Annotated in this window: 90 protein-coding genes and 2 riboswitches (1 of these 92 running past the window's edge); of the genes, 51 read left to right on the top strand and 39 right to left on the bottom strand. The window is 49.4% G+C overall.

Going from position 1 to position 115,343, the window contains the following annotated elements; genetic code table 11:
* From nusB to B5G10_RS09120, 5 genes are all read left to right on the top strand, one after another.
* Positions 1-875, top strand: the 3' portion of a protein-coding gene (gene nusB / locus B5G10_RS09140) for a transcription antitermination factor NusB (RefSeq protein WP_087424431.1). 52 nt of this gene lie to the left of the window's left edge; 875 of the gene's 927 nt are visible here — the last part of the coding sequence; the start codon falls outside the window, past its left edge; it ends in the stop codon at positions 873-875.
* 69 nt (positions 876-944) lie between these two features.
* On the top strand, positions 945-1,283 hold the full coding sequence (gene yajC, locus B5G10_RS09135; RefSeq protein WP_087424430.1) for a preprotein translocase subunit YajC: 339 nt from the start codon (positions 945-947) through the stop codon (positions 1,281-1,283).
* A gap of 122 nt (positions 1,284-1,405) precedes the next feature.
* On the top strand, positions 1,406-2,470 hold the full coding sequence (locus tag B5G10_RS09130; protein ID WP_143241107.1) for a hypothetical protein: 1,065 nt from the start codon (positions 1,406-1,408) through the stop codon (positions 2,468-2,470).
* Positions 2,467-3,042, top strand: coding sequence for a dephospho-CoA kinase (gene coaE, locus B5G10_RS09125; RefSeq protein ID WP_087424428.1), 576 nt, complete (start codon positions 2,467-2,469; stop codon positions 3,040-3,042). The genes B5G10_RS09130 and coaE overlap by 4 nt, the downstream gene beginning before the upstream one ends.
* Positions 3,043-3,139: 97 nt before the next feature.
* Entirely contained in the window at positions 3,140-3,595 is a 456-nt protein-coding gene (locus B5G10_RS09120; protein WP_087424427.1) for a DUF5606 domain-containing protein, read from the top strand.
* A 143-nt stretch (positions 3,596-3,738) separates the two neighbouring features.
* Here the strand turns inward: B5G10_RS09120 and B5G10_RS09115 are convergent, their stop codons facing one another.
* The 4 genes from B5G10_RS09115 to B5G10_RS09100 are packed head-to-tail and all read right to left on the bottom strand — an operon-like array spanning position 3,739 to position 8,573.
* Positions 3,739-5,832 carry a ComEC/Rec2 family competence protein gene (locus B5G10_RS09115; protein WP_087424426.1) on the bottom strand — a complete coding sequence of 698 codons (2,094 nt, stop codon included), beginning with the start codon at positions 5,830-5,832 and terminating at the stop codon, positions 3,739-3,741.
* A gap of 52 nt (positions 5,833-5,884) precedes the next feature.
* On the bottom strand, positions 5,885-6,772 hold the full coding sequence (locus tag B5G10_RS09110; protein ID WP_087424425.1) for a LysR family transcriptional regulator: 888 nt from the start codon (positions 6,770-6,772) through the stop codon (positions 5,885-5,887).
* Positions 6,769-7,539 (bottom strand): shikimate dehydrogenase, encoded by a 771-nt coding sequence (locus B5G10_RS09105; RefSeq protein WP_087424424.1) that lies wholly within the window; start codon positions 7,537-7,539, stop codon positions 6,769-6,771. The genes B5G10_RS09110 and B5G10_RS09105 overlap by 4 nt, the downstream gene beginning before the upstream one ends.
* Before the next feature lie 17 nt (positions 7,540-7,556).
* Positions 7,557-8,573 carry a hypothetical protein gene (locus tag B5G10_RS09100; RefSeq protein WP_087424423.1) on the bottom strand — a complete coding sequence of 339 codons (1,017 nt, stop codon included), beginning with the start codon at positions 8,571-8,573 and terminating at the stop codon, positions 7,557-7,559.
* A gap of 287 nt (positions 8,574-8,860) precedes the next feature.
* Between B5G10_RS09100 and B5G10_RS09095 the strand changes: the two genes are divergently transcribed.
* The 3 genes from B5G10_RS09095 (at position 8,861) to dnaA (ending at position 12,696) form a co-directional block, all read left to right on the top strand.
* Positions 8,861-10,030 carry an N-acetylmuramoyl-L-alanine amidase gene (locus tag B5G10_RS09095; RefSeq protein ID WP_087424437.1) on the top strand — a complete coding sequence of 390 codons (1,170 nt, stop codon included), beginning with the start codon at positions 8,861-8,863 and terminating at the stop codon, positions 10,028-10,030.
* Positions 10,031-10,064: 34 nt separating this feature from the next.
* Positions 10,065-10,949: an MlaD family protein gene (locus tag B5G10_RS09090; protein ID WP_087424422.1), complete on the top strand. Its 885-nt coding sequence runs from the start codon at positions 10,065-10,067 to the stop codon at positions 10,947-10,949.
* A 346-nt stretch (positions 10,950-11,295) separates the two neighbouring features.
* Positions 11,296-12,696 (top strand): chromosomal replication initiator protein DnaA, encoded by a 1,401-nt coding sequence (gene dnaA, locus B5G10_RS09085; protein WP_087424421.1) that lies wholly within the window; start codon positions 11,296-11,298, stop codon positions 12,694-12,696.
* 88 nt (positions 12,697-12,784) lie between these two features.
* Here the strand turns inward: dnaA and B5G10_RS09080 are convergent, their stop codons facing one another.
* Positions 12,785-13,534 (bottom strand): nitroreductase family protein, encoded by a 750-nt coding sequence (locus tag B5G10_RS09080; protein ID WP_087424420.1) that lies wholly within the window; start codon positions 13,532-13,534, stop codon positions 12,785-12,787.
* 118 nt (positions 13,535-13,652) lie between these two features.
* Between B5G10_RS09080 and B5G10_RS12595 the strand changes: the two genes are divergently transcribed.
* From B5G10_RS12595 to B5G10_RS09050, 6 genes are all read left to right on the top strand, one after another.
* A complete protein-coding gene (locus B5G10_RS12595) occupies positions 13,653-14,033 on the top strand; it encodes a hypothetical protein (RefSeq protein ID WP_143241106.1) in 381 nt (126 codons plus the stop codon).
* A gap of 232 nt (positions 14,034-14,265) precedes the next feature.
* On the top strand, positions 14,266-16,797 hold the full coding sequence (locus B5G10_RS09070) for an adenosylcobalamin-dependent ribonucleoside-diphosphate reductase (RefSeq protein WP_087424418.1): 2,532 nt from the start codon (positions 14,266-14,268) through the stop codon (positions 16,795-16,797).
* 246 nt (positions 16,798-17,043) lie between these two features.
* Positions 17,044-17,607, top strand: coding sequence for a flavin reductase family protein (locus B5G10_RS09065; RefSeq protein WP_087424417.1), 564 nt, complete (start codon positions 17,044-17,046; stop codon positions 17,605-17,607).
* Between the two features lie 2 nt (positions 17,608-17,609).
* Positions 17,610-19,010 (top strand): amidohydrolase family protein, encoded by a 1,401-nt coding sequence (locus B5G10_RS09060; protein WP_087424416.1) that lies wholly within the window; start codon positions 17,610-17,612, stop codon positions 19,008-19,010.
* A gap of 23 nt (positions 19,011-19,033) precedes the next feature.
* Positions 19,034-19,897, top strand: a complete 864-nt coding sequence (locus B5G10_RS09055) for an AraC family transcriptional regulator (RefSeq protein WP_087424415.1) — start codon at positions 19,034-19,036, stop codon at positions 19,895-19,897.
* A gap of 167 nt (positions 19,898-20,064) precedes the next feature.
* Positions 20,065-22,749: a 4-alpha-glucanotransferase gene (locus B5G10_RS09050; protein ID WP_087424414.1), complete on the top strand. Its 2,685-nt coding sequence runs from the start codon at positions 20,065-20,067 to the stop codon at positions 22,747-22,749.
* Positions 22,750-22,882: 133 nt separating this feature from the next.
* On the opposite strand, the gene cysK is transcribed toward B5G10_RS09050, so the two are convergent.
* The 5 genes from cysK to B5G10_RS09025 form a co-directional block, all read right to left on the bottom strand.
* The gene (cysK, locus tag B5G10_RS09045) at positions 22,883-23,830 is read right to left on the bottom strand and encodes a cysteine synthase A (protein ID WP_087424413.1); all 948 of its coding nucleotides are present in this window, start codon (positions 23,828-23,830) and stop codon (positions 22,883-22,885) included.
* Positions 23,831-23,872: 42 nt separating this feature from the next.
* On the bottom strand, positions 23,873-24,721 hold the full coding sequence (gene nfo, locus B5G10_RS09040; protein WP_087424412.1) for a deoxyribonuclease IV: 849 nt from the start codon (positions 24,719-24,721) through the stop codon (positions 23,873-23,875).
* 83 nt (positions 24,722-24,804) lie between these two features.
* Positions 24,805-26,679 (bottom strand): S41 family peptidase, encoded by a 1,875-nt coding sequence (locus B5G10_RS09035; protein ID WP_158098807.1) that lies wholly within the window; start codon positions 26,677-26,679, stop codon positions 24,805-24,807.
* 372 nt (positions 26,680-27,051) lie between these two features.
* Positions 27,052-29,328: an outer membrane beta-barrel family protein gene (locus tag B5G10_RS09030; RefSeq protein WP_087424410.1), complete on the bottom strand. Its 2,277-nt coding sequence runs from the start codon at positions 29,326-29,328 to the stop codon at positions 27,052-27,054.
* 46 nt (positions 29,329-29,374) lie between these two features.
* Positions 29,375-30,934, bottom strand: coding sequence for a sulfatase (locus tag B5G10_RS09025; RefSeq protein ID WP_087424409.1), 1,560 nt, complete (start codon positions 30,932-30,934; stop codon positions 29,375-29,377).
* A gap of 386 nt (positions 30,935-31,320) precedes the next feature.
* Between B5G10_RS09025 and B5G10_RS09020 the strand changes: the two genes are divergently transcribed.
* The 3 genes from B5G10_RS09020 (at position 31,321) to B5G10_RS12720 (ending at position 34,632) form a co-directional block, all read left to right on the top strand.
* Entirely contained in the window at positions 31,321-32,898 is a 1,578-nt protein-coding gene (locus B5G10_RS09020) for a glycoside hydrolase family 5 protein (RefSeq protein ID WP_241147747.1), read from the top strand.
* Positions 32,899-33,087: 189 nt separating this feature from the next.
* The gene (locus B5G10_RS09015; RefSeq protein ID WP_143241105.1) at positions 33,088-34,368 is read left to right on the top strand and encodes a DUF6383 domain-containing protein; all 1,281 of its coding nucleotides are present in this window, start codon (positions 33,088-33,090) and stop codon (positions 34,366-34,368) included.
* A gap of 105 nt (positions 34,369-34,473) precedes the next feature.
* Complete coding sequence (locus tag B5G10_RS12720; RefSeq protein WP_158098806.1) at positions 34,474-34,632, top strand: hypothetical protein; 159 nt, start codon at positions 34,474-34,476, stop codon at positions 34,630-34,632.
* 207 nt (positions 34,633-34,839) lie between these two features.
* On the opposite strand, the gene B5G10_RS09010 is transcribed toward B5G10_RS12720, so the two are convergent.
* From B5G10_RS09010 to B5G10_RS08970, 9 genes are all read right to left on the bottom strand, one after another.
* Entirely contained in the window at positions 34,840-38,088 is a 3,249-nt protein-coding gene (locus tag B5G10_RS09010) for a leucine-rich repeat protein (RefSeq protein WP_158098805.1), read from the bottom strand.
* Between the two features lie 128 nt (positions 38,089-38,216).
* Entirely contained in the window at positions 38,217-38,732 is a 516-nt protein-coding gene (locus tag B5G10_RS09005) for a threonine/serine exporter family protein (RefSeq protein WP_087424406.1), read from the bottom strand.
* On the bottom strand, positions 38,729-39,505 hold the full coding sequence (locus tag B5G10_RS09000) for a threonine/serine exporter family protein (protein ID WP_087424405.1): 777 nt from the start codon (positions 39,503-39,505) through the stop codon (positions 38,729-38,731). The genes B5G10_RS09005 and B5G10_RS09000 overlap by 4 nt, the downstream gene beginning before the upstream one ends.
* Positions 39,506-39,803: 298 nt before the next feature.
* Positions 39,804-40,895, bottom strand: a complete 1,092-nt coding sequence (locus B5G10_RS12715; RefSeq protein WP_087424404.1) for a hypothetical protein — start codon at positions 40,893-40,895, stop codon at positions 39,804-39,806.
* Positions 40,896-41,033: 138 nt separating this feature from the next.
* Positions 41,034-41,237, bottom strand: a riboswitch (cobalamin riboswitch).
* A gap of 91 nt (positions 41,238-41,328) precedes the next feature.
* On the bottom strand, positions 41,329-42,702 hold the full coding sequence (locus tag B5G10_RS08990) for an alkaline phosphatase (protein ID WP_087424403.1): 1,374 nt from the start codon (positions 42,700-42,702) through the stop codon (positions 41,329-41,331).
* Positions 42,703-43,040: 338 nt separating this feature from the next.
* The gene (ppdK, locus tag B5G10_RS08985) at positions 43,041-45,755 is read right to left on the bottom strand and encodes a pyruvate, phosphate dikinase (RefSeq protein WP_087424402.1); all 2,715 of its coding nucleotides are present in this window, start codon (positions 45,753-45,755) and stop codon (positions 43,041-43,043) included.
* A 339-nt stretch (positions 45,756-46,094) separates the two neighbouring features.
* The gene (locus tag B5G10_RS08980) at positions 46,095-47,018 is read right to left on the bottom strand and encodes an AraC family transcriptional regulator (RefSeq protein ID WP_087424401.1); all 924 of its coding nucleotides are present in this window, start codon (positions 47,016-47,018) and stop codon (positions 46,095-46,097) included.
* 372 nt (positions 47,019-47,390) lie between these two features.
* Entirely contained in the window at positions 47,391-48,572 is a 1,182-nt protein-coding gene (locus B5G10_RS08975; RefSeq protein ID WP_087424400.1) for an iron-containing alcohol dehydrogenase, read from the bottom strand.
* Positions 48,573-48,602: 30 nt separating this feature from the next.
* Complete coding sequence (locus tag B5G10_RS08970; protein WP_087424399.1) at positions 48,603-49,427, bottom strand: carboxymuconolactone decarboxylase family protein; 825 nt, start codon at positions 49,425-49,427, stop codon at positions 48,603-48,605.
* Positions 49,428-49,711: 284 nt separating this feature from the next.
* Here B5G10_RS08970 and B5G10_RS08965 point away from each other — a divergent pair, with 284 nt between their 5' ends.
* The 3 genes from B5G10_RS08965 (at position 49,712) to B5G10_RS08955 (ending at position 54,335) form a co-directional block, all read left to right on the top strand.
* Positions 49,712-50,608, top strand: a complete 897-nt coding sequence (locus tag B5G10_RS08965) for an AraC family transcriptional regulator (RefSeq protein WP_087424398.1) — start codon at positions 49,712-49,714, stop codon at positions 50,606-50,608.
* Positions 50,609-50,797: 189 nt separating this feature from the next.
* The gene (gene rlmD, locus B5G10_RS08960) at positions 50,798-52,210 is read left to right on the top strand and encodes a 23S rRNA (uracil(1939)-C(5))-methyltransferase RlmD (RefSeq protein ID WP_087424397.1); all 1,413 of its coding nucleotides are present in this window, start codon (positions 50,798-50,800) and stop codon (positions 52,208-52,210) included.
* Positions 52,211-52,367: 157 nt separating this feature from the next.
* Positions 52,368-54,335, top strand: a complete 1,968-nt coding sequence (locus tag B5G10_RS08955) for a DUF2961 domain-containing protein (RefSeq protein WP_087424396.1) — start codon at positions 52,368-52,370, stop codon at positions 54,333-54,335.
* A 78-nt stretch (positions 54,336-54,413) separates the two neighbouring features.
* Here the strand turns inward: B5G10_RS08955 and B5G10_RS08950 are convergent, their stop codons facing one another.
* Positions 54,414-55,652 (bottom strand): anaerobic sulfatase-maturation protein, encoded by a 1,239-nt coding sequence (locus tag B5G10_RS08950; protein ID WP_087424395.1) that lies wholly within the window; start codon positions 55,650-55,652, stop codon positions 54,414-54,416.
* 175 nt (positions 55,653-55,827) lie between these two features.
* Between B5G10_RS08950 and B5G10_RS08945 the strand changes: the two genes are divergently transcribed.
* Both B5G10_RS08945 and B5G10_RS08940 read left to right on the top strand, forming a co-directional pair.
* Positions 55,828-57,342 carry an arylsulfatase gene (locus B5G10_RS08945; RefSeq protein WP_087424394.1) on the top strand — a complete coding sequence of 505 codons (1,515 nt, stop codon included), beginning with the start codon at positions 55,828-55,830 and terminating at the stop codon, positions 57,340-57,342.
* Between the two features lie 309 nt (positions 57,343-57,651).
* Positions 57,652-61,164, top strand: a complete 3,513-nt coding sequence (locus tag B5G10_RS08940) for a choice-of-anchor J domain-containing protein (protein ID WP_087424393.1) — start codon at positions 57,652-57,654, stop codon at positions 61,162-61,164.
* A gap of 295 nt (positions 61,165-61,459) precedes the next feature.
* Here B5G10_RS08940 and B5G10_RS08935 read toward each other — a convergent pair whose 3' ends face one another.
* The 10 genes from B5G10_RS08935 to B5G10_RS08890 all read right to left on the bottom strand — a co-directional run bounded on the left by B5G10_RS08935 (position 61,460) and on the right by B5G10_RS08890 (position 69,578).
* The gene (locus B5G10_RS08935) at positions 61,460-63,376 is read right to left on the bottom strand and encodes a M56 family metallopeptidase (RefSeq protein WP_087424392.1); all 1,917 of its coding nucleotides are present in this window, start codon (positions 63,374-63,376) and stop codon (positions 61,460-61,462) included.
* A gap of 14 nt (positions 63,377-63,390) precedes the next feature.
* Complete coding sequence (locus tag B5G10_RS08930; RefSeq protein WP_087424391.1) at positions 63,391-63,756, bottom strand: BlaI/MecI/CopY family transcriptional regulator; 366 nt, start codon at positions 63,754-63,756, stop codon at positions 63,391-63,393.
* 200 nt (positions 63,757-63,956) lie between these two features.
* A complete protein-coding gene (locus B5G10_RS08925) occupies positions 63,957-65,393 on the bottom strand; it encodes an MFS transporter (protein WP_087424390.1) in 1,437 nt (478 codons plus the stop codon).
* Positions 65,394-65,428: 35 nt separating this feature from the next.
* Positions 65,429-65,953, bottom strand: a complete 525-nt coding sequence (locus B5G10_RS08920) for a hypothetical protein (RefSeq protein WP_087424389.1) — start codon at positions 65,951-65,953, stop codon at positions 65,429-65,431.
* Between the two features lie 25 nt (positions 65,954-65,978).
* A complete protein-coding gene (locus B5G10_RS08915; protein ID WP_143241103.1) occupies positions 65,979-66,221 on the bottom strand; it encodes a hypothetical protein in 243 nt (80 codons plus the stop codon).
* Positions 66,222-66,244: 23 nt separating this feature from the next.
* Positions 66,245-66,868, bottom strand: a complete 624-nt coding sequence (locus B5G10_RS08910; RefSeq protein WP_087424387.1) for a 3'-5' exonuclease — start codon at positions 66,866-66,868, stop codon at positions 66,245-66,247.
* Positions 66,869-66,874: 6 nt separating this feature from the next.
* Positions 66,875-67,534, bottom strand: coding sequence for a DUF5063 domain-containing protein (locus B5G10_RS08905; protein ID WP_087424386.1), 660 nt, complete (start codon positions 67,532-67,534; stop codon positions 66,875-66,877).
* On the bottom strand, positions 67,534-68,124 hold the full coding sequence (gene nadD, locus B5G10_RS08900) for a nicotinate (nicotinamide) nucleotide adenylyltransferase (RefSeq protein ID WP_087424385.1): 591 nt from the start codon (positions 68,122-68,124) through the stop codon (positions 67,534-67,536). Before nadD ends, B5G10_RS08905 begins: the two co-directional genes overlap by 1 nt.
* 6 nt (positions 68,125-68,130) lie before the next feature.
* On the bottom strand, positions 68,131-68,706 hold the full coding sequence (gene gmk / locus B5G10_RS08895) for a guanylate kinase (RefSeq protein WP_087424384.1): 576 nt from the start codon (positions 68,704-68,706) through the stop codon (positions 68,131-68,133).
* Positions 68,706-69,578, bottom strand: coding sequence for a YicC/YloC family endoribonuclease (locus B5G10_RS08890; protein WP_206396560.1), 873 nt, complete (start codon positions 69,576-69,578; stop codon positions 68,706-68,708). Before B5G10_RS08890 ends, gmk begins: the two co-directional genes overlap by 1 nt.
* 164 nt (positions 69,579-69,742) lie before the next feature.
* Here B5G10_RS08890 and tsaB point away from each other — a divergent pair, with 164 nt between their 5' ends.
* Genes tsaB through B5G10_RS08865 form a run of 5 tightly spaced genes read left to right on the top strand, consistent with a single transcriptional unit; the run spans position 69,743 to position 73,610 of the window.
* Positions 69,743-70,435 carry a tRNA (adenosine(37)-N6)-threonylcarbamoyltransferase complex dimerization subunit type 1 TsaB gene (gene tsaB, locus B5G10_RS08885; protein WP_087424383.1) on the top strand — a complete coding sequence of 231 codons (693 nt, stop codon included), beginning with the start codon at positions 69,743-69,745 and terminating at the stop codon, positions 70,433-70,435.
* A gap of 20 nt (positions 70,436-70,455) precedes the next feature.
* Positions 70,456-71,064 carry a DUF4290 domain-containing protein gene (locus tag B5G10_RS08880; protein WP_087424382.1) on the top strand — a complete coding sequence of 203 codons (609 nt, stop codon included), beginning with the start codon at positions 70,456-70,458 and terminating at the stop codon, positions 71,062-71,064.
* 49 nt (positions 71,065-71,113) lie between these two features.
* Positions 71,114-72,418, top strand: coding sequence for a UDP-N-acetylglucosamine 1-carboxyvinyltransferase (murA, locus tag B5G10_RS08875; RefSeq protein WP_087424381.1), 1,305 nt, complete (start codon positions 71,114-71,116; stop codon positions 72,416-72,418).
* A 15-nt stretch (positions 72,419-72,433) separates the two neighbouring features.
* Entirely contained in the window at positions 72,434-72,952 is a 519-nt protein-coding gene (rimM, locus tag B5G10_RS08870; RefSeq protein ID WP_087424380.1) for a ribosome maturation factor RimM, read from the top strand.
* A gap of 16 nt (positions 72,953-72,968) precedes the next feature.
* Entirely contained in the window at positions 72,969-73,610 is a 642-nt protein-coding gene (locus B5G10_RS08865) for a nitroreductase family protein (protein ID WP_087424379.1), read from the top strand.
* 92 nt (positions 73,611-73,702) lie between these two features.
* On the opposite strand, the gene B5G10_RS08860 is transcribed toward B5G10_RS08865, so the two are convergent.
* From B5G10_RS08860 to thiD, 8 genes are all read right to left on the bottom strand, one after another.
* Complete coding sequence (locus B5G10_RS08860; RefSeq protein WP_087424378.1) at positions 73,703-74,392, bottom strand: HesA/MoeB/ThiF family protein; 690 nt, start codon at positions 74,390-74,392, stop codon at positions 73,703-73,705.
* The gene (thiH, locus tag B5G10_RS08855) at positions 74,392-75,501 is read right to left on the bottom strand and encodes a 2-iminoacetate synthase ThiH (RefSeq protein WP_087424377.1); all 1,110 of its coding nucleotides are present in this window, start codon (positions 75,499-75,501) and stop codon (positions 74,392-74,394) included. Before thiH ends, B5G10_RS08860 begins: the two co-directional genes overlap by 1 nt.
* 85 nt (positions 75,502-75,586) lie before the next feature.
* On the bottom strand, positions 75,587-77,290 hold the full coding sequence (gene thiC, locus B5G10_RS08850) for a phosphomethylpyrimidine synthase ThiC (RefSeq protein WP_087424376.1): 1,704 nt from the start codon (positions 77,288-77,290) through the stop codon (positions 75,587-75,589).
* 23 nt (positions 77,291-77,313) lie between these two features.
* Positions 77,314-78,084 carry a thiazole synthase gene (locus B5G10_RS08845; protein WP_087424375.1) on the bottom strand — a complete coding sequence of 257 codons (771 nt, stop codon included), beginning with the start codon at positions 78,082-78,084 and terminating at the stop codon, positions 77,314-77,316.
* Positions 78,081-78,710 carry a thiamine phosphate synthase gene (locus B5G10_RS08840; protein ID WP_087424374.1) on the bottom strand — a complete coding sequence of 210 codons (630 nt, stop codon included), beginning with the start codon at positions 78,708-78,710 and terminating at the stop codon, positions 78,081-78,083. Before B5G10_RS08840 ends, B5G10_RS08845 begins: the two co-directional genes overlap by 4 nt.
* A 12-nt stretch (positions 78,711-78,722) precedes the next feature.
* Complete coding sequence (locus tag B5G10_RS08835; protein ID WP_087424373.1) at positions 78,723-79,313, bottom strand: thiamine phosphate synthase; 591 nt, start codon at positions 79,311-79,313, stop codon at positions 78,723-78,725.
* A gap of 24 nt (positions 79,314-79,337) precedes the next feature.
* On the bottom strand, positions 79,338-79,538 hold the full coding sequence (gene thiS, locus B5G10_RS08830) for a sulfur carrier protein ThiS (RefSeq protein WP_087424372.1): 201 nt from the start codon (positions 79,536-79,538) through the stop codon (positions 79,338-79,340).
* Positions 79,539-79,545: 7 nt separating this feature from the next.
* The gene (gene thiD, locus B5G10_RS08825; protein WP_087424371.1) at positions 79,546-80,403 is read right to left on the bottom strand and encodes a bifunctional hydroxymethylpyrimidine kinase/phosphomethylpyrimidine kinase; all 858 of its coding nucleotides are present in this window, start codon (positions 80,401-80,403) and stop codon (positions 79,546-79,548) included.
* Positions 80,404-80,450: 47 nt separating this feature from the next.
* Positions 80,451-80,543, bottom strand: a riboswitch (TPP riboswitch).
* Between the two features lie 279 nt (positions 80,544-80,822).
* Here thiD and gltB point away from each other — a divergent pair.
* The 5 genes from gltB to B5G10_RS08800 all read left to right on the top strand — a co-directional run bounded on the left by gltB (position 80,823) and on the right by B5G10_RS08800 (position 91,939).
* A complete protein-coding gene (gltB, locus tag B5G10_RS08820) occupies positions 80,823-85,307 on the top strand; it encodes a glutamate synthase large subunit (protein WP_241147746.1) in 4,485 nt (1,494 codons plus the stop codon).
* Positions 85,308-85,354: 47 nt separating this feature from the next.
* Positions 85,355-86,704: a glutamate synthase subunit beta gene (locus tag B5G10_RS08815; protein ID WP_087424369.1), complete on the top strand. Its 1,350-nt coding sequence runs from the start codon at positions 85,355-85,357 to the stop codon at positions 86,702-86,704.
* A 39-nt stretch (positions 86,705-86,743) separates the two neighbouring features.
* Positions 86,744-88,423, top strand: coding sequence for an asparagine synthase B (gene asnB, locus B5G10_RS08810; RefSeq protein ID WP_087424368.1), 1,680 nt, complete (start codon positions 86,744-86,746; stop codon positions 88,421-88,423).
* 64 nt (positions 88,424-88,487) lie between these two features.
* On the top strand, positions 88,488-90,677 hold the full coding sequence (locus tag B5G10_RS08805) for a glutamine synthetase III (protein WP_087424367.1): 2,190 nt from the start codon (positions 88,488-88,490) through the stop codon (positions 90,675-90,677).
* A gap of 314 nt (positions 90,678-90,991) precedes the next feature.
* Positions 90,992-91,939: a calcium/sodium antiporter gene (locus B5G10_RS08800; protein ID WP_087424434.1), complete on the top strand. Its 948-nt coding sequence runs from the start codon at positions 90,992-90,994 to the stop codon at positions 91,937-91,939.
* A gap of 86 nt (positions 91,940-92,025) precedes the next feature.
* On the opposite strand, the gene B5G10_RS08795 is transcribed toward B5G10_RS08800, so the two are convergent.
* The gene (locus B5G10_RS08795; RefSeq protein WP_087424366.1) at positions 92,026-92,511 is read right to left on the bottom strand and encodes a PaaI family thioesterase; all 486 of its coding nucleotides are present in this window, start codon (positions 92,509-92,511) and stop codon (positions 92,026-92,028) included.
* Positions 92,512-93,354: 843 nt separating this feature from the next.
* Between B5G10_RS08795 and B5G10_RS08790 the strand changes: the two genes are divergently transcribed.
* From B5G10_RS08790 to B5G10_RS08700, 19 genes are all read left to right on the top strand, one after another.
* Positions 93,355-94,476, top strand: coding sequence for an MraY family glycosyltransferase (locus B5G10_RS08790; protein WP_087424365.1), 1,122 nt, complete (start codon positions 93,355-93,357; stop codon positions 94,474-94,476).
* A 97-nt stretch (positions 94,477-94,573) separates the two neighbouring features.
* On the top strand, positions 94,574-95,302 hold the full coding sequence (locus B5G10_RS08785; RefSeq protein WP_241147745.1) for a polysaccharide biosynthesis/export family protein: 729 nt from the start codon (positions 94,574-94,576) through the stop codon (positions 95,300-95,302).
* A gap of 11 nt (positions 95,303-95,313) precedes the next feature.
* The gene (locus tag B5G10_RS08780) at positions 95,314-97,737 is read left to right on the top strand and encodes a tyrosine-protein kinase (protein WP_087424363.1); all 2,424 of its coding nucleotides are present in this window, start codon (positions 95,314-95,316) and stop codon (positions 97,735-97,737) included.
* A gap of 1 nt (position 97,738) precedes the next feature.
* Positions 97,739-98,359 (top strand): acyltransferase, encoded by a 621-nt coding sequence (locus B5G10_RS08775; protein ID WP_087424362.1) that lies wholly within the window; start codon positions 97,739-97,741, stop codon positions 98,357-98,359.
* Positions 98,360-98,389: 30 nt separating this feature from the next.
* Positions 98,390-99,922, top strand: a complete 1,533-nt coding sequence (locus tag B5G10_RS08770; RefSeq protein WP_087424361.1) for a sugar transporter — start codon at positions 98,390-98,392, stop codon at positions 99,920-99,922.
* A 7-nt stretch (positions 99,923-99,929) separates the two neighbouring features.
* Positions 99,930-100,661, top strand: coding sequence for a glycosyltransferase (locus B5G10_RS08765; protein WP_087424360.1), 732 nt, complete (start codon positions 99,930-99,932; stop codon positions 100,659-100,661).
* Between the two features lie 340 nt (positions 100,662-101,001).
* Entirely contained in the window at positions 101,002-101,826 is an 825-nt protein-coding gene (locus B5G10_RS08760) for a glycosyltransferase (RefSeq protein WP_087424359.1), read from the top strand.
* 649 nt (positions 101,827-102,475) lie between these two features.
* Positions 102,476-103,267 carry a capsular polysaccharide synthesis protein gene (locus tag B5G10_RS08755; RefSeq protein WP_343285890.1) on the top strand — a complete coding sequence of 264 codons (792 nt, stop codon included), beginning with the start codon at positions 102,476-102,478 and terminating at the stop codon, positions 103,265-103,267.
* Between the two features lie 40 nt (positions 103,268-103,307).
* Positions 103,308-104,456 (top strand): glycosyltransferase, encoded by a 1,149-nt coding sequence (locus B5G10_RS08750; RefSeq protein WP_158098804.1) that lies wholly within the window; start codon positions 103,308-103,310, stop codon positions 104,454-104,456.
* Between the two features lie 30 nt (positions 104,457-104,486).
* Positions 104,487-105,635 carry a UDP-N-acetylglucosamine 2-epimerase (non-hydrolyzing) gene (gene wecB, locus B5G10_RS08745; RefSeq protein WP_087424356.1) on the top strand — a complete coding sequence of 383 codons (1,149 nt, stop codon included), beginning with the start codon at positions 104,487-104,489 and terminating at the stop codon, positions 105,633-105,635.
* 2 nt (positions 105,636-105,637) lie between these two features.
* Entirely contained in the window at positions 105,638-106,573 is a 936-nt protein-coding gene (locus B5G10_RS08740; RefSeq protein ID WP_158098803.1) for a glycosyltransferase family 2 protein, read from the top strand.
* Between the two features lie 197 nt (positions 106,574-106,770).
* A complete protein-coding gene (locus B5G10_RS08735; protein ID WP_087424354.1) occupies positions 106,771-108,015 on the top strand; it encodes a glycosyltransferase in 1,245 nt (414 codons plus the stop codon).
* A complete protein-coding gene (locus B5G10_RS08730; RefSeq protein WP_087424353.1) occupies positions 108,012-109,139 on the top strand; it encodes a glycosyltransferase family 4 protein in 1,128 nt (375 codons plus the stop codon). The genes B5G10_RS08735 and B5G10_RS08730 overlap by 4 nt, the downstream gene beginning before the upstream one ends.
* A 2-nt stretch (positions 109,140-109,141) precedes the next feature.
* A complete protein-coding gene (locus tag B5G10_RS08725; RefSeq protein ID WP_087424352.1) occupies positions 109,142-110,422 on the top strand; it encodes an O-antigen ligase family protein in 1,281 nt (426 codons plus the stop codon).
* 4 nt (positions 110,423-110,426) lie between these two features.
* On the top strand, positions 110,427-111,434 hold the full coding sequence (locus B5G10_RS08720; protein ID WP_087424351.1) for a glycosyltransferase: 1,008 nt from the start codon (positions 110,427-110,429) through the stop codon (positions 111,432-111,434).
* On the top strand, positions 111,427-112,524 hold the full coding sequence (locus B5G10_RS08715) for a glycosyltransferase family 4 protein (protein WP_087424350.1): 1,098 nt from the start codon (positions 111,427-111,429) through the stop codon (positions 112,522-112,524). Before B5G10_RS08720 ends, B5G10_RS08715 begins: the two co-directional genes overlap by 8 nt.
* 5 nt (positions 112,525-112,529) lie before the next feature.
* Positions 112,530-113,687 (top strand): glycosyltransferase family 4 protein, encoded by a 1,158-nt coding sequence (locus B5G10_RS08710; protein WP_087424433.1) that lies wholly within the window; start codon positions 112,530-112,532, stop codon positions 113,685-113,687.
* A 14-nt stretch (positions 113,688-113,701) separates the two neighbouring features.
* Positions 113,702-114,028, top strand: coding sequence for an acyltransferase family protein (locus B5G10_RS12855; protein ID WP_241147744.1), 327 nt, complete (start codon positions 113,702-113,704; stop codon positions 114,026-114,028).
* 632 nt (positions 114,029-114,660) lie between these two features.
* Positions 114,661-115,002 carry an acyltransferase family protein gene (locus tag B5G10_RS08700; RefSeq protein WP_087424349.1) on the top strand — a complete coding sequence of 114 codons (342 nt, stop codon included), beginning with the start codon at positions 114,661-114,663 and terminating at the stop codon, positions 115,000-115,002.
* Positions 115,003-115,343 lie beyond the last annotated feature (341 nt).

Genomic DNA, 115,343 nt, shown 5'->3' with positions numbered 1-115,343 from the left:
ATTTTTTGACCAAAGACAAGACGGTGATGGATGCCGAGAAGGAGCTCTTTTTCAGTTTCGAGAAATCCTATGAGTTGTATCATCTGTTGCTCACGCTGATGGTCGAGCTCACCGACACGCAGGCTGCCCGGGTCGAAGCTGCCCGCATGAAGTTCCTGGCGACTCCCGAGGAGAAGAATCCCAACATGCGTTTCGTCAAAAACCGTTTCATCGAGCAGTTGCGAAATTGCAACGACTACAAGGATTATCACGAGAAGAAGCCCATCACCTGGACCAACGATCCCGAGTTCTTGAGAGATTTTTCGGAGCGGATTGTCAAGAGCGACATCTACAAAGAGTATATGGAGGCTCCCGAAGACTCGTATGAAAACGATTGCGAGTTCTGGAAAAAGGTGGTAAAGAACATGTTCTGCACCGACGAGGAGTTGCTCGACCTGCTCGAACAGAAATCGCTCTACTGGAACGACGACCTGGAAATTATCGCCACCTTTGTATTGAAAACCATCAAACAGTTCAGCGAGCAAAACGGTGAGTCGCAGTCGCTTCTGCCCATGTTCAAGGACGACGATGATGCCGAGTTTGCCAAAGAGCTCTTCCGCAACACCTTGTTGCATGGCGACGAGTATCGCAGCTATATCGAGAATTTCATTCGCAACTGGGAGATCGAGCGGGTCGCATTCATGGATATCGTCATCATGATGGTAGCCTTGAGCGAATTCTACAAATTCCCGTCGATACCTACCCGTGTAACCCTCAATGAATACATCGAGCTGGCCAAATCGTACAGCACCTCCAAGAGCGGGCAGTTTGTCAACGGTGTGCTCAATGCCATTGCCGACAATCTTAAAAAAGAGGGCGTTCTGACAAAAGAGTAAAAAAATTGTTATATATTTGTGGACCCTCATTTTCGAGGGGGACACCTATAAATTATTAAAAACTAAATTATGACAACATTATCTATTCTTTTACAATCGGGAACCGGGACCGGAATGTCGGGCGGCATGTCGAGCATCATCATGATGGTAGCCTTGATTGCAATCTTCTATTTCTTCATGATCCGTCCGCAGACCAAGCGTCAGAAAGAGATCCGCAAATTCCGCGAGTCACTCACGGCAGGCGATAAAGTCGTTACGGCCGGTGGCCTGTTTGGTAAAATCAAAGAGGTGAAAAATGATTCCTTCATTGTCGAGATTGCCGAGAATACTCGTGTGCGCATTGCCAAGGATTCGGTCTATCCGTCGGTAGCCGATGCCAAAGACAATACTGCCCAACAAGGCAAGTAAGCCTCCTTTGCGATAGCGTATTTTACGCCGAGAAGATAAAAAGATAAAGTTTTTTATCGGTAGAGACCATCGGTCACGATAAAAAACTTTATCTTTGTTGTATATAGCCATTGCGAGATTGTATGAAAAAGAACATTTCGGCCCGCATAGTCACCCGATTCAAGGCAATTGTCCGTAAGATAGGCGCTACATTCCGTCAGGAACGCACGCGGGAGTTGTTTACATTCCTGGGTTTCGTGCTTCTGTCGCTGGTATTCTGGTTCATGCAGGGATTGAACGAAGAGGTAGAAACCTCGTTTGAAATCCCGGTCGAGTTACAAGACCTCCCCGAGAGGACGACCCTTATCAACGATTTGCCCACCCATATGGAGGTGCGCATACGCGACAAAGGTCCCGTGATGCTGGGCTATGCCATTGAAGGTCTGTCGCCCATGCGCATCAACTTTCAGGAGTATGACCGGGGTGGAAGTTCGTTCATATTAACTCTCCCGCAACTCGAAACCCTTCTGCGCAAGTCGTTGCGGCCCACAACCACCATCCTGTCGATTATGCCCGATACGTTGAAAGTGCAATATACCCACAGTGCCGGCAAGCAGGTGAAACTGGTGGTGAATGGGCATGTCTCGACCACCCCGCAGTGTGTTGTGAGCGGCCCCATGACGGCCGATGTCGATTCGGTAATGGTCTATGGCGAACCTGCTTTCCTGAACCGGATAAAGGAGGTCTCGACCGTCGAGTTTTCTACCTCCCGGCTCAGCGATACGTTGCGCACGACTGTGCAGGTAGCACGGATTCCCAATGTGCGCGTTGTTCCCAGCGAAGTGACGGTGACCATTCCTGTCGAAGAGATGACCTCCAAACTGCTCAACATACCCATAGAACCTCAAGGCGTGCCGTCAAACTGGTCGCTCATCACCTTCCCCTCGTCGGTACAACTCTCGTGCATGATGCCCTTCAGCCGCTTTGCAGCAGTCAGCGAAGAAAACTTCCTGGTGGGTGTCGATTATGCCGATTTGACGAAACGCCCGGCTCCCGGAAAACTGTGCATCAGGGTATTGAAGTATCCCGAGTTTGTGCGTAACATCATACTCTCACAAGATAGTGTCGATTATATTCTGGAACAAAAGAGACCGGTCTTTGACTATGTAAACGACTCGGTCGTAGTCTCGATTCCCGATACCATATGAAACGAATAGGAATTACTGGGGGCATAGGCAGCGGCAAGTCGGTCGTGTCGAACCTGTTGCGGGTGATGGGTTACCCCGTCTATGATACCGACTCCGAGGCCCGGCGCCTCATGAATACCTCGACTGAGTTGAAACGTCAAATTGTCGAGGCCTTCGGTCCCGATGTATATGCCGGTGGGGTGCTCGACCGTCCTCGATTGGCCTCGCTGGTCTTTGGCAATCCCGAGCAGATAGCCCGGCTCAATGCCATCGTACATCCCGCCGTGCGGCACGACTTTGATCGTTGGAGTCGCAGTTGCCGGGCCGATATCTGTTTTGTCGAGTCGGCCATCCTGTATGAGTCGCATCTCGACCGCCTGGTCGATGAAGTGTGGCTGGTCACCGCCCCCGAGGCCTTGCGCATCGAGCGGGTGCAGCAGCGCAGCGGGCTCACGCCCGACGAGGTGCGTCGCCGCATCGCCTCGCAAATGAGCGACGAGGAGCGGGGCCGACGGGCAACCCGTCTCATCTGTAACGACGGTCGGGAGTCGCTCATTGCTACCGTGCTGTCGCTGTTGGGAGCCGTGCGGTAAGAAAAAATTTTCTCCCGATAAATCGATTAAACCCGACAAGTATATTATTTTTGCAATTCAAATTGATTAAGTCATTAAATATAAAACACCAATTTTTATGTTGAAAACGATCTTATCTATCTCTGGGAAACCCGGTTTGTACAAGTTGGTATCTCAAGCTAAGAATATGTTGATTGTCGAGTCGTTGCAGACCGGTAAGCGTCAACCTGCCTATGCACATGAAAAAATCATTTCGCTGGGCGATATTGCCATCTTTACCGATGAGGACGATGTGCCTCTGGGCGAAGTGTTGGAATCGATTAAGAAGAAGGAAAACGGTGCCAAGGCATCGATCGATATCAAGAAGGCCGACTCCGAGGCTTTGCGAGCCTATCTGGCCGAGGTGCTTCCCAACTTCGACCGCGAGAGAGTATATGTGACCGATATCAAGAAACTCATCAGCTGGTACAACCTGCTGGTCGAGACCGGAAATACCGACTTCGTTGAGGAGAAGAAGGCCGATGCCGAACCCGAAGAGGTGGAGCCGGCTGCCGAGAATACCGAGAGCAAATAAAGTCTGTCAAAACCGTGGGGGCAGGAAGCCTCCGTTGCGTAACAATAGTACAAAGGGCTGTGAATCGCATGAGCGATCACGGCCCTTTTCTGTAATCTCTTTTCTCATGAATCGCCGGTTTTTCCCTTGGGGTCTGCCACGCTTCAGGGAGTATATACCCAGGCCCCTTGCGAGCGCACGTCGTGGCAGGGTATTCCCCGTTTGTAGCAATCGTTCATCCACGAGCGGGCGCGGGCGGGATGCACGTTGGCACCGATGATGACGTGGCCTACCTCGAAGAGTCGTATAGCGTCGGCAAGCCGTCCGTCGAACCGTCGGTCGATGATGGCATAGTCCACCCGTAACGGTTTGTGGACCGAGTGTTGCTGCCACAGGCAAGAGTCGAGCAAGAGCAGCCGTTTGCCATAAAACTCGACAAAGGGGTAAGCGATGAAGATCTCCTCGTTCTGGAATACTCCCGATTTGGGCCCGAAGAGTTTGTGGGTCTTATGCCCGTTTTGTTGGCGATAAGCCTCGCCCGCCAACTCTTCCGACCGGGGTAGTGAGTCGGGCAAAAGCAGGTAGCACCCGGTTGGATCGCTCAATTGGACTACGGTCGATGGCTCACTCTCGTAAACCACCATCTCGGGGCGGGGTGGGTGATAGGTCGCCAGGTCGGCCGTCAGGAAAACGATTCCCGCTCCCAGCGTGGCCCAGAGAAGACGTTTCGAGCGACGCTTCACGGTCAGATAGGCCAGCACCCCGCCTGCCAGGTAGAGCCACAGATAGCGCGGGGCCAGCCACACCCCTTCGATGTGGCTCCCCGGCAACTGCTCGATATGGTTGCTCAACCACTCGATCGACTGTAACAGCCAGTCGGTAGCTGTCGCAATCCATACATAGGGGAAGTGCAGTGACGTGAGTAAAAGCATGAGCAGAGCCAAGCCGAAGATGAGAGGCAGCAGGGGTAATACCACGAGGTTGCCTATCAAGAAGAGCAGGGGGATGGTATGGAAATAATAGATGGCGATGGGAAGGGCTCCGATTTGGGCCGCCAGCGAAACGGCTATGCAGGAGCTGGCCCAGCGTACGACAACGTGCGGCGACTTGCCCCCTATATTTAGCCGTCGATAGAAAAGCAGGATGGCGGCTACGGCAGTAAAACTCATCTGGAATCCCACGTCGAAGAGTAGATGGGTATCGTAGAGCAGCATGAAGAAAGCGGCAGCAAACAGTGCGTTGAGCGAACTGTTGCGCCGTTCGAGCAGTTCGGCCGTCAAGAGGAAGGAGGCCATGATGCAGGCACGCACAGCCGAGGGCGACAACCCCGTTATGCAGGCATACAGCCATAGTGCGAAAAGCGTGAGCAGAGGGCGCAGCCGGCGCCCCCATTCGCTCCAGGCGAGAGGGAAGAGCAGCAGATAGACCAGCGAAGCCACCACGCCCATGTGGAGTCCGCTCACGGCCAGGATATGCGACAGCCCCGCCGCCGAAAAGGCTTGCCGCAGCTCTTGTGGAAACCCTTGCCGGTCGCCCAGCATAAGGGCCTTTAGCAGCAGGGCACTGTGCGGTGACAGGCGGCAGGTGTCGATTTGGTGTGCGAGTTGGCTTTGCCTGGTGGTGACCCACTTCCAGAATCCCGACCGGGGCTGGTGGCCGATACATCGCCATTTCGAGTCGGTGATATATTGGCTTTGGACGATTCCTTGGTGTCGCATGAATGAGGCAAAGTCGAAATCGCCGGGGTTACCCCCGACGTCGATGGGTTGCAGATCGAATTCAAAAGCCACCTGGTCGCCGTAGTCGAGGCGTCGGGCTTGGAGACTTTTCTCGAAATAAAGAGCTACTTTCTCGCGATAGGGTATGGCCTGTCCCGTCGTATCGATTAGAGCCGTGAGGGTAGCCGGGCAGTAGTAGGCGTTGTTTTTCTCGGCGGCTCGTTGGTCGATGTGAGCCACGGCTACGGGATAGAACTCCTCGGGTAGCGGGTCTCGTTGGTGCTGCGTGGCATGCAGGATGGCCCCCAGGGAAAAGACGATGAGGAAGAGGCCCCAGCCAAAGAATCGGCGCCGGCGATATTGCTCCTCGATGCGGCTGCGACCGGAGGCCGCAATCCACAACGTCATACCGGCCAGGGCAGGCAGGGTACAACTCCACACGGGGAGGTGGAGCAGATGCTCCCCCACAATGCCCGCCAGCAGCGGGACAAGCAGTCGTATGAAAGGGGTGCGCGCGGCCGACAGAGGACTCCGGGTCATGACTATGTTTCTCGAGTATTAGACAAAAGGTGAAGCAAGGGGCGATCGGCGGTCAGAATCTGCGGGTCATGTAGCGCATGAAGTCCGAGGCCAAGCCTCCGGTTTGCCCGGCATTCTGCACAAAGCAGAACTCTCGTTCGCAAGCGAAGTCGGTCACCTCGATAACTTTCAGTCGGCCGTCGGCAATCTCGGTCGATACGGCTTGTATCGACATCATGCCCACGCTGTCGGTGTTGTAGAGGAACCGTTTGATGCCCTCGGTCGTACCCAGCTGCATGACGACATTGAATTGCGACAGCTTCAGCTGCTTTTGAGCCAGTGCTTTTTCGAAAACCTCGAGGCTGCCCGAGCCGCTTTCGCGAATGACCAGAGGCAGTTGCCGCAACTCGTCGAGCGAAATCTCTTCGAGCCGGGCCAGTTTACTGCGGGTGCTGGCGATACACACCAGTTCGTCGCGCATGAAAGGGGTGTAGTGCAGGTGATTCTGCCGGCTCACCCCCTCGATGAGTCCCAGGTCGATGCGGCTCTCTTCGACAGCTCGCTCGATGTCGCGGGTGTTCCCGTTGATAAGCGATAGCTTTATCTGTCTGAATTTCTGACTGAACGTGGCCAGGTAGGGCGGCAATACATATTGGGCAATGGTGGTGCTGGCTCCCAGCCGCAACTCCCCGATGTGCCGCTGGGTGAGCAGATTCATCTCAAAGTCGAGCTGCTTGTAGTGCGAGAGGATCTTTTCGGCATGAGTCAGAAGCAGTTCGCCCTCGGGCGTGAGGGTAATGTGGGTGCCCATGCGCTCAAAGAGTCGGGTGCTGTATTCGGCCTCGAGTTCCTGTATGTGTTTGCTGATGGCAGGCTGGCTCACATACAGCTCTTTCGATGCTTTGGTAAAGCTGAGGTTGTGGGCTACGCTGCAAAATACTTTTAATCTGAAATCTATCATAATGCGGGGAGACTTGTGGGTGATTCGTTCCAAATGTCCCAGGCCGCCAATGCCTGGAGATGCAGCATCTCGGTGCCGTTTTTGGTGGTGCATCCCTGTCGGGCCGACAGGTCGAGAAAGCGGGTTACCTCGGGGTTGTAGATGAGGTCGTAGCAGAGGTGCCCGGGGGTGAGTGCCTCGTAGGGAATACGGGGGCACTCGTCGGTATGGGGATACATGCCCAGCGGAGTGGTGTTGACGACGATGCGGTGGCTGGCCATCAGGTGGGGGGTGAGGTCGTCGTAGGCGATGATGTCGCCGCGCCGTTTGCGCGAGACAAAGGTAGCATCGATATGCAGCGACTTCAGCCCGGCATAGACCGCTTTTGAGGCACCGCCGGTGCCCAGGATAAGGGCTTGTCGCATGTCGTCGTCGATGAGCGGGGCGATTGACCGGGTGAACCCGATGATGTCGCTGTTGTACCCTTTGAGCCACACTTGACCGCCGGGGCGTCGTGTAATCTGAATCACATTCACGGCACCAATCTCGCGGGCTTGGTCGTCCAGTTCGTCGAGCAGGGCGATAACCTCGGTCTTGTAGGGTATCGTCACATTCAATCCGCACAACTCCTCACGCTCGGCGATGAGTTGGCGCAGGCCGTCGAGGGAGGCCATTTCGAAATTTTCGTATGAGGCGTCTATCCCTTCACGCTCAAACTTCTCCTGGAAAAATGCGCGGGAAAAGGAGTGCCCCAGGGGATATCCCACCAATCCGTATAGTCTTTTCATAAGTTCTCAAAAAGAGGTTATCCGTTGTACTTCGATTCGGTCAATATCTCACCGGCGTTGTCGGGGGTAGCCAGCAGTTCGGCCGCGCTCATCTTCTTGGCCCGGGCATATCGCTCGACAATCTGGTAGCCTATCCATCGGCCCAGCCGTCCGGGAGAGTCCTGGTTCAAGTCGGCAACAAACGGGGCCGGTTCTATGTATTTGTGGATGAGCATCGACTCGGTGTTGAACAGGTGTTTGCGGGCTATGATTTGCCGCCATATCTCGGCCTCGTTGGTCTGGCACCATTGAGCCTGCTCGTCGGTATAGCCCAGGAGCCGATACACGTCGGCCTGTGAAAATATCGAGGTGAGGGCATAAAGAATTTTTCCCTCATATACCATGCGGTCGAGCAGTGCATTCCGTTTCGACTGGTAGGGATAGCAGGTGCGCAGCCACACTTCCAGGGCGTCGTAGGCGATGCGATTGCTCTCGTGCAGGGGCCTCTCATATATATAATAGCGTTGCTCATAGAGGGGATAGCCGGCACCCAGGTAGCAGTCGAGCGAGATGGAGAGCAGTGAGTCGATGGTGATGATCGACTGGTTCAGTCCCGATACATGCGTGAGCAGGCGGGGCAGGGTACCTTGAGGAAATTGCTGGCTGTAGCGGGCGAAGGCCTGTTGCAGGTCGGTAGTCCAGGTCGTGTCGTTGGCAAATTGCGATTCGGTGTCGGCATAGAGTTTGGCAATGGCCTCGTGTGTGAGGAACATATGCAGCCCCTCCTTGAACGCCGGAGCATCGCCCAGTCCTAGTATTTGCCGGCAGTAGATGGGGAAAAACGGGTCGTATTTCTCTCGAAAAACGGCGGCCGCTGCCGTGTCGGACTCCTGTGCATAGGCAGGTAATTCGCGGTCGAATCGCTCGATAGTCACGGTGCAGCTGTCGATGACCGATGTCTGGGCCGTCGAAGCCCTTCCGTTGCAGGCGACAACGAGCGCGCAGAGCAGGCATATCGCCATCGCATAGCTGTTCAGTTTGTGGAAACGCATCATGATAAAAGTTTTTTTATCGTCTCATTTTTGCAAAAATACTTTTTTCTTTCGAGAAACCCAGCAGGAAGAAACCAGTTTTACAATTTGAGTATAAGGGAATAAATCTCTTTGAATTTGACACTTTTTTCACTCATTATTTATACCTTTGCATTTGGTAAAATGCGAGAATAGGCGAAACCTTGGCCGGGTTTCGTGCCTGCAACTTCCAGGACCCCGGTCGGCCCAATCTTCGCAAGGGACGAAGAGCCCGACTTGTCGGGATTCTTTTAATGACAGTTTATAAATTTATGAAACATTCATATGGCTTGAGGAGGATGCTCTCCCTCTTTTTTGCTCTTTTGCTCGGACTCTCGGTAGCCTCGGCGAAGGACTTTGTGCTGGTAATCGATGCCGGTCACGGGGGGCGTGATGCCGGAGCTCTTGGCAACAAGGCCAAGGAGAAGGATATCAACCTGGGCGTCGCTTTGAAACTGGGGCGCATGGTCTCCAACAATGTGCCGGGTGTGAAGGTGGTTTATACCCGCGATAAAGATGTTTACCTCACTTTGCAGGAGCGGGCCAACAAGGCCAACCGTGTGGAAGGCGACCTGTTTATCTCGATTCATACCAACTCGATCGACAAGAAATCGCCCAATCGCAAGACGGTAGCCGGCGCCTCTACCTGGACCCTGGGTCTGCACCGCAGCAAAGAGAACCTCGAGGTGGCCAAGCGTGAGAACTCGGTAATCTATCTCGAGAGCGACTTTTCGACCCGTTACGAAGGTTTCGATCCCAACTCGACCGAGTCGTATATCATCTTTGAGTTCATGCAATACAAGCACATGGAGCAGAGTATCAACTTTGCCTCAGACATACAGCATGAGTTTGTGTCGGTAGCCAATCGGGTCGATCGCGGTGTGCGGCAGGCCGGGTTCTGGGTATTGGCCAAGACCAGCATGCCGGCCGTACTGGTCGAGCTCGATTTTATCTGTAACCCCACGCAAGAGCGTTTCCTTACCTCAGATAGCGGGCAGACCAAAATGGCCCAGGCCATCTATAATGCCTTTGTCAAATACAAGTCGGACTATGATCGCAAGCAAAACTCACGCAAGAGTTCTGCCCCGGCCACATCGACACCGACTCCGGCGCCTGCACCGACTCCAGCACCTGCTGTCGATGAGCCCGAAACGAAACCCGAGCCTCGGGAAACCAAGCCCTCGCCAGCCGAACAAGACGACGCTTCGGGTGTTACCTATTATAAGGTACAGTTTATGGCATTGCCCCGCAAGTTGCCAGCCAATTCCAAAGAGTTCAAAGGACTCTCGCCGGTCGAGTCATACAAAGATGGAGGTATGTACAAATATACCTACGGGAAATCGACCAGTCGAGATGATATACAAAAACAATATAAAAAGGTGAAGTCGTTGTTTCGCGATGCCTTTATCATACAGTTCCGTGACGGAAAGCGTGTAAAGTGAGAGACAAGAAGATTTCCCAATTAAAAAGACAATTATGAAAAAGTGGTTTGGAAAAGAAGCTAAGATCGCATTGTCGGTTCTTATCAGTATCTTGATTCTGTATGTAGGCATCAACTATTTGAAGGGCATCAATGTGATGAAACCCTCCAATTACTATTATGTACAGTTCCCCAGTGTGGCCGGTTTGGCTCAGTCGGCACCGGTAACGATCGATGGTTACAAGGTGGGGCTCGTGCAGGAAATCGTGTATGATTATGACACGAATCAAACAATAAAGGTATTGTTGAATCTCGATAAGAAATTGAAGATACCGGTCGATAGCCGGGTCTATCTCGAGACCGATATGTTGGGAACTTCGTCGGTAGTCATCGACTTGAATCCCCATGTGAGCGAATATTACGAGCATGGCGCTCTGTTGCAGGGCGAAGTGAAGTCGGGGCTGATGCAGAGTCTCCAGGCCGATCTGTTGCCTCAGGTAGCCGTGCTGTTACCCAAGCTCGACAGTATCATCACCGGGTTGCAAATTCTGGTCAACGACCCGGCATTGGCCTCGTCGGTGAAACGTATCGACCACATTACGGCCAATCTGGAGCGCTCGTCGGCCCAGCTCTCGGGTATGATGCAAAACGATGTGCCTGTGATTCTCGACAACGTGCAAGGCATTACGGCACAAATCAATCAGTTCTCCGACACACTCAACACCCTGCCGTTGCAATCGACCATGGCTTCGGTGCAAAAGACCAGTTACAATTTGCAACAAATCACCTCGCGACTCACCTCGCCCGACAACAGTTTGGGCCTGCTGTTGAACGACCGTGCACTCTACGATCGAGCCAATGGGGTATTGGGAAGCGTCGATTCGCTTATGATTGATTTGCGGCTCAATCCTAAGCGGTATGTTCATTTCTCATTGTTTTAATATGTGAATGAATTTTCTTATTTATAACTATTCTAAATAAGAGAGTAGCCGTAATTTTTTTTGTAATTTTCCCAAAGTTACCCTTATAGGGGTTTATAGCCCCTTTCTGAAGGCGTGGAAAAATATGAGCCGGAAAGTATAATGCAGGTGTAAGTGCTTGAAAAATAAAGTAATGATAATTTTTGGGGATTGAAAAAATTTGTTGAAAGGAGTCTCTTTATAAGAACTTTGAAATCAACCGCTTGTAATCGAAATGTAAAATGCAAATATTTTTCGATTTGTTTTTGAGGAAAAATAATTTGAATTTTGTAAACGCAAAAGTTTTTTGATAGAAGATTTACATAAAATGGGTTCAGAACAACACGTGCAGTTGTGGGACCAATGTCTAACAATTATCAAAGACAACATAAACCAGGAGGCGTTTGACAGTTTGTTCAAACCTATCACCTCTTTGGGCGTTGACGACGATAATGTGTTGACTTTGCTTGTCCCTTCACATTTCGTGATAGAGCAGATTGAGGAGCACTACCTCAACCTGCTGAAGAAGGTTTTGCCTCGAGTTTACGGGGCAAACGTAAAGTTGGTATATCGTGTGCAGATAGTCCGTCAGCCCGAGGCTACGGTCGATCTTTCGGCCACGACCAAATCGACTGCTGTCAAGCAAATGCAGCAGACGATGCCCGACCTTTTGGACCCTTTCAAGCAACGCGTATATGATGAGCTCGACCCCCGCCTGAACCCGATTTACACTTTTGAAAGCTACTATCAGGGGGCAAGCAACATGTTGGCGCGTACTGCAGCCGAGTCGATTGCCGCCAATCCCGGTCGCAACACCTTCAACCCCCTCTTCCTCTTTGGTGAGTCGGGGGTGGGGAAGACCCACTTGATTCAGGCTATTGGCTTGCGCATCAAGGAGAATAATCCCGCTGCACGGGTACTCTATCTGTCGGCACACGATTTCCTGGTACAATATACCGATGCCGTCCGCAACAACCGGGTAAACGACTTTATCAGTTTCTACCAAAGCATCGATGTGCTGTTGATGGACGATATCCAGGAGTTTGCCGGGAAGACCCAAACGCAGAATACCTTTTTCCATATATTCAACCACCTGCATCAGAGCAACAAGCAACTGGTACTTACCTGCGATCGTCCGCCGGTCGAGTTGGTGGGGATGGTATCGCGCCTCTTGACCCGTTTCAAATGGGGCTTGACGGCCGAGGTTGAGCGTCCCGACTACAAGTTGCGCTACGATATCCTCATGAGCAAGGTACATCGCGACGGTCTGACCATCGACGAAGAGGTTATCGACTACATCGCTCGCAACGTGACCGATAATGTGCGTGACCTCGAGGGTGTAATCGTGTCGCTTATGGTTCGCTCGAGTGTCTTGAAAAAGGAGATTTCGATCGAGATGGCCGACCAGGTGCTGGCTGCCAGTGTGAAGATGGTGCAGAAGCAAATCACAATCGACATGATCAAAGAGGCGGTTTGCGGATACTATGGCTTGGATGCTTCGCGTTTGCTGGCTCGCACGCGCAAGAGAGAGGTGGTCGTTGCTCGACAGATATCGATGTATCTGGCCAAGAAATACACCACTCTTTCGCTTGCCGGGATAGGTGATGTGTTGGGTAAGAAAGACCATGCTACCGTACTCCATGCCTGCAAGACCATTGCCGATCAGATAGCGGTCGATAAGAAACTGAAAACCGATCTCGAGGAGATTGAGCAGCGCATACAAGGATAGTTTAAGAACATAGAATAAAAAGGAAAGCCTCGCGATAACATATCGCGAGGCTTTCCTTTTGTCGTTTTACAGTCCTGTGTAATTGGGATTACTCGGGCAGTTTGAAACCCTGCTTTACAATAAAGTCGAGATAGATTTTGGAGAACAGCTCGTTGTTCTCGCGAGTGTAACGTATATCGGTGAAGACCTGGGCCAGGCTCTCCTTGTGATTTTCGGCCACAAACTGACGGTTCTCGGGCAGACTCTCTTTTTCGGCATAGAGTCGTCGTATATCTTCAGGGGTATAGTCGCGATACGTCTCGTGGTGAACAATCGCCTCGAGGGGCAATCGATCGACCTGAGCCGGCATGTCGGCCGGGTAGCCCACGGTGAGAGTTGTGATGGGAATCACGAGGCGGGGCAGTTGCAAAGCCTCGGCAATTTGAGGGGCATTGTAGGTTGTAGTCCCCAAGTAGCAGCAACCCAACCCAGCCAGTTCGGCTGCCGTGCAGAATTGCTGGGCCACCAGCAGAGCGTCGATGGCTGCAGTTACAAACGACTGGAAGTTGTCATAGCCCGGTTGGGCCTGATTGAGTTCGCACCATTTCACAAAGCGATTAAAGTCGGCGCAAAAAGTAAGTACTACCGGAGCATGAGTCACCGTGGGTTGGTTGAAGTGAGCCGGAGCCAGACGTTCTTTATTTTCCCGGCTACGGGTAACCACTACACTATACACCTGCATATTGCCCGTAGTGGGGGCGCGGAATGCCGTCTCGAGCAGGTCGTTGAGCAGACTGTCGTCGATATCTCTATCGAGGTATTGTCTTATTGTTCGTCTCTCTTTCAAATTGGTTATCATAGATCAATTGGGCTAAGGATAAATTTTTTCTTGCATACAAAGATAGTGAAAGTCGAAAGTAGAAAAACAAGCTTGCTTGATTTTTATACTGAGACGCATCCTATTTTATCTAAAGATAGTGAAAGTCGAAAGCAGAAAAACAAGCTTGCTTGATTTTTATACTGAGACGCATCCTATTTTATCTAAAGATAGTGAAAGTCGAAAGCAGAGACAAACGGAAAAACTTGTTTTTCAAGTTTGGCTATACCGAGCCGCCTCCTTTCTTCTGGAAAGATATGAAAGGGAGAGCGCAGAGGCAAACCGAGGAACAGAAAGTTTTCAAGGTTGGGATATGCAAGTAGTTTGGCTTTGTGATAAAAAATCTAAAAAGAGGTTATTGAAATCGCATGTCGATGCTGCTGTGCCGGTTTCACTCCGTTACTTTATAATATTGAATAGAAAGATAAATTTAGGTAAGCTTTCTATTTGCCTGGTACAGGCTTTATTATACGATGTATAGGGCTTGATTTTAAAAATGGAAAACTTTTCTCATTTCTTGATTTTTTAAACATTTGATAATCAGTAATTTTGTATTTCAAATTGGGAAACTTTGAAAAATGTTGATAATTAAAAATGATATTATTTGTGTATATAGAATGTTTTGTGTAAACTTGCACTGTAAATCTTTTCTTCAAAAAATCTTTGCTTAGGGAATTAACTTATTAATATAAACAGAAAAACATTTTACTCTTGTGGAACCAACGATTTATACTTATGACGAAGCCTACAAAGCATCGTTGGAGTATTTTAAAGGTGATGAGCTGGCTGCCCGTGTATGGGTCAACAAATACGCTCTGAAAGATTCGTATGGGAATATCTATGAAAAGACTCCCGACGACATGCATTGGCGCATCGCCAATGAGATTGCTCGCATAGAGCAGAAGTATCCCAATCCGTTTTCGTCGCAAGAGCTGTTCGATTTGATGAAATCGTTCCGCTACATTGTGCCGCAAGGGAGTCCCATGAGCGGTATCGGTAACAACTACCAGATCGGTTCGCTCTCCAACTGTTTTGTGATTGGTCTCGACGGTGCTCCCGATTCATACGGAGGTATCATTAAAATTGACGAGGAACAAGTACAGCTGATGAAACGTCGCGGTGGAGTAGGGCATGACCTGTCGCACATCCGCCCCAAGGGTTCACCCGTGAAGAACTCGGCCCTCACCTCTACGGGGTTGGTTCCGTTTATGGAGCGTTACTCCAACTCGACCCGTGAGGTGGCACAAGATGGTCGCCGCGGAGCCTTGATGTTGTCGGTATCGATCAAGCATCCCGACTCCGAGTCGTTTATCGATGCCAAAATGGTCGAAGGCCGGGTAACGGGCGCCAATGTTTCGGTAAAAATTCACGACGATTTCATGGAAGCTGCCATCGACGGCAAGCCCTATGTACAACAATATCCCATCGACTCGCCCGATCCCAAGGTGACCAAGACGGTCGATGCACGAGCTATATGGAAAAAAATCGTGCACAACGCCTGGAAATCGGCCGAACCCGGAGTTCTCTTTTGGGATACTATCATCAGAGAGTCGGTTCCCGACTGCTACGCCGACCTGGGTTTCAAGACCGTATCGACCAACCCCTGTGGCGAGATACCTCTTTGTCCCTACGACAGTTGCCGTCTGTTGGCCATCAACCTCTACTCCTATGTAGTAAATCCGTTTACCCCCGAGGCCTATTTCGACTTTGACCTCTTCCGCAAACATGTGATGCTGGCACAACGCATCATGGACGACATTATCGACCTCGAGATGGAGAAGATCGACAAGATTATCGAGAAAATCAAGTCCGACCCCGAGACCGACGAGGTGAAGAGCACCGAACTCAACTTGTGGTACAAGATACAGAAACGCACCCTGCAAGGTCGTCGTACCGGCGTGGGAACGACCGCCGAGGGCGATATGATAGCCGCTATGGGATTCCGTTACGGGACCGAAGAGGCCACCGACTTCTCCGAGAAGGTACATCGGGCTTTGGCTTTGGCCGCATATCGTTCGTCGGTTATGATGGCCAAGGAGCGTGGCGCATTCTCGATTTACGACGCCGACCGAGAGGTCAACAATCCTTTCATCAAACGATTGAAGGGCGAAGACGAAGAGCTCTACAACGACATGTGCAAGTATGGTCGTCGCAACATTGCCTGCTTGACGATTGCTCCCACGGGCACCACGAGTTTGATGACACAGACGACCTCGGGTATCGAGCCGGTGTTCATGCCGGTCTATCGTCGTCGTCGCAAAGTGAACCCCAACGATCCTGCCGTGCATATCGACTATGTCGATGAGACGGGCGACGCTTTTGAAGAGTATGTCGTTTATCATCATAAATTCATCACCTGGATGCAGGTCAACGGCATTGAGGTGAAAGAGAACTATACCCAGGAGGAGGTCGATGCCCTCGTAGCCCGGTCGCCCTATTACAAGGCTACGGCCAACGATATCGACTGGCTGCAGAAGGTGCGCATGCAGGGCCGAATCCAGAAGTGGGTCGATCACTCGATAAGCGTGACCATCAACCTCCCCTCCGATGTAAGCGAAGAGATGGTAGGTGAACTCTATGTCGAAGCTTGGCGTTCGGGTTGCAAGGGATGCACGGTCTATCGCGACGGTTCCCGCTCGGGTGTGCTCATCTCGGCCAAGAAAGAAGAGAAGAAACCCGTTGTTCCTGCACAAGCCGAAACATTGGTACGCCCCATCGAGTTGGAGGCCGATGTGGTTCGCTTCCAGAACAACAAGGAGAAATGGATTGCCTTTGTGGGCTTGAAAGATGGTAAACCCTACGAGATATTTACCGGTCTTGCCGACGACGACGACGGTATCTTCTGTCCCAAGAATGTGGTGAAAGGTAAGATCGTGAAGGCCGTGAACCCCGATGGGACGAAACGCTACGACTTCCAGTTCTCCAACAAACGTGGATACAAGACGACAATCGAAGGCCTCTCCGACAAGTTCAATCCCGAGTATTGGAACTATGCCAAACTCATCTCGGGTGTGCTTCGTTACGGTATGCCCATCCCGCAAGTGCTCAAGCTGGTATCGAGTCTCGAGCTCGACAGCCAGTCGATCAACAGCTGGAAAAACGGTGTGGAACGTGCCTTGAAGAAATACCTGCCCAATGGTACTAAGGCCAGCGGACAAACCTGTCCCAACTGTGGCAACGAGACGCTCATCTATCAAGAGGGGTGCCTCATCTGTACCTCGTGCGGTACTTCGCGTTGTGGATAATAATTTGGTTACAACGATAAGAAATGAAAGTCCCGGGGGCGAGTTCTTTACAGAGCTCGCCCCCGAGTGTTTTATCCCTGTACCACGACTACCTCGGGGCGATAGGGTTATTTCAGTTGTTTTTGGAAGATGATAGGTATTTTTGAGCTGCATACCAACAATAAATGAGCCGTAAACTAACGTATGCCCGGTGTTCATGTCTTAGTTTTGCAACCGAAACACAAATCCTTAAAACGTAGATCAACGATGAAAAAGAACATTGGAAATGCATTGGCATTATATCCCACCCCCGTGGTAGTGGTGGGTGCCCGGGTCAATGGGAAAGCCTCGTGGAGCCTGGTTGCACATGTAGGTATTGTTGCACACGACAGGTTGCTCGTCAGTCTGTATGGGGCTCACTATATAAATTCGGGAATCAAAGAGAGTCGTCGGTTGTCGGTAAACATAGTTACCGAAGCGCTATTGCCCAAAGCCGACTATTGCGGAATCGTTTCGGGAAACAAGGCCGATAAGAGCCTTCTGTTCAATTGTGTAGAGGGTGAAGATGGAACGCCTATGGTGGGCGAGTCGCCCTTGACCATGGAGTGTCGAGTCGAGGATATCTATGAGTGCAACGGTTTTGAGAACTTTATTTGCAGTATCTCCAATACCTATGCCGACGATTGCGTGCTCGGCGAGAATGGCAAACTCGACTACAACCGACTCAAACCGGTACTTTTCGAGTTTCCCACCTATCAATATTTGCGCACGGGCAGTGTCATAGGGCATTGTACCGATGCCGGTAAAGAGTACAAAGAGCATCAGTCATAGATATGAAACGATTTACATTTTTCTTTTTAGCAATGATGAGTAGTAGTTTGGCCGGTATGGCACGTGGGGTGGTAGATGTGCATAGTCACAATATACCCCCTTTCTATCGGGAGGTAATCGAGCAACTCGATGCTGCCAGGGAGGAGGGATTTCCGTTGCCGGCATGGGATGTCGATTCGCATCTGTCATTCATGGACAGTGCCGGTATCGAGTGTTCGGTGCTCACGATGCCCGCACCGCAGCCCTATTTCGGCGACGGCGACGAGTGTAGGCGAGTCGTGCGGCTGTACAACGAGTATGGGGCTCGGTTGAAGTCGGCCCACCCCGACCGGTTTCGGTTTTGTGCATCGCTACCTTTGCCCGATGTCGATGCCGCTGTGGCCGAGGCTGTCTATGCTCTCGACACCTTGGGCGCCGATGGGGTGAAACTGGCTACCAACAGTCGGGGACAATACCTGGGCGACGAGGCCCTCGACCCCTTGATGGAGGTGTTGAATAGCCGGAACGCCGTGATTGTTCTCCATCCGCACAGGCCCGTGCCGGTGAACGATTCGCTGGTTGCCACCCTTCCGCTGGCAGTCTATGAATATCCGGCCGAGACAACACGGGCTCTGCTGAATCTTTTGGCCCGTAACATACCGGTGCGCTATCCCAACCTCAAGTTCGTTGTGCCGCATTGCGGTTCGTTTCTGCCGCTGGCCTTGCCTCGTCTGAAAGCGTTGCTTCCGGCCTTGCAGGCTAAGGGACTGATTGGCGATATCGATTTCAAATCCAATCTCTCGCGACTCTATTACGACTTGGCAGGAGCCGCTTCGCCCACGGTTATACGCACCATGCTCACCATTACGACTCCCGATCATATTCTCTATGGCTCGGACTATCCCTATCAGCCGGCTTCTCGGTTGGCTCAAAATTTGCAACAGTTGTCGGCAGCATTGGATACCGACAGGGATCTGGCCCCTTACAAGGCGATGTTTTTGAGTGAAAATGGAGCCCGCCTCTTTTCCTTGCCCTCGACCAATCGCGAGGACTCTGTGGTCGTGCCGGCTGTTGCCGAAGCCGATACCGGCATGTTGGTACGCATCTCCGAGATAGAAATCTACCCCGAGTATCGGGATGCCTATCTGTCGGCCGCCATGGAGGTGGGGGCCACCTCGGTGCGTGAAGAACCGGGCGTGATAGCCATATACCCCATGATACAACAGCGCGACTCATGCCAGGTGCGCATCCTGGAGATTTATGCCAATGACGAGGCCTATCGTCATCACCTCACGACCCCGCACTTCATCACTTACAAACAGGGCACACTGCACATGGTCAAGTCGCTCGATTTGGTCGATATGATACCCATGAATCCGGCGGCCATGCCAGCAATATTTCTCAAGATGAAAGGCGATAAGTGATTGTTGCATATTATCTTTGTGCTATGAACGAAAGGATGGAAAACCTGGTCAACTATGAGGATATTCTGCTGAGTTGCAGTATTCCGCACGACATGCACGTGGAGCATCGCATGCCGGCTCACTCCATCATATATGTGCGCTCGGGCAAGTTGGTCATTGCCGGGCGAGAACAGGTCGATGAGGTCGCAGCCGGTCAGTATGTGTTTATTCGTCGCGACTGCTCCATCGATGTTACCAAGGTCCCGGTCGGGGGAGATCCCTATCGGGGCATCAACTTTACCCTCCCGCGCAAGGAGTTGAAAGAGTATTACAATCGCATCGCCGGCTCCTGTAAGAAGATGCGCGGCATAGCCCCGATAGAAAAGACGGTGAATATTTTGCCGCAGACGGTTGCTCTGAAGAGCCTTTTCGACTCATTTCTGCCCTATACCGATAGTCATGAGATGCCCACTCACGAGTGGTTGCAGTTGAAAGTGAGTGAGGCTATCATGGCCCTGCTGGCCATAGATTCTCGGTTTTATCCCACTTTGTTCGACTTTAACGAAGTGTGGAAAATCGACCTCATGGAGTTTATGGAGAACAACTATACCGAGGACCTCTCTCTCGGAGAGTTTGCCTCTTATACCGGGCGGAGTTTGGCTACATTCAAGCGCGATTTTGCCAAAATAAGTACCCTCTCGCCTCAGCGGTGGATTACCGAGCGACGACTGGAAACAGCCAAAAGTTTGTTGCTGGCCGGGGATGTATCGGCACAGGATGTCTGTTATCGGGTTGGGTTCAAAAATCGGTCGCACTTTTCGCAAGCCTTCAAAAAGCAATATGGCTATTCACCGGTCAATTATCTGAAACGGGTTCGCGATACGACATGGCGAGTAGAAAACGATTGACCTCACCGGCGATGGGGCAGAGTCTCTTGTATGATGTCTGTCCCACATCCGTTTTTTTTAGGGTAAGACCGCGTTTTTTTTCGCGAAAAAGCGAGTTCACGTTGGTCGGTTTCTCTGTAAAGTTTTCTATCTTTAGGACTCCAATTTTACAATAAAAGAGGATAACAATGAAAATAACGTTTGAGATATATTACCACACCCGTTGGGGCGAATCGCTCATGCTCTCGGGTGGAACCGAACAACTGGGAGCGGGAGACGAAAGCCGGGCCGTGGTAATGGACTATAAAGGAGACGGGCTGTGGAGCTACACGATCGAGGTACCCGCCACGATAGCCGCTTTTGAGTATCGATATCTGGTGAAGTCGGGCGATGAGGTACGCCGGGAGTGGAATCGTCCCCATCGTTTTGAACCGGGCAAGAAGGCGGCCGAATATCGGCTGCTCGACAGTTGGCGCGATTGCCCCGATGATCTGCCGTTCTATTCATCGGCCTTCACGCAGGGCATTTTCTTTCGCCAGCATCCCCAGCCACAACCCGGGGTACCGGCTGCCGGTACCATCACCTTCAAGGTATTTGCACCGCAACTGCGACCCAACGAGCAGTTGCTCCTGGTAGGCAGTTCGCCCGCTTTGGGCAACTGGGATCCCATGCAGGCACCGGTCCTCGACGATACCGATTTCCCCGAGTGGCACATCACCCTCGATGCCGCCCAGGTAGAAATACCCTTTGAATACAAGTTTGTGGTAGTGCGTTCTCATCCGCGCGAGGTCGTGGCTTGGGAAACGGGTGCGAATCAGGTGTGTGGCGAATCGATGCAACCCCATTCGTCGGCCGTTGTCATTTCGGATCTTCGTTTCAACGGAGCCGAGCAACCCTGGAAAGGGGCCGGCACGGCCATTCCCGTATTCTCGTTGCGCACCGACTATGGATTTGGCACGGGCGAGTTTCTCGACCTGAAATATCTGGTCGATTGGGCTTTGCGCACCGGGCAGTCATTCATTCAGTTGTTGCCGGTCAATGATACAACTTTCACCGGAGGTTGGTGGGATTCCTATCCCTACAATGCCAATTCGACTTTTGCGTTACATCCGCAATACCTGCGCCTGTCGGAGGTCGGGCGGCTGAGCAACGAGGCCGAGCAGGCGCGTTTCGATACCTTGCAGAAGGAACTGAACCTGCTGGCCGATGTCGATTACGAGCGGGTGAACCGGGCCAAGATGGAGTATCTGCACCTCCTCTTCGACGAGCAGGGCGACGATACTCTCTCGAGCGAAGGATTCAAGACCTTTTTCAAAGAGAATAAGTTTTGGCTGCAGCCCTATGCGGCATTTTGCAGCTTGAGAGACCGTTTCGGGACAGCCGATTTTACTCGTTGGGGCGAGTTTGCCAGCTACGACGAGTCGATGATTGCCGACTATTGTGCCGTGTGGAGTCCCTGGAACCGGTCGGTAGCCTTTTACTATTACATACAGTATCACCTGCATCTGCAACTCTCCGATGTGCGCGACTATGCCCATCGGGCCGGTGTGGTGCTGAAGGGCGATATCCCCATCGGCATCAGTCGCAACAGTGTCGATGCCTGGGTCAACCCCGACCTCTTCCGCATGAATTGCCAGGCGGGAGCTCCCCCCGACGATTTCTCGATCGAGGGGCAAAACTGGGGCTTCCCCACCTACGACTGGGAGGTGATGGCTCGCGACGGTTATGCCTGGTGGAAAGCTCGGTTGCGGCATATGTCTATCTATTTCGATGCTTATCGCATAGATCACATTTTGGGCTTCTTCCGCATTTGGGAGATTCCGCTCGATGCCGTTCATGGCCTGTTGGGGCACTTCCATTCGGCCATGCCTCTCTCGCCCGACGAGCTGGCAAGCAAGGGATTTCACTTCGATGCCTCGTGGCAGACGGTACCTTACATTCGGGAGGAGTCGCTGCACGATATCTTCGGCCCCTATACCGACGAGGTGAAGATGCGCTTCCTGGTCAACAAGGGAAACGGGCGCTGGGACTTGAATGTGATGATGAACACCCAGCGCAAGGTGGCCGATTACTTCTCGGGTGCCGACGACGAGATGAATATCTTGATACGCGACGGGCTGCTGAAGTTGCTCGACGAGGTGCTCTTCCTCGAAGATCCCGACATGCCCGGCTATTATCATCCTCGTATTCTGGGCAATCGCACCCAGGCCTACCAGGCGCTCGATGCCGACCAGAAGGCCAGTTTCGACCGGCTGTACGAAGATTTCTTCTACTGGCGGCACAACGATTTCTGGAAAGCCGAGGCCCTGCGCAAACTGCCTGCACTTGTGGAATCGACCGACATGCTGGTATGCGGCGAAGACTTGGGTATGATACCCGGCTGTGTGCCCGAGGTGATGCAGCAGTTGCAGATTCTCTCGCTCGAGATACAGCGCATGCCCAAGGAGTGGAATTGTGAGTTTGGCGATGTGAGCCGTTACCCGGTGCGGTCGGTATGTACCACTTCGACCCACGACATGTCGGGGATAAGAAGCTGGTGGCAAGAGGACCCGGCCCGCACGCAACGCTACTTCAACGAGGTGCTGGGTGAGGCAGGCGAAGCCCCGGCCACTTGCGAACCGTGGATTTGCGAGCGCATTGTGGCCCTCAATCTCTCGGCCCCTTCGATGCTGGCTATTCTTCCTCTGCAAGACTGGCTTTCGATTGATGGCCGTCTGCGACGCAAGAATCCCGACGAGGAGCGCATCAATATTCCGTCGTGTCCGCACCACTATTGGCGCTATCGCATGCACTTGTCGATAGAGCAGCTGCTGGCCGAGGGCGAATTCAATACCCGCTTGCGGGAGTTGATTGCACGCAGTGGCAGGGAGTAGAAGGTAGTTTTTTATTCGCCACTCGGGAGAAGTCTCTTTCAATCTCTCGGGACGTCAGATACAGAGAGCCCCCGGCAAACAAACTGTTTGCCGGGGGCTCTCTGTTATGGTACGACTCTCACGAAGAGTAGCCTTAGAGTTTGTATCCCTCGAAGTCGTAGAGCTCGGTCGAGAGGTAGCGTTCGCCCGTGTCGGGCAGAAGCACCACGATGTTTTTGCCGCGGTTCTCGGGGCGTTGGGCCAGCTGGGTAGCCGCAAAAGCGGCAGCTCCCGACGAGATACCCACCAGCATACCCTCGGTAGCGGTGAGTTCGCGACTGGTGCGGATGGCGTCGTCGTCGGCTACGGGAATTACCTCATCGACCACCGAGGCGTCGTAGGTTTTGGGCACAAAGCCGGCACCGATGCCTTGCAGTTTATGCGGCCCCGGTTTCCCGCCCGACAGAACCGGCGAGCCGGCCGGTTCTACAGCCACGATTCGTATGGCCGGGTTGTGACTCTTCAGCCCTCGGCCCACACCGCTCACGGTACCGCCGGTACCCACACCGGCTACGAAGATATCGACTTCGCCAGCCGTGTCGCGCCAAATCTCCTCGGCGGTGGTTGTTACATGTATGGCCGGGTTGGCCGGGTTCTCAAACTGTTGCAGGATGACACTCCCCTCGATACTCTCGTTCAGCTCCTGCGCCTTGCGTATGGCGCCCGTCATACCCTCGGCCCCCGGGGTGAGTACCAGTTGTGCCCCCAAGGCTTTGAGCAGGTTGCGACGCTCGAGGCTCATGGTGTCGGGCATGGTGAGTATAAGGTGGTATCCCCGGGCCGAAGCCACGAAAGCCAACCCCACACCCGTGTTGCCGCTTGTGGGTTCGATAAGGGTGGCATGCGGTTTCAGTACCCCGCGACGTTCGGCATCGTCGATCATCGAGAGGGCTACGCGGTCTTTCTCGCTACCGGCCGGGTTGAAATATTCCAGTTTGGCAATGACCGTGGCCTCCAACTGGTGTTTGCGGTTGTAGTTCGAGAGTTCCAGCAGGGGAGTGTTCCCAATGAGGTCAGTCAGGTTTTTAGCTATCTTTTTCATTGTTCAAGTCGATTTTATACAGTCATACTACTCAAAACGCATTTATTGTGCGGCAGCCATTTCGTAAAGCCGGGCAATCTCCTGGGGCCACAGATTTTCGTCGGGAGTCTCGAGGATGAGGGGAATGTTGTCGAATCGAGGGTCTTTCATGAGCCGCTCGAAGAACCCGATGCCCAACACGCCGGCCCCCAGGCTGTCGTGGCGATCAACCCGCGAGTTCAGACCCTTTTTGGCATCGTTCAGGTGCATGCCCCGCAGGTATTTGAACCCGATGATTCGGTCAAAATCCTTCCACGTCTGGTCATACCCCTCGGCCGTGGCCAAGTCGTATCCACCGGCAAAAGCGTGGCACGAATCGATGCACACCCCCACACGGCTCTTGTCCTCTACCTGATCGATGATGGCAGCCAGGTGTTCAAACTGGAATCCTACGTTGCTGCCTTGTCCGGCGGTATTCTCGATAACGGCGGTTACCCCCTGGGTCTTTTCGAGAGCCAGGTTTATCGACTGGGCAATGCGCGACAGACACTCGTCGATCGAGATCTCCTTCAGATGGCTGCCCGGGTGGAAGTTCAGCAGCTTCAGCCCCAACTGTTCGCAGCGTTGCATCTCGTCGAGAAATGCCGCCCGGCTCTTGGTCAGACCCTCGTCTTGCGGATGCCCCAGATTGATAAGGTAGCTGTCGTGAGGCAGAATATGTTCGGGGGCAAACCCGTATTGAGCACAATTCTCGCGGAACTGTTGTATGCTCTTCTGCGACAGGGGCGGCGATTGCCATTGCCGTTGGTTCTTGGTGAAGAGAGCGAATGCCTTCGCTCCGATAGTGTGCGCATTTACCGGGGCATTTTCTACACCCCCCGAGGCACTAACATGGGCTCCTATATATTTCATAACAAAGATTATTTTATTCGATAATTGGGTTCATACAAAGATAGTGAAAAATTTCCTGTCGTACTTCAATCTCGGTCAGGGTATTATTCTATGATGTCAAGGGCTTTCAGCAGCAATTCATCGGTATCCGACGCAACTCCTTTTTGAGTTACATTCACATTCACATCGGGCGAAATGCCCCTGTTTTGTATGCCTTCCTTGTTGGCGAAATAAAATCCCTCGCCGGTAAATCTCACATGTACAGCCCCGGGCAGAACAAACGTAGAGATGGGGCCGTCGGAACCGGCCGTGGGCGAGCCGACCAGAATGGCATTGGGGCAGTGGCGTAGAATAGCCACGATACTTTCGCCCATGCTCACGGTCTTCTCATTGATGAGTACGACCACCTTTCCGGGGTAACAGTCGGGGTTCTCTTTCCCAAAATATTGAATGTCGTTCCACCGGACAACTCCCGGGAAATCGGGCACGACAGAGGTCGTACGGGTGCAACCGACACGATGCGGCAGAAGGTAATCGGCCATGTGATGCAATAAATCACAGGGATAGTTCCGCATATCGATAACAATAGCTTTGGCATCCTTAAACTCCGCCATGACAAGCGGCAGGCTGTCGCTACGGTACTGACCGATGGGCGAGAAATAGCCGATGCTGTCTGATAACCATTTATAATAAGGCACGTCGGAAAAAGATTTAGCCTTTCGCGGGAAATATTCCTTGGGAGTCAACCCCGATATGGAGACCTTCAGCGTTTTATCATTCCGTCTTATATTCAGGTCAGTAACGGAATCCTGTTGCTGAATAAGATCCAAAGCGACGGCGTACAGCAGCGACCGTTCGTTCGATGCACTGATTATTCTCGCGTATCGTTTTACCAGATCATCTACCTCCACACCGTTTATCTGGCAAACGACATCGCCTTTTTTCAACGTGGTCTGGCCCTCGAAGTCATCGGTTACGGTAAGTTTCTGCTCTACAAAATCCCAGAAAACCGGTAAATAGTAGTTCCTCTCCTCAGCGGGCAGTATCGAATCGGAATACTGACGCGAGGTGTGATTATCCTTCAGATAGGTTCCCAGATAATCGATGGTCGAGCGATACTCTTCTGCATTTTCGGCGTGAACAAACAAGGGGATAAACCGGGCTAAAACACGGTTCCAACTCTTGTCGGTAATATCTTTGCGATAGGGGTAGAAATATTCTATAATGTTCCAATATCGGTAAAGGGCCAGCAACCGAAAGCCTGCATCGGGATAGAGGTTGTCGCCATATTTGGCCTCTGTTGGGAATGAATTCATGGAGCTCAACCCCTTGTTGTAGTAATGGATAGTTTGGGTCCGGTCGGCATGCTTAATCGAATCCAACAAGTCATATAAAGGTTTATGGAGATGAACGATTTCATTCATCCAGGAGAATGAAGGGATTGAATAGTACAGAGAGTCACAAGCCGGGAAATCGGTTTTTATATGATTCCCCTTGTCCAACGGCCCCATGGGACGGACTTTGTTGAATACCAATTCACAGACCTCTTTTTTAGACCGGGATTTCAAGATCTCGGGCAACCACCGGAACAATTCATAGTCCCAATTATATTGACCGTCGCAAACCATGGGGTGATAGTATTTCAGGAATCCCCAGATTTTACCAAGCAAGACCAGCTTGTCAATGCTGTTTTTGTCCGTGGGTATCGCGCGGATAGCCGAGCCTGCATCAAATTCATGGTCCTCTTCGGCCGGATAGGTCTCCTGGGTCATTTCTACCGTCGTTTCAGCAATCCAATAAGGCCCGGTATCGGGGAACATGAGTTGCGGTATCATTATCTGACTGTTGCTACTCAAGGGAATACTTACCGTATAATCTTTCCAGTCGGTAGAGCCTTTTATCCATTGCATGGCCATGGTGTCCATGGCCGATACCACCATTAGCAGCGAGTCGTTTGCCGATTGCGTTTTTACTCGCATCGAAAAGGTAACCCCGTTTTCACGATTGACGGGGAGTGTGGTCAATGTCAAAACCGACGGCGTGATGGAATCGTGGGCTCCACAAATTTTCAAAGTCTTGCCTTCACCTGTGGGTAATGAATCTACGGTAAATCGATGGCTGTCACTGTTTACACTCCAATCCGGTGGAAGACCGGGTTGAGAAATATCTGAAAATACGGTATGAGATTTATAAGTAACCTCTTGATTTTTAGCCTGTACATGCAGGACTAAAAAGGGGAGCAGTGTCGATAGTAAGAATTTGATATGCATGTATCTCTTTTTTTACGAAAGTACCAAGTTTCTTTGAATTACACAAGCGCCGAGTATTGGGCTAGCTTGTCATGGATACCGCTAATGCCCAAAACGAGAGGAGTCCACCTCTTTCTTTTCCTTGGTGATACTTCCGCCAAAGCGATACACCAGTTTTACGGAAACCGTGCGGCTGTATTGTCCCATATTCAAGTCGATGTGCTGCCCGGCATAGCGGTTTCTCACCTTCATGCGCATGGTATCGAACAGGTCGGAGCAGTTCAGGTTCAGGCTGGCTTTATCCTTCAGGAAGTTCCACTGGGCTCCCACATTGACTGTAAAGACCGGTTTCGTATCGCTGATGCCGGAAATCATGCTTGAGCGATACATCGCATCCAGGTCGAAACCCAGGTGGGAACCTACCGAGAAGTGGTTCTGCATGGTCAGCATGCAGGCCCATTTATTCCGGTCGAAGGGAATATCCCAGAAGTGGTCACAGCGGTTGCGGTCATTGACCACGGTAGCATTTACCTGCGAGGAGAGCCAGCTCCCGATGCTGAACGGAATGTTGGCACTCATGCCGAAGGACTGGTAGTAATTCCAGTTTTGCGTGCGGTACACAAGGGCCAGACGGTCTTTTGCCTGATACATCTCCATCGTGAAATAATCGTCGATGCGCTCATAAAACAGCGACAGCATATACTTCTGCAGGAAGAGGTAGTTGGCATTCACGCTATACACATTGGCAGGCCGCAGCCCTTCGATAGTCTGAATCTCTTCGTAGGCATTCATGTAGGTGGTGCTGGTCTGCATGTCCCAATAAGAGGGGTAGTCCTTTTCCGACGAAACGCCCAGCATGAAGGTGTGCTTTTCCGACGGCGAATAGCTGAGACTGGCCTGTGGATAGAGCGACCATTTTTGATAGTTCCCGATGGAGTAATACTCACCGGTTGCCGAGAGCGAAAGGTACAAACCGTTTGCAAACTCCTTGTCGAAGCCGGCATACAAGTTGGCTATCTGCTCATAAAGGCGCGAGGAGGAGTTGTCCACATCGTCCTTTCCTTCCGCCCGATTGAAGAGCTGGCTGTTCCTATTGTCGGTATAGTCATATCGGGCACCGTATTTCAAGGTCCAGTCGTTGACCAGGCTGTGGCTCTGGTCGGCATAGACAGAGACCTTGCGTATCTTCTGGTCCGAAGTATAGTCAAGCAGTTGACGCGTATGGTCTGTCAATTCGCTTTCCAGGTGGTTATAGTCGTTCATCGAATAGTCCGTATAGTCCACGCCGAGGTCCAGTCCGAAGCCCGAAGAGTAGCGGGCAAAGACATTGTGCAGCCAGCTGTCCTGCTCCTTGTCGTTGTGGCTGTTCTGAAAATTCCCGTTCACATCGATAGTCCCCTTGCCGTTTCCCGACAGGGCACCGTTGTATCCCACACTCAGCGCATTATCCTCGTTTATTTGATAGCCATACTCGGCATAGATGTTATGCTTCCACCCCTTCGTGTTGATTTTCTGCCGCTGTGCGATGTCATATACCTGTCCGTCATACTGGTGCATGGAGGCCAGATCCATCACGGTCATGATGTGTGAATAGCCGGGGTTGTAAGAGACATTCAGCGACGACCTTCCCTTTGTCAACAGAAAGTTTACATTGCCGCTGTAACTGCTGAAATACTGGTTGCTGTAAGTCGCCGAGAGTTCGCTCTGGATCGTATTGTCGGCAGCCTTGGCCGTCACGATATTGATGGCGGCACCGCGCACATGATATTCGGGCGGCGTGTTATACATCACTTCGGCCGTCTGTACCTGCGAGGCAGAGGTATTCTTCAACATTTCAATCAGTTGTTCCTGAGTCAGGGTACTTGCCTTGCCGTTGAGGATTACCGTCACATCTTTTGCCCCAATCAGTGACAGCTTGCCGTTCCGGTCCTGTACCCCCGGCAGCTTGCAGATAGCCTCGTAAGCATTGTTGACGATATGTTTTTTTGAGATGACCGAAATATCATAACTCAGTTTACCCTGTTCCACGGTTACCAAAGGGCGTTCTCCCTCGACGACCACTTCGGCCAGGCTATGCTCTTTCGGCTCCAGTACAATGATGCCGGCGTCATGCGTCTGACCCTTTACCACCCGGGGTTGAAAAAACAGATGCTGGACAATGAGTTGAAAATGGTCTGCCACAGGCTCAAGGCTGAATGTACCGTCGGCCGCAGAGATGGCTGCGCCCAGATAGGTTGAATCGGGCAGTTGCATGACGATGGTCGCACCCTCCACCGGCTGTTGGTCGGTATCTATTATTTTTCCCGTTGTTTGACTCCAGACAGGGATTGAACTGCAAATGAGAAAAATCAGACTGAAAGCTGTTTTTATGGGATTCATGATATTCTATTGTATCGTATGTAATCACATGTCACCAGGTGATTTATCACGAACCGTCGGGGTAGGGACAGGTCTCACCTGTAGCGATATAGGCTGGGCGTTGGGCATCGGTCGATTTCAGGTAGCCGGTCAGTTCTTGGGCCAGGGCCTCGGCTACGTCGGGTTGCTCAAGGGCGAGGTCGTGCTGCTCGCCAATATCCTCGCGCACGTTGTAGAGGCGGCGTTGCTGCGTCTCCCAATGATAAATGAGGTGATAGTCGCCTTTCAGAATCGAAGAGTAGGCCCCGTATCCCTCTTCTCGGTTTTGAGTTTCGCCCCACAGGTTGGGAAAGTGCCACACGATGGTGCGCTCATACCGATGCGAAGGGTTGCGCAATACATCGGCAAAACTTACGCCGTCAATCGTTTGTACGGTCGAATACTCTTTAACACCGGCCATCTCGAGAATCGTGGGAAAGAAATCCTCGATCATCACCCGTTGGTCGCACTCACTGCCGGCCTGGGTCACGCCGGGCCAATAGACCATCATCGGTTCGCGCACACCACCCATGAAGGCCGAGCCCTTTCCGGCACGGGCTGGGTAGTTCTGGTCGCGGTTGGCACGTCCCTGGCGGGCATTGTTCAGGCCCTGTCCGCCGTTGTCCGACATGAACAGGACGATTGTATTGGCCGCCACCGTAGGCTGACTTTCGAGGAAATCGAGCAGGTCGCCCAAACTTTTATCCATCCCTTCGACCAAAGCTGCATATCGGGCCTCGTTTTCGTTGAGAGGGGCGTTGAGCTGAGTGTCGTATCGGTTGCGGTAGTAGTCGCTGAATCGGGCATCATCGTCGTAGGGCGAGTGTACGGCATAGTGCGACATATAAAGATAGAAGGGACGTTTCTCGGCAATGGGGCGTTTCATGGCCTCGATGGCCTCGCGCGTGAGAGCCTCGGTGAGGAAGATATCCTGGCCGTAGTATTTCTCCAGACCCAGCACCTCGAAGGGTGAACCTTGGCCGAAGTTGCGGCTTCCCAGATAGCTGCCCGGAGCCCCGTTGGCACCCCCGGCTATGTTGACGTCGAAACCCATGGTCGAGGGGTTGGCTCCCGATGTACCCTTGGCCCCGAAGTGAGCTTTCCCGCAGTGTATCGTGTAGTAGCCGTTCTGGTGCAGAATTTGGGGAAACGAGGTGATGAGGGTCGAGTTCTTCAAGTCGGCTGCTTCAGTGGTGTGAGCCGGCTGTATGCCGTTGTAGTTCCAGTCGGGTAGCTCGATTACAGAGCTCGAGGCATCGGTCTTTTGGTCGTAGTTCAGTGTCCAGTTCGTTACCCGATGGCGGGCCGAATTCATACCCGACATCAAACTGCAACGCGTGGGCGAGGAGATAGCGCAGGCATAAGCCTCGGTAAATTTCACGCCCATGCTGGCCAATCGCTCCATATTGGGGGTGCGGTATCGGTTATTCAAGGGTGTGGTCTCGGAATAGAACGGTACCGATGTATCTTGCCAACCCATATCGTCCACCAGAAACAGGATGATATTGGGCTGTTGTTGTGCGTGCAGGAGAGTAGCCCCAGAGAGTGAAGCCAGTAAAAGAGTGCTTTTCAGGGAAAAATTCTTCATGTCGAACTTGAACTGATGTTTTGTTTTTGACAGGTATTTGAAATCGGTTACAATGATAGTGAAAATGTGGCTTGGGACGGGAGAAGAGCTTGTAAAATATGTTAATGTGCAAATCTCTATCTCTGGGAAAGTGTCAGTATAGGATAATAAAAATGTAGCATAGATGGCAGTTGTCGGCTTCCTTTGCAAAAAATAATCGATAATATGCCATGAAAAAATTGCTGCTATTCTTGTGTCTCTGTTTTGTTTGTAATCTGAATGCAAATAATATATTGGTAATTAATGACTTTGAATCGGGCTTTGGAAATGCCTCAAATGCATGGGGCGGCTCGTGCGAGTGGGTGGACAATCCGTTGAAAACTGCCGATAACTCTTCGGCAAAAGTCTTGAAGATAAACAGTACCGAGTTTGCTGCAACATCTATTCCGTTTGTTTTGCCCGATGGTAAAACGCTTACTGATTATATGGGGGTACGCTTGCAACTGGCCGTTCTCGATGCTTGTGGTGAGAATATTCATTGGGTGGGTTGTGATTTGGGCCTGCAGGATCAGGTGGGTAACAAATGCTGGCCGGCAACTGCTTCGTGGCAGACGGGAGCCTTGAATACCTGGATGACACTCGATTTCTGGTTGGATGAAGCCACTTTGTCGTCGTGGTTTGCCGGCGGATATACCGGAGATTTGAGTTTGCTGGTAAAAGTGGGACGTCAAAAATTTGTTTATTTGATCGATAATGTAGCACTGATTGAAAAGACAGAATATGTGGGCGACAGTTCTCAGAACTGTTTTGGTGTGAATCTGTCGGGAGCCGAGTTTGGTGGCATTTATCCCGGGGTCGATGGTACACACTATGGCTATCCCACCTATAAGGATTTGGATTATTTCAAAAAAAAGGGGCTGAACTTGATTCGTTTTCCTTTCCGCTGGGAGCGCATCCAGCGGGTTATGAATGGTGAACTCGATGCCACCGAACTTGCCAAAATGAAAACTTTTGTGCAGGCAGCCGAGGATAGAGGTATGCCAATCATTCTCGACATGCACAACTTTGCCCGATATTCGTTTGATGGTGGAACTACCCATGTGTTGATTGGGGAGTCGTCGGTTTTGACGGCCGAACATTTGGCCGATGTGTGGCGAAAATTGGCCCGGGAGTTCAAAGACTATACCAACATTTGGGGTTACGATATCATGAACGAACCTTATTCGATGCTCCCTTCGGCCCCGTGGGTCGATATAGCCCAAGTCGTCATCAATGCCATTCGCGAGGTCGATACCGAGACTCCCATCATTGTGAGTGGTGATTCATTCAGTTCGGCCCGTTTTTGGGTGGAGTATAGCGACAACCTGCGCACGCTGGTCGATCCCTCAGACAATCTCATCTTTCAGGCTCATCTCTATTTCGATAAAGATTATTCGGGACAATACCTGAATTCCTATGATGCCGATGAAGTGGCACCCGATACCGGGGTGGAGCGGGCCCGGTATTTTGTAGAGTGGCTCAAACGCTACAACAAACGAGGATTGTTGGGCGAATATGGTGTGCCCGATGATGACGCTCGCTGGTTGGTCACGCTCGAAAATCTTTTGGCCTATTTACGCGATAACGGAGTGTCGGGAACCTACTGGTCGGCCGGGCCTCGCTGGGGCAATTATAAATTGTCGGTGCAGCCTACTCAAAACTATACGGTTGATCGTCCGCAAATGTCGGTCCTCGAAAAATATACGGTTGCCGATGACAATTCGTCGGCAGTCGAGTCGCAAGTTGCGGAGAGTCCCGATAATTTGCAAGTCTCTTGTCAAGGCCGAATGGTTGTATTCAGGAGCCGTAAATCTTGTGAAGTAAATGTATGGAATGTATCGGGTAATCTGGTTCGTAAAGTGTCGGTATTGCCTTACGCTCCATCCCATATAACATTGCCTCAAGGATTCTATATTGTGGGAAGCGAAAAACTTATTGTTAGATAACAGGATATTAAGCTCTATTTCGATACTTGTACTGGAAATGATAACATAGTGTTTGTCTTGGATAAAATAGTACAAATAAATCTGAGCATATAATGTCGATGTATTATTTATTTCTCTGTAATTTTACCCATGTCGATAGCCCATGAATTTTATGAATATTACAATGTTTAACTTTAATAGATAGATAACATGAAAAAAACATTATCTCTTTTGTGTGCTGCCTGTTTGGTAGCCGGTGTACAGGCCCAGACCTACATGATAAATGATTTTGAGTCGGGGCTGAATGGAGCAAATGCCGCATGGGGCGGCAGTGCCGAGTGGATAGACAATCCTTGCCCGACGAGCGACAACTCTTCGGCCAAAGCGTTGAAGGTGATTAGTACCGAATATGCCAATGTGGCAATACCGGTAACTCTGCCCGAGGGCAAGACATTGGCCGATTATACCGGCGTGCGGGTTCAGTTTGCCATCCTGGAAGGGTCGGAGAATATTACCTGGGTAGGGAATGAACTGGGGCTGGTCGATAACGATACGCAGGAGAAAACATTTCAGGTAGCTCAAAATTCCTGGGGTGATGCTTCGTACAATACCTGGATGACGCTCGATTTCAACTTCGACGAAACCATATTGTCAACCTATTTGGCCAGTAACCATGCCAGCACGAGCCTGTTAATCAAGGTCGGTCGTCAAGAGTTTACCTATGCCATCGACAATGTGAGACTGATCGAGAAGGAACAGGTAGCCGATCCCAATACGATTTTTACTTTCGAGACTATGGAGTTGGGAGCTACCGCCCGTTGTGCTATGCCGTGGAGCGGCACCTGTGAGGTTGTAGAGAATCCTTATACGGCAGGAATCAACTCTTCGACCAAAGCGTTGCAGGTCAATGGAGTCGAGTGTTCGCCGGTAACTTTCAGCGAAGCTCTTCCGGCCGGCAAGACTTGGCGAGACTACTCGGGTATCAAGTTTCAGTTGTGTTTCCTTGAGAGTGGATTTGAATGGGGTGGTATCGAATTGGGCGTGCGAACCGATGGTGGCTCTCACATTAAATTCGGGTATGCTGTCGATGAGACTACTGGTGCTGAAGGTGCCGCTTTTGGAGACTATACTCCTGGCGAATGGCTCGATGTGGAGCTGAAGATCGACGACTCGATGATTACCGATGAGGCCGAATCGGTGAAAACCATGTACCTCCGTTTAATGAAAAACGAGCTTTCGTATTTGTATGATAATTTGGTGTTGATTCCCCGCTCTTCTTCAAGTGCTGTGGACGAAGCTACGGCCGACGAGATGAAAGTTTATGCTGCCGAAGGCCATATCTGCATCGATTTGTCGAAAGATATGCAGGTGTCGGTTTATGCTTTGGATGGCCGCCAACTCTTCTCACGTATGCTGTCGAGTGGAAGTCATCGCATGGCCATGCCGAAAGGTGTCTATGTGGTTAATCACACAAAGGTAGTTGTTTTTTAGTTAGTCGGATAGATAGTGTGGACAATGGGAGTACCGGTTTTCTGGTACTTCCATTTTTTTTTACTATGATGGGGCCTCGGTTATGAAGCTTTTTTGAAGGGGACCATGAGATATATCTATGGCCTGTGGATGATGGAGTTGGGCTCTTTAGAAGAGCCTTGTTGGTGTAACGGTAGCCGGGTGTGTAGTTGTGCCGGCATCTGGCGCAGAATTGGTAGCCGCAGTTGCGATACGTTGAGAAGGGTGGGAATAGCCGAGAAGTGAATGGGTTGAATGTTTGCAAAGCAAGTGATCGAAGCAAGGGGAGGAGAAAGAGAAATGCAAAGTTGATGCAGAGTGTTGCCTGGGGCTTGGTAGCGATGCCTTTCAATGCCTTTCTTTGTGGTCTATAAAAATACTCGGAACTTCACAGCCCCGGGTATAGAGGAATAAGGTCTAACTTTTTGATAATTTATTGATAAGATGATTTATTTATAGAATGATCTTCTGTCCGTTTACAATATATACCCCTTGAGGCAGTCCGTCGATAATCGTTTCTCCGGCTTGGGCTTCTTGAGAGAACACGAGCCGACCGTCGAGATGATATACCTTTATTGAGGTAGCTTTTTCCAACTGGAGTATGAGTTGGCCATTTGCTGCATAAATGCGAGTTTCTGTGGCTGGCTGGTCGATGGCAGTAGGCAATTTGCCCGGGATATCAAAAGATTCGGGTGCCGTATCGCTACCCTCCTTGCATACTGCATAACACTCAAACGGTTGTATGTCTCGGCTGTTGTTAACGAAAGAGCTTCCTTGTGCATCCAGCGCATATACGCCTTGGGCGGCTTGTATGGTTTGGTAGGTAGGCATGAGATCAAATTCTTTTCCTTCGGTGGCCTGGAATACGGGGGTAGCCGCTATTGTTACATCAGTGGCGCTGAAGGTTACTTCGCCTGTGAGATTGAGCTGGTCGTCCAAGGTGGCGTCATTGGGGAAGCAGATGATGTAGGGTGTATTGGCCTCGATTGATTGTGTGGCAACAAATCCGTCGGGAGTAAGAGCCCGAAGCCAGAAGGGGTTTTTCGATGTGTCGTAGTTGTTGTCGATGTCGTAGGCGCTCAACTCCACTTGTTGTCCGGCTCCGTTTTGTGCCGTGATGGAGGCTACGTCAAAGGGGAGGGCGATGCTGCTCCATCCACTGGTCTCTTGGGCATTGGAGTTCAGGTGCTCATCAATTGTGCGTGTATAGACAATAGTTTGGGCCTGGAACTCCTGTAAAGCCTCGAAGGGGTAACCGTCGGTTAATGCTATCTGTTGGGCCGAGCCCTCGATAATTACATTGCTGGCGTCGCTTTGTGAAGAGGCCGGAGCGTATATCAAGCAGTTGGGATTGGCCACTGTGGGTACCTCGAAGTAGAGGGAAACATCGCGCATGTCGATGGTGGTGACTCTATCGTTCAATGCCCACAGGGATGCCAAAGCCGAAGCATCGGGGGTAGCGCCCGAGATGACAATCTGTTTTGCCATAGTCAAGGCATCGGCATTGTCGGGGTGTATTTCGGTCCCGTCGGCAGTAATGCTGGTCAAAGGAACTATGGAATTCATCGAACCATAAATACTCGATTCCTGATATTCCGATAGTGCGGTAAAGGGGACTTTGAGGGTGCAATATTCGGGTTTGAAGGCTCCGGTAAAAGGAGTATCGCCATTCCCGTTGGCCGTAGTGACAGGTGGAACAACCGAATGGCACTCAATCGAGTTCAGAGACCAACAGTTGTAGAATACGGCTGGAGCAATCGACTGCATATTCTTGGGCAGGACTAATGATTGCAGGGCGTTGCAACTGGCAAAGGTCCAGTCGCCATCGATTCTCTCCAGAGTAGATGGGAGGGTTATACTCTTCAGTTGAGTGCAGCCGTAGAAGGTCCCGCCCGGGAGAGTCGTGATTCCTTCGGGGATTGTTATGGAAGTCAATTTGGCGCAGTTCCAGAAGAGTCCGGTACCCATCGACGAGGCCTCGGCCGGCATGTTAATCGATTCTAGGTTGCCACATCCGCTGAAGGCATCGTTGCCAAAAGTGCGTATGGTTTCGGGGAGTACCACTCTTTTGAGGCCGCTGCAACCAATGAATGCATGATAGGCCACCTCGATAGCGTTGCTTGGTAAGATGACTGTCTCTATAACGGTGTTGTTGGCAAACATCTCTTTGGGGAAAACATTCTCGACCGTTTTCATACCATTGAGGTAGGCCTCGCCACCAGCTACGATTTTACAGGCCTGCATATCGAGGTATTTCAAGGCCTGAAGTTCTCGTATGGTTTTAATATCCGAGCCATTGAGCTCGCCTTGCAGAATGAGAGTCGTGATGGTATCGGTTGTTGCCGGGAGAAGCGACGAAAGGGTTCCGGCGATATCGACCCTGACAATCCCTTCGGGTGTTTCGGGCTGAGAACTTCCTGTCTTGGCGGAAATTCGCATGGCATTGAGGTAAGAAAATCCCGAGGTATTGTTGGCGCTTTTGCCGATGGTGAGCACGACGACCCCCTCTTGGGTAGGCGAGATGCCCGATACGGTTGCGATACTCGTTGTGTTTGATGCGGCGTCAAGCGTGGCACTGCCGCTGTTTTTCCCCACATAGGTATAGGTCGTCTCTCTGTTCCCGTCGCCGGCGCGTGAGCCAAAGGTCTCAAAGGTATAGGTAGCGGCCGGATTCAGTCCCGATATAGTCAGTACAGGGTCGGCGCCATTGGAGCTGAAGTTGCTGGTCGATATTATGTCGTTCATGTTCCATACCGATGAACTGCTGCCGTTGGTGGCGGCGTGGGTAAATCCTACGGTAAACTCGATAGAGACGGTGGTAGCGGTTCCTGTCGAGTCGTTCAGTAAATCAAATCGAGAGCCACTGCCTTGAGTGTTGGCATTGTTCCAGCCGGAGATACCGGCCTCGGTAGGCCCGAAGTTGATGTAGATGGGGACAGTCGAGATTTCGACCGACGAACTTCCTACCTGGCTCGGGATATCGGCCCTTTTGACAATGTCGAACAGGATATCATGGGCGGCATCATTCAGGTGTACACCATCGCCCGAGTCATATTCGGGTCGAATGAAACTGTAGCCATCTGTTGTGGCAATGGGCGTATAGAAGTCAAGCGCATATTTGCCGTAATGGTTCAGAATACTGTCGGTAAGTTCTTTAAACTGGTCGCGAGCCGTCTGTTTCCAATAGTCGGGTTGGTGCTCTTCGCTGTAAGGCCCGTCATAGGTCTCTCCAAAGTTGTGAGGTTGCGAGGTCGTAATCCACACGGCAACACCGGCCTCTCGGGCCAGAGAGATAATTGTGGCGAAATGCTCCAACTGAGTGGCGACGGAAATACCGTTCGACACGTCGTTGGTGGGCATGTTGATGATAATGGCATTTGGCGAAAGGCTGAGGGCCTTGGTAATGTTTCGTTCCGTATCAACCTCGAGCAGGTGACTCCCGGTATTATAAGGTTCGGTTCCGGTGGGCATAATGGCACAAGTCGTGTAGCCCCCTTTGGCCAGGTTGATTACTGTGTTGGTGGGGTCGAGCGATTGCAGATAGCTCCGGTATTGATTTACCCACGCCCGATTCGAATCGGTTACTCCGGCTCCCGCAGCTGTTGAAGAACCTAAAACAACAATTCTTGTTCCTGCCTGAACCGAGAAAGTTAAGCAGGAAATCAATAAGATACAAAGTACTTTGAGTGTTTCTCTTTTCATCTCCGTCTTCATGGTTTTAAATAATGAGTAATATTAACCACAAAGATACGGGGGTAAATATCGATAAATAAAGTACTATTTTAATTAAGTATGATACAATTATAACAAAAGAGCTTCGGTGTTCTGCTCTACTTTTTTACGCGGTTTGCCGTCCGGGTCATCGAGAAGGCCCGCTTGTAAAAAATGAATATGGGGATGGTAGCACCTACGCCCAGAGCAAAGAGTACCGAGGCAGTGGTAATTCCATTCTTGAAAATCTCGAGCAGATAGTGTATGGCATCGTTGTCGTTGCCACTGCTTTGCAGAAACTTGATGAGCGAGAATACGGTGCGATAGGCATACATTCCCGGTATCATGGGGAGCAGTGCCGGTATGTACAACACGGTGGCTGGACAGAAGATGCGATAGCCGGCCCACAAACTGAGCATACCTATTGAAAAGGCTGCGATAAACGAGGCCGAGGCCAGGTCGAGCCCTGCATATTTCAAGAGGACGAATCGTATGCTGTGCCCCACGGCGGCCAAAAGTGCGGCATAGAGAATGGCTCGGCGGGGTGGGTTGGAGATAACCGCAAAACCTATGGCTGCAATAGCAGCCCCAATGGCATCGGCAACAACCGATCCTACAATTTGCCAGTTGATCATAACAGTTTTCCTCCCATCATTAAAAGTGTAATAGCCATACCGAAGGCGATGCAGACAATCAGCAACAGGGCGTTGATGAGCCGGGCGGTACCGGCCAGCACATGGCCCTCGATAATATCGATGATGCCGTTGATCAAGGGTACTCCCGGTATGAGGTAGAGTACGCTGGCACCGATGGCGATATCGGGGGTGGTACCCCATTGTTGCCACATGGTTATCGAGGCAATGAGCGAGGCAACGAATGCCGATATGGTGAATACGAAGTAGTGGTTGATGTGGTGTTTGCCCAAAATCTGTTTGAGGCGGAATCCCACAAGGGTCGCTACAAATACGGCGGCTACGGCAATCCAGTCGCCGTTGAACAGACGGCAGAAAGAGGCATTGGCAAAACCAACCAGTATCCACACTTTCCACTCGTTCATCCGGGGTTTGCCGGTGATAGTCTTGTATTTCTCCCACAGCGTGTCGAGCGAGAGGTGGTTGTCGTAAGCTTCCCAACTGAGTGCGCTCAGTTCGGAGTTGAATTCAAAATTGATGGCCCCCGATTTAGCCGCACTTACCGTACTATATACGTGAGCGTTGTCTTTGCTCCGCAGGGTCATGTTGATGGTTTTGTGGAAGAGGGTCATGTGGGCTTCGAAGCCAAACGATTCGGCTATGCGGGCGGTGTTGCGTACAATTCGCGAGGTGTGTACGCCCGACGCCATCAGGCAGGTAGCATACTCCGTGAGGAATTGCGATACAGCTTTCAGTTCTTCGTGTACGTTGTTCACTTGTTTGTAGTATTGACCAATTTTTCAGCGTGCAAAGATACAGAAAGGTGAGCGTAGAGGCAAACGGAAAGCGAAGATTTCAACGTTTGACTATGCCGAACCGCCTCCTTTCTTCTGGAAAGATAGCGAAAGGTGAGCGTAGAGGTAAACGGAAAGCGAAGATTTCGACGTTTGACTATGCCGAACCGCCTCCTTTCTTCTTTCATAGAAATCATAAGACAAAAACCGATAGTCGATACAGCACGGCCACATCGGCTAATCGGTTAAAGCTATATGAGGTATCGTGGTGGTATAACGTTTATTCGCCCCACACGGTTTTTGCAATATTCTTCATAGCGACAATCTTGCTCCACATCATCTGTTCCGAGATGACACTGTTGCCCTGGTTGTCTCTGAAATCGCCCTGGCTGCTCAAGTGAAGTGATTCGAGCGGGATGAGGCGGGCTGCATTCTCGATGTGGAACGTGATATTGCTCGACGATATGGGTTGCAGACTCGAGGTTGATACGAGACCCAGAATCACATCTTTCCCTTGGCAGTAGTTGAGCATCGAGAAGTCTATGTTTTCGTTCTCGCGGTTGCCAAAGTCAAAGGCGATGGCATCGGCACGAGTCGAGAGCAGCAGTTCGGCCGTCTTCTCTTTGTCGCCTATGCTCCACCATTTGTCGTGGAATTGCAGTGAGATGCACATGTCGTCGGGCTTTTGAGCCAAACAGGCCTCGGTAAGTTGGGCCGATGTGGCCACGAGCGAAAGCAGGTCGATGTGGGCAGCCTGAGCCACTTGCTCAATGTCGCTGTCGCCGGCCAGGTTCCACGCATAGTCGCTCAGTTGGAGGAATCGGCATCCCATGTCGTAGAATTCGCTGATAACCGTTTGGTAGGTTTGGGCGATGTCGTGCACGAGCAGATCCATGTCGGGGTAGTAACGCCCGGTGTTGTAGCGGTTCTCGGGGCGGAGCAGCTCGGCCAGCAGTGTGGTGGGCGAGGGGAGCAGAACCTTGGCATACATGTCGCCGCCTATGATACCCGTCAGGTAGGTGAAACGTTGAGTCACCTTGGGGGTCGAGGGGTAGGAGTTGTCGAACCCGATTTTACCCGAGATAACCGATTCTTTTACCTCATCGGGGGTGGTAGCCTCTTGTTTCGAGATATTCTCGAGGTGGTGGAAGAAGTCGAGGTAGTTGCTCGATTTGTAATCGCCGTCGGTTACGCATTTCAAGCCTATCTCTTTGCACTTTTCCACGATGCGGAAAATCTCCTTATCTTCGATTTCGTGCAGTTTGGCCGAGCTCCACACGCCGTCGTGATACAGTTTGCGAGCTTCGACAAGGGGTTCGGAGTAAACGAAACTTCCCGTTATATCTACACTGAAAGGAATTTTTCTTGCCATGATTCTTCTATTTTTGAGTTAAATACTTAATGGCGGGACAGAGTCGTCACCGATTCTCATCCCTTTTTCATTGGTAAAAAGTCTCTTTTTTCGATAATCTTTTCTTGACCGGCCTCTCGATCCACGGAGAGAGCAACGTCTGTTTTTACTGCAATCGGCAGGTCTTCTGACTTGTTTCGGTCCAGACGCCTTCCCAATCGGGATTTCGATTAGTGGCAATGCAGCATTTGTCTGAACTTCTATGAAACTTCACAGCAGCGGGCCTGTTCGGGATTTGCACCCGATTCCCTTTTCATTGCCCCATCGAACCGATAGAAGCAAACCGATTACAAGCGGCAAAGTTATATCCTTTGTTTTTATTTTACAATGTTTTTCTAAAAAAATCTTACATCGAAGGCCTTCTCGCCTTTTTAATCGTTTGTTTATTAGATGATTATTTATATTCGGCAATTCGGGCGATGAGGCGAGGTATTTCGGTATTGTCGAGCCGGTGAGCAAAGTTCTCGGCACCTACTCCTATGGCATAGAGGGGTACATAACCGGCCGTATGAGAACCGACGGCCCATTTGATCAGGGCTATCTCGTTGATAATCTGTTTGGCTGTTTCGACTATGGGTTCATTCTCTTCGTAGAGCGATTTGACCAGATTTCCCTCCGCATCGGCAATCGTCTCGTGATAGACCTGCTTGAGTCGTTCCTCTTGCTGTGGCGATAGAGTCAAGTGGGTCCAGAATCCGAAGGCTTGCGACAGAGCCTCCTGCATGGTCGGCCACGATACTCGGGTACCCGATTTGCGCCACGAAGCAATTTGTTGGGTAAAGGTTGTTCCACTCATCGTCTGGTATTGCAATGCCTGCAGGTTGAGAGCATACTCGCCGGTACCCAATACCACACCTCCGGTTTCGTGGTCGGCCGTGACAACGATAAGCGTCTCGTCGGGGTGAGCTCGGTAAAAGTCATAAGCGAGCCGTACCGACTCCTCCAGGTCTTTCACCTCCCGCAAGTCGGTAGCTCCGTCGCACACATGTCCGGCCCAATCGATTTTGGCTCCCTCAATCATCAGAAAGAAGCCGTCGCCCTTGCGTTGCAGGAAATCGATGGCGCAGCGTGTGAGGTCGGCCAGGCTCATGTCGCCCGGTTTGCGGTCAATGGCATAGGGTATGCTTTGCTTGGGAAACAGCACCATCTTGTCGGCTTGGTTGGCCTTGAGGTCATACTCGTCACATCCGACAGCCAGCGTATATCCGTTTTTAGGCAGCAGATCATAGAGCGACTCCTCTCCTTGGGGAGCTGGTTGGGTAAAGCGGTTACCGGCGTAAAACGTAAATCCGGCCGAGAGCATGTCGAGACCTACTTTGTAGCGGGCATAGCGGTCAATTTGGTGTGCAAAGAAAGCTGCCGGCGTAGCATCGTCGATTTCTCCACTGGTCACGATACCCACGGGAATCCCCTTCTGATGGGCCGCTGTGGCGATACTGTATATGACGGTGCTGTCGGCATCGACACCCACCGTATTGTTGTTGGCTTTTTCGCCACATGCCAAGGCTGTACCGGCAGCAGCCGAGTCGGTGACACCCCGATTGGCCGAACTGGTATTGACAAAGGTCGAGTAGGGGAACTGCGAGAAGAGCAACAGCTCGGGGCCTCTCACTCCAGCCAGTTCGCCATAAAACAACTCGGTGGCATTGACCTGGTTTACGCCCATGCCGTCGCCAATAAAGTAGAACACATATTTAGGACCGGCAGCTTGAGCCGACCACACAATGGCCATCAATAGACCGAGGAGAAGAGAACTCAATTTTTTCATCGTATCTGTGTTTTAGTGGATGTTCTATTTTGTTTCCCTGTTTGGACCAAGAAACCGAAGATTTATCTCTCTACCGAGCCGCATCCTATCTTCTACAAAAATAGTGAAAAGCTTCATAATCTTTTGCCCGTTAGGTGTGAAATTTTAGTGACTTTCTTGTTCCTTCTTTGTGGACCCCGCATCGGGGTGCGGGGTGACTCGTTTGTCATACCGCGCTGCGACGCGGTATCTGGGAATACCTCGGGTTTGGGAAAATCCTTTGTACATCGCCTGTCAGATATAGAAAGAGCCATGCCGGCACCGGCATGGCTTTTTTATTAAGGATAGAATTTGATCGCTTAATCTTCGATGGCAGCCTGCGCCGCAGCTACGCGGGCGATGGGCACGCGGTAGGGGCTGCACGATACGTAGTTCATGCCCAGTTTGGCGCAGAACTTAACCGACGAGGGTTCGCCACCGTGCTCGCCGCAGATACCTACCTTGAGGGTCGGTTTGGTCGAACGGCCTTTCTCTACACCCATGCGAACGAGTTGGCCCACACCTTTTTGGTCGAGTACTTCGAACGGATCGGTTTTGAGGATTCCTTTCTCTTTGTAGATCTTGAGGAACTTGCCGGCATCGTCGCGCGAGTAACCAAAGGTCATCTGCGTCAAGTCGTTCGTACCGAACGAGAAGAAGTCGGCTACTTCGGCAATCTGGTCGGCCGTAATGGCGGCGCGGGGTACCTCGATCATCGTACCTACTTTGTAGGCTACCGTGTCGCCACGCTCTTCGAATACTTGAGCGGCTACGCGGTTGATGACTTCGGCCTGCATTCTCAACTCTTCAACCACGCCTACCAGGGGTACCATGATTTCGGGGTGAACGTCGATACCGCGGGCTTTCACGTTGAGAGCTGCTTCGATGATGGCGCGGGCCTGCATCTCGGTAATCTCGGGATAGGTGCAACCCAGACGGCAACCGCGGTGACCCAGCATGGGGTTAAATTCGGCCAGGGAGTCGCAGGCGAGTTTTACCTCTTCGATGCTCATGCCCATCTCTTCGGCCAGTTCTTTCTGGGTAGCGAGTTGATGGGGTACGAACTCGTGCAAGGGGGGATCGAGCAGACGGATCGTTACGCCCAGACCGTCCATGGCTTCGAAGATACCTTCGAAATCGCCGCGTTGCATAGGCAACAGTTTGTCGAGTGCGTGACGACGGCCTTCTTCGTCTTTCGACAGAATCATTTCGCGCATGGCTTTGATGCGGTCGCCTTCGAAGAACATGTGCTCGGTACGGCACAGACCGATACCTTTGGCACCGAACTTGCGGGCTACGGCAGCGTCGCGCGGGGTATCGGCGTTGGTGCGTACATCGACCTTGGTATATTTTTCGGCGAGGTTCATGATGGCTGCGAAGTCGCCGCTCATGTCGGCATCGACCGTGGGAACCTGTCCGTCATATACTTCGCCGGTCGAACCGTTCAACGAGATCCAGTCGCCTTCTTTGTAAACCTTGCCACCCATCTCTACGGTGCGGGCCTTGTAATCGACTTTGATTTCGCCGGCACCCGATACGCAGCATTTACCCATACCACGGGCAACTACGGCAGCGTGCGAGGTCATACCACCGCGGGCGGTGAGGATACCTTGTGCCACGTTCATACCGCGCAGGTCTTCGGGTGAGGTCTCGATACGTACCATGATTACTTTTTTGCGTTTCTCGGCCCATGCTTCGGCATCGTCGGCAAAGAATACGATTTGACCGGTGGCGGCACCCGGCGATGCAGGCAGACCTTTGGCAACGACTTTCACGCGTTTTACGGCGTCTTTGTCGAATACGGGGTGGAGCAGCTCGTCGAGTTTTTGAGCCTCCATACGTTTCAATGCGGTCTTTTCGTCGATGATACCGGCACGCAGCATGTCCATGGCAATTTTTACCATGGCGGCACCGGTGCGTTTGCCGTTACGGGTTTGGAGCAACCACAGTTTGCCATCCTGGATGGTAAACTCGAGGTCTTGCATATCTTTGAAGTAGTCTTCGAGTTTTTGTTGGGTCTCGATGAGGGCTTTGGCGCACTCGGGCATCGACTCTTCGAGCGAGGGGTATTTGCTGGCGCGCTCCTCTTCGCTGATGCCTTGCAGGGCAGCCCAGCGGCGTGAACCTTCGAGGGTGATCTGTTGGGGTGTGCGCACACCGGCAACCACGTCTTCGCCTTGTGCATTGATGAGGTATTCGCCGTTGAAGATGTCTTCGCCGGTAGCGGCGTCGCGGGTGAAGGCTACACCGGTGGCCGATGTGTTGCCCATGTTACCGAATACCATGGCTTGCACGTTTACGGCAGTACCCCACTCTTCGGGAATCTGGTTCATGCGGCGGTAGAGGATGGCGCGTTCGTTCATCCAGCTGTCGAATACGGCGCAGATGGCACCCCACAGTTGCTCCCAGGGCGAGGTGGGGAAGTCTTTTCCGGTGTTCTCTTTTACAGCGGCTTTGAAGAGGTGTACCAGCTCCTTGAGGTCTTCGACCTGCAGCTCGGTATCGCTCTTGATGCCTTTGGCCTCTTTCACTTTGTCCATTACCTCTTCAAAGGGGTCGATATCTTCTTTGGTCTTGGGTTTCATGCCCAGTACTACGTCGCCATACATTTGTACGAAACGGCGGTAGGAGTCCCAGGCGAAACGGGGGTTGCCCGATTTCTTGGCTATGGCTTCTACGGCCTCGTCGTTCATACCCAGGTTGAGCACGGTATCCATCATACCCGGCATGGAGACGCGGGCACCCGAGCGAACCGATACCAACAGCGGGTTGGTAGCATCGCCAAATTTCGTGCCGGTGAGGCTCTCGATGTGTGCAATGGCTTGTTCTACGTCGCTTTGAATCTCTTTGACTACGGCTTCACGCCCTTGTTGTGTATATGTGGTACAAACCTCGGTGGTGATGGTGAATCCCGGGGGTACAGGAACACCGATGAGATTCATCTCTGCCAAGTTGGCGCCTTTGCCACCCAGCAGGTTTTTCATGTCGGCACGGCCTTCTGCTTTACCGTTGCCAAAAGTATAAACTCTTTTCATAGATAAATAAGTATATGATATTTATATAATTGTTTCCACATCCGGCTTCGTGACCCGTTTGGTAAACCGGCATAAAACATTATGCAAAAATATAGGATTCGTGCAAACAACAAAAATATTTTGCTACAAATTTTAACGCTACTTGTTTTTTCTGTGTATTGGGGTGTATTGGGTCGAATTTGTAGCGGGGCGACGGTTGTGCGTGCTTGGATTGGAAGGTGTGTTTTCTGGCCTTGGGCTATGGGGGAGATACGAGGGTATTTACAGGGTGTAGTTCTGTTTCTTTATGGAGGGAAAACAATCTCAATTCCATTTCGTCTCGCCTTCATACGGTATGAGTCAGTTTGCCAAATCTATGTGCTTGAATTTCAGACGGGATGTAATCTCTTCGGGAGCATGCCCCTTGAGTCTCTTAAAGAGTGTGCAAAAGGCTTGGCCCGAAGGAAATCCCAATGTTTCGGCTACCTCTTTTACGCTTTTGTTGCTCTGTCTCAGCCAATTCTCGGCAATGGCTATCTGCTTGAATTTCACATAGTCGGTTGTGTCCTTCCCGGTTTCATGGCGCAGCAGGTCGTTGAAATAGTCGGGCGAGCAGTCAAACTGCCGGGCAAAAGTCCCGGCAGTAGGCAACTCCCGATATCGTGCTTTACCTGCAATGAAAAAATTGTCGAGCCACCGATCGGTGTAGTCCACGATCTTTAGGTGGGTATCGTGTCGCAAGATAAACTGCCGATGATAAAAGCGCGACACATAATCGAGCAGTAACCTGATACGGTCGGCCAAAATCGTGTAGCTGTACTCGTCGATACCCCAATAGAGTTCCTCTTCGATTCCGTTCATCTCGTGTTCCAGAGCAAGTCGTTCTCGTTGCGAGAGGTGCAGGCACTCGCTGGAACGGTATTTGAAAAAGGAGTAACTGCTGTAATGCTTACTCGTTTTCAGCGGGTCGAAGACCGAGGGGTGAAAACAGAGCAAGCGACCTTGTGGCTGGCAGCTTTCGCACTTCCACAGCTCTTGATCAATGGGCTTTTCGGGGGGGAGTGAAATGAGCGCACCATCGTTGAAGTCGCATGTTTTCCATCCGAAGGCCGAGGGGCAACATCCGTTCCACTCTTTCAGCCACACGGTATAGAATTCAAACTGGTGTATGTCCAGAAGATCGACCGTGTCGGTCAATCTTATCAGGCTCACCAGTGGATTGGGCGTTTGGGCCGATAGCAACTTGTTACATCGTGCAATTGTCTTTACACTCAATGGTTTCATTTCTCCAACAGCAAGATTATAGGTTTCGATACATAATCTTGTCTCATGTATCGTTCCCCGGGAAATCACGGGATGAGCCCCGGTATTCTCTCGAGACAAAGGTAGGGAACACGGTTTGGGAAGATGGTATATAAATCCTCGGTTTATCTACCCCGATTACCGATTTACCCATAAGTAAGCGGGTATTGGAGGTTGATGTGGCAATGCCGGGTAGGGGACAAATGATTATGTCGTCGTCATGGGTAGCCCTTTCGAAAGAGTATTATAGATATCGATAAAGACCGTGAAGTCGAAAAGAATAAAAGAGACTGTGCCGAGAAAAATCCACTCGTGGCACAGCCTCTTCATTGTTATGACATGCAGTCGATGCGGTTATCGCCACGACTCTTCATAGATGGCTACGATATCGGCGTCGCTCATCGCAATGCGGTCGCTGGTAAACATGATGCCCATGACCTCCCGGGCGTTGTGCATGAATTTTTCGGCTTCGTTGCGGGCGATACCATAGTCCGACATCTTCAGGTCGGCCACGCCGCAAGCCTCTTGCAAGCGGGTAAGGGCGGTGAGGAAGTCTTCGGGTTTGTTGGCCTCGGGCATACCCAGGGCGCGGGCCATGCGGACGAAGCGCTCGTCGCAGGCGTGATTATGCACAAAGTAGGCATAGTAGGCCCGGCTGATCATGATCAGGCCGGCACCGTGAGGCAGGTTGGGGTGATAGGCCGAGAGGGCATGCTCCATGCCGTGCTCGCTGGTGAGTAGCGTGAGGCACATGACTACCCCCGACAAGGTGTTGGCAAAGGCAACATGCGTGCGGGCCTCCAGGTCGTTGCCATCTTTTACGGCACGAGGTAGATATTGGGCCAGTTCTTCGATGGCCGTCAAGGCATACATGTCGCTCATCAGGTTAGCCCCTTTGGCAATATAGCCTTCGATGCTGTGGAACAGGGCATCGAACCCCTGGAAGGCCGTGAATCCGGCCGGTACACTCAGCATCAGTTCGGGATCGACAATGGCCAGTTTGGGATAAAGGCTTGAATCACCGATAAAGGCTTTTTCGTAGGTGTCTTCTTTGGTGATGACCCCGGCGTTGTCGGTCTCAGATCCCGTGCCGGCCGTTGTTGTAATGGCGATGATGGGCAGCGGAGTGTGGGCGATAGGTAATGCCTTGCCCGACCCCACGGCCACATAGTCCCACAAATCACCGTCGTTGGTAGCCATCAGAGCAATGGCTTTGGCGCAATCCATCACGCTGCCTCCACCCAGGGCTACCAGAAAATCACATTTGTTTTCGCGGGCAACTTGGGCCCCGTCATTTACATTGCTCACTGTGGGGTTGGGCGATACGCCATCGAAGACCATTGTTTCAACACCGGCCTTTTGCAATTGCTCTTCGGTGCGGGCCAGATAACCGTTGGCGCGAGTCGATTTGCCGTTGGAGATGATGATTAAAGCCTTTTTCCCCGGCATGGGTTGTTCGCTCAATTTGTTGAGCATTCCTGCACCAAATAATATTTGGGTAGGCACATATCTGTTAAATCTTAATTTTGTTTCCATTGTTCTTGTTTAGGCTGTTGGTGAATTGTTTTATTTCAGTTTGTTATACTCTTCGTCGGTAACGGGTTCGAGCCATTCGTTCGAGGTATTCTCGCCAGGGACCTCAAAGGCCAGGTGTGCAAACCAACTGTCGGCTGCGGCACCATGCCAGTGCTTGACGTTGGCCGGGATGTGGATGACCGTACCGGGCAGAATCTCGACAGCCGGTTTACCCTCTTCCTGATACCAGCCTCGGCCGGCTACACCGATGAGCATCTGTCCGCCACCCTGGGTTGCGTGGTGAATATGCCAGTTGTTGCGACATCGGGGTTCGAAGGTGACATTCGAGACCGATACCTGCTCGCGAGAGATAGGGGCGAGATAGCTGTTCCCTATGAAATACCGGGCATAAGCGGTGTTGGGCTCGCCGATGGGGAAAATCATCTCCCGTTGGAAGGCGGCTTTGGCATCGTTGCCGGTAGTCTCGTCGGCCCAAACCTCTTTGGCCAGACGGAAGGCGGCCCAGGCTTTTGGCCATCCGGCATAGAAACTGATGTGAGTAATGATTTCGGCAATCTCGGTGCGGGTAATCCCGTTCTGTTTGGCCGTTTGCAGATGATAGGTAAGCGAACTGTCGGTAATGCCTTGGCTGATGAGCGAGGTGATGGTTACCAGGCTGCGGTCGCGCAGGCCCAGACGGTCGGTCCGGCTCCACACTTCACCAAAGAGAACATCGTCGTTGAGTTCCGCGAATTTGGGAGCAAACTCTCCCAGCTGGTCGCGTCCAGCCGTTTGTTTAACTTTTTCTTGTGCCATAATTACTGTACTATTTAATACCCATAATGCGACAAGCGCAAAGATAATTTTGTTTTTCATATGATATTACTGTTTGGTGAGTTATCGATTTTTTACGGTTACAAAGTTATTCAACAGCTTCGGCTCATCCTGTATATGAATTACAGATGTTTCTACCCGAATTGGGGTTTGGAGGCTTTGCAGGTCGTGTTCCAGTTGAATCGATGCAAAGATAGCCAGGCCCGATAGGGGACAGTTGTATATCATTTACAGATATTTGTACCCCAATCACAGATAGCGTGACAGGTACCTGGAAAATTCGAAACAGAAATAGTATATTTGCCTGAACAATTAATTTTTGTGATATGGACGAGCTGATAAGATTGGATAGTGTAGATAAGTATAACAAGATTTTCGGGCTGGAGACTTTGCATCCCATGGTGTCGGTAATCGATTTGTCGAAGGCTACCCAGTGGCCCGATAGGCTTAAAATCACTTATGGGGTCTATGCCCTGTACCTGAAGGAGACCAAGTGTGGTGATATTACTTATGGCCGTCAACCCTATGATTATAGCGAGGGTACCATCGTCTGTTTTGCTCCCGGACAGGTGGCCGAGGTGGAAATGTCGCAAGATGTTCGCCCCATGGCACATGGAGTTCTATTTCACCCCGATTTTATTCGGGGTACTACCCTTGGGCAGGAGATCAAGAAGTATTCGTTTTTCTCCTACGAGACACGCGAAGCGTTGCACCTTTCCGAGACCGAGCGCGACACCATCATGGATTGCTTCAAAAAGATTGAAGAAGAGCTGCGACACCCTATCGACAAACATAGCCGCCGCCTTATCACGGCCAATATAGGGCTGTTGCTCGACTACTGCATGCGTTTCTACGAGCGGCAGTTTACTACCCGCGAACTTCCCAACAAAGATATCATCGTGCGGTTTGAGCGATTGCTCGACGAGTATTTCGACAGCAATGCTCCCCAGGAGATTGGCTTGCCTACGGTGAAGTATTTTGCCGAGAAGGTATTTCTCTCGCCCAACTATTTTGGCGATATGATTCGTAAGCAAACGGGTATCACCGTTTCGGAACATATCCAAAACAAACTCATCAACCGGGCTAAAGAGTTGTTGCTCTCGACCTCGAAGTCGATGAGCGAGATTGCCTACAGCCTGGGGTTTCAGTATCCTCAGCACATGAGTCGTATGTTCAAACGGGTCGTAGGGAGTACGCCCAACGAGTTCAGGGCCGGGCGTTGACCCCGGCCGGCTGGTTGGAGGGGGTAGGGCTCGTATGAGGGGGGATTGCCCCGCGTTGCGACGTGGGGGGACATTGTAGAAGAGAGGATTCGGCTCGGCATAGCCCGTCTTGAAAATTGCATTTTCATTTGCCCCGGCTCTCGCCTTTCACTATCTTTGTACCGCATAATCATATTTTAATTTTTTGTTTTGGCACGAAAAAAGAAAGAGCTCCCTTTGCTGGAGCAGATTGAGATAACCGGCGTGGCTGCCGAAGGGAAGGCACTGGCGCGGGTAAACGATTTGGTAGTGTTTGTCCCCTTTGCCGCACCGGGCGATGTGGTCGATTTGCAGGTAACCCGCAAGAAGCATAGTTATGCCGAGGCCCGCATCGTGAAGTTTCACTCCTATTCGCCGCTGCGGGTACAGCCGTTTTGCGAGCACTTCGGGGTGTGTGGCGGCTGCAAGTGGCAGCATGTGACCTACGACTTCCAGTTACAGTTCAAGCGGCAGCAGGTCGAGGATAACCTCACTCGCATAGGCAAGATTCCCTTGCCCGAGGTGCTGCCCACGAAGGGCTCGGCCAAACAGCAGTTCTACCGCAACAAGCTTGAGTTCTCGTTCTCGAATCGCTCGTGGCTCACCTACGAGCAGTTGCAGTCGGCCCAGGAGTTCGACAGTCGCAATGCCCTGGGATTCCACATACCGGGCATGTTCGACAAGGTGCTCGATATCAAGAAGTGTTGGTTGCAGGACAACATCTCCAACCGCATCCGTCTCTCGATACGGCAGTTTGCCATCGACCACAATTACCCCTTCTTCGATTTGAGGGAGCAGACGGGGCTCATGCGCAACATGATCGTGCGCACCGCCTCGACGGGCGAGATTATGCTCATCGTAGTCTTCTTCGAGCCCGATCAGGAACGCATCGATGCGATGATGCAGCATGTGGCCGACGAGTTCCCGCAAATTACTTCGCTCCTTTATATCGTCAATCAAAAGCCCAACGACACCATCACCGACCAGGAGGTACACCTCTATCGCGGACGCGACTACATTTGGGAGAGCATGGAGGGGTTGCGGTTCAAGATTGGTCCCAAGTCGTTCTACCAGACCAACTCGGAGCAGGCCTACGAGCTCTACAAGGTGGCCCGCGAGTTTGCCGGACTCACCGGCGACGAGCTGGTCTATGACCTCTACACGGGCACGGGGACAATTGCCAACTTCGTGGCCCGGCAGTCGCGCAAGGTCATCGGCATCGAGTATGTGCCCGAGGCCATTGAGGATGCCAAGGAGAATGCTCGCATCAACGGCTTGGACAACACGCTGTTCTATGCCGGCGATATGAAAGATATCCTCACCGAGGATTTCATTGGCGAGCACGGCCGCCCCGATGTCATCATCACCGATCCGCCCCGTGCCGGTATGCACGACGATGTAATCAAGACCATCCTGTTTGCCGAGCCGCGACGCATTGTCTATGTGAGTTGCAATCCCGCCACACAGGCTCGCGACCTGTCGCTGCTCGATGCCAAATATCGGGTTGCGCGTGTGCAGCCGGTCGATATGTTCCCCCACACCCACCATGTAGAGAATGTCGTGTTGCTGGAGCGTAAGGAGTGAGGCCTGGTTGGTCGAAAACATAGAAGTCGGTTTCCCTGTGTGCGGAGACCGACTTTTTTTTATGGATAAAAGTGCAAGGAATGGATAATAAAGTATTTGTCCCGACTTGTAGGTTGTCGGTAATTTTGCAACAGCAAACAATCTTAAAGTTACAACCATGAAAAAACTCTTTTCCATAAAATCTCTGGCAGTTCTGTGGGGGCTATCGATGGTGGTATCTGCTTCGTCCACGATTCCGCCTGTGTCGTATGGATTGAATCGCCTGACCGATGTGTCCCGGCTACCAATACTCGATCGTAATACGAGAGTGAAATACGAAGGCAGTATCGACAAGAATGGAGAGAATGCCGATTGGGACTGGCATCTCTACCCCGACTCCCGGGGCGAATGGGTCATATTCGATGTGGCCGGTGCTGGCTGTATTTACAATATGGTACAGCATCGTTATCTTACCTCCGAGGAGCCCATATTCCGATTCTATTTCGATGGCGAAAGTGAGCCTCGTTTTACGATACGGCTCTCGGAGTTTGGCGAAAAATATCCCTTTACCGAACCGCAGGCTTCGTGTTATATCGGGCCGCTGGATCATGGGCGTGGCCCTATCCGGGTGGTTCGCAGTTTTGTACCGATGCCTTTTCGCAACGGTTGTCGCATCACCTCGAGTGTAAAACTCGAAGGAGCCCAGCGCGAGAAAGGCGAGGGAGGCTGGGGGCATGTGGTCTATCATGCCTACACTTCGCCCGATGGGATAGAGACGTTTACGGGAAACGAAGATTACAGCCAGTTGATTCGGCAGTGGAAACAGACCGGCAGTAATCCCGATACTTGTGCGATGCGATGGATACGCAGGCCCGAGCAGACGTTGGATTCGGGCGATACCCTGTCGTTACTCCAGATGAATGAGGGTGGGGTAATACATTCGTTGCGGCTCTATGTGGCCGATATGAATCCCGACCGTTTGCAAAATCTGTGGGTGCGTCTGCGTTGGGACAGTCACGACGAGGCCGATGTGTGGTGTCCCATCGGGTGTTTCTTCGGGAATTCGCTGGGATATAACAACACCCGTTATCTGCTCATGGGAACCACAACCGACGGCTGGTTCTACAACTATTTTCCCATGCCGTTTTGGGAGTGTGCCGAGGTAGAACTGGTGAATCGAGGTGACACACCGGTAACGTTGGCCTTTGCCGAAGTGGCTGTGGGTGCCAATGATTATGATCGGGAGCGGAGCGGTTATTTTCGCTCATCGCCCTATTATGCCCGCAAGCACACCCCGGGAGCCGATAGTCGCATCGCTTCGATAAAGGGGTGGGGTAAGATGGTGGCTGCCCATGTGACGTGTTATGGAGAACGGCCGCATATCATTACTTGCGAAGGGGATGTGCGTGTACACATCGATGGCATACGCACTCCGCAGGTCGAGAGTGATGGATCCGAGAGCTACATCTGTTACGGGTGGGGATTCCCTACCCCGGCCGAGGGGCATCCCTCGGGTGGATATGACGGGTTGAGCGACAATCCGTGGTCGATGACCCGCTTATGTCTGGGTGACAGTTATCCCTTCTATTCATCGCTCGATTTCGGCATTGAGTCGGGCGAGCATAACAACCAGTATCTCGAACACTCGGGGGCCATATTCTATTATGGGCGTGAGGAGCCTGTGTTGGTCGAGACCGACCGGTTGAATCTTGCTTCGTCCCAATCGATAAAGGAACATCGATACAAGGCCCGGGGAGAGGTGGAGAAGTCACCGCTTGTAGCCTGTTTCGAGGGTGATGCCGATGACGAAGAGGTAGCCGGTACCGTGTGGCGGTTTACCGAGGGCAGTTCGTTTGAGGCAGGTATCCAGCCCGAGAATCGGGGCGTGAGGTTACGGAGGCTCAGCGACCAGCAGCAGTCCCGGCAATGTGCTCGGGTTTGGGTCGATGGTGAAGAGGTTGGAGTCTGGTATCTGGCCGATAGTAACCCTTACAAGCGCTGGATTGAAGATGAGTTTGAAATTCCCGAGAGCTTCACTCGTGGTAAATCGATGTTGCACATTCGTCTCGAGCCCGAATCTCGGGAAGAGGGAGCACCACTGAGTTGGAACGAGGCAGCCTATGTCGTGTTCTGTTATACCGAATAGCTCGATGAGTATAATGATTAAAATCGAAGCGCTCCTGGCCTGTGTCAGGAGCGCTTCGTCTGTATGGGGATATTATTGTCAGTGCCGTTTCTCGTTCTCGCGAATCCATTGCATCACATTGGCTGGTGGTCGCTGGTTGTCGAGTTCGCGCTTCATGAAATCCATGTAGGGTGCCACATGCTTGAAAAAGCGGTGATAGCCGGCACACAGGTAGTTCAGCCCCGGCTCGCCGGTAGTGGTGCGGGTAAATCGGTTTTTGGGACATTCGCCGTGGCAGGCAAAGAGGTAGTCGCACTGTTTGCACTGGGTGGGCAGACTGTCGCGCTTGTTTTGTCCGAAAGCCACCTGCCGGGGACTGTTCATCATCTCAATGAGCGAGTGGGTGTAGATATTGCCCAGTTTGTATTCGGGGAAAACGAAGTGGTCGCAGCTATACACGTCGCCGTTAAACTCCATTACGCCGGCGTGGCCGCAGGTCTCGGCCATGGAGCATACGCCCGGCATTACACCGGCCCAGTTGGCTAGTGTGGCATCGAACAGTTGAATGTAGTATTCGCCCACATCGTGGCGCACCCAGTCGTCGAAGAGCGTGCAGAGGAATTCGCCCCATTGTTCGGGTGATACCGAGAAGTCGGTCACGCCGTTGTGAGTCTCCTCGTCGGGGGCCGCCAGTTGGCGGCCGTCGGCATGTGGATTGATGCGTTCGACGATAGGGGTAAACTGGATGTATTTGCAATGGATATCTTTGAAGAAGTGGTAGAAGTCGAGCGGATAGTCGGCGTTGAAGTCGTTGATCACGGCCAGGGCGTTCCACTCCACCCCGTGTTTGTTGAGCAGGTTGATGCCCTGCATCACCTTTACGAAGGTGGGGCGCCCCTGTTTCGTGAGGCGGTATTCGTCGTGAAACTCCTGCGGGCCGTCGATACTCACGCCCACCAGCCAGTTGTTCTCTTTGAAGAACCGGCACCAACTGTCGGTCAGCAATGTGCCGTTGGTCTGTATGCTGTTCTCGATGACACGACCCCGGCCATACTGCGCCTGCAGCTTTACCACCTTTTGATAGAAGTCGAGCGGCCGCATCAGTGTTTCGCCACCGTGCCAGGTGAAGAGGATATGGTCACTGGCCTGACTCTCGATATACTCTTTGATAAACTTTTCGAGCAGGCTCTCGCTCATGATGTGGCGAGGCGTGTCGCGATAAAGTTTGGCCTTCTCGGTATAGTAGCAATAGGTACAGGCCAGGTTGCAAATCGAGCCTACCGGCTTGGTCATGATATACATCACCCGGTCAAACGGGGTATAGAGGGTCTTTTCCATGAGAGTGCTCTTGAATCGAATTTTATATTCTGAAGCAAAAATAAAAAAAGATGGGCGCAGTGGCAAATGAAAATCGGGGTTTTCAAATTCAAAAATACAGGGCCACTTTGGGCAAACAGAATTTTAGTTTTATATTTGACGACTGTAGTTGTGAAATTAGAAAAACAAGATATCCATGAAATATTCTCGACTTTTATGCCTGGGGGGTGGACTGTTGGCCTCAGTATCCCCGATGTGGGCTCAGAAGAACGACAAACCCAATATTATTTTTATCCTGTGCGACGACATGGGGTATGGCGATCTGGGTTGTTACGGGCAGCGGTATATCGATACACCCAACCTCGACCGTATGGCTTCGGAGGGGATGCGCTTCACACAAGCCTACTCGGGCAGTCCCGTGAGTGCACCTTCGCGGGCCTGTATCATGACCGGGCAACACTCGGGCCATGGCGAGGTGCGAGGCAATAAAGAGTATTGGAAAGAGAGCGGCAAGGTGCGCTATGGCATCAACGACGACTATGCCGTGGTGGGGCAGCATCCCTACGACCCCGATCATGTGATACTTACCGAGGTGATGAAGGAAAACGGCTACACTATCGGCATGTTTGGCAAATGGGCCGGCGGCTACGAGGGGTCGGTATCTACGCCCGACAAGCGGGGTGTCGATGAGTTCTTCGGCTATATCTGCCAGTTCCAGGCACACCTTTATTATCCCAACTTCTTGAATCGTTACAACCCGGCTTTGGGCGACACGGCCACGGTTCGCGTTACGCTCGACGGGAATATCGACTATCCCATGTGGGGCGCCGGATACGAACTGCGCAAGCAATACTCGGCCGATCTCATTCATCGGGCCGCACTCGAATGGATAGACCGCCGGTCGGCCGATGAGCCTTTCTTCGGCTTCTTTACCTACACTTTGCCGCATGCCGAGCTGGTGCAGCCCGAGGACTCGCTGCTCAACAAATACCGTGAGCGATTGGGCGACAAAGGGATATACAACGGCAGCTACTGGAGCCGTTACAATCCTGTGACCCACACCCATGCCCAGTTTGCCGCCATGATCGAGCGGCTCGACAAGTATGTGGGCGAGATTCTGGCCAAGCTCGAGGAGAAAGGACTTGCCGAGAATACGATTGTCATCTTCTCGTCGGACAACGGCCCCCACGAGGAGGGTGGGGCCGACCCTGCCTTTTTCGGCCGTGACGGCAAGTTGAAGGGGTTGAAGCGCTCGTGCCACGAAGGGGGTATTCGCATCCCGTTTATCGTGCGCTGGCCGGGTCATGTGCCGGTATCGGTCAATGATCATCAGTTGGCCTTCTACGATATTCTGCCTACCTTCTGCGACCTTACCGGGGTAAAGAACTATGAAAAGCGATATGCCAAGGGGCGACTCAACTATTTCGACGGCCTCTCCTTTGCTCCCACTCTGTTGGGTAAGGACAAGAAACAAAAACAGCACGATTTCCTCTACTGGGAGTTCTGCGAGATCGACCAGATAGCCGTGCGGCAGGGCGACTGGAAACTCTTTGTCGAGAAGGGCAAGTGCCATCTCTACAACCTGGCCGACGATATTCACGAGGACCACGACCTGGCCTCGCAGTATCCTGAGCGGGTGGAAGCCATGAAGCAAATCGTGCTCGAGCAACACGTGGAGAATCCCTACTTCAAGGTGACGCTGCCGCAATAATCGGGTTTCGTATAGAAAACGAGTATCGATATTTTATTCCTCTTTTTTGTCAATATCATATGCCGTCGGCGCCCCGAGACCTTGGGTGTTGACAGGCATTCTTTTGTTTTGTAAAGTCATCTCTTGGTTATGTCAGGGACGGTGAATTTGATGCCGTCCCAAGCACTTTTACTTTTCCTGGTGGAATAATAAAAAATAAGTTTTATACATAAATAAGTTACAATATATTTTTTATATTTAAAATTTATATTTATTTTTGTAGTAAATCTAATCATATTATATCATATTGTAATTTTATAATGTAGTGTTATGAAAAAATTGTTTACTTTTTTGGCGTGTGCAACTTTGGCCATCTCGGGCGGATATGCTTTCCAAAAGGTAACTAAAGGGGAGCCGATTAGGAATTTGTCGGTTGCGACAATGCAGATGCAGAGGTTGAGCAACGCCGCGGGTGGCGAAGTTCAAGGAAAAGAGATTGCACGTCGCAATGTCTCTAAATTGAGAATGAATGGCCACAAGGTCGAGTTGGGTAGAAAAGTTATGAACTACAATCAGTCGCGCAACTTGTTTGACCGCGTGCTTCGATCCAATGGGCTGGTTTCTCAGGCTGCTGCGGCAGTGGAAGTACCATTTCTCTATGATTTTTCGAATGCCGAGAATTTTGCCGACGACTGGACCATCATCAATGCAAATAATGATGATGAAACTTGGGAGTATGACAGCAGCAACGGTGGGGTCTCGGTCAAGTACAATGATGATTATGTGACCCCTTCCGATGATTACTTGGTTACCAAAGAGCCCATTTCGATACCGGCAGGTGATGGGTACGTGAGGGTTATATTTTCTGCTTTCTCGAGCAGTTATCCAGAAAATTTCGAAGTGCTTTGGGGCACGACTTCCAATGTGGACGAGATGGAGCCTCTGGCCCAGTATGAAAGCTTCACCGGAGGCAGTGCATATAACGAGGTAATTGATCTTTCGGTCGAAACGGCAGGTGATTATTATTTCGCCTTCCATGTATATTCCGAAGCCAATCAGTTCGGTGTCAATCTCAGCCTTGTCGAAATAGGCAGTGGCGAGTACGTGGAAGCAGCCGATATAAGTGCTTTGGCCATGTCGATGCCAGTTCCCGGTATTTCGCTCACCACCGGTACCGTCGATGTTACGTTTGGCAACGCCTGCGGGTTGGATATCACCTCGTTTGCTTTTGAGTGGACGCTTCTTCGCGATGGAGCCGAAGTGGCCTCGGGCAAACAATCTGTGACCGAGACATTGGCTCCGCAAGGAGATGTTACGGTGCAATTGGCCGACGAACTCGATCTTTCGGAAGTTGGCGTGTATGAGCTGCAGATAACCGCTACCGATGTCGTTACCAATGGTGGCAGAGAAGAATCCAATCTGGCCAATAACACAATCAGTGGCAAGACAGTCCATTTCGGTGTGAGCGACGTGCCTGTGACGGCCGATTTCAGTGCCGGTGAAAGTCCGTCTCAATGGTACAGCGATGGCGGATGGACGTACATAGCCGATGAGGGAGCGATGGTCTGCTACTACGGTGGTAGTTTATACTCGCAGGGGTTGAATCTGAAAGCCGGATCGACCTACCGCATCAGCTACACCCACAAGGCTGGCATGAACTATATGGGATGGATTCAGTTGGCCGATAACTATTCATTGATGTGCAGTAAAGATGGTGGCGCGTTTTCGGACATTCATATGGTTGAAAATGAATATACCGAAGAAAATTATGTAGTTGGCGAGGTGCTTTACGAATGTACCGAAGATGGCGTATATCAGTTCGCGTTCTATCAAAATGAAATGGAATGTCAGTCCACGTTGATGATTAGAGATATCGAAGTGACCGAATTGTTGGGTTCCGATATGAGCGTAGATGGCATATATGGCATGCCTACCATGGCTCCTGTTTCTCAATCGATCTCGGGCAATGTGCTTGTTGGTAACAAGGGAGCAACCCCCGTTTCGGGAAATCTCGTTGTCGAGTTTGACGGTTCGCAACTGGCCTCGGTTTCTGTTCCCGAAATTGGTGTTGGCGAGACGGCTACGGTACCCGTTGAGTTTACCATTACCGGAGCAACAGCCGGTACTACGGCCCAACTGGAATTTACGGTCTCGATCGCGGGCGCAACCGATACGAATGAAGATAACAACACTCAGACCGTATCGTTGGAGGTTACCGATGGTATCCTGGCATTTGATCACACCGAGAATTATACCGAAAACAATACAGTAGGTATGGGTGAGGGCATGCCGATGATTGCTGCAATACCCATTCATTTGACCACCGAGAGCATCATTACCGGTATATCGGTGGGTTGGGGTAGTGCCGACAACCAAGACATTACACTGGCTGCATACAAATATGATCCCGAAAGCCTGACGGAAGACGACACCTATGGCAATGTATATGAATTGGGTCAGAATATATTTACCGAGGTAGTAGCTCAAGGCTCTGAAGTAGGGCAGATCGAGTATTCCATCACGCCGAAACTTCTGGAACCAGGCGATTACATGATTGCTGTTGGCGTTTCGGGTTATTGTCTGGTGGTCGATGGCGTTACTCCCGGTATTCTCTATCTGATAGATAGTGATATGATTATAGACCAAAGCTCGGCCAATTTGGGTACACCGGCCATTCGCCCGATATTTGGCGAAGGCGAGGTTGCCGAGATTGACTACACGGTAAATGCCATTGTGTCGCCCGTAGGCGAAAGTATATTGGCCAGCAATCAGCCTATTGTCGTGCGCGTGACCAACAATAGCCAGTCGGAACAGACGGCAACCTTGTCGGTGACTGTAAATGGCGAAAGTGCCGGGTCGCAAAGTGTAACGCTTGGCCGTTATGAAAGCAATGAATATACATTCACGGCCGACATGGCTGAACCGGGTAGCTATACCATTGTTGCCACAGTCGAAATCGAGGGCGATGAAAATCCCGAAGACAATCGCGTGGAAGCAACTGTGGTAAGTGCCGAGCCGCGAGATCCCTACCTGATGGACTTCGAAGGCTGTGCCGACTTCTCGATCGACAACTTCAATCCTCAATGGACGACCTACGACGGTGACGGTGCTCCGGCTTATGGAGTCTCGGGATTCACATTCCCCGTACCGACAGGTGGTGTAGCATTCATGGCATTTAACCCCTATATGACAACTCCTTCACTGGCCGCGAGCGCTCCTTCGCTGGTGCCTACCAGTGGCGAACGCTATGGTATCACCTTCTACACGAATACCGGTGAACGTAACAACGACTGGTTGATCTCGCCCAAATTGGCGTTGCCTGCCGAGGGTGCGGCATTGACCATGCAGGTGCAAAGCTTTGACGACCAATATGGTTTGGAAGAGTATGAAGTGTGCGTATCGATAACCGGCAACGATCCCGCCGACTTTGAGGTCGTGCAATCGGGCGAGGCTCCTTATGACAAATGGGAAAAAGTTACCGTCGATTTGAGCAAATACAACGGACAAGAGGTACATGTGGCCTTGCATGTGATTTCGTCCGACGTATTTTACTTCATGGTCGATGACATAGAGATTACCAAACCCGGTTCGGGCATCGACGATGCTGTGTCGGCTACATGGAGCCTCTATCCTAATCCGGTGAGCGAGATCTTGGTTATCAATACCGTCGGACAGGAAATCGAATCGGTCGAGATCTATTCGACGACAGGAGCGTTGATCGACACCCTTCGTGGTACAGGTAGTGAGTGCCGCTACAATGTGACGACTCTTGCCCCTGGGGTATATGTAGCCAAGGTAGTCACTGAGGCAGGAACCCGCTCGATGAGGTTTGCTGTAAAATAAAGTGAAACGTCATAAGACTCATTGAACAGAATGAGACTCGGAACATCCCGGGCGACAAAAGTCGCCCGGGATGTCTTTTTTCTGTCGGCCGGCAGGGAGCCTTTTCCCCTGCGGTTGGCTGCTCATACGGTATAGTTTGGGCCGACTGCTGACCGCACATCGTTTGCCATTTACAATCCTGGGGGGGGTGGGAGTGATGCGGCGAATTGAAGAGTGGCTGTTGCAGAAACAAACAGAAAGGGCTGTGTTCTCACGAGCACAGCCCTTTCTGTTTTCAGTCGGGGGAATCGTTTATTTATTTCTTCTTTTTGGTAGTGATGATGAGGACATTATCACTCTCTTTAGTTCCATACTTCTTTTTAGCCTCCTTGCCTTTCAGCACCGTAATGCTGGCAATGTCGTTCGGATCCAGTTTGTTGGCCTCTTTTTCAGAGACTTTCTTACCATCGATGACGTAGATGACTACGGGAATCTGTTTGGTTTGGTCGAGGTTAGAGAGGGCATTGATCCCTTTCTCGTCGATGGCTCGGGTAATGGAGTCGGCATTGGCGCTTATCTGGGCCGAGAGGGACTCGATGCGAGCCATGGCTTCGGGGGAGAGGGTTTTCCCCTCTTTGGTAACGGCCACCTCTTCACGAATGGAGTCGGACAGGTCTCTCACCCGTTGCTGCCAATTCTGCAGCGACGACTGTTTCGAATGGATAATGACAGTATTCTCTCCGCTGTTGTTGAGTATCGAGATGTTTCCGACCTGGCCCGATAAGTTGAGCTTTTCCATATCCTCGGCCGAGATCTCCTTGCCATTGATGATATAGGAAAATTCTCCTGCCGAGAGCTTGTCTATCACTTCGGCCGGGACTTTCTTCCCGTTGATGACATAGTAGCTTGTTGGGGAGTCTTGTTTCCCGTCGTTCGAGAGGGTTATCTTCATCGGTTGGGTATCGTTCGATTCTTTCGTGCTGATGAGCAGGACGCCATCTTTGGCTTCGTCGCCATACTTCTCGACAGCCATTTTCCCTTTGAGAACCGTGACACTCTTTATCTGGTCGGTCGAGAGTTTGTTGAGCTCTTCGCGCGAAATCTTTTTGCCATCGACGATGTAGAGTGCGCTATCCAGCGAGGCCGGTTTCCCGTTTTCGGTGACGTGGATGTTCAGTTTGTTCCCCAAGGTCGAGTCGTTTGACGTGTCGATGTTGATATTCATGTTGTTCGTCTGGGAGTTATCGGCCGCGGTGATGGTGATTTGTTGGGTATCGGTGGTCGATTGCGAGTCGGCCTGGTCGAGCATGGCCAGCAAGTCGGTCGAGGCTATTTTGTCGAGACGTTCCGAAACTTCGGGGCGTGCAAATACCGTTACGGTACAGAGTGCGACGGGTATCACATAGAGATACTTCCAGGTCGCTTTGCGGTTGGATTTCTTTTTCAACATCATGGTAATACGTTTATTAAGTTTGTTGTGATTGAAATGATTGGTCACGCAGTAGAACTTCGAGCCCACCGACCGTTTGATGAGCAGCAGCTGGTATTGCCGGGCATCGATGCCCTGGTCGATAACTTCGGCATCGGCCTCATATTCGTGCACGGTTTGCAGTTCGCGTTTCAGCAGCCAGGCGGCAGGGTTGAACCATTGCAGCCAGGTGCAGAGGTCGGCCACCAGCAGGTCGAACGAGTGGCGCTTGTGTATGTGGGCCGACTCGTGCAGCAGTATCTCGCGGCTGTGCGTCTCGAAGTCCTCCTCGGAGAGGACAATCCGGCCGAACCAGCTGAAGGGGGCAATCGATTGGGGCAGGACGATAATCTGTCGCCCTTCGTCGTCGGTCACCCGGCGGCCGCCGTTCATGAGTCGTAGCAGGCGCACGATGGTAACGAGGTAGCGTGTAACGAAAAACATCACACCGGCCCAATAGGTGACTATGGCTGCCACGAGGGCTACGGGCCCCGGGGCGGCTGTCGTTTCGACCTCGTCGGTCACATAGGTGAAGGCCGACAGGTTCTCGAGCATCACCACGGTAGCGGGGGCCACACTTTCGTTTGCGGGAGCCGGCAGAGGCAGATGGCACAGCGGCAACACAAACGAGAGGGGTATGAGGCAGAGCAGGGCCACCCGGTTGTAGCGGTAGAATGTTTCTCGGCTCAGCAGAATACTGTAAAAGAGAAACAAGACCGCCAGGCAAACGGCCGATTGGAGAATATAGACAAAAAATGCACTCATAGTCGGGTTGTGTTTTATTTTTCACCTCCTCGTTCCACTTTCTCGATAAGCTCTTTCAGCTCCTTCAGCGAGATGTCCTCCTCTTCGATGAGCGACGAGACCACGCCCAGGTAGGAGCTGTTGAAGTATTTGCGCACCACCTGGCGGAGGGTTCCCCGCCTGAACGACTCTTCGCTCACGGCAGCATAGTACTGGTAGGTTTTGCCAAACGCCTTATGCGACAGGTAACCCTTCTCTTCGAGTCCACGCACGATGGTCGATAGGGTATTGAAGTGGGGTTTGGGCTCGTCGTAGAAATCGAGCAGTTCTTTCACGAACAACGGGCCTTTGTGCCAGAAGTAGTTCATGATTTCTTCTTCTTTTGCGGTAAGTCCTTTCATAGGTTTTTGTTTTTGTCGATACAAATAAACTAAAAGTTTTAGTTATTCAACTAATATTTATAGTTAATAAAACTAAACCATGTAGTTTTGTAACTATATTTTTTAGTTTAATAAAAAAGATAACAAGATGCGGCAGCCGGTACTGAAACCAACTGCCGCATGTATAGAGTTTGGAATAAGTCGATTGAATCGACTTGGGATTACTTTTGGATGTTAGGCTCTTCGAGGCCGTATCTCCGTTTCTTATCCTCAACTTTCAGCCATAATCCGAACAGGAGAGCCAGGACTCCCAGGCTGGCAAAGATGAGCATCGGGATGGTGTAGTTGTATTGCAGCGGATCTTCGATACCGGGATTCGACATGCGCAACGTGGCACCGATAATCATGGGGAAAGAGTAGAGACCGATGTTCTGAATCCAGAAGATAACGGCGTAGGCCGAACCCAGCAACTTGTTATCAACCAGCTTGGGAACCGAAGGCCACAGCGAAGCCGGTACCAGCGAGAACGAGATACCCAGCAGGATAATCGACAGGTAGGCTACAATCACAGCGATTACCGTGCCTTTGAGTGCCGGCAATACCAGGGCGAATACCAGGTGGCAGGCAATCATGAGCAGAGCACCGAAGATGAGCATGGTAGCTCCTTTACCTTTGTGATCGAGGAAGTTGCCCAGGATGGGGGTGATGGCAGCCGCTCCCAGCGGGAATACAAAGAACACGAGCCCCGCTTGCTCGGCCGTGTAGCCCAGGTTGCATTGCAGCATGTTGATGGCATACTTCTGGAAGGGGAAGATGGCCGAGTAGTAGAGCACGCAGAGGAGAGCTACCAGCCAGAATACCTTGCTCGAGAAGATATATTTGAGGTCTGAGATTTTGAAGGGATCGTCTTTTTCTTCGCCGCTTTCGCCCATCTGTTTTTCGAGTTTCTTATCCATGAAAGCATAGGAGATGAAGCAGATGAGGCCGATAGCCAGCAGGATAACCGCTACCAGTACGGGACGCGACACATCGACGGGAGCAAACTTGTTGGCCAATACCGGCGAACCCAGCACGACCACAGCTACACCCACACGGGCGATAGCCATCTCGACGCCCATGGCCAAGGCCATCTCTTTACCTTTGAACCACTTGACGATACCGCGCGAAACCGTGATACCGGCCATCTCGACCCCGCAGCCGAAGAACATGAAGCCGATGGCCGACATCTTGGCCGAGGCGGGCATGCCCTCGTAGAACGGGGTGACGTTCCACCACTCCAGCGGCAGGTTCATGAATCGGTTCATAAAGGCTTCGGCATTGCTGCCGATGAAGGCATTGCTCACCGCAAAATAGTTGATCGAGGCACCTACCAGCATGACGGCACCCGAGAGGATGGCGGTGAAGCGAACTCCCATCTTGTCGAGTATGATACCGGCAAAAATCAGGAAGAACACGAATACGTTCAGGAAAGTCTCCGACCCGGCGTAATGGCCGTAGGCATCGGGTGACCAGCCTCTGGTGTTTTGCAATAATTCTTGTAGCGGCGAGAGTATGTCCATGAAGATATACCCAAAGAACATGGCACTCGCCAGCAGGACAAGGGCAGTCCACCGAACCGCCGGGATGTCCTTCATCAATTGAGTCATTTTCTCTGTCATTGTGTTATGTGTTTTTTGATTTGTTTATTCGTCGTTTAGAAATAGACCGACAGACCTATCTTCAACCCATACTGGTCGAACTTGTCGGTGAAACTGTGTTTCCAGTAAAGTGCCGGATCGAGCGATATGTTGTGACTCACGAAGATGGCATAGCCCAGTTCGGCTCCCACATACAGGTAGTCGCGACAGACAGAGCTACCCCCCTTGGGTTTGTTCCAGGCGTGGGTATAGCCGGTGTTCACCCCGATGAATAGGGTTGTCAAGGTGTAGTAGCGTATGCTCGCCATCAGGTCTATGCTGTTGTCTTTGTACTCTTTGTTCCAGGCAAAGTCTCCGCCGAGACCTACGAGAAAAGCCAGGTTGTTGGCGATGAAGTTACCCGCCTCGACCTTCAACCCCAGGTCGAAAGTCTCGTTGCCTGTCTCTTGGGTGTGGGTACTGCCCAGGTTGAAGCCACTCACCTGGGGATTGACAATCCAGGTGTTTTTCAAAATCTGTGCCGACCCGGTACTCGACAACAGCCCGATAATCGACAGGATGAGGAATATTCGCTTTATCATAACTGCATGTGTGAGATGGATGATTTTACATGTGACGATCGTTGTGCAGGGTGCGACGATTCGATGCGTCTTGTTTCTGGCGCCGTTCGTTACGTATCATTTCGCGACGTTTCAAGGCCCATCGCAGAGCGATGATGATCAACAGCGTGATGGCGATGATACCAAAGTACTCCCAGTAGTTGCCGCTCAGCAGCATGCCGCGGCCAAAGTAGGCCATGACGGCCAGATAGATGAGTAGGAGCAATGCGATTAGGTTATACCTTTTCATATTTGATAATGATATAGAGTTTTTTATATAAGGAGCTGGTTGGGGCATTGAAATTTGCCCGATTGTAGAGTCTCGTAAATCTTGATGCAGCTCCAGGCATCGGTTGCGGCATAGAGTTGCTGTCCGTCGGTCAGGTGGTCGGCCTCCCAGTTGGAGAGGCGCTGTCCTTTTGATATCTTTTTCCCGATGACGATGGCATAGATTTTTTGCAGACTTTGGTCTTCGATGCCGTAGGGCTTGACAAACTTCTGCAACTCCACGAAGTTGCGGGGGGTAAACTGTCCGTCTTTGAGGCGGTTCAGCATGCAGAAATCGTCTTTGAGCGAAATGCCTACCTTGAGCAGGTTTTCGTCTTCGAGCAAGTGTTTCAAGGCGGGAGTAAATCCTATGCGGTTGAGCCTGAACAGGTAACAGGTGTCGTGGGTCGATAGCTGCATGAGGGCCACATGGTTGCTTTGGCCTTTCTTGAAGGTGGGGCGGGTCTCGGTATCGAAGCCTATGATAGGTTCGCGACAGAGCCGCCCGACAGCCTCGGTGGCCAGGGCGTCATTGTCGATCACAACGATTCTTCCGGGGAATGATTCGATGGGAAGAGTCGCGATGATTTCTTTACTGATTTTTATTTTGTCAGATGCTTCGTTCTCCATAATTGTTTAATCCTCATCATCGTTGAGTTTGTCGAAAATATCGTCGTCCCCTTGTTGATGACCGAATATGTCGGTATAATGGCTGCCCGAGTCTTCCCGGTAGTGGTGATGGTGGTGGCCACAGTCGCAATGGTCGTCGTCATCCTCATCGTCGTTGTCGTTGGGCGAGTATTTCACGTTGTGCAGCGCTCGCAGCACGTTTACCAGTTGCTGTCCCCAGTAGGAGACAAAGTTTTCGTAACAGATATACAGCGCCTCGAGCATCTGAGGTTCGTTGCCCAACCGATATGTCGAAATGAAGTCTTTCAAGTCTTGATAGATATCGGCGAGACCTTCGGAGATACTGGCGGCCAGGGGCTCCTCGCTGTATTTCATATCGTTCTGGAATACTTCCAGATAGCTGTCGTCTTCGCCCAGCAGGCTCTCGATACTCATGCGTATGCCCTCATACATGCCCTCGGTGACAAACCGCTCGGGGTAGGTCTCCTCTTCGGGTTCCTCGGGCGATAGCAGGGTGGCTTTGAGATAGAGTAGCGGGAGTATCTTTATGATTTTATCGATAAATTCATCTCTTTCCAGTTCGGGAGTACGTTCGAGAAATGCGCAATATTCGGCACCGACGGTGACAAATTCGATAATGTTTTTTGAATAAATGCGTTCGTCCATTACTCGTTGTTTTTATAAAGTCTGTGGTTGATTATATATTCATATACCGGCTGGGGTACGAAATAGTTCATGTTCTTGCCCTCGGCAATGCCTTGCCGCACCTGGGTCGAAGAGATTTCGATGATGGGCGCCTGGCAATATCGCACCGTGGGGGGGAGCTTCGTTTCATCGACCTCGTAGCCCCGGCGGGGATAGATGCACACGTGGTATTCGTCGATGATGCGTCGGCTCTCGCGCCACCGGTCGAAGAGTTGCCAGTTGTCGGCTCCGATGACGAGCGTGAACTCGCGGTCGGGGTAGAGGCTCTTGAGGTGGTCGAGCGTGCGTATCGTGTAGGAGGGTAGGGGCAGCGAAAACTCGATGTCGGTCGCCACGATTTTGCGATTGCCGGTCACGGCCAGCCTGAGCATCTCGACCCGTTGCCGGTCGGCCTCGCTCGACAGCTTTTCCCGCAGGGGGTTCTGTGGCGTTACCGACATCCACACCTCGTCGAAACCTTCATACTCGCACAGGTAGTTGGCCAGTATGAGGTGCCCCGTGTGGACCGGGTTGAATGTGCCAGAGAAAAAAGCTGTCGGGATAAGTGGCATAGGGCGTCAGGGTTTGTCGAGGAATTGGCGTATTGCCTGATAGGCTTCTTCCTGCGCTTTTTCCAGAATATCGTTGACAATGATGCGGTCGAACCGCGGGGCAAACGAGAGTTCATACTCGGCTTTGGCAATGCGGCTGGCAATTACCTCGGGGGCATCGGTAGCCCGGTGTTCGAGCCGCTTCTTCAGCTCTTCGATGCTGGGGGGCTGAATGAAGAGGGCCAGAGCCTGGTCGCCGTAGTACTTCTTGATATTGAGTCCGCCCACGACATCGACATCGAAAATGACGTTGCGTCCGCTGTCGAGGATACGTTCTACCTCACTCTTCAAGGTGCCGTAGAACTTACCGGCATAGACCTCTTCATATTCGAGAAACTCGCCGTTGGCAATGCGTTGCCTGAACTCTTCGGGTGAGATAAAGTAGTACTCGACACCGTTCTTTTCGGTGCCTCGAGGTGCCCGGCTGGTGGCCGAAATCGAGAACGACAGGTTCAAGTCCCGGTGCAACAGCGATTGTATGATAGTCGATTTACCCGACCCCGAGGGTGCCGAGAAAATAATCAGTTTGCCTCTCTTTTCCATTACATCACGTTTAATACCTGCTCTTTGATTTGTTCCAACTCGTCTTTCATGCGCACGACGATGCGTTGCATTTCGGCCTGGTTCGACTTGGAACCGAGCGTATTGATTTCGCGGCCCATCTCCTGACTGATGAATCCCAGTTTCTTGCCTTGACCCTTCCCGGCCTGCATGGTCTCGAGGAAGTATTTCAGGTGGTTGTCGAGCCGGTGTTTCTCCTCGTTGATGTCGAGTTTCTCGATGTAGTAGATCATCTCCTGCTCAAACCGGTTTTTGTCGTAGTCGAAGTTGTCGATCTTGGTCAGGGCGTCGATAATGCGTCCTTTTATCTTCTCGATGCGCTCTTTTTCATAGGGCTCTACCTCTTTCAGCAACCGGGCTATGTTGTCGATCTTCTCTTCGAAGAGGCGTTGCAACATGGCCCCCTCCTGGATGCGGAACTCTTCGAGGCGGGTGATGGCCTCGTTGACAGCCTTTTTCAAGGCGGCTATTTCGGTCTCGTCGATTTCGGGGGCCTCGGTACTCAAGGCATCGGGCATGCGCAGCAGAATCGAGAAACAATCCTCGGGCATGGCGATACCCAGTTTTTCCGATGCATCCTTCACCTGCTGGTAATAGCCCTCCAGTACCGGAATGTTTATTTGGGCCGAAGTACTTTTGCCTATTGTCTCGCTATACACCAGAAAATCGACTTTGCCCCGCTCGAGTCGCCGGGCAATCTCCGATCGGATTTCCATCTCCAGTTCTCTGTATTGCTGGGGAATACGGGTTGATAAATCGAGCTGCTTGCTGTTCAACGATTTTATTTCAACGGTTATTTTTTTGTGCGGCAGTTCCACCACGGACTTGCCGAAACCGGTCATCGATTGTATCATGTCAGTAAATGTTTTTGCAAATTTAATCTTAATTCCGTTGCAAAAGCAATATTATTGAAAAAAAAGAGCTATTTTTGTACACTCATTAACGCAATTAATATACGTTTGTTTACTGCTTTCTCTCCGTTGAGGTCAGGAAGGCAAGATGTTTACCTGTAAAAATTATGCCGAATATTCTACATATAGAGACTTCTACGTCGGTCTGTTCGGCCGCGCTTTCGTCCGATGGCGTGGTTCAATGTCATTTCGAGAGTTTCGACGGTCCTTCGCACGCCTCTTTGCTGGGGGCCTATGTCAAGGAGTTGATGACCTTTGCCCGCGACAAGTCGGTCAAGGTCGATGCCGTAGCCGTGAGCAGCGGGCCCGGTTCCTATACGGGGCTGCGCATTGGGGTATCCGAGGCCAAGGGCCTCTGTTTCGGTTTGGGGGTTCCCCTCATTGCCGTGCCCACGCTCGAGCTGCTGGCTTGTGCGACGATGTTCAAAACCTATTACGACGAAGATGTGTTATACTGTCCCATGATCGACGCTCGACGCATGGAGGTCTATGCCGCCGTTTATGACAATGCGCTCAACACCGTGAAGCCGGTAGAAGCCTGTGTCATCGACGAAAACTCCTTTGCCGATCTGCTGGCTACGCGGCGGGTGGTATTCGCGGGCAACGGGGCTGCCAAGTGCAAAGAGGTCATCCGTCACGAAAACGCCATCTTTGTCGATGATATCGTGCCGCTGGCCACCGATATGCTGGCCCTTGCCGAGCGGGCTTTCCGCCAGGGTAAATTTGAGGATGTAGCCTATTTCGAGCCTTTCTATCTGAAAGAGTTTGTCGCTACAAAGCCCAAGAACAAAGTATTGTAAAAAAGAAAAACCAACCAACTATGCAATATACCTCGGACTTAAAGAAACTGATACTGCCTGAGTATGGCCGCAATGTACAACAGATGGTCGATCACTGCATGACAATTGAGGATCGGGCCGAACGCACACGTTGTGCCAACACCATTATCAATATCATGGGGAATCTGTTTCCCCACCTGCGCGATATCGAGGACTTCAAACACAAGTTGTGGGACCACCTGGCCATCATGTCCGACTTCAAGCTCGATATCGATTATCCCTACGAGATAGTCAAGAAGGAGAATCTGCACACTCAACCCGATCCCATACCCTACCAGTTGTCGCCCATCAAGTATCGCCACTATGGCAAAATCATGGAAGGGATGCTCAAGAAGGCCGAGGAGATGCCTGCCGGTCCCGAGCGCGATGCCCTCGTGTCGATGCTGGCCAACCACATGAAAAAACTCTTCTACCAGTGGAACAAAGACTCGGTAGAGGACGAGAAGATTTTGAAAGACCTGAAGGAATATACCCACGGTGTCATCGACCTCGATCCTGCCACCTACCATCTGCGCGATGTGCGGGAGCCTGTCGTGCAGCCGCAACGAAACAATAAATCGAAAAATAATTCAAAAAAAGCGGGTAAATAACCGCTTTTTTTTGTATCTTTCACTCATTAACCTTAATAGATTAAAGAGTATGGCATCGTTTATTATTGAAGGCGGGCATCGCCTGAATGGAGAGTTGATACCGCAAGGCGCTAAGAATGAGGCATTGGAAGTACTTTGTGCTACGTTGCTCACCCCCGAAGAGGTGAAGATATACAATATCCCCGATATTCTCGATGTGAACAACCTCATCCAGTTGCTGCGCGACTTGGGCGTAACGGTCGAGCGCATCGGGTTGAATGCATACAGTTTCAAGGCCGATAAAATCAATCTCGACTATCTCGACAGCGAGGAGTTTCTGCAAAAGGGAGCCGCCCTGCGGGGGTCGGTAATGATTATCGGGCCGCTCATTGCCCGCTTCGGATATGCCGTGCTGCCCAAGCCGGGTGGCGACAAGATAGGACGTCGCCGTTTGGACACCCACTTCCTGGGCATCCAGAAGCTGGGTGCCTCGTTTACCTATTGCCCCACGGCTCAACGCTATGAAATCAAGGCCGACAAACTCACCGGCAGCTACATGCTGCTCGACGAGGCGTCGGTTACCGGTACTGCCAATATCCTCATGGCCGCCGTTCTGGCCGAAGGCGACACGACCATCTACAACGCCGCCTGCGAACCCTACCTGCAACAACTCTCGAAGATGCTGAACCGCATGGGAGCCCGCATCGAAGGTATCGGCTCCAACCTGCTCACCATCCACGGTGTATCGTCGCTCAAGGGGTGTGAGCACACCGTTCTCCCCGATATGATCGAGGTGGGCAGTTTCATCGGTATGGCTGCCATGACCCAATCGGATATCACCATCAAGAACGTGTCGTACAACGACCTGGGCATCATCCCCGACAGTTTCCGCCGGATGGGTATCACCGTCGAACAGAATGGCGACGACATACATATACCCGAGCACGAAAGCTACGAAATCGATACCTTTATCGATGGCTCGATCATGACCTTTGCCGATGCACCGTGGCCGGGACTCACCCCCGACCTCTTGAGTGTCTTCCTCGTGGTAGCCACCCAGGCCAAGGGCAGTGTACTCATTCACCAGAAGATGTTTGAAAGCCGACTCTTCTTCGTCGATAAACTCATCGACATGGGAGCTCAAATTATCTTGTGCGACCCGCATCGTGCTGCCGTTATCGGTCAGGCACGCGCCCACAAGCTGAGGGCGGCCAACATGGTGTCGCCCGATATTCGGGCCGGTATCGCCCTGCTCATCGCGGCCATGAGTGCCGAGGGTACGAGCCGCATCCACAACATCGACCAGATAGACCGGGGCTACCAGGATATCGACAAGCGTCTCAATGCCATAGGCGCCCGCATCACCCGGTTGTAAACCAAGAAGACGATAATGATTGAACGTGAAGATTTGATAAAGATTGGGCGGTTCAACAAGCCGCACGGGGTGAAGGGCGAGTTGTCCTTCACCTTTACCGACGACGTGTTCGACCGCACCGACTGTCCCTATATCGTGTGCGAAATCGACGGCATCTTCGTCCCCTTTTTCATCGAGGAGTACCGTTTCAAGAGCGATACCACGGCTCTGATGAAGCTCGAGGATGTCGATACCGAGGACGACGCCCGGGAGTTTTCGCTGCTCGACGTCTATTTCCCCAAGTCCTATTACGATACCGAGGTCGAGGAGGAGGCTCCGAGCGACTATTTCATCGGGTTTACCGTGATCGACGGTGAGCGGGGCGAGTTGGGCAAAATCGTAGCCGTCGATGATACGACCGAGAACGTACTCTTCGAAATCGATCACGACGGGCGGGAGTTGCTCGTGCCGGCTGTCGATGAGTTTGTAAGCGATATCGACGAGGAGAACCGCCGGCTCTACATGAATATCCCCGAGGGACTGTTGACTCTGTAACTTAAAAGGATAAGATATGAAACGAGTTTTGTTTATTTTTCTGGCCGTGTGGTTCATCTTCACGGTCGTTGTATTCGTGATGTTCTTCTCGACCACCCAGGCAGATTCCAAGGGTAGTGGCGACGGGATGCCCGTGCTCGAGGCCATCGAAACCCGGGCCAGTGTGCGGGCCTATACCGACCAGGCCGTAGAACCCGAGAAAATCGAGCAGATTCTGCGTGCCGGCATGGCGGCTCCTACTGCCCGTAACCAACAGCCGTGGGCCTTTGTGGTTATCGACGACAAGGCGTTGATGACCCAGTTGGCCGACTCGCTGCCCAATGCCAAAATGCTGGCATCGGCGCCGGTAGCCATCGTGGTGTGCGGCGACTTGAGCAAGGCCATCGAGGGAGAGGGGGCTACCTACTGGATACAGGATGCCTCGGCTGCTACCGAGAATATTCTGCTGGCGGCTCACGGTTTGGGCCTGGGTGCCGTATGGACGGGAGCCTATCCCGTGATGAGTCGGGTGAAAGTCATTCGCGAGGTACTCGGTTTGCCGTCGCAGATTATCCCGCTCAACGTCATTCCCATGGGATATCCCCAGGGCGAGACGGCACCGAAGGATAAGTGGAAACGCGAGAACGTGCATCTCAACAATTGGGCTACGGCCTATTGATGAGGCTGCGTTGCGAGGTATAAAAAAGCGAATCACTCAGGGTTGGGTGATTCGCTTTTTTATAGGTTCGGTATGCGGTACAGGTTTCGGAATCAGATCTCGATAATCTCGTTTCGCAGCGACAGCATGTCGAGCAGATAGAGTTTGCCGCTCAATACCTGGCCACAACCTGTGATTATCTTGATGGCTTCGCAGGCCTGGAGGGTACCGACAACACCGGGTATCGACCCGACGACTCCGCCAGGCTGTGGTTGAGGCATCACCTTGGGGCGCGGGTAGAGGTCGCTGTACCGGGGGCCTCCCCGATAGTTGAATACCGACACCTGCCCCTCGAAGGCAGCGATGGAGCCATAGATATAGGGCTTGCCCTGGCGGGCGCACTCCTCGTCGATGAGGTAACGTGTGGCTGCATTGTCGCAGCCGTCGATGACCAGGTCGTAGCCCGATACGAGCTCCTCTATATTATCGGCCGTGAGCCGGGTAGGGTAGGTCTCGATGTGGGTCATACTGTTCAGTGCCGTCAGTCGCCGGCGGGCACACTCGACCTTGGGTTGCCCCACCTCGGCCTCGGTGTAGAGCACCTGCCGTTGCAGGTTGCTCACCGACACCACATCGTCATCGACCAGTCCCAGGCAACCCACACCGGCCGCTGTCAGATAGAGGGCGACGGGCGAACCCAGTCCGCCCACACCCACAATCAGCACCCGGGCCTTGAGCAGGAGTTCCTGTCCTGCCTCCCCGATTTCGGGGAGCATCGTCTGTCTGCTGTACCGCTCGTTCATCAGTCAAAGATTTTGTCCCAGTCTTTCCACACGACTTCATAGCCCATGGCCTTTACGGCCTGCTCGACCTCGGCTGGGGTGCGTTCGTCGCTCACGGCAAACTGTTCCAGCGCCTGCGGATAGGTGGCATAGCCTCCCGGGTCGGTCTTTGAGCCGGCACTTATCGAGGTAGCTCCCAGCGTGGCAATGTGGTTGCGGAAGTTGGGATTCTCGCGGGTCGATACCGAAATGTCCACGTCGTGGTCGAAGATGCGGAAGGCAAAAATCAGTTGGGCTAGCTCCCGGTCGCTCATCACCACGTTGGGTTGGAAGTGACCCTCCGACGGCCGCATGCGGGGGAAGTTGACGCTGTATTTCGTCTGCCAGTAGTGCTTGCGCAGGTATTGCAGGTGGATGGCCATCATGGTCACGTCGGTGCGCCAGGGCTCCAGCCCGATGAGCACGCCCATGCCTATCTTGTGCACGCCGGCCTGACCCATACGGTCGAAGCCGTTGAGCCGCCACTCGAAGATCGATTTCATCCCCTTGGGGTGATAGATCTTGTAGCGGTCTTTGTGATAGGTCTCCTGGAAGCATACCACGCCGTTGAGGCCCGACTTGGTGAGCCGGTAGTAGTCTTCGCTCTTGAGCGGCATCACCTCGATCGAGAGGTTCGAGAAGTAGGGCCGTGCTATTTGCAGTGCCCGTTCCAGGTAGTCCACGCCGGCATCGCGGGGATTTTCGCCGGTGACAATGAGCAGGTTCTCAAAGGGACCCAGCTTGCGTATGGCACGGCACTCGTTTTCGATCTCCTCTTCGGTGAGGATGATGCGGGCTATGGGATTGTTGTGGTTGAATCCGCAATAGACGCAAAAGTTGTTGCACGAGTTGGTGATATAAAGCGGTACATACATCTGTATCGTTTTACCGAAACGCTCCTGGGTGTAACGCCGGCTCAGGGTGGCCATGTGCTCCAGATAGGGAGCCGCAGCCGGCGAAACAAGAGCCATGAAGTCGTCGATGGTCAAGTGTTCCTTGCCCAGGGCAATCTCCACGTCGCGGCTCTGTTTCGAGTTGATGCAGGCGGTTATGTCGTCCCAGGAATATTTTTCTAATTCTTCGGAAAACATCTTTCTTCTATTTCTCCTTTAATTCGTTAATTGTTGGTTGGTTCAAAATAGTTCAATATTCTCGTTGGCCTATGGGCCGCTGCGGTCATTCCTTTTCGATGCAGTTGGTGATGTCTTGCGACAATCGCATGGCGCAGAAGTTGGGGCCGCACATGGTGCAATAGTTCCCGTCGTGGAACGAGCCCTGCTTGTAGTACTCGAGGGCCCGGTCGGGGTCGAGTGCTAGGTTGAACTGGTCTTTCCAGCGGAACTCGTAGCGGGCCTTGCTCATGGCGTCGTCGCGCATCTGGGCGCCGGGGAATCCCTTGGCCAGGTCGGCGGCGTGGGCGGCAATCTTGTAGGCGATGACACCGTTGCGCACATCCTCGCGGTCGGGCAGTCCCAGGTGTTCCTTGGGGGTGACGTAGCAAATCATGGCCGTGCCCAGCCAGGCAATCTGTGCGGCGCCGATGGCCGAGGTGATGTGGTCGTAACCCGGAGCGATATCGGTCGTCAACGGGCCCAGCGTGTAGAAGGGAGCCCCGTGGCAACTGCTCAACTGGCGGTCCATATTCTCTTTGATCTTGTGCATGGGAATATGGCCGGGACCCTCGATAATCACCTGCACGTCGTGAGCCCAGGCCTTCTCGGTGAGTTCGCCCAGTACATCGAGCTCGAGGAACTGCGAGCGGTCGTTGGCGTCGTGAATCGAGCCGGGACGCATGCCGTCGCCCAGTGAGATGGCTACATCGTATTGCTTGAGAATCTCGCAAATCTCGTCGAAGTGGGTGTAGAGGAAACTCTCCTGATTGTGGATGACGCACCACTTGGTCATGATTGAGCCGCCGCGCGACACGATACCGGTGAGACGCTCGCCCACCAGGTCGGCATGAGCCTTGAGCACGCCGGCATGAATGGTGAAATAGTCCACTCCCTGCTCGCACTGCTCGATGAGCGTGTCGCGATAGATCTCCCAGGTGAGCTCCTCGACCTTGCCGTTCACCTTCTCGAGGGCCTGGTAAATGGGCACGGTACCCATGGGTACGGGGCAGTTACGGATAATCCATTCGCGGGTCTCGTGAATGTGGTCGCCCGTCGAGAGGTCCATGAGGGTATCGCCGCCCCAGTGGCAGCTCCACACGGCTTTGTCCACCTCCTCTTCGATACCCGACGAGAGCGCCGAGTTACCGATGTTGGTATTGAGTTTCACCAGGAAGTTGCGGCCGATAATCATGGGCTCGGCCTCGGGGTGGTTGATATTGGCCGGGATGATGGCTCTGCCGGCAGCCACCTCCTGACGTACGAACTCGGGGGTGATGTAGCTCTCGATGCCCAGCTGCTCGTTCATCAGGTTTTCGCGTATGGCCACATACTCCATCTCGGCCGTGATGATGCCCTGTCGGGCGTAGTACATCTGGGTGATGGAGTGTCCCGGTTTAGCCTTGTAGGGGAGCGGCGTGTGCTTGAAACGAATCGAGTCGAGCGACGGGTCGTCGCGGCGGGCACGTCCATACTGCGAGGTGATGTCGTCGAGGCGCTCTACATCGCCGCGGGCTATGATCCACGACTCGCGCAGGCGGGGAATACCCCGGTTGATATCCACTTCGACCGACGGGTCGGTGTAGGGGCCGCTGGTGTCATAGACATATACCGGCGGGTTGGGGGTGTGTACCCGTTTCCCATTCTCGATGGTTACGGTATCGGTGAGGTTGATTTTGCGCATGCCCACCTGGATGGGAAAGAGTTTGCCCGATACATATACCTTCTCGGAACTGGGATAAGCGTCTTTGATGATTTTTTGTGTATCCATAAGTTTTTGTGGTTTCGGAGCGGTTAGTCAAGGAATGAGGTCAACGGGCTGCTGGCCTGGGCAAAACTGTATTGGGCACCCAGTCCGGCCACATAGGCCCGGCGGCCGGCTTCGACGGCTTGTTTGAAGGCGATGGCCATCTCCACGGGGTTGCCGGCTACGGCGATGGCCGTGTTCACCAGTACGGCGTCGGCTCCCAGCTCCATGGCTTTGGCGGCATGCGACGGAGCCCCGATGCCGGCATCGACTACCACGGGCACGTTGCTCTGTTCGATGATGATTTGCAGGAAGTCACGCGTGCGCAACCCCTTGTTTGTACCGATGGGAGCCCCCAGCGGCATCACGGTGGCGGCACCAGCCTCTTCGAGCCGCTTGCACAGCACGGGGTCGGCCTGGATGTAGGGCAGTACCACAAACCCCATCTTGGCCAGCTGCTCGGTAGCTTTCAAGGTCTCTACAGGGTCGGGCAGGAGGTATTTGGGGTCGGGGTGGATTTCGAGTTTGATGAAGTCGGTCCCGAAACACTCGCGCGAGAACTGTGCGGCGAGTACGGCCTCCTCGGCATTTCGCACGCCCGACGTGTTGGGCAGGAACTGCACCTTGCTGCGGTCGATGTGAGTGAGCATATCGTCGGTCGCCTCGTGGGTCATGTTGATACGTTTCATGGCTACGGTAATCATTTCCGATCCCGAAGCCTCGATGGCTTTTTCCATCAATTCGTTCGAGCTGAATTTGCCGGTTCCGACAAACAGCCGGGAGGAGAATTCGCGTCCTCCAATTACTAATTTCTTCATGCTTTGCGATATTGGTTTAGAATGTCTATAATCTTTCGGGTTTCGGCTTCGGGGTCTTCGGCCTGCAGGATGGTCCCCGACAGGGCGATGCCCGAAACCCCGGTCTCCATGATGGACGGGATGTCGTCGGCTGTAATCCCGCCAATGGCAACCACGGGAATCTTCAGCTTGTTTTCGCGGCATTGCTGCATGATGCGGGCGTAACCCTCGAGCCCGAGTATGGGGCTCAGGTTCTTTTTGGTTTCGGTATATCGAAACGGACCCAGTCCCACATAGTCGGCATCCTGGCGTACCAGGTTTTGAATGTCGTCGAAGGTGTTGGCCGTGCCGCCGATGATGTATTTCTCGCCGATGAGCAGGCGGGCTTCCGAGACGGGCATGTCGAGTTTGCCCAGGTGCACACCGTCCACGTCGAGGTCGGCGGCCAGTTGGGGATAGTCGTCGAGAACGAGTATTGCCTCATGCTCCTTGCAGAGGGGGATAAGTTGCCGGGCCGTCTTCTCGACCTCGTCGAGGGGTGCCTCTTTCATGCGCAACTGTATCCATTTGCAGCCTCCGTTGAGGGCAGCGACAGCGCCTTCGACAATGCCGAAGCGCAGGGTCTGGTGGGTAATGAACTGTAACATATCGTTGAGGTGTTAAACGTTTCGTATTTGGTTGAGTCGGGCAACCACACCCTCGGGGGTGGGGTCTTGCCACAGGTAGCCCAGCAGGGCTATGCCGCCGAAGTGCCACGCTCGCACCTGAGCCATCCGCTCGGGGGTGATGCCGCCCAGGGCAATGACCCGCTCGCCAATGGTTCCCTGCTTGGCGGCAGCCGTCAACTCGTCGGGCGTGAAGCCCGAGTGGTATCCTGTCTTCGAGATGCTGTCGAAGACAGGGCTTAGGAATTGATAGGCATACCCTTCGCCTTGAGTCAGCTCGTCGATAGCGTGACACGAGCGCGACAGGGCCGGCGCATAGTCTGCCGTAGCAGCTGGTGGCACGGGGTTGCGGCGATTGAGGTGTACCCCGGCGAGCCGATATTCGGTAGCCAGTTCGAAGTGGTCGTGCAGTACGATGCGGCCGTAGCAACGGTCGGGTATCGTGCGCAGCAGTTGCTCCACCTCGTGGCGCGAAGCCCCGGGCTTGCGCAGGTGCAATCGGTCCAGTCCGTTGTCAAGCAGAACGGCAATGAGCATCCCCTCGTCGGGTAACCGGTGTTCGGTAGTAATGCCTATGTATTTCATTGCAGGTGGTTGTGAGGTTGGCATCTATCCGCCGAAGGTGGCGCGAATGAGGGTTATCTTGTCGCCGTCGGTCAGTGTGCGGTTGCTCCATTCACTCTTGGGTACCAGTTTGTTGTCGATGGCGATGGCGGTACCCTCGGCCGCGATTTGTTGCAGGTCGAGCAACTCTTTTACGGAGGTTCCTTCGGGAACCTCGGTTTCGTTTTGGTTGATATAAACTTTCATCGTTGTATCAATGAGTGGTTTTCTCTTTTTCGTTTAAAGCTTCATCGTCCCGTGGGATTAAAACACAGGGGGCGAAGAGATGGTTTACGGCTCCGTGGCCGTGGCCTATCGTCACATCGGCACCCGCCTCGAGAGCCCGGGTAAGATAACGCTTGGCAGCGGCTACAGCATCGGGCAGGGTGTGGCCCAGGGCCAGGTATGAGGCAATGGCCGACGAGAAGGTGCAGCCTGTGCCGTGGGTGTTGCGTGTAGCGATGCGTGGCGAGGTGTAGCGCACGGGGTCGGCATGTGGGGTGAAGAGCAGGTCGTACGACTCGGCGCCGTTCAAATGTCCCCCCTTGATGAGTACGGCCCGGCAGCCGATGCGGAAAAGTCGTTGGGCCGCCAGCTCCATGTCACGTTCGTTGGCGACAGGCAGGCCGCTCAGGATTTCGGCTTCGGGAATGTTGGGAGTGACGAGGGTGGCTCGGGGCAGCAATAGCGATTTGACCGCTTCGATAGCCTCCTCTTCGATGAGCCGGCAGCCCGAGGTCGATACCATTACCGGGTCGAGTACGATATGGTCGAGCCGGTAGCGACTCAGGCATTGAGCTATGGCCTCAATGGTAGGACGGGCATAGAGCATGCCCAGTTTCACCGTGTGGCAGGGCAGGTCGTCGAGTACTGCTTCGATTTGCTGACGCACGATGTCGGGGTCGATGCCCTGTATGGCCCGCACTTCGCAGGTGTTTTGTGCGGTAATGGCGGTGATGGCCGATGTGCCGAATACGCCGATGGCCGACATGGTCTTCAGGTCGGCCTGTATTCCGGCTCCTCCGCTGCTGTCCGAGCCGGCTATGGTCAATACGACGGGATAGGTTTTCATACGGTCTGCTTTATCTTTGAGGGGTAGCTTAAAACCGTATCGAAACAGATAGGACTATGAACAATTCCTTCGCCGGCATTATCCGTATCAGGTTCATAGGGTATGATCTCAGCCGTTTTTAGGCACCCCTTTGTTGCTCCACAAAGTTAGCTATTATTTTCTGAACGGGGGTAATACCTATTGGTTTTAATAAAAATTAATAGGCTGATTATTGCATGGTTATAGGCTCTTATATAATGTGGTAAAAAGTAAGTTGTTTTGCTTTTGAGTAGGTAATTTGTAAATAAATTGTAGAATTACTTGTATTTTTGAAAGCTGTTATTTATTTTTGCAAGCAAATTGAAATGCTTATTTTGAAAGACAGAATAAAAAGAAACTGAAAGTCGATGAAGGGTTCTATTTTTTTCAACCAGAAAGATATGAAAGAAAAAGCCGCACGGAGGGGATCGTCCGGGTTGTACGACCCGGCCAATGAACACGATGCGTGTGGAGTAGGGATGATTGTCAACATTCATGGCAACAAGTCGCACGAGTTGGTCGATTCGGCCCTGAAGGTGCTCGAGAACATGAAGCACCGGGGAGCCGAGGGGGCCGACAACAAGACGGGCGACGGTGCGGGTATCTTGTTGCAGATTCCGCACGAGTTTATTTTGTTGCAGGGTATCCCGGTTCCCGAGAAGGGAAAGTATGGCACAGGGCTGGTGTTCCTGCCCAAGGGGCTGAAGGAGCAGAGCGAGATTCTCGACATCATAGCCGAGGAGGTTGAGCGCGAGAAGCTCACCCTGATGCATGTGCGCACCGTGCCGGTGAACTCGTCGATTCTGGGAAAGAGCGCAGCCGAGACCGAGCCCGACATCAAGCAACTGTTTATCACCGGCGAAGCCGACGACCTGGAGCGAAAGCTCTACCTCATTCGCAAGAAAATCGAGCGACGGGTCACCCACAAGGATTTCTACATAGTCTCGCTTTCGAGCAAGACCATCATCTATAAAGGTATGCTCTCGTCGGTACAGGTGAGGGAGTATTTCTGCGACCTCACGCAACCCTATTTTACCAGTGGGTTGGCCATCGTGCACTCTCGTTTCAGTACCAATACCTTCCCCACGTGGGGGTTGGCTCAGCCTTTCCGCTTGTTGGCACACAACGGCGAGATCAATACCATTCGGGGCAACCGGGGCTGGATGGAGGCGCGCGAGAGTGTGCTCTCCACACCGCAGTTGGGATCGGTCAAAGAGATCTGTCCCATCTTGCAACCCGACATGAGCGACAGTGCATCGCTCGACAACGTGCTCGAGTTCTTCGTACGTTCGGGATTGAGTCTGCCACATGCCATGGCCATGCTCGTGCCCGAGTCGTTCAACGACAAGAACCCCATTAGCGAAGATCTGAAGGCTTTCTATGAATATCACTCCATCCTCATGGAGCCGTGGGACGGCCCGGCCGCCCTGCTCTTCAGCGACGGTCGGTATGCCGGCGGTATGCTCGACCGCAACGGATTGCGTCCGGCCCGTTACCTCATCACTCGCAACGACACGATGGTGGTAGCCAGCGAGGCGGGAGTCATCAGTTTCGATCCCGAGACCATCCGCGAGAAGGGACGTTTGCAGCCGGGCAAGATTCTGCTGGTCGATACCCAGGAGGGACGCATCTATTACGACGAGGAGTTGAAACAGCAACTCGCCTCGGCCCGGCCTTATCGTCAGTGGCTGGCCGAGAACCGCATCGAGCTCGACACCCTCAAGAGCGGCCGCAAGGTCGAGAATACCGTGGCCGATTACAACCGCAAGTTGCGCGCCTTCGGCTTCACCCGCGAGGATGTAGAGCGCACCATCACTCCCATGTGTACCACCGGGTCGGAGCCTACCGCCTCGATGGGTAACGACACGCCGCTGGCCGTCCTCTCCAATCGTCCGCAGTCGCTGTTCAATTACTTCAGACAGCAGTTTGCCCAGGTGACCAACCCGCCCATCGACCCCATTCGCGAGGAGCTGGTCATGTCGCTCACCGAGTATATTGGTGCCGTGGGCAATAACATTCTGTTGCCCGACGAGAGTCACTGCAAGATGGTGCGGTTGCCGCATCCCATCCTCACCAATACCCAGCTGGATATTCTTTGCAACATCCGCTACAAGGGTTTCAAGACGGTGAAACTGCCCATGCTCTTTGAGTCGGGGAGGGGAAAAGCCGGATTGGAAGAGGCGCTCATGAACCTCTGTCGCAAGGCCGAGGAGTCGGTCGATGAAGGGGTAAACTACATCGTCCTCACCGATCGCGACATCGACGCCGATCATGCCGCCATACCGGCCCTGTTGGCCGTGAGTGCCGTGCACCATCACCTCATTTCGGTACAGAAACGGGTGCAGACGGCTCTGGTAGTCGAGAGCGGCGAGATACGCGAGGTGATGCACGCCGCCCTGTTGTTGGGTTACGGTGCCAGTGCCATCAATCCCTACATGGTCTTTGCCGTACTCGACGATCTGGTAAAGCGGGGCGATGTGCAAATGAACTACGAGACGGCCGAGAAGAACTATATCAAGGCCGTGTGCAAGGGCCTTTACAAAATCATGAGCAAGATGGGTATCAGCACCATACGTTCCTACCGCGGAGCCAAGATCTTCGAGGCCGTGGGGTTGAGCGAAGAGTTGCTGAACCGATGGTTCGGAACCCGTTGCTCGTCGGTAGGCGGTATTCGTCTCGACGAGATAGCCCGCGACTACGAGGCCTTCCACGATGCCGGCTATCGGCCCGACGATGTCGATGAACCCTTGCCCTATATCGGGCAGTTCTCCTATCGCAAGGATGGCGAGAAACATGCCTGGAATCCCGAGACGATAAGTCTGCTGCAACTGGCTACGCGGTTGGGCAGCTACGAAAAATACAAGCAGTTTGCCGATAAGGTCGATCACAAGGAGAGCCCTATCTTCCTGCGCGACTTCTTCCGCTTCAAACGGAATCCGATTTCGATCGATGAGGTCGAGCCGGTCGAGTCGATTGTAAAACATTTTGTAACGGGAGCCATCTCGTTTGGAGCCATCAGCAAGGAGGCCCACGAGGCACTTGCCCTGGCCATGAACAAACTGGGAACCCGCAGCAACACGGGCGAGGGCGGTGAAGATTCGGTTCGCTTCCACGAGACACACGACGGCATTTCGCTATGCAGCAAAACCAAGCAGGTGGCTTCGGGCCGATTCGGTGTCACTACCGAGTATCTGGTCAATGCCGAAGAGATACAGATTAAGGTGGCCCAAGGTGCCAAGCCGGGTGAGGGCGGACAGCTGCCTGGCTTCAAGGTCAACGAGGTGATTGCCCGCACCCGCCATTCGATACCGGGCATCTCGCTCATCTCGCCGCCGCCCCATCACGATATCTACTCCATCGAAGATTTGGCACAGCTTATCTTCGATTTGAAGAATGTCAATCCGCGTGCCCAAATCAGTGTCAAGCTGGTAGCCGAGAGCGGTGTGGGTACCATTGCCGCCGGAGTAGCCAAGGCAAAAGCCGACCTGATTGTCATCTCGGGAGCCGAGGGAGGTACGGGTGCTTCGCCCGCCTCGTCGATGCGCTATGCCGGTATCCCGCCCGAAATCGGGTTGAGCGATACGCAGCAGACTCTCGTGCTGAACGGTTTGCGCGGCAAGGTGCGTCTCCAGACCGACGGACAGCTCAAGACCGGGCGCGACATCATCAGCATGGCTTTGCTCGGTGCCGAGGAGTTTGCCTTTGGCACGGCCGCCCTCATTGTGCTGGGGTGTGTGATGATGCGCAAGTGTCACACCAACACCTGTCCGGTGGGCGTAGCCACGCAAGACCCCAAGTTGCGCGAGCGTTTCAGAGGTCGTTACGAATATGTGGTGAACTACTTCCGCTTCCTGGCTCAGGAGGTGCGCGAATATCTGGCCGAGATGGGTTTCACGCGGCTGGACGATATCGTGGGCCGCACCGATTTGATTGAGATTGCTCCTGCCGAGCCGGGAACCAAGGCTTCGTTGCTCGACTTCGACCGTATTCTGCATCGGGTCGATAACGGCACGGCGCTGCATCGGGTCATGCCGCAGCAGCACGATATCGAGGGTGTGCTCGACGTCACCATGATAGCGGCCGCTCGCGAAGCCATCGAGAACCGTCGCGAGGTTTCACTCGAATATACCATAGGCAATACCGATCGTTCGATAGGAGCCATGCTCTCGGGAGCTATTGCTGCCCGATATGGCGAAGCGGGGTTGCCCGACGATACGATTCAAGTCAAATTCAGAGGCTCGGCCGGCCAGAGTTTCGGCGCTTTCCTCACACGGGGTATCAACTTCCGTCTCGAGGGCGAGGCCAACGACTACGTGGGCAAGGGGTTGAGTGGCGGACGCATTGCCATACATCCGCCCGTGCGCAGCACCTTTGCGGCCGAAGATAACACGATAGCCGGCAACACGCTGCTCTACGGAGCCACCTCGGGCGAGGTTTATATCAACGGTCGGGTGGGCGAGCGCTTTGCCGTGCGCAACTCGGGAGCCATTGCCGTAGTCGAGGGTGTGGGCGACCACTGCTGCGAATACATGACCGGCGGACGGGTTGTCGTACTGGGCGAGACGGGCCGCAACTTTGCTGCCGGTATGAGCGGTGGAGTAGCTTATGTGTGGGACAAGAACCGCAAGTTCGACTACTTCTGCAACATGGATATGGTCGAGCTCTCGCTTCTGGAAGATGCAACGGCACGCAAAGAGTTGCATGAACTCATTCGCCAGCACTACTTCTATACCAGTTCGTCGCTGGCCCGCACGATGCTCGACAACTGGAACCACTATGTCGATGAGTTTATCCAGGTAACCCCCATCGAGTACAAGAAGGTACTGGCCGAGAAGCAGATGCGCAAGCTCCAGGAGAAGATTGCCGAAGTTCAGAGAGATTATTAACCGTTACGTGAAATCGAAAAGTATAAAAAGAGATTCTATATAGCATTATGGGAAACCCGAAAGCATTCTTAACCATACCCCGGCAGGAGGCCGGATACCGCCCCATACACGACCGCATCTCAGACTACGGCGAGGTGGAGCAGACCCTCAATACCAGCGAGCGCAAGCTGCAAGCCTCGCGTTGCATGGATTGTGGGGTGCCTTTCTGCCACTGGGCCTGCCCGCTGGGCAACCGGCCTCCCGAGTTTCAAGACGCCCTCTATCGAGGACGTTGGGCCGAGGCCTATGAATTGCTCACGCAGACCAACGACTTCCCCGAGTTTACGGGGCGCATCTGTCCGGCCTTGTGCGAGAAGAGCTGCGTGCTCAACCTGAGCATGGAGGCCCCGGTAACGATTCGCGAAAACGAGGCTGCCATTATCGAGGCCGCCTTCCGCGAGGGACTTGTGAAACCTCGTCAATACAAGCGCAACGGCAAGCGCGTGGCGGTTATCGGGTCGGGCCCGGCCGGACTGTCGGTCGCCAATCGGCTCAACCGGATGGGATATGCCGTTACGGTGTTTGAAAAACTGGAGTATGTGGGCGGACTGTTACGATTCGGTATTCCCAACTTCAAACTGCACAAACCCATCATCGACCGGCGGGTGCGGGTGATGGAGGCCGAAGGTATCGTCTTTGAAGTAAATCATGCCATCGACCTCGACCATCTGCCCGAAGGGTTCGATGCCTACTGCCTCTGCACGGGTACTCCTCAGGCCCGCGACCTCAATATTCCGGGCCGTGACTTGGTCGGCATACACTTTGCCATGGAGATGCTGGCCCAGCAAAACCGGGTGCTGGCCGGGCAGACTTTCACCGACGAGGAGCGCATCACGGCGCGTGGCAAACATGTGCTGGTGATTGGAGGTGGCGACACGGGCAGCGACTGCATAGGCACGAGCAACCGGCAGGGGGCGGCCAGTGTGACTCAAATCGAGATCATGCCCAAGCCTCCCGTAGGCTACAACCCGGCGACACCGTGGCCGCAGTGGCCTGTCGTGCTGAAGACCAGCAGCAGCCACGAAGAGGGATGTGTGCGTCGCTGGAGCCTCTCGTCCACCCGCTTTATCGGTGAGAATGGACGGGTGTGCGGTGTCGAGGTCGAGGAGGTCGATTGGGTGCCGGCTCCCGACGGTGGTCGTCCGCAAATGCGGCCTACGGGAAAGAAAGAGATTCTGAAAGCCGATTTGGTGCTGCTGGCGATGGGATTCCTCAAACCGCAGTTGCCTGCCCTCCCCGAAAATGTATTTGTGGCCGGCGATGCGGCAACCGGAGCCAGTCTGGTAGTGAGGTGTATCGCCTCGGGCCATCGGGCCGCGCAGGAGATCGACCGGTATTGCACTACCGGCAAGCGATAGAAACAGGTGTAGAAACAAGATAAAAAATAAACCTTTGTCATGTGTGGAATAGCAGCCATATTCAATATCAAGAGTCAGTCGCCCGAATGGCGTAAGAAAGCCTTGGCCATGGCCAAGAAAATCCGCCACCGGGGGCCCGACTGGAGCGGCATCTATTGTGGCGGTTCGGCCATTTTGGCTCACGAGCGGCTCTCGATTGTCGATCCCCAAAGCGGTGGACAACCTCTCTATTCGCCCGACCGCAAACAGGTGCTGGCCGTGAATGGCGAGATTTACAACCATCGCGATATACGCCACCGTTATGAGGGGCGGTATGAGTTCCAGACTGGCAGCGACTGCGAGGTGATATTGGCTCTCTACCGCGACAAGGGTATCGATTTTTTGGAGGAGCTGAACGGCATTTTTGCCTTTGCTCTCTATGACGAGGAGCGCGACGAGTTTCTCATCGCCCGCGACCCCATAGGTGTCATACCGCTCTATATCGGTTACGATAGCGACGGTACCCTCTATTGTGCCAGTGAGCTGAAGGCACTCGAGGGATTTTGCGAACGCTACGAGCCCTTCTTGCCCGGCCATTACTATTCGAGCCGCGAGGGCAAGATGATTCGTTGGTACCGCCGCGACTGGATGCAGTACGATGCCGTTAAGGACAATCCTGCTTCGGTGCCGGCCTTGCGCGAGGCACTGGAACAGGCCGTGCGTCGGCAACTGATGAGCGATGTGCCCTACGGGGTGCTGCTCTCGGGTGGGCTCGACAGTTCGGTTATCTCGGCCATAGCCAAGAAATATGCCTCCCGTCGTGTCGAGACCGACGGGCAGAAAGAGGCCTGGTGGCCGCAGCTTCACTCCTTTGCCATCGGGTTGCGTGGCGCTCCCGATTTGGCCAAGGCCCGCGAGGTGGCCGACTACATAGGCACCGTGCACCACGAGATAAACTACACTATACAGGAGGGACTCGATGCCGTGCGCGATGTTATCTATTATATCGAGACCTACGATGTGACCACCGTGCGTGCCTCCACACCCATGTATCTCCTGGCTCGGGTTATCAAGAGCATGGGTATCAAGATGGTATTGAGCGGCGAGGGGGCCGACGAGGTATTCGGCGGTTACCTCTACTTTCACAAGGCACCCGATGCGCGGGCATTCCACGAAGAGACCGTGCGCAAGTTGTCGAAACTCTATCTCTATGACTGTCTGCGGGCCAACAAAGCCCTCTCGGCCTGGGGCGTAGAGGGGCGTGTACCGTTTCTCGACAAGGAGTTCCTCGACGTGGCCATGCGGCTCAACCCGCAAGCCAAGATGTGCCCGGGCAAGACAATCGAGAAGCGCATCGTGCGCGAGGCTTTTGCCGATATGTTGCCGGCCAGTGTGGCCTGGCGGCAGAAAGAACAGTTCAGCGACGGGGTAGGGTATAGCTGGATCGACACGCTGAAGTCTGTTACCGCCCAGGCGGTGAGCGACGAGCAGATGCTGCATGCTGCCGAGCGATTCCCCATTAACCCGCCGCAGAATAAAGAGGAGTATTACTATCGCTCGATATTCGAGGAGTATTTCCCCAGCGAGAGTGCCGCCCGCAGTGTGCCCAGTGTGCCCAGCGTGGCTTGTTCGACCGCCGAGGCGCTGGCCTGGGATGCCTCGTTTGCCCACATGAACGAGCCGAGTGGCCGGGCTGTAGCCGGGGTGCACGAGGATGCCTATGAGTCCTCGGCCCAATGAGATAAAAGAAGAGAACAGTAAACAACACTATATTGATAAACCAACTTAAAATTTTTAAGATCGTATGTCAACGTTGAGATTCAGAGTAGTAGAAAAGGCCTTTCAGGCCAAACCGGTGGAGGTAGCAGTGCCTTCGGAACGCCCGAGCGAATATTTCGCCAAGTATGTGTTCAACCGGGAGAAGATGTTCAAGTATCTGCCCACATCGGTCTATAATCGACTGGTCGATGTGATGGACCACGGAGCCACGCTCGATCGCACTATGGCCGACGAGGTAGCACGAGGCATGAAGAAGTGGGCGATGGAATTGGGAGCAACCCATTACACACACTGGTTCCAGCCGTTGACCGAAGGCACGGCCGAGAAACACGATGCTTTTGTCGAGCACGACGGTAAGGGGGGTATGATGGAAGAGTTCTCGGGCAAGCTGCTTGTACAGCAGGAACCCGATGCCTCGTCGTTCCCCAATGGTGGTATCCGCAACACATTCGAGGCTCGCGGTTACAGTGCCTGGGATCCTTCGTCGCCCGTCTTTGTGGTGGACGATACCCTGTGTATTCCCACCGTATTCATTGCCTACACGGGCGAGTCGCTCGACTATAAGGCTCCGCTGCTCAAGGCTTTGCGGGCTGTCGATAAAGCGGCTGTCGATGTGTGTCACTATTTCAACCCCGAAGTCAAGAAGGTGGTGGCCTACCTGGGTTGGGAGCAGGAATACTTCCTGGTCGATGAGGGCTTGTATGCCGCTCGTCCCGATTTGCTCCTGACCGGTCGTACGCTCATGGGACACGAGGCTTCGAAAAACCAACAGCTCGAGGATCACTACTTCGGCGCCATTCCCACCCGGGTTGCAGCCTTTATGAAAGACCTGGAGATACAGGCTCTCGAGCTGGGTATCCCGGTTAAGACCCGCCACAACGAGGTAGCCCCCAACCAGTTTGAGTTGGCTCCTATCTTCGAGGAGTGCAACCTGGCCGTCGATCACAATATGCTCATCATGTCGCTCATGCGCAAGGTGGCTCGTACGCATGGATTCAGAGTGCTCCTGCACGAGAAACCATTCAAGGGAGTCAATGGCTCGGGCAAACACAACAACTGGTCGCTGGGTACCGACACGGGTATTTTGCTGATGTCGCCGGGAAAGACCTCGGAAGAGAACCTGCGCTTTATCACCTTCGTGGTGAATACGCTGATGGCCGTGTATCGTCACAACGGTTTGCTCAAAGCCTCGATCATGAGTGCTACCAATGCCCACCGTCTGGGCGCAAACGAGGCACCTCCCGCCATTATTTCGTCGTTCCTGGGCACACAGTTGAGCCGGGTTCTCGACCATATGGAGGAAAGTTCGGCCGATGAACTGGTGGTACTTTCGGGCAAACACGGCATGAAACTCGATATCCCGCAAATCCCCGAGTTGCTCATCGATAACACCGACCGTAACCGTACGTCGCCCTTTGCCTTCACCGGTAACCGCTTTGAATTCCGTGCCGTAGGTTCCGAGGCCAACTGTGCTAGTGGCATGATTGCCCTGAATGCAGCCGTAGCCGAACAGCTCGTTATCTTCAAGAAAGAGGTGGACGAGCTTATCGAGAAAGGTGAGAAGAAGATTCCGGCTATCATTCAAGTGTTGCGTAAATACATCAAACTGAGCAAGCCTATTCGTTTCGACGGTAACGGTTACAGTGACGAGTGGAAGGCCGAGGCCGAGCGCAGGGGACTCGATTGCGAGACGAGTGTACCGGTAATCTTCGACAACTATCTGTCGCCTTCGAGTATCAAGATGTTCGAATCGACCGGCGTGATGACTCGCAAGGAGCTGGAGGCTCGTAACGAAGTGAAGTGGGAGACCTACACGAAGAAGATTCAGATCGAGGCTCGTGTACTGGGCGACCTGGTGATGAACCACATTGTGCCGGTGGCTACCGATTACCAAACCAAGTTGATCGACAACGTGTACAAGATGCGCGGCCTCTTCTCGGAGGAGGAGACTCGTCAACTCTCGGCCGAGAATCTGGCCATTATCCGCAAGATTGCCGAGCATACCAGCTATATCAAAGAGCATGTCGATTCGATGATCGATGCCCGCAAGGTGGCCAACAAGATTGCCGACGAGCGGGAGAAGGCTGTGGCCTATCACGACACGATTGCTCCCATGTTGGAGCAAATTCGCTACCATATCGATAAACTCGAACTGATTGTCGATGATCAGATGTGGACACTGCCCAAATATCGCGAACTGCTTTTCATAAGATAACTAAGATAAGTTTGGTTAGATGGACGAAGACCGGGGTTCTCTCTCTGCGAGAGGTCCCGGCCTTTTTTATTTCCTGGAGTAACCGGAACAATAGTGGGGTAGTTCACGAGAGCGAACCGGGTAATTTTGTTTTTCTGTCTGTGTTTTCCCTTTTCTTTCTCGAAGAAAGAAAAAATATCCGATTTTATTCTTCTTTTTTACAGGCGATAGGATTGCGGTTCGGCATCGACAAACCTCAAAAACTGTGTTTTCGGTTTCCTTCGGCGCTCACCTTTCATTATCTTTGTTCCCGCATAAAAAAAATAGCTATGATAATAGATGTAATACTTCTGATTGTGGGGTTGGTCCTGATTCTATCGGGAGCCAATTTCTTGACGGACGGGGCTGCCGCGTTGGCCAAGCGTTTCAATATATCGTCGTTGGTGATTGGTCTCACGATCGTGGCTTTCGGGACATCGGCACCAGAGTTGACCGTGAGCGTCGTCTCGGCCATTAACGGTAGTGCCGAGTTGGCCATAGGTAATGTGGTGGGAAGCAATATCTTCAACATACTTATGATTGTGGGCGTAACAGCTGTGGTGGCTCCAATACGAATTACGCGAGGCACGCTTACGAAAGAGATACCATTGGCAATACTTTCGTCGGTAGTCGTGCTTATTTGTGCCAACGACCTGTTCCTGGGTACCGGTACCGAGAATGTAATCAATCGGGCCGATGGTTTGCTCATGCTCTGCTTTTTCTTGATATTTCTTGGTTATACGTTTGCCATTGCTCATAACCATAGCGAGGAGGAGCCGGCCGAGATCAAATCGTTGCCGGTGTGGCGTTGTATCCTCTACATTGTGGGTGGCCTTGCGGCTCTGATTTTTGGTGGCCGGCTGTTTGTCGATGGGTCGAGCGAGATTGCCCGTTCGCTGGGGGTGAGCGAGTCGATTATCGGTTTGACACTGGTAGCCATGGGTACCTCGTTGCCCGAGTTGGCTACTTCGGTGGTAGCAGCCTTGAAGAAAAATCCCGAAATCGCGGTGGGCAATGTGATAGGTTCAAACCTCTTCAATGTCTTTTTCGTATTGGGCGCCAGTGCATCCATCTCGCCTCTGCCTTTGGGCGGAATCACCAACTTCGATCTGTTCTATCTGCTGGGAGCCTCAGTCCTGATGTTTTTTGTGGGCAAATATCATAAAGTGCGCATGATAACCCGAGCCGAAGGTATTGTGATGATTCTTGCATATATCGTATATACGGGATATCTTATATATTAGTTGTAAGAGAGGCTCTCTTGATGAGCTAGCTATACAGCGCGCCACTGGATGAAGATTTCACCCAGTGGCGTGTCGTTTTTAGGGTGTCACTCCACCTCATCGACCGTGGGGCAGCTGGTGAAATGAAAGTCAGCCTGGGCTTTTTCCTTGGAAAAACAGTAGTAGGTGAGTTCGCCTTGAGTACACACTTGATTGTCGCAACTGATTTGTGCTGCGATAAAAGCAAAATTCCGCTTCATCTCGACCAGATGAGCCCGAACCTCCAGCGTGATGTCCGGGCCGGTTGTAATAGGTCTCTTGAACTTGACCTCCAAGCTGGTAGTCATACCCGAGGTTTGCAGTTTGCGGGCCACGAGCCATCCGGCAATTTCGTCGATGAGTACCGATTGTATGCCACCATGCAAGGTGTGTAACCAGCCTTGGTAGTTGTCTGAAGGATTCCAGTATGATACAATGTCATCGCCATCTTCGTAAAACTCCATCTTCAGGCCCCAAGGGTTGTTGGGGGCACAGCCAAAACAGTTGTAGCCATCCTTTTCGAGTCTGGTCCAGGGATTTATAATTTTCTTCATAATGATTGTTTTATTGTGAAATGTCAATTCAAAGATAGCGAAAGGTGAGCGCATAGGTAAATCGAAACCACAGTTTTCAAGATTTGTCTATGCCGAACCGCATCCTATCTTCTACAAAGATAGTGAAAGGTGAGTGCAGAGGCAAACGGAAAACGAAGTTTTCCAAGTTTTACTAAGCCGGGTTTCATCTTTTTCTATCCGATTTATTAATAATATTCAAAATTGGTTATAAATATATAAGTATCGAAACTTTTAATTGATTTTCTGTGTAAATATATTGTAAAATATTGATATCTAAATGGTTATTTGCTTTTGCAGATGTAACAATATTTTTATGGAATTTTTATGGCGGTTATTAGAATTGTATTTACCTTTGCAAAAGTTGAAAATAGGGTATATGGAGTTAATAAAATCCATATAAATGAGTAGAATTGAAAACTTTAATTATTCGCTCACAACTCTGTTTTTGGTAAGGGAAGCCCCTTTGTAAAGACTGATCGTTAAGTAAAAATTTACGAATACGTGTATAGGAAGGGTGGCATTTTGATACCAAAGTTTACGCCTCTCTGCTGCGATAGGGAGAGGGAAATTTGGTTGATGTTGAGTAAGTTTGAAGACTGGGGATCATTATTTTCGGTGTCCCCAAGGAGTGTAAATATCTGTAAGGTATGTTTGATTTAAGCTTTGCTTTTGTATGAAGGTGATTAATCGCATGCTTTTGGATATGAAAAGGTTTTAGGTTATATAATGGGAATTTATAAGGGGTTCCCAAAATGTTTTGGTATAGAATTTGGGTCAATGTGTTGAATATATATGTAAAATGAGAAATTAAATCTAATATTTATGGGTTATATTTCGATTTTGTTATTGGCGTTTTTTATTAGTTTGGGATTTTCTATATTCATTATTCCAAGAATTTTATTGATTTCGTTTAAGAAGCACTTGTTCGATATCCCGGACGAGCGTAAGGTTCACCATGGGGTGATACCTCGTTTGGGTGGCGTTTCGTTTTTCCCGGCCGTAATGTTTACTTTGTCGTTGATGATAGGGTTAAATCGTATTTACGGTCCAGAAGTGTTTCCCTCGATCATATGTGGAAGTGATACGGCTGTACTCTCTTTTGGGTTGAGCAGTTTGCTGTTGCTCTATTTGACAGGTATTACCGACGATTTGATAGGCGTACGCTATTATCAAAAGTTTTTGGTGCAAATATTCTGTGCTATACTATTAGTGGCATCGGGATTGTGGATCAACAACTTGTACGGTATCTTTGGAATTTATGAGTTGCCAGCCGCTGTGGGAATACCGTTCTCGGTCTTTGTGATCGTATTTATTACCAACGCTATAAACCTGATCGATGGTATTGATGGACTGGCCTCGGGGTTGAGTGGCATTGCGTTACTCTTCTTTACGGTGTTGTTTGCTTACCAACGGGAATGGTTGTATGCCTCGCTGGCCATTGTGACTTTGGGGACACTGATTCCGTTTTTCTATTACAACGTTTTTGGTAATCCCGAGCGAGGCCGGAAAATCTTCATGGGCGATACCGGATCGTTGACGATTGGCTTTGTGTTGAGCATCTTGGCCATTCGCTTCAGTATGACCGATGCTACGGTATTGCACCGCGTTCCCGATGCAATTGTAATAGCTTTCTCGGTATTGATTACACCGGTATTTGATGTGGTGAGGGTCATTTTGCATCGGGCCCGTTTCCATAAAAATATCTTCAGTCCCGACAAGAATCATATTCACCATAAGTTCCTGGCATTAGGCTTTACTCATCGGGCAGCCATGATTACCATCCTGTTGATCTCTTCGGGATTTGCAGCCATGAACCTGTTGCTGCTTACTCATGTGAATATCAACTTCTTGTTGTTCCTGGATATCTTTATTTGGACCGTGATGCAGTTGTATCTGTCACGACGGATAAAGAGGATGAATTCAACTGCCGGAGCCAAAAATTAAAGTGTTAACAGTTATCTTTTTACAGATGAAATATATTTCGAGAGTCTTAATGTGCATGATACTTGTAGGACTGGTATCGTGTGTTCCGTCTAAAAAAATGATTTATTTGCAAGGAGCCGATGAGTTGGCCGAGAATCCTCAAACCATTGCACAGAATTATGAGTTGAAGATTGTCCCCGACGATCAGTTGCTCATAACCGTGAGCAGTAAAGACGGTGAATTGCTGGAACTGTTCGCCAACAGTGAGACACTTGGAAGTTCGGGCTCTTCTTCTATACAAGAGGCCATAGGTCTTCGGGTAGATAAGCAGGGACAGATAGATGTTCCTATCCTGGGTAAGATGCAGGCGGCCGGATTGACTCGTGGTGAACTGGCCGATAACATAAAGGCCAGGCTTATCGCAGATCAGTATCTTAAAGACCCTGTAGTGACGGTACAACTGAAGGCCTTTAAAGTATCGATTATGGGTGAGGTAAACAGCCCGGGTGTTCAGACCATATCGGGTGACCGGGTAACGATTCTCGAAGCCTTGTCGATGGCTGGAGACCTGACACCTTCGGGTAAGCGCGACAATGTGCTGGTCATTCGAGAAGATGGCGATCAGCGGGTCAGCTATGTGGTCGATTTGACATCGAGCGAAAAGGTATTGACTTCGCCCTGTTACTATTTGAAGCAGAACGATGTAATCTATGTACAGCCCAACAAGTCGATAGGGGTGAAAGGCAGCGCAACGATGTCGTTTATCTCGGCAAGTAGCAGTATCTTGTCGGTTATCGCATCGGTATTGTCGATTGTGTCAATGATTATTGTATTAAAAGATAAGTAATATCTCTCTATATGGAGCTCATTCAGGAAACTAAAAACGAGAAAAAGAACGAAGGTGGAATAACCCTGCGGGATATCGTCGAGTTGATCTTCGACAATTGGTATTGGATCGTATTGTCGGTTGCCGTTTGTGTGCTGGTAGCCTGGCTCTATTTGGCCAAGCAGACACCGTTGTATAAGCGTAGCGCTGTGATGCTGGTCAAGGCCGAGAACAAGTCAAACAACGATATGTCGGCTATTATGGAATTGAATGGCGGTATATCGGGTAGCGGTGTGGACAACGAAATCTACATTTTGCAATCGCGTCAACTGATGCGTGAGGTGGTAGAGCGCTTGCACTTGGATGTAACCTACCAGGTAAAGGACTTTTTACACAACAAGCAGTTGTATGCCGAGTCTCCCATTCGGGTCGATTTCCTCGACGACTATACAGCTCCGGTTTCGATGAAGATAAAGCCAGTCGATGAGAATCGCTTCTTGTTGAAACAGTTGAGTATCGGAGGTGGAAAGAAGAGCGAGAGCGAGCAGGAAATCGCATTTGGCGATACCCTCGTTACGAATGCCGGTCGTATGGTCGTGACAGCTGTTCCTGAGTTCTTACCCAATTATTATACTCTCCTAATCGAGGTATCTCGTATGGATTTGAACACGGCGGCGAATATTTATCATTCTCTTATATCGGCTGCATTAGCTGGTGAGCGTACCACATTGGTTCAAATCAATTGTATCGACTCCAATACTTCTCGAGCCGAAGCCATATTGAATACTTTGATCGATGTCTATCGTGAAACAATTATCGAGGATAAAAACCGTATTGCCACCAGTACGGCCCAGTTCATTAACGAACGGGTAGAGATTATCAGTCGGGAGTTGGGCGATGTAGAGAACGAATTGACCAATTTCAAACAGCAAAATCGTATTGTCAGTATCGATGCCGCTGCTTCGCAGTTCATGAGTGAGAACAGCAAGATGCGCGACGAACTGGTTCAACTCGAGACCGAGTATGCCATTGCACAGGCCGTTCAACGAGCTTTTGCCAATGAAAAAGGAGACAAGCAACTTATTCCTAACGTCTCGGGGGTAGGCGATGCAGGTTTACAAAAACAGATAGAGTCATATAATGAGATGTTGTTACAACGCGAACGACTCGCTGCAAACTCGGGTGAAAATAATCCCCTGGTGCGCGATCTCGATAACAATCTGGCATCCGTCAGAGTCAATTTGGCCTCTTCGTTGAGTAACTATATCTCAACCTTGAAATTGAAACTGGAAAAAGCTCGCAAGGTCGAAGCCCAAACATTAGATTATATCGAAACGGTACCACAACAAGAAAAGCAGGCATTGGGTATTATTCGTCAACAAAATATCAAGGAGGCCCTTTATACATTCCTGTTAAACAAGCGTGAGGAAAATGCTATGCAGTTGGCCATTACCGAAGCCAATATCCGGGTGATAGAAGCCCCGTTCGGCTCTTCAGCTCCCGTGGCTCCGGCTCGCAGAATGTTTCTGATGGGAGCTCTCATCATAGGCCTCATTATCCCCTTGGCTATTCAGCTATTGCGCCTGATGTGGAATACCAGCGTAAGAGGCCGCAAAGATGTGGAAGATTACACGTCTATGCCTATCTTGGGCGAAATACCAGCCATGAAAGGAAAAACCGACGAACAGGCTATTGTCGTGGCCGAGAACAAGACCAGCAGTGTGGCCGAGTCGTTCCGATTGTTACGTTCCAATATGGATTTCGTGGCACCAAAGGCACAAGTCATCATGTTTACTTCGACTATTCCTGGTGAGGGTAAAAGTTTCGTATCGCGCAACTTTGCCGTGACACTGGCCATGGCCAATAAGAAAGTCGTTCTGCTCGATATGGACTTGAGAAAACGGACTCTGAGTAAAACACTCGACTTGACCACCAAGAATGGTGTTTCCACCTGGTTGTCGGGAAAAAATGAAAGTGTGTCCGAACTCATTCAGCCCAGCCATGTACACGATAGATTCGATATGATTTCGGCCGGCATTATGCCACCCAACCCTTCGGAATTGTTGATGAGCGACCGCTTCCCGGCCTTGATCGAGGAGTTAAAGAAGAAATACGACTATATCATCCTCGACTGCGTACCCGCCATGGTTGTTGCCGATGCCGGTATTATCGGTCGCGTAGCCGACCTCACGATATATGTCATTCGCACCGAAGTCTTGGATCGTCGCTATCTACCCGAGTTGGAAAAACTCTATCAGGATAACAAATTCAAGCATCTCACGGTCGTCCTCAACGGTATCGAAATGGAGAGTAAGAAATATGGTTACGGCTATGGTTATGGTTACGGTTACGGGTATGGCTATGGTTATGGCTACGGTGCCGATCATGGTCGAAGAAAAAAACGTAACGTCATCTATAAATGGGCTCACAAGATAGTCCGTATGTTTAGAGGATAGTATGATTTCTAGTATTTTTTATAAGGTAGGTTCAGTTTTTTCATGTCCAATTTTTATAAAAATATATAGTGGAGTGAAAAAAGTGAGGCAATTATTGTATAGTGGGTTTTATGGAGCAAAATTTTTAGAAGTGGGTACACGTTTTAGAATAACACCACCTATAAAATTCATAAATGGACCTCAATATATTTCAATTGGGAATAACTTTTATGCTCATCCTGGACTTAGGATGGAAGCAATTTGTGTTGACAAACAACCTTATATTCGGATTAGGATACATGATAATGTTAGTTTGGGATATAATTGTCAAATAAATGCTTGTCAACAGATTGAAATAAAAAGTGGTTGTTTATTTGGTAGTAATGTTTTTATTACAGATCATTTTCATGGCTCTGGAATTTCCCTTGAAATAGAAATTCCACCGGCTAATAGAGATTTATACTCTAAAGGCCCTGTTGTTATAGAGGAGAATGTATGGATTGGGCAGAATGTTTCGATTATGCCTAATGTGACAATTGGGAAGGGGTGTATTATAGGAGCAAATTCTGTGGTTACTCATAGTTTTCCTCCTAATTCTATTTTAGCAGGAGTACCTGCTAAAATAGTGAGAAGAATATATTGATTAATAGTTTTATCTAAAAATCTCGTAGGAATGCCTCAACAAGAGTCGCGAGTCAAAAAGTCACTGTTGAATGCGAGGGTTAATCTCATATTCTACTTTTTGACTCTTGTCCTTTCGTTCTTTTCGCGGAAAATATTTCTCGATACCTTGGGAGCCGATTTTGTAGGACTCACAGTAACGCTGCAGAACCTTCTTGGCTTCTTAAACTTGGCCGAGTTGGGTATCGGCAGTGCTATCGGGTATGTATTGTACAAACCTCTGTTCGATCATGATGAAGGGAAAATCAACGAAATCATTTCGGTCTTTGGGTATCTCTATCGCTGGATAGGATTTATCATCTTGGGTGCTGGTCTTGTATTGGCATGTTTTCTCCCCTTGATATTTCCCAATACCCAATTCGAGATAGGTATTATCTTTTTTGCCTATTTTGCATTTTTAGCTTCATCGTTAATCGGCTATTTTGCCAACTACAAACAAACTCTTTTAGGAGCCGATCAAAAGAACTACGTAGTCACCGCTTATTTTCAAACTGCGAATATTGTAAAAGTTCTTATCCAAATAGCAAGTGCCTACTATACAGGTAGCTACTATCTGTGGGCCTCTATAGAGTTGATATTTGGTATTATCTACTCTATTATACTTAATTGGAAGATTAAACAAGTCTATCCTTGGCTTCGCAGTGAAGTTCGCTTGGGCAAGCAACTCTTCAAAAAATATCCTGAAGTAATGAAATATACCAAACAGCTGTTTGTGCATAAAATGGGCGGATTTATCCAATGGCAAACGACTCCTTTTTTGATTTATGCCTTTGTTTCATTGCAAACTGTTGCTTATTATGGGAATTATACAATCATTGTTGATAAAATTAATTCATTTATCTCTAATTTCTTGGACAGTACAGGTGCAGGTGTTGGAAGTTTGATAGCAGAAGGGAACAGAGATAAGGAGTATAGAGTGTTTTGGGAGTTGTTAGCAATTCGATTTTTTGTGTCGGGGGCTGTCATGTTCTCAATTTTTATGCTTATAGAGCCTTTTATATCTCTATGGCTTGGATTTGAGTATGTATTACCTCGGATGGTATTGATTATTATTTTAATTAACTTTTTTCTTAATTTAACCCGTGGGGCTACTGATCAATTTATATATGGTCATGGACTATTTTACGATACTTGGTCTCCTATTGTAGAATCGTCTATATATATTATTGTTGCTATTATTGGAGGCCATTTCTTGGGCTTGAAAGGAGTTCTTTTAGGAGCAACAGTTAGTTTGACTTTAGTTATAGGGTGCTGGAAACCTTATTTTTTGTTTACAAAAGGGTTTAAAATGCCAGTAGTAAAGTATTGGATTGGATGGAGTAAGTATATATTATTAATTTCATTATCGGGTGTATTGACTTACTATTTGGTAAGTTTAATTCCTTTAACTCTACCATATAAAAATTGGTTGTCCTGGATTGTATATGCTGTTGTGACAACATTCTCTATAATTATAGTAGAGTTAACTTTTTTACTTTTATTTACGCAAGGGATGCGAGATTTTGTAAGGCGAATAATAAAATAATAATAGTATGATTCCTAAAGTTATTCATTATTGTTGGTTTAGTGGAGAAATAAAATCTCGATTAATTCATAGATGTATTCGTAGTTGGAAGAAAGTCCTTCCTGATTATGAGATTAAATGTTGGGATGCTAATAGTGTTGATTTTGATAAAATTCCCTATGTTAAACAAGCGTATGAAAGAAAGAAATGGGCTTTTGTTGCTGACTATGTCCGTTTATATGCTTTATATACAGAAGGGGGAATTTATTTGGATAGTGATGTTGAGGTGTTTAAAAGTTTTGATGAGTTTTTGAATTATTCTTTTTTTTCAGGAACAGATATAAGAACCCCTAATAGAGATTGGTTTGCTATAGAGGCTGCAATAATGGGTGCTGAAAAAGGAAATGCATATGTAAAATGTTGTTTAGATTGTTATAATCAACTACGATTCCTCAATGAGGATGGATCTATTAATACAAAGGTGATGCCAGATATAATATCCCCGATATTAAAGGATTATGGCTATGAGGCGGTTGATGAGACTCAATTTCTAAAAAATAATATTGTAATTTTTTCCTCTAAATATTTTGCAAATTGTAATGCTCTAAATTATGAAGATATATATGCAAGGCATTGGAATATGAATTCATGGGTACCAGATGAACAAAGAGGAAAGATTTATCATTTTTGTAAGAAACGCGGGATCTTATATTTATATAAAATATTGGAAAATATATTTGTGAAGTTCAGGAGAGAATGATGTCTATTGGGTTGAGTGGAAATAGTCATAAAATATAAAATTGCCATAGGTTTAGGACTATTTTTTTGTATTTGATTTTGAAAATAAAGATAAATTTAGTTTACTGCCTAAAAATTATATAGTATAAAGTATATTAATATAAGACACTTTTTATTATTAATAGATTTGATATATAATGCATATAAAAGATATGAAAATATAAACTGTTTGTCATTTATATGTAAGTCAGAGTGACTAAATAAGAGAAAAGAGATGGAAAAATTAGTCTTGTAATATGTTATTGTTTTAGAAAAGAAAAATATATGAAAGAAGGAAAATAGAAATTTCAAAATGTAATAAAATGATTCCAAAGGTTATTCATTGTGTTTGGCTTAGTGGAGAAGAAAAGCCGCAAATGATTCAAGATTGTATTGCTTCTTGGAAGTCAACGATGCCTGATTTTGACGTAAAGGAATGGGGAATGAAAGATGTTAGAAGCATAGATTCTCTCTTTCTTCAAGATGCGATAAATGCAAAAAAATGGGCTTTTGCAACTGATTTCCTTAGAGCATATATCCTATATCATTATGGGGGGATATATATGGATATGGATGTATATGTATATCGTTCATTAGAACCTTTTTTAGTTCATAATGCGTTTAGTGGTATAGAGTTTTGGCCTGGATTATATAGCTCTACAATAAATAAGAAGACGGTAAAAGGTATTGGTATTGATGCAGCTATTATGGGTGCAGTAAAAGGCCATAAGTGGATAGGTGATATATTGTCGTATTATGATGGAAAGAGATTTATTCCATCTCCTAAGGAGTATATGAAAATGGTAATGCCTAATATTATTGCACAAATTTCTTTGGATTATGGATTTACATCAATTCCTATATTCCAAATATTAAAAAATGAAGTGTATTTATATCCACCAGATGTTTTCTCGGCTGTATATAAGAATCCAATATTATTAATAGATTCTACAGAGAAAGCATATAAAAGATATGGAGAATATGATAATATAAGGTATTCTTGTCATTTATGTGCAAATAGTTGGGGATATCAAGTGAAACAAACGAAATTGCAAGAAATCATTTTCGTAATAAAGAAAGTGATAATCTTTATTGTAGGGAAGAACCGTATTGCACGGTTAAAGAGTAATAAGAAATCAAAGTGGTGAGATTTATAAATTTTTTTGTACTGAACAGACGTATATTATCCCATACACCTCGAAGTTTGTATTATAATATTCGCCTATTTGATATAAAGACTGCTTTGAGAAGTCCTGTATTTATTCATAATAGTGTAAAAGTAAATATATAGGTAAGAATGCTCATGTGAATGTTCATGGGTGGAAATGTTTAAAATAGGATTTAATACAACCAATTTTTATGATACATCTTTTGATAAATGCATCTTTATCTATATTTGAAGATAAAGTAACCATTGGATTTCGATAGGTGAAGATGCCAAGTTTGTTACGAAGAATCTTTGGATTATCGGAAATATTTTACTTTTTATCAGAAAACATATTTCTATAGGAGAGGAGATAGAGCTATATTTCCTTGGAATATAACGATGATAGTGATGCTCATGGAATTTAATATGCAAGGGACACGACTAAATATTGAAAAGGAAATGGATAGGAAGACATGTTGGATAGGATGTATTCGACTATTTTGAAAGGTACAAATTTGTCTGATGGAGTCGTTGTTGGGGCAAATACTGTTGTTTCAAAAAAATAACAAATTCAAATATAGTATTGGCAGATAATCTTTCAGTAATAAAAAAGATATTTCTTGGGGCTGATTTTATTAACATGATATAAAATTATAGACAATATAATAATCACCATAAATAGTTCTAAAATGATTCCAAAAATTATTCATTATTGTTGGTTCTCGGGGGAAGAGAAACCAATCTTTATACAAAAATGCATCAAAAGTTGGCATAAGATTTTGCCTGAATATAAAGTGATATGTTGGGATTCGAATAGCTTTGATTTTGACTGTATCCCTTATGTAAGGGAGGCCTTTAAACAGAGAAAATGGGCTTTTGTTTCTGATTATATTCGATTTTATGCATTGTATAAATATGGAGGAATATATTTAGATTCAGATGTCGAGGTTAAAAAAAAACTGGATTCACTTTTGGATGCTAATTTTTTTTGTGGAACGGAAGCGTTTTATGATAAAAATGGAGAATTAGTTGGAATAAATCCTGATCCAGCTCAATTTGGAAGTTGTATAGGAAATCCAATACTAAAAGATTGTTTAGATTATTATGAAAAGACGGATTTTGTTGTCCCAGCAGAAGGCATTACAAATATTGTAGGATCTCCGACTGTTTTGGGCCGTGTTTTAGCACAGTATGGTTATATATATAAGGATGAATATCAAAAATTTGGGAACAATATTGTTGTTTATCCGAATAGTGTTTTATCCAATATGTATACATATACTCATACTCATTTTCGAGTAATGCCATATACTATTCATCATTTAGCAAATTCTTGGATGTCTGATAAAGAGAGAGGTGTATTTTTTAGATTATGTAGAGATTATAATATGATGAAACTTTATCATTGGGTAGAACGTAAAATCAAAGGTCCTATTAAGTGAATATAGTAATATCCATAGATCTCTATAGATGAGTTACATTATGAATATATTATTTGCATATCCTACAGAATTGAACCCTCAAAAAGGTGGTGTTGAGAGAGTTACAGATGTATTAGCCAAGGCCCTTTTACAGAAAGGATATACTATCTTTTATCTGAATTGGGAACGACTATTTGATGATTATAAATACCCCGTTCCTATTATTGATTTGCCATCTTCCGATCTTGAAAATTCTATAAATATGGAATTTTATAATAAATTTTTGGATGCAAATGATATAAAAGTGGTTATTAATCAGAATGGATTATATGGAGGAACCTATTTTTTATCACAAATCAGGGATCCCAATGTTAAAATTATTTCGGTCCTACATAGTGACCCTTTAGGACAATATAAACATCTTTTTGCTGATTTGATGACTTTAAGAGAGCCTTCTACTAAGGAGAAGCTGAAAAGAATAGCTCGTTTCTTTTTATATGGAAGGGTAAAAAGAATTATTAGGCGTTCATTAAAAAGGCATTATGAATTTATACAGGAGCATCCGCAGTATCTGTGTCTTTTGTCGGATTCATTTAAAGAACCATTGAAACGATGGTGTAAATTACCGGATAATTATTTTGTAACAATTCCCAATCCTAATACGTATGAGAATATAGAGCGTATTCCTTTAAAAGAGCCAATAGTTTTATTTGTGGGTAGATTGCATACTTCTAAGAAAATAGATTGGTTAATAGATATTTGGTCAAAGGTAGTGAGAGAGTATGACCAATGGAAATTGATTATTGTGGGAGATGGCCCAGAAAAAGAACGGTTGATGGATAAGGCAAAGAGGGTCTTAAATATTGAGTTTGTAGGGCGTCAAGATCCTCGGCCATATTATGAGAAGGCCTCGATTTTTTGTTTGGCCTCTCTTTTTGAGGGTTTCCCCATGAGTTTAACCGAAGCTATGCAATTTGGCTGTGTTCCTATAGTATTTGATAGTTTCTCTGCGTCTCATGATATTATAAAATCAGGTGAAACGGGGGAATTGGTGAAAGCTTTTGATAAAAAAGAGTATATTAAGCAATTGAAGCATTTAATGTCGGATGGAGTGTATAGAGCAATTCTATCGAAAAATGCATTCCAATATGTAAAGCAATATGATATTTCGAATATTTTACCGAAGTGGATTGATTTGATAGAACGATAATTTAAGGGGGGGTATAAGATAAAAATAGATATGAAAACAATATTATTAATATTTGGGACACGTCCGGAAGCCATTAAGATGGCTCCTTTGGTAAAAAAATTTCAGCAATACCCGAACGATTTTAGGACTGTTGTATGTGTGACCGGTCAGCATAGGGAGATGTTGGACCAGGTTTTACAGATTTTTGATATTAAGCCCGACTATGATTTGAATATTATGAAGCAAGGGCAGGATCTGTATGATGTGACAGCTCGGGTATTGGTCGGGTTAAGAGACGTATTACGGGTTGTAAAGCCTGATGTAGTACTGGTTCATGGAGATACAACTACATCTATGGCTGCAGCATTAGCGGCATTTTATCAACAAATACCAGTTGGACATGTTGAGGCTGGTTTGCGCACGCACAACATATATAGTCCATGGCCCGAAGAGATTAATCGTCAATTGACTGGACGTATCGCTACCTATCATTTTGCACCGACCCTTTTAAGTCGTGAGAATCTGTTACATGAAGGGGTAGATGAGAATCATATATTTGTGACGGGAAATACGGTTATTGATGCTCTTTATTGGGTTGTGGATAGAATAAAAAATAACGACGAGTTGGATCGGACATTGAATAATGAGCTTTTGCAAAACGGATATGACGTAGCCCGTTTATCGCAAGGCAAGAAGATGGTATTGATTACGGGGCATCGTCGTGAGAATTTCGGGGATGGATTTACCCAAATTTGTCGGGCCATAAAGACATTGGTAGAAACCTATCCTGATGTAGATTTTGTTTATCCCATGCACCTAAATCCTAATGTGCGGAGGCCTATTCATGAAGCATTTGATGGGAAGCAGTATGAGAATATGTTTTTTATTGAGCCTCTTGAATACTTGTCGTTCGTATATTTAATGGAAAAATCAGCAATCGTTTTGACCGATAGCGGAGGTATTCAAGAAGAGGCCCCAGGATTAGGTAAGCCTGTCTTGGTTATGCGCGATACGACAGAACGTCCTGAAGCTTTAGAGGCAGGGACTGTTAAACTGGTTGGAACAGACTATGATAAGATAGTGAAAGAGGTTTCACAGCTGATAGAGGATGCTCAATACTATCAAACTATGAGTGAAGCTGTGAATCCTTATGGTGACGGAAAAGCCTGCGAAAGTATAATTAGATGTCTAAAATATTGATTATGATAAAGTTAAGTATTATTATCGTTTCGTACAATACTGCATCACTATTAAAAGATTGTATATCTTCTATCCTATTATCCTCATTTTCATTTGATTATGAAATAATTGTAGTTGATAATCATTCTACTGATAATACATTAGAGATGTTAAAATCGTTCCCAAGCATTAAGATTATATCTAATACAAAGAATTTACTATTTGCACAAGCAAATAATTTGGGCGCTTCTATTGCAAAAGGAAAATATTTGTTATTATTGAATAGTGATACTCTTATTTGGGGTGATAATATAGATAAACTAGTAAAATATTTTGATACTGTAGATGATTCTGTTATTTGTATCGGACCTAAGATCTTAAATGAAGATAGAAGTGTCCAATCTGAAGGAAATTTGGGAATGACTCATTGGGATATGATAGTAAAGCATTTTAAAGTGGGCCAAATATTTCCTAAATTTGTTATTAAAGGTGTATTACCTCCAGGGACATATAGATTTAATAAAAATACTCCACATGCTGTAGCTTGGGTTTCTGGTGCATGTATGTTGATTAGAGCTGATTTGTATTCTAGTGTAGGAGGCTTAAATGAAAAGTTGGAGTTTTATGGAGAAGAACCCGAATTCGGTTTTAGGACATCTAATTTAGGATATAGGACATTATATTATCCGTATTCTGAAATTATTCATTTAGGTGGTAAAAGTACGCCTCAAAGTTTTAGGGAGAAAGAAATGTCACTTCGGAGATACACTATTTTGGTAGAACAAACAGTTGGTTATTCGTATGCCATATGGACGTCTCGAATTACGAGATTTTCATATTTCTTAAAATACTTAATGACATTTAAAAGCTCAATAAGGCTACTTATTCGGTATGAGACAGATGTGATTAAATATATTAAATTGAAACTAAAAAATAGTCCTGAAAAAGATCATTTATGAGTTTTATATAATATATAATAATTGTTATTTAATAGATTTTGGTATCTACTTATAAAAACAATTTTGTATTTACGTATAAAAAGTATATAAATTAGTTCCAAATATTTCTTCCCTATTGGGAAATTAATTGGCTTGATAATGAAGGTTGAAGATGGGGAAGAAGGCAAGAATAAGATTTTAATATTAGAATAAATGATATGAGAATTTTGTTTATAACAGTTGGTTTTGCCCCATATACCTTTTCCGAAAGTTTATGTAATAGTAAATTGGTATTGGCAATGATGGAATGTGGTTGGTCTGTTGATGTTATTTCTCGGATGGATGATGGACGGAATTATTCAACAGAATGGACGGAACCTTGGTTGCCATTAAAAGAAGTTACTCATGTAGTTGAATATAAGATTGGAAATAAAATAGCACGCACAATTGATGTAATAAAGTCTGCCATTAAAATGGATGGCTTCGTTATTGAAGGAATTCGATGGGCTGCACATGCATATGATTTAGCCTGTCAATTATGTAAAGAGAAAGAGTATGATGTTATAATAACAAGATCTCCTAGTGATATACCTCATATAGTAGGTTATAAATTATCACGAAAGACTGGAATAAAGTGGATTTCGAATTGGAATGATCCTGCTGTAACTATTTGGCCAGAACCATATACACACCATCTCTCCAATAGGAAATTGAGACTTTTACAACAATATGAAAGATTATGTTTGTCCAATGCTGATGCGATAACATATCCATCAGAGACATTAGGGGTTATTTTTAAAAAGGAATATCCTTTTTTGAGGGATAAACTATGTATGGAGATTCCTCATATTGCCTTGGTTAATGGCATATTGAAACTTAAAAGTTATAAAAAGCAAGATATTTTTTCATTATGTCATTCTGGAAATTTGTCAATAGAAAGGAATCCTGAAAATACATTTAGGGCTATTCGGGAGTTGATAGATGAATACAATATTCGTATGAGATTTGATATTATGGGGTATGCGAATGAGTTTACGCAACAGTTGATAATAAAATATCAGTTAGAGGATACTGTTCATTTCATTGGAGCATATCCATACATTAAAGCTATAGATCTGCTTCAAAACTATGATGTATTAGTTCTTATAGAAGCTATATTAGCATATGGCGTATTTTTCCCCAGCAAATTAGTTGATTATGTACAGGTTGGTAGGCCTATTATTGCCGTTTCGCCTGTTAATGGCTACGTATCAACAATGTTGAATACGTATGGAGGGGGAATTGCTGTTGATAATACTCAATACAAAGATATAAAACGAGCATTGAAGAATATGTATGATAAATGGAGTCAGGGTATTCTTTGTGATGCATATAATTCTGCGTTATTAAGAGATTGTTATTCTTCGAATTCTGTTATAGATAAGTATAACTTGTTATTTCACAAATTGAATCTGATTAAATGACAATTCTTGTTTGCATACCTTGTTTATTGACTGGAGGAACCGAGATTCAGACGTTGAATCTCGTTGAGGCGCTTGTGGCTGGAGGTCATCGGGTGGTGACCGTATGCTATTTTGAGTATAACGAGGATATGGTCTCTCGGTTTTGTCGGTCGGGTAGTGAGGTGGTCTGTCTTAGTTCGATGGGTGAACGGATTGGTGGTTGGCGAGGAATTTTGTTCCTTTACAAAGGTCTGCGGAAAGCATTGAAACAATATACGCCCGATGTGGCTCATGTGCAATATATGGCACCTGGGGCTATTCCTATTTTGCTTTTGCGATTGTTGGGACTTCGGCAAATTATTGCTACGGCACATACGGCAGCCGATATATATCCCAATTTGCGGTTGGTCCATTTTATTCAGCGACATTGTGTGAGAGCATTTACTTGCATTACCGAATTGGCCGAGCAATCGTTCTTCGGTTCTTCTCAGTTGTATGGTGAGAATACTCCATTGAAACGGCGTAATCATTTTACGATTTACAACGCTCTTCCTGTTGGATTTTCGATTCGGCAGGAAGAGCGTAGCTTTAGTCGCCCGGTAACTTTGGGGGTTGTCAGTCGGCTGGAAAAAATTAAGGGAATGGATCTGGTCGTTCCGGCTTTTGCTCGGGTAAGAGCACAATATCCCGATACCCGTTTGATTGTGGTAGGTGATGGTTCGTTGCGAGAAAAAATGCGACAACAGGCACAAGGGTTAGGGTGTGCCGATGGTATTGAATGGGCCGGGCGACAGCCTCAGGAGCGACTGTCTGATTGGTACAGTCGCATGGATATTGTGCTGATGCCTTCGCGTAGTGAAGGATTTGGACTCACTGCTATCGAAGCCATGGCAAATAGTTGTGTGGTGGTGGCTTCGCGTACGGGGGGCCTGCCCGAGGTGGTACGCGATCGAGAAGTGGGTTTACTGCATGAGCCTGAATCTATCGACGATATGGCCGATAAAATAGGTCCGTTAGTGGGTGATATAACCCTTTTGCAGCACTATTCGGTGGCTGCTATGAAGTATGTGGGGCAATATGGTTTCGAACGATATTCTCAGTTATTTAATGATTTATATAAGCGGTTGATACCGAAGAATAAATAGATATGTATCTACTCAATTATCTATATTTTTTGATTATTACCTTGGTTGGGTTAAAGTTCCTGACAATGAAGCAAGGGGTGATGACCAATCCGTTGAATAGGGAGCAGAAGATGGTGATGGATGGTCCCGAAATGTTTTGGGTGTTGACCTTCTCGACTGGTTTGTTGGCTTTCTCTGCTCCTGCGGGATTAGATCTGATGGCTATTCGTTTGATGGTCTTGGAGATTTTTTGTTTGGTGGGACTATTTATTTGTAAGAGGTCACCTCAGTGGACTCCTGCCACCATATTTTACTCGATTTATATTCTTTGGTTGGTTGTGGGATTGAGCTATACTCCGGCTCCAGGATATGGATTTCGAGTTATTTTGAAGTATCTCTATCCGTTGCTGATTATGTTGTTTGCGTCGGCTGCAGTGCGTGATAAGGAGGTGTTTCTAAAAGCTGGAGTCGGGGCTCGTATGGTAGCCATTATTTCTATTGCTATAGCTTTTATTCCCTATATTGGTCGCCTTTTCCCTGGAGTATTTTGGACGGGAACCGCAAAGGCTATTAATTATATATCAATGTGTATATTCTCTTTGGCATTGTTTTATTATACAAAAGAGAAACGAAAGAATCTTTTGCTATGTATTCTGTTTATGCTGCCTTGTATTTTGTGGGTATTCCGTACCAGTATTATGGGAACGACATTGGCCTTGATGACCTTCTTTTTCTTTAAATATAAGTTGAAATCTTTGCCCGTAATATTTTCGGTATTCATCTTGTTTATTGTGGCTGTATTTACTATTCCTTCTGTGCGAGAGAAAATGTTTGTAAATAGTGAAAATGTTTCTATTGAACAATTTCGGCAAGGGGAGATCTCTAAAGATGATATAAATAGTAATGCCCGTTTTTCTATGTGGGAGCATTTGGAGAATCGTTTTTATGATGGGAAAGAGTTAACAGGTTCTGGTGTAGGTAGTGTGCAAAATTACATGTATAGTAATTTTGTATTTGGGGGGTTGAAAGTGCCACATAACGATTATGTTCAAATATTGTGCGATAGTGGAATAATAGGTGTTGTATTGTACTTATTAGTTGTATTAACTGTTATTATACATAGTTTTATCGTATATCAGAATAATTCTGATGTAGCAATAAGAATGAGCGCTATTATAGCAGGGAGTAGTTTAGCAGGAGTGGCGCTTACAATGTATACCGATAATGTGGTAAATTATTCGATGTCCACACTTTCCTATCCATTTGGTTTTTATGGTATGATGTTAGGATTAATAAAAAAATAAAAATATGCAGCAAAAATTATATGTGTATATAGACCCTATTAATATAAAATTCCCGGGTTTCTCTATTATTGCAAAGAGAATAGTAGAGTATATACCAAATAGTGAAATTATAGATGATTTATCAAAGTGTGATAAATCTGATTATATTTTACCAATGGGTATTGTTGCTGGGTTGAATATTTTGAAGAAAGGTTATAGGTGTGATTCTATTTTTTTTGTAGATGCTTTAACTTTAGGTTTTAAAAGCACTATAAAGTTTAGTTGGAAATATAGTTCTATTTTTAAGAAATCTTGTATATTTGACATATTGCGATTAATAAAATACATACCTCTTGAGCGAAAAATTGTTCATAGGTATAAGAAAGTTATAGTTGTGTCATTTCATGATCAGGCTTATTTAGAGAAACTCTATAGAACGTCTAATTTTTATACTGTGCAGAATGGTGTTGCTCTTCCTTCGAAGGCCTGTATAAAAAATAAAAAGTTTGAGTATACTTTGGGTTTATTACATTATTGGGGATGTGGGGCTCTTGTGGAGATAGATTGGTTTGTAAAAACTTATCTTCCAAGATTAAGGATGAAATATCCACAGTTAAAGGTCGTTGCCGCCGGACGGGGTGCAGATGATTCTGTTAAAGAATATTTTGAGAAGAATCAGATTATATTTATGGGAGAAGTTGATAATTTGTGCGATTTTTTTAACTCTATTGATATATATATAACAACAGTTCGTAAAGAATGTGGTATTCTAAATAAGGTTTTGGATGCGTTTGCTCATAAGAAGATTGTATTGGGATTAGAACATAATATGTATCCTTTTTCTTCGATTAAGAATGCCTATTTAACGTACCATAATTATCAAGAATGTGAGGATGCAATAAGATATATAGCTGCTAATAGAGAAGACGTAGAACAAAAAACATTAATTGCATATAAATATGTGCAAGAGCAGCATAATTGGGAGAAAAATATGAAATTATTAGAAAAAATTATTTGTGCTGATTATGAATAAATTATTGTTTTTTGCCTCTGATTTTAGAATAGGATTGAGTGCTCTTTTGACGGATGAATTGATAGCATTTCATCAATGTGGTATTGATATATTTGCCATTGCTGGAGAAAATGAGCAGGAGTGCGGGTTAACAGAGAGAGTAAAATCAAGAAACATTCCTATTACAAGGATTAAAGGTCTTGATTGTCATGCAAATTTTAGGATGTTGGCGAATACGATCAAAGAAATTGTCGTTAAGAATAGTATCCATATTGTTCATGTACAAAATAATTGGCAATTGGCATTGGTAGCCTATGTTAAATATAAGTTGTTATTTAAACATAAAATCAGAATCATTTATACGTTGCATGGATTCCGGCATAATAGTGTATGGAAATCCTGTATAGCACAATTAGTAATAGGTTTCGCATTGTTCCTTTTTGCAGATAAAGTAATCTGTATGTGTCATTATTTAAAAAAGAAATTTCGATTGCTATCATATAAGATAGTATTAGTTCCTTTAGGAGTCCCGTTCACATTCTTTACTGAAAAGTTGCAGCCTTTGCCTCAAAATGGATTGCAAATGATTTTCCCGGCTCAATTTCGACATGGAAAGAATCAAGATGTTATTATACGGGCATTTGCGGAACATATTAAGCGGACAAAAGATGATAATTCAAAATTGATTCTTCCAGGGGCTGGTGATTTGTTGAATGTAATGAAAAAACTGGTAGAGAGTTTGGGTATTTCGGATCGAGTGGAGTTCCCGGGATTGTTGAGTAAAGAAGATATACGGCAATTGTATTTAAAAAGCAATATAGGTATTGTTTCCAGCAACAGTGAAACTTTTGGTCAAAGTATTGTAGAGCCTTTTGTATTAGGACGGTGTGTGATTTCAAGGCCTGTTGGAATTGCTAATGATATAATACGAAATGGTGTGAATGGATATATATATAATCATGAAAAAGAGTTGACAGAAATTTTTGATAATTTATATGCTCACCAAGAACTAATTTGTCAGATTGGAGAGAATAATTTTAGGGAAAGAAATCTTTTTAATTGGGAAAGAATAAGTCGGGTCTATAAAGAGAAAATTTTATCTCTTGTTTGATAGGTATGAAAATCCTATTGGTTCACAATAACTACGGGAAGTATAGTGGCGAGGAGGCTGTTGTCGATAAGATGGCGACAATGCTTTCGGCTCACGGTCATGAGGTGGCGTTTTATCGTCGAACGACCGAGGGGGTGAGAGAGTCTGCTGTCGGTAAGGTGGCCGGCTTTCTGTCGGGTATCTATTCACCTTCGGGGGTGAGGGGAATGCGAGAGGCTTTGCGCCGAGAGCGCCCTGATGTGGTGAATGTGCACAATCTCTATCCCTTTATTAGTCCGGCGGCTCTCTTTGAGTGTAAAAAGGCTGGTGTACCGGTGGTGATGACGATTCATAACTTTCGATTGATTTGTCCTACGGGCTTGTTCATGCGTAACGGGATGCCTTGTGAGACTTGCTTGGAGCGGGGGAATGAGTGGAGTTGCGTGCGATATAACTGCGAACATAGTCGATTGAAGTCGTTAGGATATGCCCTTCGCAATGTCTATGCTCGCTGGACGGGGGCGTATCGAAAGAATGTGGATGCCTTTGCCTGTATTACCGACTTTCAGCGACAGAAGTTGATTGCTGCCGGGTATGATGCACAGAAGATGCGGGTGATTCCCAATAGTGTAGATGCTCCAGAATCCTATTTGCCGACCGATGGAAATTATGTGGCTTATATTGGAAGATTAAGCTATGAAAAGGGGTATGATCTGTTGGTAGAGGTTGCGCGTCGAAATCCGGCTATTCGGTTTCGATTTGCCGGAGCCAAGCGTGAGCAGACCGGTATTGAGATTCCCGATAATGTACAGTTTATGGGGTATTTACAAAAAGAAGAGTTGGTCAATTTTATCCGTCAAGCTCGCTTTGTGGTAATGCCCAGTCGTTGTTACGAGGGTTTCCCGATGGCCATACTCGAGGCTGCTTGTTATGGTAAGCCTACAATTGGGCCGGCACATGGGGGATTTACCGAGATTATTGGTCGAGGCGATTCGGCTATTGGGCGGTTGTTCGAGCCCAATAATCTCGACGATTTGGAACAACAGATTGTTTCGTTGTGGCGTGCTCCCGATGAAATAGCCCGATTGGGGCAGATGGCTTTTGATAAGTTGCGGCGAGAGTATTCATCGGAGGTAATTTATAAGAAGTGGGATAGTTTGTTTCAAGAATTAGTAGAAAGATAATAAAATAATACAATATGATACAACAAATTAGGGAGCAAAAAACGTGCCAAATTCGAATTGTAGGACTGGATTTAATTCGTAGTTTTGCCATTCTGTTTGTGATAGCGGGACACTTTTTTGTTTTGAATACACCATTCAGGAGTACAACCTTTGGTGGCTTTTCTATGTTTATTCAAGCATTATTTAATCCATTATTTCAAACAGGTGTTCCTCTCTTTCTTTTGTTGACAGGCTATTTGAATACAAATAAGACCGTATCGAAGCAATATTACAAGGGGGGTGCAAAAACAGATTTTGATATTGACTTTGTATGTGATGACAGCTTTGCCCGATTTGTTTAACCGATATGGATTGCATTTGGTTCCTGGCTTTTGGGCATCGTGCTATCCGTTGACATTCTTCTTTGCTGGTTCGTATATTCACGAGTATAAGCCTCGGGTAGATAGTTGGAAATTGTGGTTGACAATGTTATTGTTATGTATGATTAATCCGATGTTTAATGTGCTGTTTGTTCACAATCATACACTTATTCAGATTGCTGGTGGCCCATGGGGCGTATTCGGATCGATTGTGGCGATAGTCTTTTTCTTGTTGTTCTATCAGACCGATTTCAAGTCACCGGTATTGCGTAAGAGTTTGACTAAGATTTCTCTGTTGTCGCTCGATATGTATCTCTGTTGTTATATATTCGATGCGTTGGTTTATCCCTATTTTATGGAACGCTATTTTGTCAATCAGTCGCAGTTCGGGATTTATTTCTTTATAATAGTTCCAATCCTCTTTGCTGGTTCTTTCTTGATAGCGTGGGTAAAGGATATCTTGTTTCGTTGGTTGAAGATTGCTTGAACGAGAGATATTTATAACAAATTCTTGGTTAGGTCAATAAGGCTTAAAAAAAATATCATAAATGCTTATTGATAGTGATTTATAAAATTCCTAATAGTTTATAGAAGATTTAATATGAAACTGGAATATGAAAAATTTGCAAGTCCAAGAGTCAAATAAAACAAAACGAATAGAGTATATTGATGCTTTACGAGGATTTACTATAATATTAGTTATATATGCTCATATAGTTTTTTCCAGTTATGGGGAAAATAGAGGACCTTTGGAGTCATTTAGTTTTAATGATATTTTCTTATCTTTTCGAATGCCTTTATTCTTTTTTATAAGTGGTTTTGTTTTGTTTAAAGAAAATTTATTTGAAACAATACAAAGTGTTTCTCTTTTTTTGAGAAAGAAAGCAAAGGTACAAATATTACCAACAATCTTTTTTCTTATAATTTATATTTATACAAGTACAAGCAGTCATTGAAAGTCCTTTCAAAGGAGGTTATTGGTTTACTTTGATTTTATTTGTCTATTTCTGTTTGTTCTCACTATCATATTATGGATTAAGACGCTTTCATTTAACAACTAGTAAAACTTTGATAGGAATTTCTCTGTTTGCTATTTTGATATATTATTTATCGACGAATCCAATTATCATTGGGGGGCATACTGCTAATATTCTTTCTTTGTTTCAATGTAGATATTTTCACTAGTGTCCGGAGAAAAATTCTCCGACAATGTTTTAATTATTAAACATCAATAAGTTACAAACATCAGAAAATTTTTCGATTAGAACATCAGTAACTTTGCGGTAGCCATCAAGAG

Source organism: Barnesiella sp. An55 (assembly GCF_002161555.1).
Taxonomy (GTDB): Bacteria; Bacteroidota; Bacteroidia; order Bacteroidales; family Barnesiellaceae; genus Barnesiella; species Barnesiella merdipullorum.
Note: the sequence above shows the minus strand (reverse complement) of the source record. Positions and strands in the feature narration are given on the sequence as shown.

Coding starts and splice junctions, on each gene's coding strand:
- yajC (WP_087424430.1), top strand. CDS start 945: ATGACAACATTATCTATTCTTTTACAATCGGGAACCGGGACCGGAATG.
- B5G10_RS09130 (WP_143241107.1), top strand. CDS start 1,406: ATGAAAAAGAACATTTCGGCCCGCATAGTCACCCGATTCAAGGCAATT.
- coaE (WP_087424428.1), top strand. CDS start 2,467: ATGAAACGAATAGGAATTACTGGGGGCATAGGCAGCGGCAAGTCGGTC.
- B5G10_RS09120 (WP_087424427.1), top strand. CDS start 3,140: ATGTTGAAAACGATCTTATCTATCTCTGGGAAACCCGGTTTGTACAAG.
- B5G10_RS09115 (WP_087424426.1), bottom strand. CDS start 5,832: ATGACCCGGAGTCCTCTGTCGGCCGCGCGCACCCCTTTCATACGACTG.
- B5G10_RS09110 (WP_087424425.1), bottom strand. CDS start 6,772: ATGATAGATTTCAGATTAAAAGTATTTTGCAGCGTAGCCCACAACCTC.
- B5G10_RS09105 (WP_087424424.1), bottom strand. CDS start 7,539: ATGAAAAGACTATACGGATTGGTGGGATATCCCCTGGGGCACTCCTTT.
- B5G10_RS09100 (WP_087424423.1), bottom strand. CDS start 8,573: ATGATGCGTTTCCACAAACTGAACAGCTATGCGATGGCGATATGCCTG.
- B5G10_RS09095 (WP_087424437.1), top strand. CDS start 8,861: ATGAAACATTCATATGGCTTGAGGAGGATGCTCTCCCTCTTTTTTGCT.
- B5G10_RS09090 (WP_087424422.1), top strand. CDS start 10,065: ATGAAAAAGTGGTTTGGAAAAGAAGCTAAGATCGCATTGTCGGTTCTT.
- dnaA (WP_087424421.1), top strand. CDS start 11,296: ATGGGTTCAGAACAACACGTGCAGTTGTGGGACCAATGTCTAACAATT.
- B5G10_RS09080 (WP_087424420.1), bottom strand. CDS start 13,534: ATGATAACCAATTTGAAAGAGAGACGAACAATAAGACAATACCTCGAT.
- B5G10_RS09065 (WP_087424417.1), top strand. CDS start 17,044: ATGAAAAAGAACATTGGAAATGCATTGGCATTATATCCCACCCCCGTG.
- B5G10_RS09060 (WP_087424416.1), top strand. CDS start 17,610: ATGAAACGATTTACATTTTTCTTTTTAGCAATGATGAGTAGTAGTTTG.
- B5G10_RS09055 (WP_087424415.1), top strand. CDS start 19,034: ATGAACGAAAGGATGGAAAACCTGGTCAACTATGAGGATATTCTGCTG.
- B5G10_RS09050 (WP_087424414.1), top strand. CDS start 20,065: ATGAAAATAACGTTTGAGATATATTACCACACCCGTTGGGGCGAATCG.
- cysK (WP_087424413.1), bottom strand. CDS start 23,830: ATGAAAAAGATAGCTAAAAACCTGACTGACCTCATTGGGAACACTCCC.
- nfo (WP_087424412.1), bottom strand. CDS start 24,721: ATGAAATATATAGGAGCCCATGTTAGTGCCTCGGGGGGTGTAGAAAAT.
- B5G10_RS09035 (WP_158098807.1), bottom strand. CDS start 26,679: ATGCGAGTAAAAACGCAATCGGCAAACGACTCGCTGCTAATGGTGGTA.
- B5G10_RS09030 (WP_087424410.1), bottom strand. CDS start 29,328: ATGAATCCCATAAAAACAGCTTTCAGTCTGATTTTTCTCATTTGCAGT.
- B5G10_RS09025 (WP_087424409.1), bottom strand. CDS start 30,934: ATGAAGAATTTTTCCCTGAAAAGCACTCTTTTACTGGCTTCACTCTCT.
- B5G10_RS09015 (WP_143241105.1), top strand. CDS start 33,088: ATGAAAAAAACATTATCTCTTTTGTGTGCTGCCTGTTTGGTAGCCGGT.
- B5G10_RS12720 (WP_158098806.1), top strand. CDS start 34,474: ATGAGATATATCTATGGCCTGTGGATGATGGAGTTGGGCTCTTTAGAA.
- B5G10_RS09010 (WP_158098805.1), bottom strand. CDS start 38,088: ATGAAAAGAGAAACACTCAAAGTACTTTGTATCTTATTGATTTCCTGC.
- B5G10_RS09005 (WP_087424406.1), bottom strand. CDS start 38,732: ATGATCAACTGGCAAATTGTAGGATCGGTTGTTGCCGATGCCATTGGG.
- B5G10_RS12715 (WP_087424404.1), bottom strand. CDS start 40,895: ATGGCAAGAAAAATTCCTTTCAGTGTAGATATAACGGGAAGTTTCGTT.
- B5G10_RS08990 (WP_087424403.1), bottom strand. CDS start 42,702: ATGAAAAAATTGAGTTCTCTTCTCCTCGGTCTATTGATGGCCATTGTG.
- ppdK (WP_087424402.1), bottom strand. CDS start 45,755: ATGAAAAGAGTTTATACTTTTGGCAACGGTAAAGCAGAAGGCCGTGCC.
- B5G10_RS08980 (WP_087424401.1), bottom strand. CDS start 47,018: ATGAAACCATTGAGTGTAAAGACAATTGCACGATGTAACAAGTTGCTA.
- B5G10_RS08975 (WP_087424400.1), bottom strand. CDS start 48,572: ATGGAAACAAAATTAAGATTTAACAGATATGTGCCTACCCAAATATTA.
- B5G10_RS08970 (WP_087424399.1), bottom strand. CDS start 49,427: ATGAAAAACAAAATTATCTTTGCGCTTGTCGCATTATGGGTATTAAAT.
- B5G10_RS08965 (WP_087424398.1), top strand. CDS start 49,712: ATGGACGAGCTGATAAGATTGGATAGTGTAGATAAGTATAACAAGATT.
- B5G10_RS08955 (WP_087424396.1), top strand. CDS start 52,368: ATGAAAAAACTCTTTTCCATAAAATCTCTGGCAGTTCTGTGGGGGCTA.
- B5G10_RS08950 (WP_087424395.1), bottom strand. CDS start 55,652: ATGGAAAAGACCCTCTATACCCCGTTTGACCGGGTGATGTATATCATG.
- B5G10_RS08945 (WP_087424394.1), top strand. CDS start 55,828: ATGAAATATTCTCGACTTTTATGCCTGGGGGGTGGACTGTTGGCCTCA.
- B5G10_RS08940 (WP_087424393.1), top strand. CDS start 57,652: ATGAAAAAATTGTTTACTTTTTTGGCGTGTGCAACTTTGGCCATCTCG.
- B5G10_RS08935 (WP_087424392.1), bottom strand. CDS start 63,376: ATGAGTGCATTTTTTGTCTATATTCTCCAATCGGCCGTTTGCCTGGCG.
- B5G10_RS08930 (WP_087424391.1), bottom strand. CDS start 63,756: ATGAAAGGACTTACCGCAAAAGAAGAAGAAATCATGAACTACTTCTGG.
- B5G10_RS08925 (WP_087424390.1), bottom strand. CDS start 65,393: ATGACAGAGAAAATGACTCAATTGATGAAGGACATCCCGGCGGTTCGG.
- B5G10_RS08920 (WP_087424389.1), bottom strand. CDS start 65,953: ATGATAAAGCGAATATTCCTCATCCTGTCGATTATCGGGCTGTTGTCG.
- B5G10_RS08915 (WP_143241103.1), bottom strand. CDS start 66,221: ATGAAAAGGTATAACCTAATCGCATTGCTCCTACTCATCTATCTGGCC.
- B5G10_RS08910 (WP_087424387.1), bottom strand. CDS start 66,868: ATGGAGAACGAAGCATCTGACAAAATAAAAATCAGTAAAGAAATCATC.
- B5G10_RS08905 (WP_087424386.1), bottom strand. CDS start 67,534: ATGGACGAACGCATTTATTCAAAAAACATTATCGAATTTGTCACCGTC.
- nadD (WP_087424385.1), bottom strand. CDS start 68,124: ATGCCACTTATCCCGACAGCTTTTTTCTCTGGCACATTCAACCCGGTC.
- gmk (WP_087424384.1), bottom strand. CDS start 68,706: ATGGAAAAGAGAGGCAAACTGATTATTTTCTCGGCACCCTCGGGGTCG.
- B5G10_RS08890 (WP_206396560.1), bottom strand. CDS start 69,578: ATGATACAATCGATGACCGGTTTCGGCAAGTCCGTGGTGGAACTGCCG.
- tsaB (WP_087424383.1), top strand. CDS start 69,743: ATGCCGAATATTCTACATATAGAGACTTCTACGTCGGTCTGTTCGGCC.
- B5G10_RS08880 (WP_087424382.1), top strand. CDS start 70,456: ATGCAATATACCTCGGACTTAAAGAAACTGATACTGCCTGAGTATGGC.
- murA (WP_087424381.1), top strand. CDS start 71,114: ATGGCATCGTTTATTATTGAAGGCGGGCATCGCCTGAATGGAGAGTTG.
- rimM (WP_087424380.1), top strand. CDS start 72,434: ATGATTGAACGTGAAGATTTGATAAAGATTGGGCGGTTCAACAAGCCG.
- B5G10_RS08865 (WP_087424379.1), top strand. CDS start 72,969: ATGAAACGAGTTTTGTTTATTTTTCTGGCCGTGTGGTTCATCTTCACG.
- B5G10_RS08860 (WP_087424378.1), bottom strand. CDS start 74,392: ATGAACGAGCGGTACAGCAGACAGACGATGCTCCCCGAAATCGGGGAG.
- thiH (WP_087424377.1), bottom strand. CDS start 75,501: ATGTTTTCCGAAGAATTAGAAAAATATTCCTGGGACGACATAACCGCC.
- thiC (WP_087424376.1), bottom strand. CDS start 77,290: ATGGATACACAAAAAATCATCAAAGACGCTTATCCCAGTTCCGAGAAG.
- B5G10_RS08845 (WP_087424375.1), bottom strand. CDS start 78,084: ATGAAGAAATTAGTAATTGGAGGACGCGAATTCTCCTCCCGGCTGTTT.
- B5G10_RS08840 (WP_087424374.1), bottom strand. CDS start 78,710: ATGTTACAGTTCATTACCCACCAGACCCTGCGCTTCGGCATTGTCGAA.
- B5G10_RS08835 (WP_087424373.1), bottom strand. CDS start 79,313: ATGAAATACATAGGCATTACTACCGAACACCGGTTACCCGACGAGGGG.
- thiS (WP_087424372.1), bottom strand. CDS start 79,538: ATGAAAGTTTATATCAACCAAAACGAAACCGAGGTTCCCGAAGGAACC.
- thiD (WP_087424371.1), bottom strand. CDS start 80,403: ATGAAAACCTATCCCGTCGTATTGACCATAGCCGGCTCGGACAGCAGC.
- gltB (WP_241147746.1), top strand. CDS start 80,823: ATGAAAGAAAAAGCCGCACGGAGGGGATCGTCCGGGTTGTACGACCCG.
- B5G10_RS08815 (WP_087424369.1), top strand. CDS start 85,355: ATGGGAAACCCGAAAGCATTCTTAACCATACCCCGGCAGGAGGCCGGA.
- asnB (WP_087424368.1), top strand. CDS start 86,744: ATGTGTGGAATAGCAGCCATATTCAATATCAAGAGTCAGTCGCCCGAA.
- B5G10_RS08805 (WP_087424367.1), top strand. CDS start 88,488: ATGTCAACGTTGAGATTCAGAGTAGTAGAAAAGGCCTTTCAGGCCAAA.
- B5G10_RS08795 (WP_087424366.1), bottom strand. CDS start 92,511: ATGAAGAAAATTATAAATCCCTGGACCAGACTCGAAAAGGATGGCTAC.
- B5G10_RS08790 (WP_087424365.1), top strand. CDS start 93,355: ATGGGTTATATTTCGATTTTGTTATTGGCGTTTTTTATTAGTTTGGGA.
- B5G10_RS08785 (WP_241147745.1), top strand. CDS start 94,574: ATGATTTATTTGCAAGGAGCCGATGAGTTGGCCGAGAATCCTCAAACC.
- B5G10_RS08780 (WP_087424363.1), top strand. CDS start 95,314: ATGGAGCTCATTCAGGAAACTAAAAACGAGAAAAAGAACGAAGGTGGA.
- B5G10_RS08775 (WP_087424362.1), top strand. CDS start 97,739: ATGATTTCTAGTATTTTTTATAAGGTAGGTTCAGTTTTTTCATGTCCA.
- B5G10_RS08770 (WP_087424361.1), top strand. CDS start 98,390: ATGCCTCAACAAGAGTCGCGAGTCAAAAAGTCACTGTTGAATGCGAGG.
- B5G10_RS08765 (WP_087424360.1), top strand. CDS start 99,930: ATGATTCCTAAAGTTATTCATTATTGTTGGTTTAGTGGAGAAATAAAA.
- B5G10_RS08760 (WP_087424359.1), top strand. CDS start 101,002: ATGATTCCAAAGGTTATTCATTGTGTTTGGCTTAGTGGAGAAGAAAAG.
- B5G10_RS08750 (WP_158098804.1), top strand. CDS start 103,308: ATGAATATATTATTTGCATATCCTACAGAATTGAACCCTCAAAAAGGT.
- wecB (WP_087424356.1), top strand. CDS start 104,487: ATGAAAACAATATTATTAATATTTGGGACACGTCCGGAAGCCATTAAG.
- B5G10_RS08740 (WP_158098803.1), top strand. CDS start 105,638: ATGATAAAGTTAAGTATTATTATCGTTTCGTACAATACTGCATCACTA.
- B5G10_RS08735 (WP_087424354.1), top strand. CDS start 106,771: ATGAGAATTTTGTTTATAACAGTTGGTTTTGCCCCATATACCTTTTCC.
- B5G10_RS08730 (WP_087424353.1), top strand. CDS start 108,012: ATGACAATTCTTGTTTGCATACCTTGTTTATTGACTGGAGGAACCGAG.
- B5G10_RS08725 (WP_087424352.1), top strand. CDS start 109,142: ATGTATCTACTCAATTATCTATATTTTTTGATTATTACCTTGGTTGGG.
- B5G10_RS08720 (WP_087424351.1), top strand. CDS start 110,427: ATGCAGCAAAAATTATATGTGTATATAGACCCTATTAATATAAAATTC.
- B5G10_RS08715 (WP_087424350.1), top strand. CDS start 111,427: ATGAATAAATTATTGTTTTTTGCCTCTGATTTTAGAATAGGATTGAGT.
- B5G10_RS08710 (WP_087424433.1), top strand. CDS start 112,530: ATGAAAATCCTATTGGTTCACAATAACTACGGGAAGTATAGTGGCGAG.
- B5G10_RS12855 (WP_241147744.1), top strand. CDS start 113,702: ATGATACAACAAATTAGGGAGCAAAAAACGTGCCAAATTCGAATTGTA.
- B5G10_RS08700 (WP_087424349.1), top strand. CDS start 114,661: ATGAAAAATTTGCAAGTCCAAGAGTCAAATAAAACAAAACGAATAGAG.